The sequence below is a fragment of the Enterobacter sp. Res13-Sevr-PEC09-46 genome (genome assembly GCF_015672585.1).
GTDB lineage: Bacteria > Pseudomonadota > Gammaproteobacteria > Enterobacterales > Enterobacteriaceae > Enterobacter > Enterobacter hormaechei_C.
In genome coordinates, this window is sequence record NZ_JADABR010000026.1 from 1 (window position 1) to 114,139 (window position 114,139).

Here is a 114,139-nt window from a genome sequence, read left to right on the forward strand (position 1 = left end):
TAAGAAGAACCCCGTACCGTAAGGTGCGGGGTTTTTTGCTTTGCACGTTCTGAAAAGTCGGGTGGTGGCCCAGCCTTACCCGCCCTACATGCTTTTCCTCCTTGAAACTTTCTCACCTTTCGCTTGCAGACTCGACATTAACCCCGTTTCTGGGTATCGTTAGCTGTCTGGATGTCTAAACGTTTATACGTATGCTGTGAGGATTTAAGGTTATGCCGATTCGGGTGCAGGACGAGCTACCAGCCGTCAATTTCTTGCGTGAAGAGAATGTCTTCGTAATGACAACTTCGCGTGCTTCTGGTCAGGAAATTCGCCCGCTGAAGGTGCTGATCCTTAATCTGATGCCAAAGAAGATCGAAACGGAGAACCAGTTCCTGCGTTTGCTCTCCAACTCTCCGCTTCAGGTTGATATCCAGCTGCTGCGCATTGACGCGCGTGAGTCACGCAACACGCCTGCTGAGCATCTGAATAACTTCTACTGTAATTTTGAAGATATTCGCGATGAGAATTTCGATGGACTGATCGTCACCGGCGCACCGCTGGGTCTGGTGGAATTTAATGACGTTGCCTACTGGCCACAGATCAGGCAGGTGCTGGAGTGGGCAAAAGATCACGTCACGTCCACCTTGTTTGTCTGTTGGGCGGTACAGGCCGCGCTGAATATCCTCTATGGCATTCCCAAGCAAACCCGCAGCGACAAACTTTCTGGCGTATACGAACACCACATTCTTCACCCGCATGCGCTGCTGACGCGTGGTTTCGATGACACTTTCCTGGCCCCGCATTCTCGCTACGCCGATTTTCCGGCACAGCTGATCCGCGATTACACCGACCTGGAAATCCTGGCCGAAACGGAAGACGGCGATGCCTACCTGTTCGCCAGTAAAGACAAACGCATCGCGTTCGTTACCGGCCATCCTGAGTACGATCCGCATACCCTCGCGTCAGAGTATTTTCGTGACGTTGAAGCGGGTCTGAATCCGGATGTCCCGTACAACTATTTCCCGAAAAATGATCCGCAAAACACGCCTCGGGCAACCTGGCGTAGCCACGGAAATTTGCTGTTTACCAACTGGCTCAACTATTACGTCTACCAGATTACGCCGTACGATCTGCGCCACATGAATCCGACGCTGGAGTAATCGTCTGCATTAAACGATCCTAAAGCGTTTCAGCTATTCAGATCAGGCACCTTCGGGTGCCTTTTTTATTTCCGAAATCCAACTCAACATCGAAGAAAACTTTAATTCCATATTAATCATGCAGTTGTGATTTGATATAAATTAAAATGGAAATTGTTTTTGATTTTGGAAAAATTATAGATAGTCTTAATTCTGCTGAGCGAAAACTACACAACGATCTTTCGCTCGAGTCGGGGGCGTGATTTGGATCTTTGATGAGGAGCAGAACGATGACTCAACAGGCAACAACGGTCGATGAACTGACTTTTACCCAGCCGAATGGTGAGCAAGAACAGCAAGTTTTGACGGCAGAAGCGGTAGAGTTTCTGACTGAACTGGTGACGCGCTTTACGCCACAGCGAAATAAACTGCTGGCGGCGCGCATTCATCAACAGCAGGAGATCGATAACGGCAAGTTGCCAGGGTTTATTTCGGAAACCGCTTCCATTCGTCATGGTGAATGGAAAATCCGCGGAATCCCTGAAGATTTACAGGATCGTCGCGTAGAGATCACCGGTCCGGTAGAGCGCAAAATGGTGATCAACGCCATGAATGCCAACGTCAAAGTGTTTATGGCGGACTTCGAAGATTCCCTCGCGCCGGACTGGCAGAAAGTTATCGACGGGCAGATCAACCTGCGCGACGCCGTCAACGGCACCATCAGCTATACCAACGAAGCCGGTAAAATTTACCAGCTTAAACCGAATCCGGCGGTGTTGATCTGCCGTGTACGCGGTCTGCATTTGCCAGAAAAACACGTCACCTGGCGCGGAGAAGCGATTCCGGGCAGCCTGTTCGACTTTGCGCTGTACTTCTTCCACAACTATAAAAACCTGCTGGCGAAAGGCAGCGGCCCCTATTTCTATCTGCCTAAAACACAGTCCTGGCAGGAAGCGGCGTGGTGGAGTGAAGTCTTTAGCTACGCAGAAGACCGCTTCAGCCTGCCGCGCGGCACCATTAAGGCCACGCTGCTGATTGAAACCCTGCCTGCCGTATTCCAGATGCATGAGATCCTCCATGCGCTGCGTGACCATATTGTGGGCCTGAACTGCGGACGCTGGGATTACATCTTCAGCTATATCAAGACGCTGAAAAACCATGCCGACCGGGTATTGCCGGATCGTCAGGTTGTCACCATGGATAAACCGTTCCTCAGCGCCTACTCGCGCCTGCTGATTAAGACCTGCCACAAACGCGGCGCCTTTGCGATGGGCGGCATGGCGGCGTTTATCCCGAGCAAAGACGCAGAGCGTAACAATCAGGTGCTCAACAAGGTGAAAGCCGATAAAGAGCTGGAAGCCCGTAATGGCCACGACGGGACGTGGATTGCCCATCCTGGTCTGGCCGATACGGCGATGGAAGTCTTTAACCGCGTACTCGGCGACAACAAAAACCAGCTGTTTGTCACCCGTGAAGACGATGCGCCAATCGCAGAAGAACAGTTGCTGGCGCCGTGTGCGGGCGAACGCACGGAAGAGGGGATGCGCGCCAACATTCGCGTCGCCGTGCAGTACATCGAGGCATGGATCTCAGGCAACGGCTGCGTGCCGATCTACGGACTGATGGAAGATGCCGCCACGGCGGAAATTTCACGTACCTCCATCTGGCAGTGGATCCATCATCAAAAAACGCTCAGCAACGGCAAACCGGTAACCAAAGCCCTGTTCCGTCAGATGCTGGCCGAAGAGATGCGGGTCATCCAGGACGAACTGGGCGAGCACCGCTTCAGCAGTGGGCGTTTTGACGATGCCGCACGTCTGATGGAGCAAATCACCACCTCTGATGACTTAATCGACTTCCTGACCCTGCCGGGCTACCGCTTCCTGGCGTAATTCACCACATAACAATATGGAGCATCTGCACATGAAAACCCGTACCCAACAGATCGAAGAGTTACAAAAAGAGTGGACCCAACCGCGCTGGGAAGGCATTCGCCGTCCGTACAGCGCAGAGGAAGTGGTGAAGTTACGCGGCTCGGTTAACCCGGAATGTACGCTGGCGCAGAACGGCGCGGCGAAAATGTGGGATCTGCTTCATGGGGGGTCTAAAAAAGGCTATATCAACAGCCTCGGCGCGCTGACCGGCGGTCAGGCATTGCAGCAGGCGAAGGCCGGCATTGAGGCTATCTATCTTTCCGGCTGGCAGGTCGCGGCGGATGCTAACCTTGCGTCCAGCATGTATCCGGATCAATCTCTTTATCCGGCGAACTCGGTGCCGTCAGTGGTGGATCGGATCAACAATACCTTCCGCCGTGCGGATCAGATCCAGTGGGCCGCGGGTATCGAACCCCACGATCCGCGTTTTATCGACTATTTCCTGCCGATCGTCGCCGATGCGGAAGCCGGTTTCGGCGGCGTGCTGAACGCCTTTGAGCTGATGAAATCCATGATTGAGGCCGGTGCAGCGGCCGTTCACTTTGAAGATCAGCTGGCGTCGGTGAAGAAGTGCGGGCATATGGGCGGGAAAGTGCTGGTGCCAACCCAGGAAGCGATCCAGAAGCTGGTTGCCGCGCGTCTGGCTGCTGACGTGCTCGGCGTGCCGACGCTGGTGATTGCCCGTACCGATGCTGACGCGGCGGACCTGATCACCTCTGACTGCGACCCGTATGACAGCGAATTCATTACCGGCGAACGTACCAGCGAAGGGTTCTATCGCACACATGCCGGTATTGAACAGGCGATCAGCCGCGGCCTGGCGTATGCCCCTTACGCCGACCTGGTCTGGTGTGAAACCTCCACGCCGGATCTGGCGCTGGCGAAGCGCTTTGCCGATGCGATTCATGCGAAGTATCCGGGCAAGCTGCTGGCCTATAACTGTTCGCCGTCCTTCAACTGGCAAAAGAATCTGGACGATACGACCATCGCCAGCTTCCAGCAGCAATTGTCAGATATGGGCTACAAGTACCAGTTCATCACCCTGGCGGGTATCCACAGCATGTGGTTCAACATGTTCGACCTGGCGCACGCCTACGCGCAGGGCGAAGGCATGAAACACTATGTTGAGAAGGTGCAGCAGCCAGAATTTGCGGCGGGCAAAGAAGGATATACCTTCGTTTCGCACCAGCAGGAAGTGGGAACCGGCTACTTCGATAATGTGACCACGATTATTCAGGGCGGGGCCTCCTCCGTCACGGCATTAACGGGCTCGACGGAAGAAGCACAGTTCTAATCTTTTCCCCCTCTCCCCCCTCGGGGAGAGGGTTGGGGTGAGGGGGAATATATGTCGCGTGGTCTGGAATTACTGATTGCCCAAACTATTTTGCAGGGCTTCGATGCCCAGTATGGCCGCTTTCTGGAAGTCACCTCCGGCGCGCAACAGCGTTTTGAGCACGCCGACTGGCATGCGGTTCAGCAGGCCATGAAGCAGCGTATCCATCTTTATGATCACCACGTAGGTCTGGTGGTGGAGCAACTGCGCTGTATCACCGACGGTAAAAGCCCGGATGCGGAATTTTTACTGCGCGTGAAAGAGCATTACACCCATCTGTTACCCGACTACCCGCGCTTCGAGATTGCGGAGAGCTTTTTCAACTCCGTCTATTGCCGGTTATTTGACCACCGCTCATTATCTCCTGAGCGGTTATTTATCTTCAGCTCCCAGCCGGAGCGCCGCTTCCGTACCATCCCGCGTCCGCTGGCGAAAGATTTCTTTCCCGATCGCGGCTGGGAAAAGCTCCTGCACCGCGTCTTAACGGATTTGCCGCTGCGCCTGCCGTGGGAGAATAAACCCCGGGATATCGGCTATATCCACGCGTATCTCAGTGAAACCTTCGGCGAGGCGGTGCTCAGCCGCAGCCATTTGCAGGTTGCCAACGAGCTTTTCTACCGGAATAAGGCCGCCTGGCTGGTGGGCAAACTGGTTACGCCGACAGCCATCGTGCCGTTTCTGCTACCCATTCACCGTACCGACGACGGCGAACTGTTTGTCGATACCTGCCTGACTACCAGCGCTGAGGCCAGTATCGTATTTGGCTTCGCCCGTTCCTATTTCATGGTCTATGCCCCACTGCCTGCCGCCCTGGTGGAGTGGCTGCGCGAGATCCTGCCGGGCAAAACCACCGCCGAGCTGTATATGGCGATTGGCTGTCAGAAGCATGCCAAAACGGAAAGTTATCGGGAATACCTGCGTTATGTCACCACGGCTGATGAGCAGTTTATCGAAGCGCCGGGGATCCGCGGCATGGTGATGCTGGTTTTCACACTGCCGGGCTTCGACCGCGTGTTTAAGGTGATTAAGGATAAATTCGCCCCGCAGAAAGAGATGACCGCCGCTCACGTCCGCGCCTGCTATCAGCTGGTTAAAGAGCACGATCGCGTCGGGCGGATGGCGGATACCCAGGAGTTTGAAAACTTTGTGCTGGATAAGCAGCAGATCGATCCGGCGCTGATGTCGCTCCTAATGCAGGAAGCGCCGACGAAAATTACCGATCTTGGCGATAAGATTGCGATTAGCCATCTCTACATCGAACGCCGGATGGTGCCGCTAAATATCTGGCTGGAGCAATCCGAAGGCCAGGCTTTACGAGACGCCATTGAAGAGTACGGCAATGCGATTCGCCAGCTCGCCGCCGCCAATATTTTTCCCGGCGACATGCTGTTTAAAAACTTCGGCGTCACCCGTCACGGGCGGGTGGTGTTCTACGATTACGATGAAATTTGCTACATGACCGAGGTGAACTTCCGCGATATCCCGCCGCCGCGCTACCCGGAAGATGAACTATCCAGCGAGCCGTGGTACAGCGTATCGCCGGGCGATGTGTTTCCGGAGGAGTTTCGCCACTGGCTTTGTGCCGACCCGCGCATCGGGCCGCTATTCGAAGAGATGCATGCCGATCTGTTCCGCGCCAGCTACTGGCGCGGGCTGCAAACGCGGATAAAAAATGGGCACGTGGAAGATGTCTACGCTTACCGCCGCAAGCAGCGGTTTTGCATCCGCTTTTCTCCCTCTCCCTGTGGGAGAGGGCCGGGGTGAGGGCATCAGGCGGCAATGCACGTTTAACGAATCCCACCATACGCCAGCGTCACCTCTTTCGCGGCCTTAATCACCATCGCGCCCAGCTCGGTGACGCGGTCGTCGGTCATACGTGAAATCGGCCCGGAGATGGAGATAGCGGCAAACGGCTCGCGGTGCTCGTCAAAAATGCAGGACGCGAGGCAGCGCAGCCCGAGGGCATGTTCTTCGTCATCAAACGAATAGCCGCGCTTGCGGGTCAGAGCCAGATCTTCTTTCAGATGCACCGGCGACACCAGCGTGGCGTGGGTATAGGCGTGCAGTCCTTTACGGTGCAGCAGCCCCGTTACCTGCTCTTCGCTCAGCTGCGAGAGAAACGCTTTCCCTGCGCCAGAGGCGTGCATCGGCAGCTTGCCGCCAATCGGTGCGGACATGCGCATCAGCTGTGTACACTGCACCTGGTCGATGATAATCGCCTGGTGATCGCTCTGATCCAGCACGGCCAGGTTTACCGTCTCGCCGGACTCCTCCATCAGCTTGCGCAGAATCGGGTGGACAATCGCCAGCAGGTTGCGGCTTTGCAGGAAGCTGCTGCCGACAATAAATGCATGCGCCCCCACCGCCCAGTGTCCCAGCTCGCCCACCTGACGCACGAAGCCCAGCTGCTGCATGGTGGTCAGCAGACGGTGCGTGGTGGAGTTCGGCAGGCCAGCCTGCTGCGCCAGCTCTGTCAGGGCCACGCTACCATGCGATTCGGCTATCCATTCCAGCAGCTTCAGGCCGCGCGTCAGGGATTGAACCTGTCCGCCAGGTTGTGCAGCGGTGGTTGCAGCAGGTTTTCTGCCGCGTTTAGCGGGAACGGTCGTAACCATGACGAACTCCTTTTTCTGTATCGTGGAAATCATTTTCGTTTTATTTGGTGGTTTTGCAACCGCTTTCCTGACTGATCGGAGGAGTGATAGTGAACATGTCTCATGTTACCGCTGTGTGACTTTTCGACCCTGCGAGATTATGCCAGTATGGAACGCAGCCTTTTGGCCATGTTGAGCGTTGTCGGGAGCAAGTGTGAGCAGCAAAGTAGAGCAACTGCGTGCGCAGTTAAATGAACGAATTCTGGTGCTGGACGGCGGCATGGGCACCATGATCCAGGGCTATCGTCTGAGTGAAGACGATTTCCGCGGCGAGCGCTTTGCCGACTGGCCTTGTGACCTGAAAGGGAACAATGACCTGCTGGTGTTAAGCAAACCGTCTGTCATCAGGGATATCCACAACGCTTACTTCGAAGCGGGTGCGGATATTGTTGAAACCAACACCTTCAACTCGACAACCATCGCCATGGCGGATTACCAGATGGAATCCCTGTCGGCGGAGATCAACTTTGAAGCGGCGAAGCTGGCGCGCGCCTGCGCCGACGAATGGACGGCCCGTACGCCGGACAAGCCGCGCTACGTAGCCGGGGTGCTGGGCCCAACCAACCGCACCGCGTCGATTTCTCCGGACGTCAACGACCCGGCGTTTCGGAACATCACCTTTGACCAGCTGGTGGCCGCGTATCGTGAGTCCACTAAAGCGCTGGTGGAAGGCGGTTCCGATCTGATCCTGATTGAAACCGTATTCGACACCCTCAACGCCAAAGCGGCAATTTACGCGGTGAAAGAGGAGTTCGAGGCGCTGGGCGTCGACCTGCCGATCATGATTTCCGGCACCATCACCGACGCCTCGGGGCGCACACTTTCCGGCCAGACAACCGAAGCGTTTTATAACTCCCTGCGCCACGCCGAAGCGCTCTCCTTCGGCCTGAACTGCGCGCTGGGGCCGGACGAACTGCGCCAGTACGTGCAGGAGCTTTCGCGCATCGCAGAGTGCTACGTCACCGCCCACCCGAACGCCGGTCTGCCGAACGCGTTTGGTGAATACGATCTCGATGCCGACACCATGGCGGCGCAAATCCGCGAATGGGCCGAATCTGGTTTCCTCAACATCGTCGGCGGCTGCTGCGGCACCACGCCTGAGCATATCGCCGCCATGAGCCGCGCCGTCGCCGGGCTTCCACCGCGCAAGCTACCCGAGCTTCCGGTAGCCTGTCGTCTGTCCGGCCTGGAGCCGTTGACCATCGGCGACGACAGCCTGTTTGTGAACGTGGGTGAACGTACTAACGTTACCGGTTCTGCGAAGTTCAAGCGTCTGATCAAAGAAGAGAAGTACAGCGAAGCGCTGGACGTTGCCCGCCAGCAGGTAGAAAGCGGCGCGCAGATCATCGATATCAACATGGACGAGGGGATGCTTGATGCCGAAGCGGCAATGGTGCGTTTCCTCAACCTGATTGCCGGTGAGCCGGATATCGCCCGCGTGCCGATCATGATTGACTCTTCCAAATGGGAAGTCATCGAAAAAGGGCTGAAGTGCATTCAGGGCAAAGGTATCGTTAACTCCATCTCGATGAAAGAGGGCGTCGATACCTTTATCCACCACGCGAAGCTGGTCCGTCGCTACGGAGCCGCCGTGGTGGTGATGGCCTTCGATGAAGTGGGCCAGGCCGATACCCGCGAGCGCAAGATTGAGATTTGCCGCCGCGCGTACAAAATTTTGACCGAAGAGGTGGGCTTCCCGCCGGAAGACATCATCTTCGACCCGAACATCTTCGCTGTCGCGACCGGCATCGAAGAGCACAACAACTACGCCCAAGACTTTATCGGCGCGTGTGAAGACATTAAACGCGAGCTACCGCATGCGCTGATCTCCGGCGGCGTGTCAAACGTGTCGTTCTCGTTCCGCGGCAACGACCCGGTGCGTGAGGCGATCCACGCCGTATTCCTCTACTACGCCATCCGCAACGGGATGGACATGGGGATCGTCAACGCCGGCCAGCTGGCAATTTACGACGATCTGCCAGCCGAGCTGCGCGACGCCGTAGAAGACGTGATCCTCAATCGTCGTGACGACGCCACCGAACGCATGCTGGATCTGGCGGAAAAATACCGCGGCAGTAAATCTGACGAATCAGCCAACGTTCAACAGGCCGAATGGCGCTCCTGGGATGTGAATAAGCGTCTGGAATACTCGCTGGTAAAAGGCATTACCGAGTTTATCGAGCAGGATACCGAGGAAGCGCGTCAGCAGGCCGCCCGTCCGATTGAAGTGATCGAAGGGCCGCTGATGGACGGTATGAACGTGGTCGGCGATCTGTTCGGCGAGGGCAAAATGTTCCTGCCGCAGGTGGTGAAATCCGCCCGCGTCATGAAGCAGGCGGTGGCGTATCTGGAACCCTTTATCGAAGCCAGCAAAGAGAAGGGCTCCAGTAACGGTAAAATGGTCATCGCCACCGTGAAGGGCGACGTACACGACATCGGCAAAAACATCGTTGGCGTGGTGTTGCAGTGTAATAACTACGAAATTATCGATCTTGGCGTGATGGTCCCGGCGGATAAAATCCTCAGGACCGCGCGCGAAGTGAATGCGGATCTGATTGGTCTTTCCGGGCTGATTACGCCTTCGCTTGACGAAATGGTCAACGTGGCAAAAGAGATGGAGCGCCAGGGCTTTACCATTCCACTGCTGATTGGCGGGGCAACCACCTCGAAAGCCCACACGGCGGTGAAAATCGAGCAGAACTACAGTGGGCCGACGGTGTATGTTCAAAACGCCTCGCGCACTGTGGGCGTGGTCTCCGCGCTGCTGTCCGACACCCAGCGCGATGACTTTGTCGCCCGCACCCGCAAAGAGTATGAAACCGTCCGCATTCAGCATGGACGTAAGAAACCGCGCACGCCGCCGGTTTCGCTTCAGGCGGCGCGCGATAACGATCTGGCGTTCGACTGGTCCAGCTATACGCCGCCGGTCGCACACCGTCTGGGCGTGCAGGACGTGACGGCCAGCATCGAAACGCTGCGTAACTACATCGACTGGACGCCGTTCTTCATGACCTGGTCGCTGGCGGGCAAATATCCGCGCATTCTTGAAGATGAGGTGGTGGGCGAAGAGGCGAAGCGCCTGTTTAAAGATGCTAACGACATGCTCGACAGGCTGAGCGCAGAGAAAGCCCTCAACCCGCGCGGCGTGGTGGGGCTGTTCCCGGCGAACCGCGTGGGCGACGACGTGGAAATCTACCGCGATGAAACCCGCACCCACGTGCTGGCCGTGAGCCACCACCTGCGCCAGCAAACCGAGAAAGTGGGCTTTGCCAACTACTGCCTGGCGGATTTCGTCGCACCGAAACTCTCCGGTAAAGCCGACTATATCGGCGCCTTTGCCGTAACCGGTGGTCTGGAAGAAGACGCGCTGGCGGATGCGTACGACGCGCAGCACGATGATTACAACAAAATCATGGTGAAAGCGATCGCCGACCGTCTGGCGGAAGCCTTCGCTGAATATCTGCATGAACGCGTACGTAAGGTGCACTGGGGCTACGCGGCGAATGAGAATCTCAGCAACGAGGAGCTGATCCGCGAAAACTACCAGGGCATTCGTCCGGCGCCGGGGTATCCGGCCTGCCCGGAACACACCGAGAAGGGCACTATCTGGAAGTTGCTGGACGTCGAAGCGCATACCGGCATGAAGCTCACCGAGTCGTTCGCCATGTGGCCGGGCGCGTCCGTTTCCGGCTGGTACTTCAGCCATCCGGACAGCAAGTACTTCGCCGTGGCACAGCTTCAGCGCGATCAGATTGAGGATTACGCCCTGCGTAAAGGCATGAGCGTGTCAGAGGTGGAACGCTGGCTGGCGCCGAATTTGGGCTACGACGCAGACTAACGTCACTTTTCCTTACAACAAACAGGGCACCGCTATGGTGCCCTGTCTCTTTCTTACGTTTAAACCCTTATACTGAACCTCAGGAAAACGAATAACGATAAGGAGGAATACCTACCGTGTTGACGTTGTTACACCTGCTCTCCGCAGTCGCACTGCTGGTATGGGGCACCCATATCGTTCGTACCGGTGTGATGCGCGTGTTTGGCGCACGTTTACGTACCGTTCTCAGCGGCAGCGTTGAGAAGAAGCCGCTCGCCTTCTGCGCGGGTATTGGCGTCACGGCGCTGGTGCAAAGCAGCAACGCCACCACCATGCTCGTCACCTCGTTCGTGGCGCAGGATCTGGTGGCGCTCGCCCCGGCGCTGGTGATTGTCCTTGGCGCCGACGTCGGTACCGCGCTGATGGCGCGTATCCTGACGTTCGATCTCTCCTGGCTGTCGCCACTGCTGATTTTTATCGGCGTCATTTTTTTCCTCGGCCGTAAGCAAAGCCGTGCCGGGCAGCTTGGCCGCGTCGGTATTGGCCTCGGGCTGATCCTGCTGGCACTGGAGCTGATTGTGCAGGCTGTCACGCCGATCACCCAGGCCAACGGTGTGCAGGTCATCTTCGCCTCGTTAACCGGCGATATTATGCTGGATGCGCTGATCGGCGCGGTATTCGCCATCGTCAGCTACTCCAGCCTGGCAGCGGTCCTGCTGACGGCGACCTTAACCGCCGCAGGGGTAATTTCCTTCCCGGTGGCGCTGTGCCTGGTGATCGGTGCCAACCTCGGCTCTGGCCTGCTGGCGATGCTCAACAACAGCGCCGCCAACGCTGCCGCCCGCCGGGTGGCGCTGGGGAGTTTACTGTTTAAGCTGGTGGGTAGCCTGATCATTCTGCCGTTTGTGCACCCGCTGGCGAACCTGATGGATAATCTCTCTCTGCCGAAAGCGGAGCTGGTGATCTACTTCCACGTCTTCTACAACCTGGTGCGCTGTCTGGCGATGGTGCCGTTTGCCGCGCCGATGGCCCGCTTCTGCGAGCGGCTTATTCGTGATGAACCGGAGCTGGACGCGCGCCTTAAACCGAAGCATCTGGACACCTCGGTGCTGGATACTCCTGCGCTGGCAATCGCCAATGCCGCCCGCGAAACGCTGCGCATGGGCGACGCGATGGAAACCATGCTGGAAGGGCTGCAAAAGGTGATGCACGGCGAGCCGCGCGAAGAAAAAGAGCTGCGCAGGCTGGCGGACGATATCAACGTGCTGTATACCGCCATCAAGCTCTATCTGGCGCGGATCCCCCAGGACGAGCTGGCGGAAGAGGAGTCGCGCCGCTGGGCGGAAATCATCGAGATGTCGCTTAACCTGGAGCAGGCTTCGGATATTGTCGAGCGTATGGGCAGTGAAATCGCAGACAAATCCCTGGCCGCACGCCGGGCGTTTTCTGTTGAAGGGCTGAAAGAGCTGGAAGCGCTGCACGAACAGCTGGTCAGCAACCTGAAGCTGGCGATGTCGGTCTTCTTCTCCAGCGACGTGCCGAGCGCGCGCCGCCTGCGCCGCAATAAGCATCGTTTCCGCATCCTTAATCGCCGCTACTCACACGCCCACGTTGAGCGTCTGCACCAGCAGAACGTGCAGAGTATCGAGACCAGCTCACTCCACCTGGGACTGCTGGGCGATATGAAGCGCCTGAACTCGTTGTTCTGTGCGGTGGCGTACAGCGTGATGGAGCAGCCGGATGAAGACGATGAGCGGGATGAGTATTAATCTCTGAAAGCGCCTCGCAAAACCCTTTTGTGAGGCGTGACACCTTCTAAAGAGCAATTCATTCTTAAGGCCTTACATTTTTAAGGGAATAGAAAATGCTCGTTTATTACGCTACACTTCGCTAATTCATGCGCATTCCAATGGGGGTTATCATGCGCACTACTAATGGCATTAAAAAATCAGTCAATGTTTCGTTAGCACCAGAAATTCTTGAAGAAGCGCGACGTCTTAAGCTCAATCTCTCTGCTGTACTCACGGCCGCTCTACAGGAGCAGTTTCGTGCGCATCAGCGCGCAGAGTGGTTAGCAGAAAATAAAGCGTCTATAGAGGCCATTAACCAGTGGGTTGATGAAAACGGCTCCTTTAGTGACTTTCAGAGGTCATTCTGATGGAGCAATATTTTGCTTATGCGAATGAAGGTAATGGGAAAAAAGCATATCCATGGCTTATTAATATGCAGCATCCTGTTGCTAATGTGATGAAACATGTACTGGTTGCTCCCGCCGTTGAATTAAGCCAGTTGGGCGGCATTCGTCCGCCTGCGAAAGTGTGCCCTGTCGTTGAAATCGCGGGTAAGTCCTGCGTTGTCATGATGCATATGCTGTCAGGCATCTCTTCAAAAGAGTTAGGTGAACGCGTTGCCGATCTTACTAACAGCAGTGCTTCATTGCGGGATGCACTCGATTTTCTGATCAGCGGTTACTAGGACTTTTTTGTCAGGCGCAAGGTAAGGTATATTTCGCCCTTCACAGGAGAAACTATGCTGCCAACTCAATCAACCCGATTAAACAAATACATTAGCGAGAGCGGGATCTGCTCACGTCGCGAGGCTGACCGTTACATTGAACAGGGTAACGTGTTTCTTAACGGCAAACGCGCCACCATTGGCGATCAGGTAGTGCCTGGCGATGTGGTGAAAGTGAATGGTCAGGTCATCGAACCGCGTGATGCCGAAGACCTGGTGTTTATCGCGTTGAACAAGCCGGTTGGGATTGTCAGTACCACGGAAGATGGCGAGCGGGACAACATTGTTGATTTCGTGAATCACAGCAGCCGTATCTTCCCGATTGGCCGTCTGGATAAGGACTCTCAGGGGTTAATTTTCCTGACTAACCACGGCGATCTGGTGAACAAAATTCTGCGTGCCGGTAACGACCACGAGAAAGAGTATATCGTTACGGTGAACAAGCCGGTCACGGACGAGTTCATCCGCGGGATGGGCGCAGGCGTGCCGATCCTCGGTACCGTGACGAAGAAGTGTAAAGTCAGAAAAGAGGCGCCGTTCGCGTTTCGTATCACGCTGGTGCAGGGCCTGAACCGCCAGATCCGCCGTATGTGCGAGTACTTCGGTTATGAAGTGACGAAGCTGGAACGCACGCGCATCATGAACGTCAGCCTGTCCGGGATCCCGCTGGGCGAGTGGCGTGACTTAACGGATGACGAGCTGATCGAGCTGTTCAAACTGATCGAAAACTCCTCGTCCGAAGCGAAGCCGAAAGCTAAAGCCAAACCGAAAACGCAGGCGATTAAGCGTCCGGTGGTGAAGGCGCCGCAGGCGGAAGAGAAAGGGCGGGGCAAGCCGGGCAACGGAAAACGCTTTACCCAGCCGGGGCGCAAAAAGAAAGGGCGCTGATTAGCGCCTTCCACGGGTTGATGTGCTGGCGGACCAGGAAAAAGTCGCCTCTGCATCGGGTTTATACGCCTGCTCTTTTTTCAGCTTGCGGGCTTTTTTCGCCGCAGCATCACGTTGCGCCATCAGTTTATCGATGTACTCTTTTTTAACCTGATTGGTTTCGGCGTTCGTCAGCGTGCGGCCATGCGCGATACGGGCGCGGTCGAGTAGCGTTTTCAGTTCGCGCTGCTCGGCTTCGGTCATGTCTTTCTGGGTCAAACGTGGTGTAGCCATTGCTGAAGCCTCCTGATGGGGAGGCTTCAGTGTAAAGCAAGCCGGGTCAATTAACCCTGTTTCACCGCATCTTTTTTCGGTTGGTCATCAATCGGCTTACCGGACCAGTAGCCAGCTAACAGCGAACCGGACAGGTTGTGCCAGACGGAGAACAGCGCCCCCGGCAGCGCTGCCAGCGGTGAGAAGTAAATTTTACCCAGCGCCGCTGCCAGGCCGGAGTTCTGCATCCCCACTTCGATCGCCAGCGTGCGGCAGGTGGATTCGTCAAAGCCAAACAGCTTCCCGCCCCAGTAACCGCCCAGCAGACCAATAGTGTTATGCAGTACAACCGCGACGATCACCACAAAGCCCACCGAAGCAATGTGCGATGCGGAACCGGCTACCACGGCGCTGATAATGGCAAGTATGCAGACCATCGAAAACGCGGGCAGATACGGCTCAACCGCTTTCACCACCCGCGGGAAGAGATGATGGATCACCAGCCCCAGCGCAATCGGGATCACCACGATTTGCAGGATGCTAAGCAGCATGCCCATTACGTCCACCTGGATATGCGCGTCCACGTACAGGCGGGTTAACAGCGGCGTGGCAACCACGCCTACCAGCGTGGAAACGGACGAGATAGTGACGGAAAGCGCCACGTCGCCTTTCGCCAGATAGATCATGACGTTAGATGCCGTACCGCTGGCGACGCTCCCCACCAGCACCATCCCGGCGGAAAGGTCGGGCGGCATCTTAAAGGCCATCGCCAGCAGCCAGGCCGCGAGCGGCATCACCAGGTAGTGCAGGAAAATCCCTGCGGCAACCGGCGCCGGGCGAGACAGCACGCGTTTGAAATCATCAATTTTCAGATGCACGCCCATGCCGAACATAATCAGCATTAGCAGCGTGGTGACCCACGGACCAATGCCCGTGAACGTGGTGGGAGTGTAATACGCGAGTACAGAGAGCAGCAGCGCCCATAACGGGAACAGCCGGGTGATAGCGGAGAGCATAGTGAATTCCTTGCAGTATTGTCGTGTTGTTTTGTTATAAAAAAGCCGGGTCTGTGCCCGGCTTATTGATATTATTTATCGTGCTAACGAATTTTATTCAAACAAATTCTGATGAAGTTTCTGCACGACCTGCTCGGCCTGATCGGCAGGGACCAGGAAGCAGAGGTTGTAGCTGGACGCGCCGTAGCAAATCATGCGGATATTGAACGGGTCGAGCACGCCGAACACCTCTTTGCCCACGCCGCATGCGCGCGACAGCTTATTACCGATGATGGCCACCAGCGCCAGATCTTCTTCCACCTCCACGCGGCACAACTCGGAAAGCTCAATCAGCAGCGACTGCGTCAGCAGGGTGTCGCCGGTAGAGGTGGAGCCGGTGGTGTCGAGCGTCAGCGCGATGCTGACTTCTGACGTGGTGATCAGGTCCACGGAGATATTGTGGCGCGCCAGGATGCCAAACACTTCCGCCAGAAATCCACGGGAGTGCAGCATATTATGGCTGTGCAGGGTAACCAGCGTCTGCTTACGACGCAGGGCCAGCGCGCGGAACAGCGGCGGGTTCTCGGTTTTCTTGCAGACCAGCGTCCCGCCCGCCTTTGGATCTTTACTGGAGCCAACGAAGACCGGAATGTCGCTGCGCACGGCGGGCAGCAGCGTGGCCGGGTGCAGCACTTTCGCGCCGAAAGTCGCCATTTCAGCCGCTTCTTCAAAGGCGATCACGTCAATACGTTTTGCCGCAGAGACCACGCGCGGGTCGGTAGTGTAGATACCCGGCACGTCCGTCCAGATATCCACGCGGGTGGCGTGCAGGGCTTCACCCAGCAGGGCGGCGGTGTAGTCGCTACCGCCACGGCCCAGCGTGGTTGTGCGCCCTTTGGCTTCGCTGCCGATAAAGCCCTGGGTGATCACTATGCCTTCATCCAGGCGCGGGGCAAGCTGCTGGTTAGTCAGCTCAGCCAGGGCTTCCACGTCCGGCTCGGCGCGGCCAAAGCGGTCGCTGGTGCGCATCACTTTACGCACGTCGAACCACTGCGCCTGAATATTGCGCTCGCGCATGATCTCAACGAACAGCAGGGTGGACATCAGTTCGCCGTGGCTGACCAGTTCATCGGTCAGTGCGCTGGAGGTGGCCAGCGACGCGGCTTCTGCCAGGGTGGTGATATTTTCCAGCAGGCGTTCCACTTCCTCACGAATGACGTTCGGGTTTTGCAGACGCTCGAGAATGTCGAACTGAATTTTGCGCAGTGCATCCAGCTTCACGAAACGCTCGGTCGCTTCCAGTCCTTCAGACAGGGAAACCAGCAGGTTCGTCACGCCGGCTGAGGCGGAAAGCACCACCAGGCGGGTATTCGGATCGGCCAGCACCACATCGGCGCTGCGGTTCATGGCATCGTAGTCTGCCACACTGGTGCCGCCAAACTTGGCGACCACAAAACTCGTCATAACAACCTCGTGTCAGGGAATGAATAGAGCGACCTTGGCACAAGAATGAAGCGAGAACAGGTGCAGGCGCAAAATACGGCCCTATAAATAAAATGCGGGGGAGGTCCTGTCAATGCTGGGATTATGCGGATTTTTCATGGGGGGGTACCCCTCAGAAACAGGACTTATAACAGGCCCATATTTTATGCTCCTTTTTCCCCTTTTTGACCAACATTTCGCCACGCCGGAAGGGCGCGACAGCAGCTATACTTTTCGGGTCTTTTCACCTGCGTTTGATGCAGACCAGGGCAATGGCATAAAAACCATCACAATTTTTATTTGCAGGCGCTACAATCGACCGCAGTCACAATTCTCAAATCAGAAGAGTATTGCTATGAAAAACATCAACCCAACGCAGACCGCTGCATGGCAGGCACTACAGAAACATTTTGATGAAATGAAAGACGTCACTATCGCGGATCTGTTCGCGAAAGATGCCGATCGTTTCAGCAAGTTTTCCGCCACCTTCGATGACCTGATGCTGGTGGATTTCTCCAAGAACCGTATCACCGAAGAGACGCTGGCGAAGCTGCAAGATCTGGCGAAAGAGACTGAGCTGGCAGATGCCATCAAATCCATGTTCTCCGGTGAGAAAATCAACCGCACCGAAGACCGTGCCGTCCTGCACGTGGCCCTGCGTAACCGTAGCAATACGCCAATTATCGTAGACGGCAAAGATGTGATGCCGGAAGTGAACGCGGTGCTGGAAAAGATGAAAACCTTCTCTGAAGCGATCATCTCAGGTAGCTGGAAAGGCTACACCGACAAAGCGATCACCGACGTCGTAAACATCGGTATCGGCGGCTCTGACCTCGGCCCGTTCATGGTGACCGAGGCGCTGCGCCCGTACAAAAACCACCTCAACATGCACTTCGTGTCCAACGTCGATGGGACTCACATCGCTGAAGTGCTGAAAAAGGTGAACCCGGAAACCACGCTGTTCCTGGTGGCGTCTAAAACCTTCACCACTCAGGAAACCATGACCAACGCCCACAGCGCGCGCGACTGGTTCCTGAAAACCGCGGGCGACGAAAAGCACGTGGCGAAACACTTTGCGGCGCTGTCCACCAACGGTAAAGCGGTGGGTGAGTTCGGTATTGATACCGCGAACATGTTTGAGTTCTGGGACTGGGTGGGCGGCCGCTACTCACTGTGGTCTGCGATCGGTCTGTCCATCATCCTGTCCGTGGGCTTCGACAACTTCGTTGAACTGCTCTCCGGCGCGCACGCGATGGACAAACACTTCTCCACCACCGCGCCTGAGAAAAACCTGCCGGTACTGCTGGCGCTGATCGGGATCTGGTACAACAACTTCTTCGGCGCTGAAACCGAAGCGATTCTGCCGTACGACCAGTACATGCACCGCTTTGCGGCCTACTTCCAGCAGGGCAACATGGAATCCAACGGCAAGTACGTTGACCGTAACGGCAACGCGGTGGATTACCAGACTGGCCCAATCATCTGGGGCGAGCCGGGCACCAACGGTCAGCACGCGTTCTACCAGCTGATCCACCAGGGCACCAAAATGGTACCGTGCGATTTCATCGCCCCGGCGATCACGCACAACCCGCTGTCCGACCACCATCCGAAGCTGTTGTCTAACTTCTTCGCCCAGACCGAAGCGCTGGCGTTCGGTAAATCCCGCGAGGTGGTTGAGCAGGAATACCGTGACCAGGGTAAAGATCCGGCTACGCTGGAGCACGTTGTGCCGTTTAAAGTGTTCGAAGGCAACCGTCCAACTAACTCCATTCTGCTGCGCGAAATCACGCCGTTCAGCCTGGGTGCGCTGATTGCCCTCTACGAGCACAAAATCTTCACTCAGGGCGCTATTCTGAACATCTTCACCTTTGACCAGTGGGGCGTTGAGCTGGGCAAACAGCTGGCAAACCGCATTCTGCCAGAGCTGGGTGACGATAAAGCGATCGACAGCCACGACAGCTCCACCAATGGTCTGATTAACCGTTATAAAGCCTGGCGTGCGTAATAAATATGTCATGAACAATGCCGGCGATATGCCGGCATTTTTTTATCGGATAATTCCTGATGTCTGTTAGTTATCTCAAATTCTGAAGCTGAGTTTAATCCGAAAAAGACGGTAACCCCGTTAATTGCTGAGGTTTATTTTAAGAAAATACGGAGTGATGCTTTAATGTTCTTATATTATAAATGGTTGATTTATAGTGATTATATATTTCCTTGATTCTCTTTTCCTTCCATTTTTAACCATTAGTCTGAAAACCTCATCCCTATTTACCCCCACGGTAAACCCACTGCTTTAGTTGTGTATACTCGAATCCGCCTGAATTTCTTTTCGGGCAAATCTCCATTCATTCATTGAAGGGAAATTGTTATGAAGAAAGTACTGTATGGCATTTTTGCCATATCTGCGCTTGCGGCGACGTCTGTCTATGCAGCTCCGGTCCAGGTCGGGGAAGCAGCAGGGTCGGCAGCGACGTCTGCGTCTGCGGGGAGTTCTACCGCAGCCAGCACCAGCGCCGTAAGTTCAGCCGTGGGTGTCGCGCTGGCGGCAACCGGTGGCGGTGATGGCTCCAATACCGGAACCACGACCACTACGACGACCAGCACCCAGTAATAACGGGTGTTTTAATCATAACCACACTTCGGTGTGGTTATTTCGCCCCTTCGGAGAAGAGTCGTGAAGCGACCTGCAATCATCCTGATTTGCCTGCTGTTGCAGGCGTGCTCAGCTACCACCAAAGGGCTGGGCCACTCACTGTGGGACAGCATGTTCGGCACGCCGGGCGTGCATCTGACCGATGACGAACTTCAGAACATGCCGTATGCCAGCCAGTACATGCAGCTAAACGATGGTCCGCAACTGTTTGTGGTGCTCGCTTTCGATGAAAACGGGCAGCAGAAATGGGTGACGCAGGATCAGGCCACCATCGTGACGCAGCATTCCCGCATCGTGAAAACGTTGCTCGGCGGCGACAACCTGCTTGAGGTGAACAACCTGGCTGAAGATCCGCTCATCAAGCCGAATCAGATCGTCGATGGCGCAAGCTGGACGCGCACGATGGGCTGGACCGAGCATAAACAGGTGCGCTACGCCACGGCCCGCTCCACCTTCCGCTGGGACGGTACGGACAGTGTCAAAGTGGGCAGCGACGAAACGCAGGTGCGCGTGCTGGATGAAGAAGTGACAACCGATCAGGCCACCTGGCATAACCGCTTCTGGGTGGACGAAGAGGGGCAAATCCGCCAGTCCTTACAGTATCTCGGTGCCGGTTTCTTCCCGGTGAAGGCCACCCTGATCAAGGCGGCGAAATCATGAAAATGTTCATCCACATTGCGCTTCTCGCCAGCCTGACCTCGCCGCTGGCGTGGTCTGCGGGAACGGTACAGGTCTACACCCCGGACAGCGAAAAACCTAAAACCTTAACCAATGCCGGGCATCTGCTCGATCTGGTGGGGCAGCCGAGGCTGGCGAGAAGCTGGTGGACCGGGGCGGTGATCAGCGAGCGTCAGGCGACGATCGTAGCGGAACAAAAACATCAGGCGCTGCTCGCCCGACTGAGCGGGCTGGCACAACAGGAAGATACCGACGATGCCGCGGCCATTACTAGCCTGCGTCAACAGCTTCAGGCGGTTAAGGTGACGGGGCGCCAGAAGGTGAATCTGGATCCGGATGAGGTGCGCGTTGCGGAAAACGGCAATCCGTCGCTGGAAGGGGACTATACCCTGTGGCTTCCGGCTCAACCTTCCACCGTCACCGTGATGGGGCTTCTCAGCAGCCCTGGCAAAAAGCCGTTTACGCCGGGCCGGGACGTGGCGAGCTATCTCGACGAGCAAAGTCTGCTCAGCGGAGCGGATAACAGCTATGCCTGGGTGGTCTATCCGGACGGGCATACGCAGAAAGCGCCGGTGGCTTACTGGAATAAACGCCATATCGAACCTATGCCAGGCAGCATCATTTTTGTCGGTTTTGCCGACCATTTCTGGACGAAAGCGTATGATGGGCTTAATGCCGATATCCTTCGCTCCCTGATACAGCGGATACCGGAATAATGAAAAAAACCTATCTCTACAGCATGCTTGCACTGTGCGTGAGTGCCGCCTGTCATGCAGAAACGTATCCGGCACCCATCGGCCCGTCGCAGTCCGATTTTGGCGGCGTGGGCTTACTGCAAACCCCAACCGCGCGTATGGCCCGCGAGGGGGAAATCAGCCTTAACTATCGCGATAACGATCAGTACCGTTACTACTCTGCGTCCGTGCAGCTGTTCCCCTGGCTGGAGACCACGCTGCGCTACACCGACGTGCGTACAAAACAGTACAGCAGCGTGGATGCCTTCTCCGGCGACCAGACTTATAAAGACAAAGCTTTCGACGTGAAGCTGCGCCTGTGGGAAGAGAGCTACTGGATGCCGCAGGTCTCCGTTGGTGCGAAGGATATCGGCGGGACCGGCCTGTTTGACGCGGAATACATCGTGGCCAGCAAAGCCTGGGGACCGTTTGATTTCTCACTCGGTCTGGGATGGGGCTATCTCGGCACCAGCGGCAACGTCAAAAATCCGTTCTGTACCTACAGCGATAAATACTGCTACCGCGATAACAGCTACCAGAAAGCAGGCTCCATCAACGGGGACCAGATGTTCCACGGCCCGGCCTCGCTGTTTGGCGGCGTGGAGTATCAAACACCGTGGCAGCCGTTACGTCTGAAGCTGGAGTACGAAGGAAACGACTACTCGCAGGACTTCGCCGGGAAAATTGAGCAAAAGAGCAAGTTTAACGTCGGCGCCATTTACCGCGTCACCGACTGGGCCGACGTTAACCTCAGCTATGAGCGCGGTAATACCCTAATGTTTGGCTTTACCCTGCGCACTAACTTTAACGACATGCGGCCGCACTACAATGACAACCCGCGGCCAAAATATCAGCCGGAGCCGCAGGATGCGATCATTCAGCACTCCGTGGTAGCGAATCAGCTGACGCTGCTGAAATATAACGCGGGCCTGGCGGATCCAAAGATCCAGACCAAAGGCGATACGCTGTACGTCACCGGCGAGCAGGTAAAATACCGCGACTCCCGCGAAGGGATCGAGCGCGCCAACCGGATCGTCATGAACGATCTGCCGGAGGGGATCCGCACGATCCGCGTGACGGAGAACCGCCTCAACCTGCCGCAGGTCACAACCGAAACCGATGTTGCCAGCCTTAAGCGTCATCTTGAAGGCGAACCGCTGGGACATGAAACCGAGCTGGTACAAAAACGCGTTGAGCCGGTGGTGCCAGAGAGCACCGAGCAGGGCTGGTATATCGATAAATCCCGCTTCGATTTCCATATCGATCCGGTGCTGAACCAGTCCGTGGGTGGGCCGGAAAACTTCTACATGTATCAGCTGGGGGCGATGGCGACGGCGGATCTGTGGGTGACCGACCACCTGTTGACCACCGGTAGTCTGTTCGGCAACATTGCTAACAACTACGACAAATTTAACTACACCAACCCGCCGAACGATTCAAAACTGCCGCGCGTGCGTACCCGCGTTCGCGAATATGTGCAGAACGATATCTACGTGAATAACCTCCAGGCCAACTACTTCCAGTACTTCGGCAACGGCTTCTACGGCCAGGTTTACGGTGGCTATCTGGAAACCATGTTCGGCGGCGCCGGGGCAGAAGTGCTTTATCGTCCTGTCGACAGCAACTGGGCGTTTGGGGTTGATGCCAACTACGTGAAACAGCGTGACTGGCGCAGCGCGCAGGACATGATGAAGTTCACCGACTACAGCGTCAAAACCGGCCACCTGACCGCCTACTGGACGCCGTCGTTCGCGCAGGACGTGCTGGTGAAAGCCAGCGTCGGCCAGTATCTGGCGGGTGATAAGGGCGGCACGCTGGATATCTCCAAACACTTCGACAGCGGCGTCGTGGTGGGCGGCTATGCCACCATCACCAACGTTTCGCCAGACGAGTACGGGGAAGGGGACTTCACCAAAGGGGTGTACGTGTCGATTCCGCTGGATCTGTTCTCATCAGGCCCAACCCGCAGCCGTGCGGCAGTGGGCTGGACGCCGCTGACGCGCGACGGCGGTCAGCAGCTTGGACGTAAATTCCAGCTGTATGATATGACCAGCGATAAGAACATTAACTTCCGCTGATGCTTATTTGCCCGGTGGCGCTGCGCTTACCGGGTCTACGAGAGTGTTTTTGTAGGCCGGGCAAACGCAGTGCCGCCCGGCAAGAATGTTCATCTGGACAAAACATAAACAAAAAATATAGATCCCCGTCACATTTTTGCGTTATACAGGAACCTCGCCCTGGAGAATGAGGTGCTGTATGACATCCCTGACTCGTCCGCGCGTTGAGTTTATCTCAACGATACTCCAGACCGTGCTGAACCTCGGTCTGCTGAGCCTTGGCCTGATCCTGGTCGTTTTTCTGGGTAAAGAGACGGTGCATCTGGCGGATGTGCTGTTCGCCCCTGAGCAAACCAGCAAATACGCGCTGGTGGAAGGCCTGGTGGTCTACTTTCTCTACTTTGAATTTATCGCCCTGATTGTGAAGTACTTTCAGTCCGGCTTTCACTTCCCGCTGCGCTATTTTGTCTACATTGGCATCACCGCCATTGTGCGGCTGATCATCGTCGATCATAAATCCCCGCTCGACGTGCTGATCTACTCGGCGGCGATCCTGCTGCTGGTGATCACCCTCTGGCTGTGCAACTCGAAGCGGCTGAAACGCGAATAAAAAAAAATGGCGGCCCGGAGGCCGCCGAATAACAGTCACAAGTTGGTTCAATACAATACGTCTAAAGTTGAGGGTTGCAGTGGCATAACAAATGAAACTTAACCTTTCACACCGCCCGCCGTCAGGCCGTTGACCAGCCAGCGCTGGGCCAGCAGGAACACCACGGTAATCGGGATGGCAGAGAGGACGGCCGCCGCGGCAAAGTCGCCCCACAGGTAGTTTTGCGGGTTGAGGTACTGCTGCATACCGACGGCAAGGGTGTAGCTGTTCACATCGCGCAGTAGCAGTGAGGCGACCGGGACTTCGGTGATGGCGGCGATAAACGACAGGATAAACACCACCGCCAGAATCGGCACCGACAGCGGCAGCAGCACCAGACGGAACGCCTGCCACGGTGTCGCCCCATCCAGCGCCGCCGCTTCTTCCAGCGAGCCGTCGATGGTTTCGAAATAGCCTTTGATGGTCCACACATGAAGGGCGATGCCGCCAAGATAGGCGAAGATCACGCCGCCGTGAGTGTTCAGGCCGATGAACGGCACATACTGCCCAAGACGGTCAAACAGGGCATACAACGCCACCAGCGACAGCACGGCCGGGAACATCTGGAAAATCAGCATCCCTTTCAGCAGCGTCGCTTTGCCCGGGAAACGCATACGGGCGAAGGCGTAAGCGCAGGTGGTGGAGAGCGTCACGATGCCGATCGCAGTGATGGTCGCCACCTTCACCGAGTTCCATAGCCACAGCAGCACCGGGAACGGCGGCGGCGTGACGCGGCCATCCGCATGTTCCACGCTGAAGCCCAGCGCGAGCTTCCAGTGCTCCCAGGAGATTTCGTCCGGGATCAGGCTCCCGGTGGCGAAGTTACCCGAACGCAGGGAGATGGCGATAACCATCAGCAGCGGGAACATGATCGCCGCGATGAAAATCAGCAGGCCTAAGTGCGTCGCGAGGAGGCGCAGTTTCTGAGATTTGGGTTGTACCATTGCCATGTTCAGTGCCCTCCTTAGTCAAATTTCATACGTGTGGCTTTCAGGTTCACAATCGCCAGGGCGCCCACCAGCAGGAAGATCAGGGTGGCAATCGCCGCCGCCAGGCCGAAGTCCTGACCGCCGCCGCCCTCGAAGGCGATGCGGTAGGTGTAGCTCACGAGCAGGTCGGTATAGCCTGCCGGCGTGGTGGTGCCGAGACGGTCCGGGCCACCGTTGGTCAACAGCTGAATCAGCACAAAGTTGTTAAAGTTAAAGGCGAAGCTGGCGATCATCAGCGGCGTCAGCGGCTTAATGAGCAGCGGCAGGGTAATTTTGAAGAAGTTCTGGAACGGACCCGCGCCGTCCATCGCCGAGGCTTCGTACAGGTCGTCCGGGATAGCCTTCAGCAGCCCCATGCACAGGATCATCATGTACGGATAACCGAGCCAGGTGTTCACGATGATAATCATCGAGCGAGCGGTGGTCGGGTCGCTGAACCAGGCCGGTTTGATGCCGAACAGCGCGCTCAGCATCATGTTGATTTCACCGAAGCTCTGGTTAAACAGCCCTTTGAAAATCAGAATCGAGATAAACGACGGCACGGCGTAGGGCAGAATCAGCAGCACGCGGTAAATCGCTTTGCCTTTCAGGGACTCCCACTGCACGAGGCAGGCCAGCACCATGCCTACGGCCACGGTCAGGATCACGGTCAGCACCGAGAAGACCACCGTCCAGACGAAGATGGCGAAGAACGGTTTCTGGATGCCTTCGTCGGTAAATACGCGGGTGAAGTTGTCCCAGCCGATGGTGACGGTATAGCCCGGGCTGAGTTTGTCGTCGCCCCAGCTGCCGTCGGCATTCACCGACTGATAGAAACCGATATCGTTGTTCGGACGGTATTTCACGCCGCTCTGGTTATTGGTCAGCGTGCCGTCATCCGCCAGAGTATAAAGCGGCTGCGTGCCGGAGAACTGGCGCAGCGAGCTCATGGTCACTTTGCTTTCGTCTGGCAGCACGGCGGTGAGCTGGGTCAGCGCCTGACGATTCTGGGTAATGATACGCAGGTTCGCACGTTCACCTTCCGGCAGGGCCGCAGCCTCTTTTAAGGCCAGCTTCTGCTCGCCGCCAAATTTGAACGCGTCGGAAAGATAGGTTTTGCCGCTCTCACCGTCAGTGAGCGCTAACTTCCACTCGTCACCCGTGGGATACAGGCCGAAGTTAAAGGTTTTACCCGCCTGGTAAGAACGATCCAGAAGCACCTGGGTGGCACGCTCCTGCGCGAGCTGGTTGGTGCTGCTGTAGTTGGTAAAGGCAATCGCGATGGTGCAGATCAGCGGAAAGAGGACAAACAGCCCCATCCCGGCAACGCCCGGGTAGACATAGCGCCAGGCGTACGCTTTACGGTTGGCGAAAATATACAGGCCAACCGAGCTTAAAATCAGCGTCATGATGGCAAACAGGTATTCCCCTTGCACGTACATTAAAACAACAAGGTAACCCACCAGCAGACACAGCAGACCTATCACTGACCACTTCAGTGCGTCGCTTTGCCACCAGTGTTTCTTTTTAATGACATCCATGGGGTTCTTCCTCTACAACGGTGGAAACTTATCGTCAGGTGGCGCTGCGCTTACCTGACCTACGGATCGTGCCGTAGTCGTAGGGCGGGTAAGCGCACGCGCCACCCGCCGTTTTTCAGACTTACTTAGTAATACGGCCCTGAGCATCTTTCAGTGCGGCATCGACACTCTGGCGACCGCTTGCAGCGTTGATGACCGCGGTACGGGTGGCGTACCAGAACGCAGCCATCTGTGGGATGTTCGGCATGATTTCGCCTTTCTGGGCGTTATCCATGGTGGCCGCAATACGCGGATCTTTCGCCAGCTGATCCTGGAAGGATTTCAGCGCAACGGCGCCCAGCGGCTTGTCCTTGTTCACTTCATCCAGACCCTGATCGGTCAGCAGGTAGTTTTCGAGGAACTCTTTCGCCAGCTCTTTGTTCGGGCTGGCGGCGTTGATGCCCGCGCTCAGCACGCCCACGAACGGTTTAGATGGCTTGCCGTTGAAGGTTGGCAGCAGGGTCACGCCGTAGTTGATTTTGCTCTTGTCGATGTTGGTCCAGGCCCACGGACCATTGATGGTCATCGCGGTTTCGCCTTTGTTGAACGCCGCTTCCGCGATGGAGTAGTCGGTATCCGCATTCATGTGTTTGTTCTTGATGAGGTCAACCAGGAAGGTCAGACCCGCTTTCGCACCTGCGTTGTCCACGCCCACGTCTTTCACGTCATATTTGCCGTTTTCAAACTTGAACGCGTAACCGCCGTCGGCAGCAATCAGCGGCCAGGTGAAGTACGGCTCTTGCAGGTTGAACATCAGGGCGGATTTACCTTTCGCCTTCAGCTCTTTATCCAGAGCAGGGATCTCTTCCCAGGTCTTCGGCGGGTTTGGCGCCAGGTCTTTGTTGTAAATCAGAGACAGCGCTTCAACCGCGATTGGGTAAGCGATCAGCTTGCCGTTATAGCGAACGGCGTCCCAGGTGAACGGGAACAGTTTGTCCTGGAAGGCTTTGTCTGGCGTAACTTCTGCCAGCAGGCCAGACTGCGCGTAGCCCCCGAAACGGTCATGCGCCCAGAAGATAATGTCCGGACCATCGCCAGTTGCCGCAACCTGCGGGAACTTCTCTTCCAGTTTGTCCGGGTGTTCTACGGTGACTTTGATACCGGTGTCTTTCTCGAATTTTTTGCCCACTTCGGCCAGACCGTTATAGCCCTTGTCGCCGTTAATCCAGATAACCAGCTTACCTTCTTCAATTTTGGCGAGAGCCGGTGCGGAAATCATCATTGCTGCGAGGGCGGACAATGCGAAAACGCGTGCGCCAGTCTTGATCTTCATATCTGCCATCCTTTATTGGTGATGTGCTCGTGGATACATAAGGTGGTTCAACGTGACTCAGTCTCCTTATTTGACATCCTCTTTCCATCCTCCCAGTCCCTACGCCCCACCCCCTGTTTGTGTGATCCCTGTAACATAAATTTAAGTTATGAGTGCTGGCGCACATAAAAACCCACTGAATTTTGCAGGCCGCTTCACGATTTTCGCCTCAGCCCCTCCGCTGCGGTCGCAGAGCCTGCTCTCTCATCCTCCCGCCTCCTCCCCCATAAAAAAGCCGGGGGGTGGAGGATTCACGAAAGTAATGGAACACGCATAGTGAACTTATCTTGAATGTTTCTGTCGGTGACAGGTTGTAACGAAGGGAGAAGGGCATGGCGAGCGTACAGCTGCGTAATGTAACGAAAGCCTGGGGCGACGTAGTGGTGTCAAAAGACATCAATCTGGACATCCACGAAGGTGAGTTTGTGGTGTTCGTGGGTCCATCAGGCTGTGGTAAATCGACTCTGCTGCGTATGATTGCCGGTCTTGAAACCATCACCAGTGGCGATTTATTTATTGGTGATACCCGAATGAACGACATCCCGCCAGCCGAACGCGGCGTGGGCATGGTGTTCCAGTCTTATGCCCTTTATCCGCATCTTTCCGTTGCCGAGAACATGTCCTTTGGCCTGAAGCTGGCCGGCGCGAAAAAAGAGACCATTAACCAGCGCGTCACCCAGGTGGCGGAAGTGCTCCAGCTGGCACATCTGCTGGAGCGTAAACCGAAGGCGCTCTCCGGTGGTCAGCGTCAGCGTGTGGCCATTGGCCGTACGCTGGTGGCCGAGCCGCGCGTGTTCCTGCTCGATGAACCGCTTTCTAACCTGGATGCCGCCCTGCGCGTCCAGATGCGTATCGAAATCTCCCGTCTGCACAAACGCCTTGGACGCACGATGATTTACGTCACCCACGATCAGGTCGAAGCAATGACGCTGGCCGACAAAATCGTGGTGCTGGACGCCGGTCGCGTGGCGCAGGTGGGCAAACCGCTGGAGCTGTATCACTACCCGGCAGACCGCTTTGTTGCGGGCTTCATTGGCTCGCCAAAGATGAACTTCCTGCCCGTAAAAGTGACCGCGACGGCAATCGAACAGGTACAGGTGGAGCTGCCAAACCGTCAGCAAGTCTGGCTGCCGGTCGACAGCGCCAACGTACAGGTGGGGGCCAATATGTCCCTCGGTATCCGCCCTGAGCATTTACTGCCGAGCCACATCGCTGATGTGACGCTGGAAGGTGAAGTTCAGGTCGTCGAACAGCTTGGTCACGAAACACAGATTCATATCCAGATCCCCGCCATCCGTCAGAACCTGGTCTACCGCCAGAATGACGTGGTGTTGGTAGAAGAGGGTGCCACATTCGCTATCGGTTTGCCGCCAGAGCGCTGCCATCTGTTCCGTGAGGATGGCACTGCATGTCGTCGGTTGCACAAAGAGCCAGGCGTTTAAGCATTCCAATTACAAAGAAAAGCAATGATCTCAGGAGATAGAATAATGATTACTCTGCGCAAAGTCCCTCTGGCTGTCGCCATTGCGGCAGGCATCCTGTCTGCCCAGGCGGGCGCCGTAGACTTTAAAGGTTATGCTCGTTCCGGCATTGGCTGGACCGGAAGTGGCGGTGAACAACAATGTTTCCAGGCAACAGGCGCACAAAGTAAATACCGTCTCGGTAACGAATGTGAAACCTACGCCGAACTGAAACTGGGCCAGGAAGTGTGGAAAGAAGGCGACAAGAGCTTCTATTTCGACACCAACGTAGCGTACTCCGTTTCTCAACAGAATGACTGGGAATCCACCAGCCCGGCCTTCCGTGAAGCTAACGTGCAGGGTAAAAACCTGATTGAATGGCTGCCAGGCTCTACCATCTGGGCCGGTAAACGCTTCTATCAGCGTCATGACGTACACATGATCGACTTCTACTACTGGGATATCTCTGGTCCTGGTGCCGGTATTGAAAACATCGATCTGGGCTTTGGTAAACTCTCTCTTGCAGCGACCCGTTCTTCTGAGTCCGGCGGTTCTGCGACCTTCGCCGATCGTGATGCGAACGGTGACCGTATTTATGACAACGTAGTACCAAACGACGTCTTCGACGTGCGTTTAGCCGGTCTGGAAACCAACCCGGGCGGTACGCTGGAGCTGGGCGTTGACTATGGTCATACCAACATTCCTGACGACTACTATCTGCAACCTGGCGCCTCTAAAGATGGCTGGCTGTTCACCGCTGAACACACCCAGAGCATGATGAAAGGCTTCAACAAGTTCGTGCTGCAATACGGTACGGACTCCATGACCTCTAACGGTAAAGGTATTCCACAGGGCGGCAGCATCGATAACGACGGCTCTATGTGGCGCGTGCTGGATCACGGTGCAATCACCCTGGCAGACCGTTGGGACCTGATGTACGTCGGTATGTACCAGAACATCGATCGTGACAACAACAACGGTACCGAGTGGTGGACCGTGGGTGTTCGTCCAATGTTCAAATGGACGCCGATCATGAGCACCTTGCTGGAAGTGGGCTACGACAACGTCAAATCTCAGAAAACTGACGACAAAAACAGCCAGTACAAAATCACCCTGGCACAGCAATGGCAGGCAGGCGACAGCATCTGGTCCCGTCCGGCTATCCGCGTCTTCGCAACCTACGCGAAGTGGGATGAGAAATGGGGCTATGCAAACAACGACTCAGGTGCAGGTTACACCTCTGGCGTAGCGTATAGCGACACCTCCGCGAAAACCTTCAGCCGTGGCGACAACGATGAGTGGACCTTCGGCGCCCAGATGGAAATCTGGTGGTAATTCGTCAAGCCTGACGTAATGACCTGAAAAGAGGGGCGCAAGCCCCTCTCTCCTTAGGGTGCTGCGCGCTATTGCCTGGCCACCGCAGTGCTCACGCTATCAGAGGTAATAACAATGAAAATGAAGAAAAGTCTCGTCGCGCTGTGCCTCTCTGCGGGGCTGTTGGCCTGTGCGCCTGCGGTCACCTTTGCAGATGTGAATTTTGTTCCTCAAAATACCAGCGCTGCGCCAGCTATTCCGGCTGCGGCACTTCAGCAACTGGTGTGGACGCCAGTTGATCAATCGAAAACACAAACTACCCAGCTTTCAGCGGGGGGCCAGTCACTGAACGTGCCGGGTATCAGCGGTCCGGTTGCGGCTTTCAGCGTGCCGGCGAATATCGGCGAGCTGACCCTGACATTGACCAGTGAAGTCAATAAACAGACCAGCGTCTTCGCGCCTAACGTGCTGATCCTCGATCAGAACATGACGCCATCCGCGTTCTTCCCAAGCGACTATTTCAGCTATCAGGAGCCTGGCGTCATGAGCGCCGATCGGCTGGAAGGCGTTATGCGCCTGACACCAGCCCTGGGTCAGCAGAAGATTTATGTTCTGGTGTTCACGACTGAAAAAGATTTGCAGCAAACCACGAAGCTTGTTGACCCGGCAAAAGCCTATGCGAAAGGCACGGGGAACTCTGTTCCGGATATTCCGGACCCGCTTGCCCGTCATACTACCGATGGTCTGATCAAGCTGAAAGTCTCCACCAACAGCGCCTCCAGCGTACTCGTAGGCCCGCTGTTTGGCTCATCTGGCCCGGGTCCGGTAACGGTGGGTAATACTGCCGCGCCTGTGTACGCCGCGCCAGCCGCAGCACCGGCCGCAGCCCCGGCCCCGGCGAAAAAAGCCGAGCCGGTGCTTAACGATACTGAAACTTACTTTAACAACGCCATCAAGCAGGCGGTTAAAAACGGCGATGTCGATAAAGCGCTGAAACTGCTTGATGAAGCCGAGCGTTTAGGTTCAACCACTGCCCGTTCCACCTTTATCAGCAGTGTAAAAGGCAAGGGGTAACCGTCTCCCCACAGTGCTGATTTTGTTAGTCGTTTAGTGCGCCTGAGTGGGCGCACTTTTTTTGCCACTACTCAGGGGCAATCTGTTCAGAACGCATTATCCCTGACGCGGAAAGAAAGAATGATGCGATCCCAGATTTCCACTAGTTCAGCGTCGCTGTAATCAGGTGGGGATGAGACATCACTTCCTTCAGGTAAGATTTCATTGCTTAATGTCAGATCAAGGCTGGGGTGTGCAAAATCAGCGTTGGTTTCATTGGCTACGGCGGTAAACATTAGTTGTTTTGACGGATTTTCGGATGATTTATCTGGCGGGGCGGTGATTAGCCATTCACTGGCATTAAAACCGGCAATGCGTGCTTCTCCTTTTCGCAGCGTACTTCCGTCTATGCTATTGATATAAGACTGAATTTCCCCGCTGCGCTCCAGCATGGTTGTGCTTTCCTTAAGGGCGTTATTGCTCCAGACTGAAAAAGAAAACACCGAACTATAGGGGTAAACAAAGGTAATATCTTCCTTAGGCTTGCCGTTTCCGTCGCGGATAAACCCTTGCGGAATACAGGTGCCGGGCACGGAAGGAATATCCTCATTATGCCGTCCGCTCAGTCGGGACATGAGGTCCTGTAATTCCGCCAGTTTCTGGGGTTTATCATTCGCCATCCAGTCAGGTCTTCCCGCTTCCTTGCGCAGATAAAACGCTCGCTCTTTAGCGAAGCGCGGATCAGAATAATCGGTAATCCCCTGCATGAGGATAAACGCTACTCCGTCAACGTAGAGATGACCTTCCAGAATGCGCCCAAATCCCGCCACACTCTCATTTTCATTACGGTCAAAAATGACCGCATTATCACTCAGCTTGTATATCTGCTTAAGAAATGGCTGATCAACAGGGTCCACGGTAGCGCTGTTTTTCAGTTTCTGTTCCCGCAACCGGATACGCTGCTCAAATGCCGGGCGGTAGAGTCGCTTGCTGCTGATGCGGATCTCATTAATCTGTGCCCGGTCAGTCAAGGTGTTTTCGAATGAGGCCGGAACCTCAAACACATAGCGCCCCACGCACTGGGATTTGGTGGTGGCAAAAAGAGTATTAACCATACGTTTTTCCTTGTCCGTTAACGCCGGGGGCGCATGCACAAATGTCACATAGTTATGGATGTAATATCCTGCCGCCAGCAGCAGGAGCGTCAGCGTAACAATCAGGGGGGATGTGTCTTTTTTCATGGGGCGGGAACCTGCTGCACAATCTTCACCACCGAGCGAACCGTGAACACCAGTGCGTCGGAGAGATCGCTGTATACCGAGCGGGAGAGATCGACAGGATCGACAGCATAAGCTCCTTCATGATCGACATCTGTCGCCAGGACGCCCTGAATACGTGAAGAGCTGGTGCAGACGGAGGTGATCGGCACGGTCCCATCGCCGGGGCTTGCGGATGAAATTAGTTGATGGGACCTTAACGGGGACAGTTCAAAAGGGTTAGCTGCATTTTCCCTGCTCCTCTGCGCTTCCTTAACGCTCAGGGGGATCCGCTCTTCCCATGTCAGGAATCCATCTGACGGGTTGCTTTTGCTGGCTCCGTAAAATAGCCAGGTCTGGGGGTGGTATTTGCCGTTTAACTTCTCAATAAATTTTTTAACGATATTACTTATTGTTTTCTCATATTTATTCCATTCGACCCTAGTATCATCCAGCAGCAAATCCTGCTCACATAGCCGCCACCACGCTGTTTTGTTGAGATAAATTTCCTCATACGGATCGGCCACCGGGAGGGAAAGTTGAGTCTCTTTACTGTTGATTTTCAGCCATCCCGGACCATAAGCCATACCCGGCAGAAGCTGTAACGGACCGGGAGACTGTGCCAGCACCGGCATCAGCTTTTCAGCACTTTCCCCGATAATCATTCCAGTAATGCCACGCTCACCGATCTTCATGCGGTGATAAGCTGCCGGTGAGCCGAGATCCGGCATGACGCCGTGTACGATACCCAGGATTGAGTCTTGTCCGCCCATATTTTCCGAGTAATGGCGGGCGACCAGTCCGCCCATCGAATGGGTGATCAGGACGACCTTGTTGACTGCCAGGCGTCCGTGATACGCACTCAGCACCTTACGGATATATTCGCCCAGCAACGCCGCAGAGTCCGCATTCGATTGCAGCCAGTTGTAACCAAAAACGTGCAGCGGGAATAAGAACTTGTGCCCGTGAGCCACTTCTTCTTCGCTCAGCACCTGCTCCTGAGGCTCGTTACCGATTCTGACGCCGATAAAACGCTGACGTGCCGTTTGCAACTGTGTCTCCCGAAAGTAATTATCCATCAGGATCTCGTCGTCGCTGAGCAGGTATTGCAGCCGGTCAAGCGCCTCACCGTAGCTCATGTAAAACGCACTTCCCCATCCGCGGGCGTGACGGGACGGGAATTTTTTCCCATCCGCACCGTCGTTTAAAATTTCCCCAGAGTCATCGACGACGGTGGTCGTCGGATCAAGCAGTTGCTTTCTTTTTTGGGGGCCAGCAAGTGGCCATTTTTTAAGCGATGACAAGCTGAACTGCCAGACTTTTTTATCCCCACTCTTTAAGTTTGACCCCATCACCCCAGGAATAAAAATCACCGGGATCACTTTTGTAGGGGGCTTGAGACAAACCGAGATGTGGTTTTTGTCTTTTGGCTGAGAAAAAACTTTATAATGAAACGTGCCATCGTCATCCCAGATGGGACGATGATAAGACCGATTAGGGGGGCTATTTTTGTTGTCATCTATGTATTAAGTTACTGATATTCCTTCTCAAGAGCTGCATTAGCTCACAATTTATCCGCGCGATACTTAATCAAAATCAAGTTCTGCTATTGCTGCCACGAACATTTCTCCCGCGCTGTTGCACCATTGTTGCGATAGTGATCGCTAAATTTGGTTTGTCCGTCCTCATTTTGCCAATCTGCGATACAATGCCTTTACGTTATGTATCGGAGAGTCTGGCATGTCACACCCCGCGCTAACGCAGCTGCGTGCGCTACGCTATTTCGACCAAATACCCGCGCTTGACCCGGAGCAACTGGACTGGCTGCTGCTGGAAGATTCCATGACAAAACGTTTTGAGCAACAGGGTAAAACGGTCACGGTGACGATGATTCAGGAAGGGTTTGTCTCGCCTGCGGAGATTGCCAGCGAGCTGCCGCTGCTGCCGCAAGAAGAACGCTACTGGCTACGTGAAATTTTACTGTGTGCAGATGGCGAGCCGTGGCTTGCCGGGCGGACGGTGGTTCCTGAGTCTACACTTTCCGGGCCGGAGCTGGCATTGCAACGCCTCGGCAAAACGCCCCTGGGGCGCTATCTGTTCACCTCGTCTGAACTGACCCGTGATTTTATTGAAATTGGTTGCGATGCCGATTTGTGGGGGCGCCGTTCCCGCCTTCGTTTGAGTGGCAAGCCGTTAATACTGACGGAACTCTTTTTGCCTGCATCGCCGTTGTACTAAGAGGGAGAAAAAATGGAGTGGAGTCTGACGCAGAATAAGCTGCTGGCCTATCACCGCCTGATGCGTACTGATAAACCCATTGGCGCGCTGCTGCTGCTGTGGCCGACCTTATGGGCGCTGTGGGTTGCCACGCCGGGCGTGCCGCCGCTGTGGATCCTGGCGGTGTTTGTGGCGGGCGTCTGGCTGATGCGCGCTGCGGGCTGTGTGGTTAACGACTATGCTGACCGGAAATTTGATGGACATGTTAAGCGCACCGCGAATCGTCCTCTGCCGAGCGGTCAGGTGACCGGGAAAGAGGCGCGCATTCTGTTCGTGGTGCTGGTGCTGCTCTCATTCATGCTGGTATTAACCCTTAACACCATGACCATTCTGCTGTCAGTTGCTGCTCTGGCGCTGGCCTGGGTTTACCCGTTCATGAAGCGATACACCCATCTGCCGCAGGTGGTATTGGGTGCGGCATTTGGCTGGTCGATTCCCATGGCGTTTGCCGCGGTCAGCGAGTCCGTTCCGCTCAGCTGCTGGCTGATGTTCCTGGCGAATATTCTCTGGGCCGTTGCGTACGATACCCAATACGCGATGGTCGATCGCGATGACGATCTCAAGATTGGCATCAAATCGACGGCGATCCTGTTTGGTCGTCACGACAAACTTATCATCGGCATATTGCAGGTGGCGGTGCTGGCGCTGATGGTGGCGATTGGTCGCCTGAACGGGCTGAACTGGGAGTTTTACTGGTCCGTACTGGTGGCGGGGCTGCTGTTTGCGTATCAGCAGAAGCTGATCGCGAAGCGCGAGCGTGAAGCCTGCTTTAAAGCGTTTCTGAATAATAATTACGTCGGGCTGGTGCTGTTTCTGGGCCTGGCGATGAGTTACTGGTGATAAAAAAGCCGGGTGGCGGCTTCGCCTTACCCGGCCTACGATTTAGCGGAACATATAGGCCGGGTAAGCGTTAGCGCCACCCGGCTTTAGCATCACTCGCCCTGCGTCGAACTCTCAATCGTCAAACGCACATCCGCGGTAATCAGCTCTGCCAGCATCTGGTAAACCTTCATCGTCTCTTCCGGCTCGGCATCGCCCGTATCGCTAATGTACCCTTCGTCGCGCAGCGTCAGCACCAGGGAGCTGAATACCGCTTTGTCGAAGAATTCCGGGGCGTTAATGCCATGCAGAACGGAAAGGCGCTGGGCCAGCGTCCGGCTCTCTTTTTCCAGCGTACCGCGGTTGATGGACGGATTTGCACTCAGCAACCAGAAGGTAATGGCGTAGCGCTGCAACGTCTCACGCGCACCGGAAGCCAGAAGCTGCAAGGTACGGGAACGTGACGGATTGATATGCAGTTCATCATCACTGATGGTAATCAGCCCCTGACGATGCATCTCTGCCGTCATTTTATCGAGCTCTGCCGCCAGTTCATCCTTACTCCAGCGCAGGAACAGCTCCGCTTTCAGCATTGGGTAGATGGCCTGAATATGGCGCAGCAGCTCCTGACGCGAAATACGGCGGTGCTGGGTAATAATGGCCGCCATCAGCGACGGCAGCATCAGCATGTGCGTGATGTTATTGCGGTAGTAGGTCATCAGCACGGCCTGCTCGCGCGGCAGAATGATGATGTCACCAATCGTATCTTTCTCGACTTCGAACTTGTTCATCTGCAACGCGTGATCGATCAGCTCGCTGGCGGTGGCAGACGGCACGGTCGAATCAACGGAATACGGCACGTTGCGCATGATATCCAGGTAGCAGTCAATCTGCTCGGTCAGCTGTTCGCGGGTCAGTGAACGCTGGCGGGAGGCCAGAAGCGCAGTACAACACAGGTTCATGGCGTTTGCCGCACCAGCATTGTTGATGCGTACCATCAGCTCGGATGCAATGCCGTTGACCGTTGGCGTCAGCCAGGCCGGACGTACCGCTTCGATAGGATCGATAGACTCGCGCCACTCCGGAACATGATGGTTCAGATATGTCATCAGCGGCAGGGGCTCGCCAAAGTTCACGTAGCCCTGGCCGAGGTTGCGCAGTTTACTCAGCCCACGCAGCATCTGCGGCAGACTCTCTTTCTCTTTGGTTGCACCGCGCAGCTCTTTCGCGTAGGTGCCCACTTCCATCACGTGTTCATAACCGATGTAAATAGGCACCAGCGTGATAGGACGCGTACCGCCACGCAGCATGGCCTGAATGGTCATCGACAGCGTGCCGGTCTTCGGATCGAGCAGACGACCGGTACGCGAGCGACCGCCTTCAACAAAGTACTCCACGGAATAACCGCGGCTGAACAGCTCGCCCAGATACTCCCTGAAGACGGTGGAGTAAAGCTTGTTACCCTTAAAGGTACGACGAATAAAGAACGCACCCAGACGGCGGAAAATCGGGCCTGCTGGCCAGAAGTTCAGGTTGATACCGGCAGCAATATGCGGCGGCACCAGCCCCTGGTGATAGAGCACGTAAGAGAGCAACAGGTAGTCCATGTGGCTGCGGTGGCAGGGCACATAGACAATCTCGTGGCCGTCGTGCGCTAACTGACGTACGCGCTCGGCGTTGTGGACGTTAATCCCCTGATAGAGGCGGTTCCACGTGAAGCCAAGGATACGGTCAGAGAGGCGAATCATCTCGTAGGAGAAATTCGCGGCGATCTCTTCCATCAGCGCTATCGCGTTCTGCTGCGCTTTCTCGTGCGAAATTTTCTTGCTGCGCGCTTCGTCTTCTACGGCACGGGCAATCGCTTTGGAAGCCAGCAGCTTGTTGAACAGATCCTGACGTGCCGGGAGACGTGGTCCAACGGCCGCCAGACGCTGACGTGCAAAGTGCATACGCGCAACGCGCGCCAGCTTTTGCGCAATGATTTTGTCAGTGCCGTGTTCATCCGCCATGCGGCGCAGTGAAACGGAAGGTGAGAAGCGGACAAAGCTGTCGCGTCCCAGCCAGGAGACGGCGAAGAACTTCTGAATGCCGTTGAGCATACGCAGCGGCGGGTTCTCTTCCCCTTTTTCGCGCCCCGGACGACGGCCAAACATCACCGACACCGGCACCATCTGCACGTCCAGATCGGGGTTGCTGCGGTGCAGATCGAGGTAATCATGGAACAGCTTAATGGACTCTTCTTTCGGCGTGTAATAGGTGAACACGCGCGGCCCGCCATGGATGAACACGTAGCGCGGCAGCAGCGTACCGTCGACTTCCAGCGGTTCAAGCGGGTCAGGTAAATCGTGCGCCAGACATTGAGCGCGAAGCGTCAGCAGGTCTGCCTTCGAGTTATAAGGCAAAACGTACATAATAGGGCGCGACGTATCGAGCCCTAATTCCAGCGCAGGTTCTGCTGGGATAGACTTACTTTTTACCAGGACGCTTAATGGTAAATTAAGTAATTTGTAGTAAATTCGTGGCCAGCCGGACATAAACGATGTAAAGCCTCTGGTTAATAATGCAATTGCGGCGCAAGGATAACAGAAAGCGCGCAAAATTTCTGTTGTTACCCGTCATACTTCAGGTTGCAGCAAAACGCGCTGCGGCTTTAGTTACAGACGCTATTTATCATAAAAGGTTCTTTTAATGGCCAATAATACCACTGGGTTAACTCGAATCATTAAAGCTGCCGGTTATTCATGGAAAGGTTTCCGCGCGGCATGGGTTAATGAAGCCGCTTTCCGCCAGGAAGCGGTTGCCGCAATCGTTGCCGTTGTCATCGCCTGCTTCCTTGATGTTGATGCTATCACCCGCGTACTGCTCATCGGATCTGTCCTTCTGGTGATGATAGTGGAAATTCTGAATAGCGCTATTGAGGCCGTTGTTGACCGAATCGGGTCGGAATTCCATGAACTGTCTGGCCGGGCGAAAGACATGGGTTCCGCTGCCGTACTGCTGGCGATTATCACTGCGGCGATCACCTGGGTCACGCTGCTTTGGTCGCATTTCCGATGAGCCTCGAGGAATAATTAAGTCCCTGGTTTTTTGTGCAGTTTTTGGTTCCAAAATCGCCTTTGACTGTATATACTCACAGCATAACTGTATATACACCCAGGGGGCGGTATGAAAGCGTTAACGACCAGGCAGCAAGAGGTGTTTGATCTCATTCGGGATCATATCGGCCAGACGGGTATGCCACCCACGCGTGCAGAAATTGCGCAGCGTCTGGGCTTCCGTTCTCCTAATGCTGCCGAAGAGCACCTTAAAGCGCTGGCGCGTAAGGGCGTGATTGAGATTGTTTCCGGCGCCTCACGCGGCATTCGTCTGCTTGTGGAAGAAGAGAGCGGTATTCCGCTGGTGGGCCGCGTTGCCGCAGGTGAACCTCTGCTGGCGCAGCAGCACATCGAAGGGCACTATCAGGTTGACCCAGGCATGTTCAAGCCGAGCGCCGATTTCCTGCTGCGCGTTAGCGGAATGTCCATGAAAGATATCGGTATTCTGGATGGCGATCTGCTGGCGGTACACAAAACGCAGGATGTGCGTAACGGGCAAGTCGTGGTGGCGCGCATTGATGATGAAGTGACGGTTAAGCGCCTGAAAAAACAAGGCAATACCGTGCAGCTTCTGCCTGAAAATAATGAATTCTCCCCGATTGTGGTGGATCTCCGCGAGCAGAGCTTCTCTATTGAAGGGCTGGCGGTCGGCGTTATCCGCAACGGTGAATGGCTGTAATCTCTTCCTGACAGGCTGTAGTTCCTCTACAGCCTGGCCTGTTTTCTGATTCCGGTAATTTCCATGGCATTGCTAACTTCTGCCGATAAGGCGTTGTGGCGTCTTGCGCTACCGATGATTTTTTCCAATATTACCGTTCCTCTGCTGGGGCTGGTGGATACGGCGGTTATCGGGCATCTCGATTCGCCGATTTATCTCGGCGGCGTCGCGATCGGCGCAACGGCGACCAGCTTCCTCTTTATGCTGCTGCTTTTTCTGCGCATGAGTACGACAGGCCTGACGGCCCAGGCGTATGGTGCAAAAGATCCTCTGCGTCTGGCGCGTGCGCTGGTTCAGCCGCTCATTCTGGCATTCGGTGCTGGCGCGTTAATCGTTCTGTTGCGTACGCCGCTGATTGATCTTGCGCTCCATATTGTAGGCGGCAGCGATGCCGTACTGGAACAGGCCCGGCGGTTCCTCGAAATTCGCTGGCTCAGCGCGCCCGCTTCACTGGCAAACCTGGTCCTGCTGGGCTGGCTGCTGGGCGTGCAGTACGCCCGCGCGCCGGTGATCCTGCTGGTGGTGGGCAACCTGCTTAACATTGTGCTCGATCTCTGGCTGGTGATGGGGCTGCACATGAACGTCCGGGGCGCGGCGCTGGCCACGGCGATTGCCGAGTACGGTACGCTGCTGATCGGTTTGGGGATGGTCTGGCGCGTGCTGGCGATGCGCGGTATCACCCTGGATCTGCTGAAATCGGCCTGGCGCGGCAACATCCGTAAGCTGCTGGCGCTTAATCGCGACATCATGCTCCGTTCGCTTCTGCTGCAACTCTGCTTTGGTGCATTAACCGTTTTTGGTGCGCGTCTTGGGCCTGAGATCGTTGCCGTCAACGCAGTGCTTATGACATTACTGACCTTTACCGCTTACGCGCTGGATGGTTTTGCTTACGCCGTGGAGGCGCATTCAGGGCAGGCCTATGGCGCGCGTGAAAGCGGCCAGTTACGCGAAGTCTGGCGTGCTGCCTGTCGTCAGGCGGGCCTGGTGGCGCTGGTCTTTGCTCTGGTATACGCCTGTTTTGGTGGGCATATTGTCGCGTTACTCACCTCGTTGCCCGCGCTACGTGAGCTGGCCGATCGCTACATCCTCTGGCAGGTAGTATTACCGGTGGTGGGCGTGTGGTGCTATTTGCTGGACGGCATGTTTATTGGTGCGACGCGAGGGGCGGAGATGCGCAACAGCATGGCCGTCGCGGCGGCGGGGTTCGGCCTGACGCTGCTAACCCTGCCGTATCTCGGCAATCATGGTCTGTGGCTGGCGCTGGCGGTGTTTCTCTCACTGCGTGGCCTTTCGCTGGCCGTTATCTGGCATCGTCACTGGCGAAACAATACCTGGTTTCCAGCCCCGCACGATATATCGTAACGGTTAAAGATTCCGAATATAAAAACAACTGCCGAATCCTTAACTACAATAATAATCACGTCCAGCAGAAAAGAACGAAGCGGACGATACTCATAGACGCTTAACACGAGGACACGATTATGAATAAAGACGAAATCGGCGGCAACTGGAAGCAATTCAAAGGTAAAGCGAAAGAACAGTGGGGTAAGCTGACAGATGACGATATGACCGTCATTGAAGGTAAGCGCGATCAGCTGGTAGGTAAAATCCAGGAGCGCTACGGTTACGAAAAAGATCAGGCGGAAAATGAAGTCAAAGACTGGGAAACCCGTAACGACTACCGCTGGTAACCGGCACTATCCCCAAGGGCGGCCCTGAGCCGCCTTTTTCTTCGGCTTTAACGCGGCTTTTTCTTCACCAGGATAGAGTGATCGTGCTGACAGGCATCCTGATGGCGGCATGACTCCACCTCCACGCAGGCAGAACATAAGCCGTGGGCTTCAATCACGTTATGGCGCAGCGCAAAGCCCATTCTGGCTGCCAGCGTATGCATAATATCTTCCACACCTTCCGCACACTCTTCCTTCACCACACCACAGCGATCGCAGATAAACATGGCGGACGTGTGAGTTGGCTGGTCAAAAAGATGGCACAGCACATAGCTGTTTGTTGATTCCACTTTATGCACAAACCCTTGCTCCAGCAGAAAATCCAGCGCCCGATAAACGGTCGGCGGTTTTGCCTGCGGCTCGCTTTCACGCAGCAGATCGAGCAGATCGTAGGCGCTGATGGCGCCCTGTTGCAGGCTCATCAGACGCAGTACCTCAAGGCGCTGCGGGGTCAGGCGCACATTGCGTTGCGCGCACAGCTTTTCAGCTTGCGCTAACAGCTCTTTTGTGGACTTGTCCATCGGGCACCTCGGATATGGTAAGGGGTGAAAACATTCACTTTATCATGTTCTGCTAAAAACACCGAGATCCGCCAGGCTGTGCTATACCTGACGCATCGCAAATCAGGAGATCGCAAAATGAAAAGACCTGACTGTATTCGGCACTGGCGGGACGTGGAAGGCGCTGATGACGCAACGTATCCTGACAGTAACGAACGTTTTTCTGTTGGCGCGCCGCTGGCCCGCAGGCTGGGTCTCGGCCGCATTGGTATTCACCATGAACGGCTGCCGCCCGGACGCCGTACGTCTTATCCGCATGCGGAAAGCGACGAAGAGGAGTTTGTTTACGTTCTGGAGGGTTACCCTGAGGCCTGGATCAATGGCTATTTATGGAAGCTCGAACCCGGAGACAGCGTGGGATTTCCAGCCGGGACGGGCGTGTGTCACACCTTTATCAACAATACCGATGAAGAGGTGCGCCTACTGGTGGTGGGTGAGGCTAATAAAAAACATAACCGCATCTACTATCCGCTCAATCCGGTGTATGCCGCGACGCGCGAAGACCGCTGGGTCGACCATCCGCCTCAGTTTTTTGGGCCGCACGATGGAAAACCTGGGCGAAAATAATTTCCTCTTCTATAAATATTGATGGTCGTCACATATTACAACAGGCCGGGATGGAATTTAACTTAAGGAAATAGCGGGTCTTTTTGCACTTATTCACAGCAATAGTTCGTTCCTGTTTGGGTGATAACAGACAGGGTTAACTAATAACAAACTATTTACGAGCACACTGTGAAAAAACATTTTAAATTTTCGATGGTTAGCATCGCTGTCTCCTTTTTTATGGCAAATCAGGCGGGAGCAGCCAATACCTGGACGGAAGCGCGTAGCGACGCAATGGGCGGAACGGGTGTCGCGGCAGGGAGCTATGGCAGCGGGGCGTTAATCAACCCCGCGTTACTGGCAAAATCTAAGCCCGAGGATGATGTGACGGTTATTTTGCCGTCCGTTGGCGTACAAGTGACCGATGAAGACAATCTTCAGGACGAGATTGATACCATTAATGACAAAATCAATCATTACAAGGATGTGGTTGATAGTCTGTCCCCCATTGAAGTTATCACCAATCCATTAGGTTCGATCAATCAGTTCCAGGGCGCAGCGAAAGATCTCGCTGATGAACTGGACTACCTGAAAGGCAAGACCGCACACGCCACCGCTGGGGCGGGGATTGCCGTCAGTATCCCTAACGATGTTCTTTCCGTGGCCTTTATGGCAAAAGGCTATGCCCATGGCCGGGTCAGCTCTTCAATCGATCAGCAGGACATTGATTATCTGCGCGGTATACAACGAAGCGATGCGGTGGCTGCCGGTGTGGCGCTGGATGCCGCGCTAAACGGCACCGATCAGATCACCAAAAACCTTAACTCTACGGCGTCTGGTCGGGCGGCGATTGTATCCGACTACGGTATTGCGGTGGCCCGTCAGTTCGATCTTGGCGGCGTTCCGGTTTCCGTTGGCGTCACGCCGAAGCTGCAAAAAACCTGGCTCTATAACTACACCACCTCAATCTACGATTACGACAGTAATAAGTGGAACGACAGCCGCTACCGTACCGACGACACTGGCTTCAACGTCGATGCCGGTATTGCTGCTGATTTTGGTGAAAACTGGACGGTCGGCGTGAGCGGGCAAAACCTGATGTCGCGCGATATCGATACCAAAGATATCCGCATTCGCAATGGGCGCACGGGAGAGGTGGTGAGTTATAAAGACACCTATCAGATCCGTCCGCTGGTCACTGCCGGTGCCGCCTGGCACAACGATCTGGTCACGTTGACCGCAGACGGCGATCTGACCGAAACCAAGGGCTTTAAAAGCGAAGACACCTCCCAGTACGTTGGCGTTGGTGCCGAAGTCACGCCACTGAGCTGGCTGGCAGTACGCGCCGGTTATCGTGCGGATATGAAAGGGAACGACAGCAACGTCTTTACCGGCGGTGTCGGTTTCGCGCCGTTCAACTCCGTCCACGTTGACCTGATGGGGCTTTATGGCGAAGACGAGACCTGGGGCGCAGGGGCACAGTTGAGCATGACGTTCTAAAGTACACCGGAGGCGCTGCGCCTCCGGCTTTTCTTTGTGCTATAGTAGCGCCCCTTTTCCACCAGATGCTTAAAACTTCGCCATGTCGTCAGAACTCCAGACCGCTTTCCCTGCACACCGTTTCTCCATTGCGCCAATGCTCGACTGGACGGACAGACACTGCCGCTATTTCCTGCGTCAGCTCTCCCGCCATACGCTGCTGTACACCGAAATGGTCACTACCGGCGCAATTATTCACGGCAAGGGCGATTATCTGGCGTACAGCGAAGAGGAGCATCCGGTTGCGCTGCAACTGGGTGGCAGCGATCCGGCTGCGCTGGCGCAGTGCGCGAAGCTGGCTGAAGAACGCGGCTATGACGAGATTAACCTCAACGTCGGTTGCCCGTCCGACCGTGTGCAAAACGGTATGTTCGGCGCGTGTCTGATGGGTAATGCACATCTGGTGGCGGACTGTATCAAAGCGATGCGCGACGTCGTCTCTATCCCGGTTACGGTCAAAACCCGTATCGGCATAGACGACCAGGACAGCTACGAGTTTCTGTGTGATTTCATCAACACCGTATCAGGGAAGGGTGAATGCGAGATGTTTATCATCCACGCCCGTAAAGCCTGGCTCTCTGGCCTCAGCCCGAAAGAAAACCGCGAGATCCCGCCGCTGGACTACCCGCGCGTGTACCAGCTAAAACGCGACTTCCCGCACCTGACCATGTCGATCAACGGCGGTATAACGTCGCTGGACGAGGCCAAAGCGCATCTCGAACATATGGATGGCGTGATGGTCGGACGCGAGGCGTATCAGAATCCGGGTATTCTGGCGACGGTTGACCGGGAAATCTTTGGCGTTGACGGTGCTGACACCGATCCCGTGGCAGTAGTGCGCGCCATGTATCCGTACATTGAGCGCGAGCTGAGTCATGGTACGTATCTGGGCCACATTACCCGCCATATGCTTGGCCTGTTCCAGGGCATTCCTGGCGCGCGGCAGTGGCGTCGTTATCTCAGCGAAAACGCGCATAAGGCCGGTGCGGATATTGAGGTCCTTGAACACGCGCTGCGTCTGGTTGCGGATAAACGTTAAATTTCGCTAAAAGATGGTCAAATACGCCACGCCCTGCAACACATTGCGGGGCGTTTTGCTTTCAGAACAACGACTTATTTTTGGCATGTTTCTTGTAACGATCGCAGCATCATTCGGGAACTCGTGGGAGAGCACCATGCTGGAACTACTTTTTGTGATTGGCTTCTTTATCATGCTGATGGTCACGGGCGTATCGCTGCTCGGTATCCTGGCCGCGCTCGTCGTGGCCACGGTGGTGATGTTTGTCGGCGGTTTATTTGCCCTGACGATTAAACTCTTGCCGTGGTTACTTCTGGCGATTGCGGTGGTATGGGCGATACGGGCGATTAAATCACCAAAACTGCCCACTTATCAGCGTAATAACCGCTTCCGTTACTAAGGTATTGAGGGGTACGTCACATACCTGCAACTTTTCCGGCAGCAATCCTTAGAACAGAATAGGATTTACTTATCGAATCTGTCACTATGGCTGTCGCTAAAGAATTCATCGAGCTGTACCCTACATACAGCCGAACTAAAAAAAGAAAGGGCTTCCCACGGGAAGCCCAATTTCTTTTTATGGCTCAGGGAATTAACAGACTTGATCCCTGCGTTGCCCGGCTCTCCAGCACCTCATGCGCGCGCTGCGCATCGGTCAGCGGATATTTCTGCGCCTCAGCCACATCCACTTTAATTACCCCACTGGCGATCAGCGAGAACAGCTCGTTGCTGGCTTCCTCAAGTTCTTCCCGGTTGGTGATGTAACCTTGCAGGGAAGGGCGAGTGACGTACAGCGACCCTTTCTGATTCAGAATGCCCAGGTTGACGCCGGTGACTGCCCCGGAGGCGTTTCCGAAGCTCACCATTAGCCCGCGACGTTGCAGGCAGTCCAGCGAAGATTCCCAGGTGTCTTTCCCCACCGAGTCATACACCACGCGGACCTTTTTGCCGCCAGTGATCTCTTTCAGCCGCTCAACGATGCTCTCTTCCCGGTAGTTGATCACATGCCATGCGCCCGCGTCCAGCGCGCGCTGCGCTTTTTGCGCGCTGCCTGTGGTGCCGATCAGCTTCGCGCCCAGGGCTTTCGCCCACTGGCAGGCAATCAGCCCCACGCCACCTGCGGCTGCGTGAAACAGGAATTGCTCGTCAGGCTTAATTTCGTAGGTTTTGCGCAGCAGATAATAGACCGTCAGCCCTTTCAGGAATGAGGCGGCAGCCTGCTCGAAGCCGATCGCATTTGGCAGAAGCGCCGCTTTCTCGGCCGGAACGTTATGGATGGAGCTGTAAGCGCCCAGCGCCGACTGCGCGTACACCACGCGATCGCCTTCCTTAATGTGCTTAACCGCGCTGCCCACTTTGCTGACGATACCGGCCGCCTCAGTTCCCAGTCCGCTCGGCATCGACGGAGGCGGATAGAGGCCGCCGCGAATATAGGTATCGATGTAGTTAATGCCGATCGCTTTGTTTTCCACCTGGATTTCGTTCTCGCCAGGCGCAGCGGGGGTAAATTCCACCGCTTTGAGTACGTCAGGGCCACCATGCTTGTGAAATTCAATACGTGTTGCCATGCTTCCTCCAGAATGTGGTAATCTTTCGACCCACTCTTTATCTCGGTAACTCCATTCACTATGGCAGGAAACAAACCCTTCAACAAACAGACTGAACCTCGTGAGCGTGATTATCAGGTCGCCGGGTTAAAAGTCCCGCCGCACTCGATTGAAGCGGAACAGTCGGTGTTGGGCGGTTTAATGCTGGATAACGAACGCTGGGACGACGTCGCCGAGCGCGTTGTCGCGGAAGACTTCTATACCCGCCCGCACCGCCACATCTTTACGGAAATGGCGCGTTTGCAGGAGTCGGGCAGCCCTATCGACCTGATTACGCTCGCAGAATCGCTGGAGCGTCTGGGACAGCTCGACAGCGTCGGCGGATTTGCCTATCTGGCAGAACTGTCAAAAAACACGCCAAGTGCCGCGAACATCAGCGCTTACGCTGATATCGTTCGTGAACGTGCCGTTGTCCGCGAGATGATCTCGGTGGCGAATGAGATCGCCGAGGCCGGTTTCGATCCCCAGGGGCGCACCAGCGAAGATCTGCTCGACCTGGCGGAATCCCGCGTCTTTAAAATCGCCGAAAGCCGTGCGAACAAAGACGAAGGCCCGAAAAATATCGCCGATGTGCTCGACGCCACGGTTGCGCGTATTGAGCAGCTTTTCCAGCAGCCGCACGATGGCGTGACGGGGGTGAACACCGGTTATGACGATCTCAACAAGAAAACGGCAGGTCTTCAGCCATCGGATTTGATTATCGTCGCGGCGCGTCCGTCGATGGGTAAAACGACATTTGCGATGAACCTCGTCGAAAACGCGGCGATGTTGCAGGATAAGCCGGTGCTTATCTTCAGTCTTGAGATGCCCTCTGAACAGATCATGATGCGTTCTCTGGCGTCCCTGTCGCGTGTGGATCAGACCCGCATCCGTACCGGTCAGCTGGACGATGAGGACTGGGCGCGGATCTCCGGTACCATGGGGATTTTGCTGGAAAAACGGAACATCTATATCGATGACTCCTCCGGCCTGACGCCGACGGAAGTGCGTTCCCGCGCGCGCCGTATCGCCCGTGAACACGGTGGCATCGGCCTTATCATGATCGACTACCTTCAGCTGATGCGCGTTCCGTCGCTTTCCGACAATCGTACGCTGGAGATTGCCGAGATTTCCCGCTCGCTCAAGGCGTTAGCCAAAGAGCTGCACGTGCCGGTGGTGGCGCTATCGCAGCTTAACCGCTCTCTGGAACAACGTGCAGACAAGCGCCCGGTCAACTCCGACCTGCGTGAATCCGGCTCCATCGAGCAGGATGCCGACTTAATCATGTTCATCTACCGTGATGAGGTTTATCACGAGAACAGCGATCTGAAAGGGATCGCCGAAATTATTATTGGTAAGCAACGTAACGGCCCCATCGGTACGGTACGTCTGACCTTTAACGGCCAGTGGTCGCGTTTCGACAACTATGCCGGTCCTCAATATGATGATGAGTAATTTCTAAGGAATTCAAATGCAAGCGGCAACTGTTGTTATTAACCGCCGCGCTCTGCGACACAACCTGCAACGTCTGCGAGAACTGGCGCCCGCCAGTAAGCTCGTTGCAGTCGTGAAAGCGAACGCTTACGGACACGGTCTTCTTGAGACCGCGCGAACGCTCCCCGATGCCGACGCTTTTGGCGTCGCCCGTCTCGAAGAAGCTCTCCGCCTGCGCGCAGGTGGAATTACGCAACCGATACTGCTCCTGGAAGGCTTTTTTGAAGCCTCGGACCTGCCGACCATTGCCGATCAGCACCTGCACACGGCGGTGCATAACGAAGAACAGCTGGCCGCGCTGGAAACGGCTGAACTGAGCGAGCCGGTCACCGTCTGGATGAAGCTCGACACGGGCATGCACCGTCTGGGCGTGCGGCCGGAAAGCGCGGAGGCGTTTTATCAGCGTCTGAGTCAGTGCAAAAATGTGCGTCAGCCAGTGAATATCGTCAGCCACTTTGCCCGCGCCGATGAGCCTGAATGCGGCGCAACGGAACAGCAGCTTGATATCTTCAACACCTTCTGCGAAGGCAAACCGGGGATGCGCTCCATTGCGGCGTCCGGCGGGATCCTGCTATGGCCGCAGTCGCACTTCGACTGGGCGCGTCCGGGCATCATTCTTTATGGCGTTTCGCCGCTGGAGAACAAACCCTGGGGTCCGGACTTTGGCTTTAAGCCGGTTATGTCGCTGGTTTCAAAGCTGATTGCCGTGCGTGAGCACAAAGCGGGAGAGCCGGTGGGTTACGGCGGCACCTGGACCAGCGAGCACGACACGCGTCTTGGCGTGGTGGCGATGGGCTACGGCGACGGCTATCCCCGCGCCGCGCCAACGGGGACGCCGGTGCTGGTCAATGGACGCGAAGTCAAGATTGTCGGTCGCGTGGCGATGGACATGATTTGTGTTGATCTTGGGCCCGACGCGCAGGATAAAGCGGGGGACGATGCGGTGATGTGGGGTGAAGGCCTGCCGGTAGAGCGTATTGCTGAAATAACAAAAGTGAGTGCTTACGAACTTATCACGCGCCTTACCTCAAGGGTCGCAATGAAATACGTCGACTAAGCATGAGCGGGATGCGATGCATCCCGCTTCTGTTAACATCCCCTCGATCTTCTTCCGCTTCCGGTTTATTGTTGAATTCCCTGCCTCATAATAATCCGGAGAACATCGCGTGTTTCAGAAAGTAGACGCCTACGCCGGCGACCCTATCCTCTCCTTGATGGAGCGTTTCAAAGAAGATCCTCGCAGCGACAAAGTGAACCTCAGCATTGGTCTTTACTACAACGAAGACGGCATCATTCCTCAGTTGAAAGCCGTTGCCGAAGCTGAAGCGCGTCTGAACGCAACCCCGCACGGTGCTTCGCTTTATCTGCCGATGGAAGGATTAAACACCTACCGCAACACTATCGCGCCGCTGCTGTTTGGTGCGGACCACGCGGTGCTCGCGCAAAAGCGCGTGGCGACTATCCAGACGCTGGGTGGCTCGGGTGCGCTAAAGGTAGGCGCAGATTTCCTGAAAAAGTACTTCCCGGATTCCGGCGTGTGGGTCAGCGACCCGACGTGGGAAAACCACGTTGCGATCTTCGAGGGCGCGGGCTTTAAGGTGGCGACCTATCCGTGGTTCGACAGCGAAACCAACGGCGTGCGCGTTGATGCGCTGCTGGAAAAACTGAACACCCTGCCGGAGCGCAGTATCGTATTGCTGCATCCGTGCTGCCATAATCCGACCGGTGCGGACCTCACCAATGCCCAGTGGGATGCGGTGATCGAGATACTGAAGGCGCGTAACCTGATCCCGTTCCTCGACATCGCCTATCAGGGCTTTGGCGCGGGCATGGAGGAAGACGCCTACGCCATTCGCGCGATTGCCAGCGCGGGGCTTCCCGCTCTGGTCAGCAACTCGTTCTCAAAAATCTTCTCCCTGTACGGCGAGCGCGTTGGCGGCCTGTCCGTGGTGTGTGAAGACGCCGAAGCCGCGGGACGCGTACTCGGTCAGCTGAAAGCGACGGTCCGCCGTATCTACTCCAGCCCGCCGAACTTTGGTGCGCAGGTGGTGGCGACAGTTCTCGGTGACGAAACGCTGAAAGCGTCCTGGCTTGCGGAAGTGGAAGCGATGCGTAAGCGCATCCTGTCGATGCGTCAGGAGCTGGTTAACGTCCTGAAAGAGGCCGTGCCTGGGCATAACTTTGATTATCTTCTCAAGCAACGCGGGATGTTCAGCTACACCGGACTGAGCGCAGCGCAGGTCGATCGCCTGCGCGAAGAGTTCGGTGTCTACCTGATCGCCAGCGGCCGTATGTGCGTGGCGGGTCTGAATGCCAGCAACGTCCAGCGCGTGGCGCAGGCGTTTGCATCCGTAATGTAAGCATTCACTTACTTGCATACTGTATGTAGGCCGGGTAAGGCGTAGCCGCCACCCGGCTTTTTTGTTCGCGCCGGTGCCAGTCATTGCCCGGTGGCGCTTCGCTTCCCGGACCTACACGTTTCTTCTGCGCTTTGTGATCGTCTTCTTTTTATTCAGCTCCATAAGTAAAAACTCCTTTCCTTCCCCTACCGCTGGGGTTATGGTCGGATAGTTTTTTGACCATCCGCTCAAAATAAAAAGATAACAAACTGAATATTCAGGGGAAAATATGCGCAAGATCACACTGGCGCTCAGCGCCGCCTGCTTATTGTTCTCGCTTAATAGCGCCGTTGTTGCACGGGCTTCTGCACCCACGCCGCTTTACACCGGCACTACCGCCGCCATTCTTGCCGAACAGGCTCCCATTCACTGGGTTTCAGTGGCACAAATCGAAAATAGCCTGACGGGTCGCCCGCCGATAGCCGTGGGCTTCGATATTGACGATACCGTTCTCTTCTCCAGCCCCGGTTTCTGGCGCGGTAAAAAAACGTACTCCCCGGACAGCGAAGCCTATCTGAAAAACCCGGAATTCTGGGAAAAGATGAACAACGGCTGGGATGAGTTCAGTATCCCGAAAGAGGTTGCCCGCGCGCTGATCGCCATGCACGTAAAGCGCGGCGACAGCATTTACTTCGTGACCGGACGTAGCCAGACCAAAACCGAAACCGTCTCGAAAACGCTACAGGATGATTTCCTGATCCCGGCGGCCAGCATGAACCCGGTCATTTTTGCCGGGGACCAGGAAGGGCAAAACACCAAAACCCAGTGGCTGGAAAAGAAAAATATCAAAGTGTTCTACGGGGATTCAGATAACGACATCACCGCGGCGCAAGACGTGGGAGCCAGAGGCATCAGGGTGTTACGCGCCTCGAACTCCACCTACCGACCGCTGCCGATGGCCGGAAAATTTGGTGAAGAGGTGATTGTTAACTCTGAATACTGATGTATTAACGGCGGGGTGAATGCTTTTTTAAGCAAATCTCGCTGCGCGGGTTTTACCTTTCGCTTTCTTGCTGCACACTTAGAAAGATTCACCTTTCATAATGGAGCAGCACATGTGGTATCAACAGACCCTGACCTTAAGCGCAAAACCACGCGGATTTCACCTTGTGACGGACGAAGTCATCGGGCAAATCCGCGACCTGTCGCGCGTCAAAACGGGTTTGCTGCATCTGCTGCTTCAGCACACGTCTGCTTCTCTCACGCTCAATGAAAATTGCGATCCCACCGTCCGGTCCGACATGGAGCACCATTTTCTGAAGAGCGTCCCGGACAACGCGCCTTATGAGCATGACTATGAGGGGGCGGACGATATGCCTTCGCATATTAAATCCTCCCTGCTGGGCGTCTCGCTGATGCTGCCGGTCCACAACGGACGGCTACAGCTGGGAACGTGGCAGGGGATCTGGCTGGGAGAACATCGCATTCACGGTGGTTCGCGTAAAATTATCGCAACGCTACAAGGGGAATAAAGATGACAATTTCGGAGATACTTCAGTACTGCATGAGCAAGCCGGGTGCGGAACAAAGCGTTCACAGCGACTGGAAAGCCACGCAGATCAAAGTGGGTGATGTGCTGTTCGCGATGGTGAAAGAGGTGGATGCGCGGCCTGCGGCATCACTGAAAACCAGTCCGGAACTGGCCGACTTACTGCGCCAGCAGCACGATGATGTCAGGCCAAGTAAGCATCTGAATAAAGCGCACTGGAGTACGGTGTTTCTCGACGGCTCGCTGCCAGATTCGCAAATTTACTACCTGGTGGATGCGTCGTATCTACAGGCGGTTGAACTGCTGCCGGAAACGATCCGACAGCAGCTCTCCGTGTGACGATTACAGCAACGGTTTGAGGAAGCGCGCGGTGTGCGAGGCTTCGCACTCTGCAACGGTCTCTGGCGTACCGGAGACGAGGATTTCACCGCCGCCGCTGCCGCCTTCCGGGCCGAGATCGACAATCCAGTCAGCGGTTTTAATCACGTCCAGGTTGTGCTCAATCACCACGATGGTGTTGCCCTGATCGCGCAGCTGGTGCAGCACGTCCAGCAGCTGCTGGATATCCGCAAAGTGCAGGCCGGTGGTCGGCTCATCCAGAATATACAGCGTCTGACCGGTACCGCGTTTGGACAGCTCACGCGCCAGCTTCACGCGCTGCGCTTCACCGCCGGACAGCGTTGTCGCTGACTGCCCCAGACGAATATAGGTCAGACCCACATCCATCAGGGTTTGCAGCTTACGCGCCAGCGCAGGGACGGCGTCAAAGAACTCGCGCGCCTCTTCGATGGTCATATCCAGCACTTCGTGGATGGTCTTGCCTTTGTACTTAATCTCCAGCGTTTCGCGGTTATAACGCTTACCTTTACACTGGTCGCACGGCACGTAGATATCCGGCAGGAAGTGCATCTCAACCTTGATTACGCCGTCGCCCTGGCACGCTTCACAGCGGCCGCCGCGCACGTTAAAGCTGAAACGGCCTGGCGTATAGCCGCGTGAACGCGCTTCCGGCACGCCGGCAAAGAGTTCACGTACGGGCGTAAAGACGCCGGTATAGGTCGCCGGGTTGGAACGCGGCGTACGGCCAATCGGGCTCTGATCGATGTCGATAACCTTGTCGAAATGCTCCAGCCCCTGAATGTCGCGGTACGGCGCAGGCTCGGCCAGCGTCGCGCCGTTCAGCGCCGTCTGCGCAATCGGGAACAGCGTATCGTTGATCAGCGTCGATTTACCGGAACCGGACACGCCGGTGATGCAGGTAAACAGCCCGACAGGCAGCGTCAGGGTCACGTCCTTCAGGTTGTTGCCGCGCGCCCCGGTCAGCTTCAGCACTTTTTCCGGGTTCGCCGCCACGCGCTGTTTCGGCACTTCAATTTTGCGCTTGCCGCTCATGTACTGGCCGGTCAGCGACTCGGGCACCGCCATGATGTCTTTCAGCGTCCCTTCCGCGACCACCTGGCCGCCGTGTACGCCTGCGCCCGGGCCGATATCGATCACGTGGTCCGCGGCGCGGATCGCATCTTCGTCGTGCTCGACCACGATTACCGTGTTGCCGAGGTTACGCAGGTGAACCAGCGTGCCGAGCAGGCGTTCGTTGTCGCGCTGGTGCAGGCCGATAGACGGCTCATCCAGCACGTACATCACGCCGACTAAGCCCGCGCCAATCTGGCTCGCCAGACGGATACGCTGGGCTTCACCGCCGGACAGCGTTTCAGCCGAGCGGGAAAGCGTCAGGTAGTTCAGACCGACGTTCACGAGGAACTTGAGGCGATCGCCGATCTCTTTCAACACTTTTTCAGCGATTTTCGCGCGCTGTCCGGAGAGCTTCAGGTTGTTGAAGAAGTCCATCGCGTGGCCGATGCTCATGTCTGAGATGGTCGGCAGTGCCGTGTTTTCGACAAACACGTGACGCGCTTCGCGACGCAGACGTGTACCCTCGCAGGTGGCGCAGGAGCGGTTGCTGATGAACTTCGCCAGCTCCTCACGCACCGCGCTGGATTCGGTCTCTTTGTAGCGGCGCTCCATGTTGTGCAACACCCCTTCGAACGGGTGGCGACGCACGGAAGTGTCACCGCGATCGTTCATGTACTTGAACTCAATATTCTCTTTGCCGGAACCGAACAGGATCACTTTATGTACGTTCGCGCTCAGGCTGGCCCACGGGGCTTCAACGTCGAACTTATAGTGCTCAGCCAGCGATTTCAGCATCTGGAAGTAGTAAAAATTACGCTTATCCCAGCCGCGAATAGCGCCACCCGCCAGCGACAGTTCCGGGTTCTGAATCACGCGGTCCGGGTCGAAATACTGCTGAACGCCCAGGCCGTCACAGGTCGGGCACGCGCCCGCCGGGTTGTTGAACGAGAACAGGCGCGGTTCCAGCTCGCGCATGCTGTAGCCGCAAATCGGGCAGGCGAAGTTGGCGGAGAAGAGCAGCTCTTCCGCTTTTGCATCGTCCATGTCTGACACCACCGCCGTGCCGCCAGAGAGTTCCAGCGCCGTTTCAAAGGATTCCGCCAGACGCGTCGCCAGATCTTCACGTACCTTAAAGCGGTCAATCACCACTTCGATGGTGTGTTTCTTTTGCAGCTCCAGCTTTGGCGGATCGGACAGGTCACACACTTCACCGTCGATACGGGCGCGGATATAGCCCTGGCTTGCCAGGTTCTCCAGCGTTTTGGTGTGCTCGCCCTTACGCTCTTTAATGATCGGCGCCAGCAGCATCAGGCGTTTGCCTTCCGGCTGCGACAGCACGTTATCCACCATCTGGCTCACGGTTTGTGCCGCCAGCGGGACATCGTGATCCGGGCAGCGCGGCTCGCCCACGCGCGCATACAGCAGACGCAGGTAGTCATGGATTTCGGTAATGGTACCGACCGTGGAGCGCGGGTTATGCGATGTGGATTTCTGCTCAATGGAGATAGCAGGGGACAACCCTTCAATGTGGTCGACATCCGGTTTTTCCATCAGCGACAGGAACTGACGCGCGTACGCCGAGAGCGATTCAACGTAACGACGCTGTCCTTCGGCATACAAAGTGTCGAAAGCCAGTGAGGATTTGCCAGACCCCGAAAGCCCGGTCACGACGATGAGTTTGTCGCGAGGGATTATGAGGTTGATATTCTTGAGATTATGGGTGCGGGCGCCCCGAACTTCGATCTTATCCATTCACCTTTCCCGGTTGGAACACGGATTGCCTGATTTGTTTGAAGGACAAACGGCTGTCAGAAACGGCTAATTATGACACAAAATGACCTGTTTGAATATACAGTATTGGAATGCATTTTCTGATTCACTGTGTAACAATGTCGAGTTCGCGGGAGAACTCTGGAACGTGCTACGCAACTATCAAAGTGCAGCATGGAAATGGTACACTCGCGCGTTTACACTATTAAGAAACGTATTCAGGAGACACGAACATGGCCAGCAGAGGCGTAAACAAGGTGATTCTCGTCGGTAATCTGGGCCAGGACCCGGAAGTACGCTACATGCCGAGTGGTGGCGCAGTTGCCAACATTACGCTGGCTACTTCCGAATCCTGGCGTGATAAAGCGACCGGAGAAATGAAAGAGCAGACCGAATGGCACCGCGTTGTGCTGTTTGGCAAACTGGCCGAAGTGGCCGGTGAGTATCTGCGTAAAGGTTCTCAGGTCTATATCGAAGGCCAGCTGCGTACCCGCAAATGGACCGACCAATCCGGCGCTGAGAAGTACACCACGGAAGTGGTGGTGAATGTGGGCGGCACCATGCAAATGCTGGGTGGCCGTCAGGGCGGTGGCGCACCGGCAGGTGGCGGTCAGAATCAGCAGCAGGGTGGTTGGGGTCAGCCTCAGCAGCCTCAGGGCGGCAACCAGTTCAGCGGCGGCGCGCAGTCCCGTCCGCAGCAGCAGTCTGCTCCGGCACCGTCTAACGAACCGCCAATGGATTTCGACGACGATATCCCGTTCTGATATCCAGACGCGTGAAAAACAAAAAACCCAGACAGTGTCTGGGTTTTTTTATAACAGGCTATCAGGTAATCACCATCGGCCAGTCTGGCGGAGTGTGGCTCATGGCTTCAACCATCACCACTTTAATGTTTTCCCAGACGGCGGCAATGTCTACCAGCGTAATGCCAAGCAAACCTGTCGCGAACCAGCATGCGGCGCCCAACCCTAACAGGGTGCTAATCACAGCAAGACCTGCGTAGTCGGACTTTCGAAACTGAATGTTTAACGTGCTGGCCAGGAACATCAAAACCGCGCTCAACAACGGCCAGCGCAGGAGCACCATGCTGGTGGTAATGGTTGCCATAAAACCCATCCTCGACAAAACAGACGAACTGGAATGAAACAATGTTTCTCGTTACATAAGATGTGTGAACTATATCACATTTGCTGTTTTATTCGCCAGTATCCGCGTGAGGTAAAAGTGGGATTATTGCCGGGGAAAATATATCGTCGTCGCTCATATCCGCGTCTGGTCGGAATTTTTATTTTTAATTCATTCAGATAGCAAAACCTTTGCAAAACGCCATCGGCTGTATAGCGTTTACAGCAGTATATCTATGGATTATGCTTGTCTGGAACAATAAATGTACCCGCAAAAATAATTCATCGCATTGAATTAATTGATTTTTTTGGATTTTGTATTCTTTGTTTTACACTCAGCATGCTCTTTGATTTCGTGGTCTTATTCTTTAATTCAGATATGAATTATTGCGGTTGCTCTCTCGATTAATGACCTGCGAAAAGATAATGAAAGAAAAAAGACGCGAGATTATTAACGACAGCATGCAGGCGCTGCACGCCCTGGCGAAGCTGATGCCGCAACTTAACGCGCAGTGTTCGCCGGTTGAAATGCTGGAAATTATCAACAGCGCACTGGGGGCAAATCTCTCATGGGTCAGTGTCGAATCCGCAGACGGGCCGCGCGTGGTTTGTGCCGGCGACGTGACGTGTCACGCCTTTAACGTGGCGGATTTTCTTGCCAGCACCCTGTTGCAGCGGCATCACCGCGCCTGGCGGGTGATCTACTGGAAAGAGCATATTGGCCGGGCGGTATTTTCCCCTCAGCACCCAGGCTATGCGCGGCTGCAAAGCGGCGTGCTGTGTAAATTCTCAGCGCATGGCAGACAGTGCAGTGGTTATTTCTTTTTGGCTTTTAATGAAAAACTGACCTCGTTGCCGATATTGAAAAATATCGTGGTGGTATTGGTTGAGAAGCTAAAAGATTATTTTGATGACATCATCGTGCGGGAAAAAACGGCGCAGGAAATGCAGCGCGTCGTCACGCAATATAAAACCTTATTTGAGCGTGCTCCGGTATTAATGAACGCCTTTGACAGGCATAACCGGTGTGTATTGTGGAATGCCGAATGCGAAAAAGTCTTTGGCTGGAGTATGACTGAAATCGGCGAGCATCCCGATCCGCTGGCCCTGTTTTACCCGGATCCTGAGGAGCGACAGCGCGTGCAGGAGTCGGTTCGTTTCGCACCACTTAAGGATATGTACGAATGGCACCCGGTGCGTAAAGACGGGACGCAGTTAACCATTCTCTGGTCAAACATCCTTTTGCCGGATAACTCCATTCTCAACATTGGCCTGGATATCACCGAACGTAAAAAAGCAGAACAGCAGCTGACCGTCAAAGCCACCACGGACGATCTGACGGGCTGTCTGAATCGCTCGACAATCTTACAGCGTCTCAAAATAGCGCTGGCAGCCAGTTCGCCGCAGGATGTCAGTAGCCACTTCTGTCTCCTGATGTTCGATCTCGATCATTTCAAGCAGATCAACGATCGGTGGGGACATCAGGTTGGCGATGCGGCATTGATCCACTTTTGCGACCGTATTCGCGAGGTGAGCCCGGCCGGGTCGGCGCTGGGACGGGTGGGGGGCGAAGAGTTTGTTCTTCTGCTGGCGCACACGGATGGTATGGCCGCTACGTTGCTCTCTTCCCGGCTGCGTGCCGCGCTGATCTCAAAACCGCTGCGTGTGGGCGATAAAACGCTGGTACTCTCTTTCAGCGCCGGGGTGGTTGAAGTCTGTCAGGGGCAACGGGATACTTCTGCCATACTGATGCGTGCCGATAAGGCATTATATGACGCCAAGCGTACGGGAAGAGGAAAAACGGTCCTGGCGTCTGATTATTTATAAATCAGCATAAGAACAAAGAGCAGGCTATTTCAGCCAGCGAATTTTCCACACCTGTCGCGGGTAATTATTTTCCTTATCAGAAACGAAATGAATACTTTTAGTTTGGCTTACGGGAAAATATTATCGGCATCACGAATTTTAGGATTTTTAATACCAAAAGTCAGTTGCTAACTTCCCATGATTCATGCAACGTAATCACCTGTTTATCAAAGCAGCCGGTCTTCATTGCTACAGGCGTACAACATGCAGGGATACAGAGCGGGAAATGAATCGTAGCGCGCTGCGCAACATGCTCAAAGTGGTCGGGATTATCATGGTAGTTATGCTGCCGGTGATGCTTGCGCTATGGTTTGCCCAGCTTAGAGCCGTGTCGGAAATCAGCGCCCAGCTGCGCACGTTTGCTGAACTTGCTTTAAACAAAACTGAACGGGTTATTCAACAGGTTGATCTGGCCCGGGAAGACGCGGAAAAATATCAGGGAAAAGTGTGTACGCCGGAGCATCGTCAATATATGTTGAACGTTTCCCGCGGTCGTCTTTTTGTTGCCGATTTAATTTATGCTGAAGGCCAGTCGTTTCTCTGCTCGACCCTTTTTACGCCGGATCATCCTTACACCATTCCCGCTGCCAATTACACACGTAAACCCGACGTTGCTATCTATTATTTTCGCGATACGCCATTTTTTGATGGTTATAAAATGATATATATGCAGCGCGGAAATTATGTCGCAGTGGTCAACCCGCTTTCGTACAGTGAGGTGATGTCAGACGATCGTTCCCTGTCGTGGGGGGTGTATGACACCGTCAGCAATGCATTCTTTTCTGTAAGCCAGAAAGCCAATATTTCTTTATTGCATTCGATGCTTCGACATCAGGAAACGACTTTTCAGAAAGGTGACCGTTTTTATACGATCGTGAAATCCGGGCAGCGGCCGATTGCGGCCATCGTTTCAACCTCCAGCGCCCGTTTTTATAAAACGCTTTATCATCAGGCCACCCTGACGCTACCGCTGGGGATAATTTGCAGCATTATTATTCTGCTGGTGTGGTCGCGTACACACCGTGAATTCAATTCGCCTGGCCGACTTCTGCACCGGGCGCTGAATAAACGCCAGCTGTGCGTCCATTATCAGCCCATTATTGATATTAAAAATAACCAGTGCGTGGGGGCAGAGGCGTTGTTGCGCTGGCCTGGATTCAACGGTCAGGTTATGAGCCCGGCGGAATTTATTCCCCTGGCAGAAAAAGAGGGGATGATTGAGCGCATTACGGATTACGTCGTGGAGGAGGTGTTTAGCGATCTGGGCCATTTTCTTGCCGCTCATCCCGGTCTGTATGTCTCGATTAACCTGTCGGCGTCGGATTTTCACTCTTCGCGTCTTATCGCCCTGATCTCCGACAAAGCCCGCTTTTACTCGGTTCGCGCGCAGCAAATCAAAATTGAGGTGACGGAGCGGGGGTTTATTGACGTGCCAAAAACCACGCCGGTCATTCAGGCGTTTCGCCAGGCGGGGTATGAAGTGGCGATTGATGATTTCGGAACCGGCTACTCTAACCTGCATAACCTCTATTCGCTGAACGTCGATATCCTGAAAATCGACAAATCCTTTATCGATACCTTAACCACCAACAGCACCAGCCACCTGATTGCCGAGCACATCATTGAGATGGCGCAAAGCCTGCGGCTGAAAACCATTGCGGAAGGGGTCGAGACGGGGGAGCAGGTGAGCTGGTTGCTGAAGCGTGGCGTGCAGTATTGTCAGGGATGGCACTTCGCGAAAGCGATGCCGCCCCAGGCATTTATGGCCTGGCAGCAGCAACCCTTGCGTTAACACGCATTAATTGAGCTGATGGCGGTAGTCGCTCGGCGTACGGTCAAACTCGCGGCGGAAGACGCGGGAAAAGGTCTGCTGCGACACATAGCCCAGATCCATTGCGATATCAAAAATGGGCCGCTGCGTTGAGCGTAACGCCTGCGCCGCCAGCAGGAGCCTGCGCTGGCGAATGTAATCACCCAGCGTTTGATGCATTACGGTGCGGAACATTCTCTGTAAATACCATTTCGAATAGCCCGACTTCTTAGCGACCACATCAATGTTCAACGGCTGGTCGATATGTTCATCAATCCATTCAATAAGTGTCTGAATAATTTGCTGATGCGACATAAGGTTACCCCTCTGTGGAGACATCTGTCCTGGTTGATTCGTCGTTTTCTCTGCGGGGGAGTATAATTCCTCAAGTTAACTTGAGGTAAAGAGGTTTTATGGAAAAGAGATTACCGCGCATCAAAGCGCTGTTAACCCCCGGTGAAGTGGCTAAGCGAAGCGGTGTGGCGGTGTCGGCGCTCCACTTCTATGAAAGCAAAGGGTTAATAAAAAGTATCCGTAACGCCGGAAACCAGCGGCGCTATACCCGCGATGTGCTCCGCTACGTGGCGATCATCAAAATTGCGCAACGTATCGGCATTCCTCTGGCCACCATCGGTGACGCGTTCGGCGTATTGCCGGAAGGGCACTCGCTGAGCGCGAAGGAGTGGAAGCAGCTGTCGTCCCAGTGGCGAGAAGAGCTGGATCGTCGTATTCACACGCTGGTGGCCCTGCGCGATGAGCTGGACGGCTGCATTGGTTGCGGGTGTTTATCACGCAGCGATTGTCCGCTACGTAACCCGGGTGACAGGCTGGGCGAGCAGGGAACGGGGGCGCGGTTGCTGGAGGAGGATTGAGAGGTGTTTGCCGGATGGCGCTTCGCTTACCCGGCCTACGCTCTCGGTTTTGCAGGTCGGGTAAGGCGCAGCCGCCACCCGGCAACAAGCATAAAGAACTAAAGCGCCACTAAGGGCGCTTTAGTTTTTTCCGGTCTTTGTCTTTCTCTCTATCCCGCTGGCTCACGGGAGGGTTTCCCCCGACATCAGTACCCCTCGTGTCGAGCTTGTGGAGGAGGTTCCGGTTTGTACTGACACTTTAATTCTATGCCCGGCCGCCGTTTTTGCCACCGGAGACGGTGAGATTTTAGCCAAATTTTTTTCGTGAAGTTGTTCAGTTTTCTATAGTTAAAAAGTATGAATCACCGGAGAACATCATGCTAACGGTCCACCACCTTAATCAGTCTCGTTCACATCGCGTCCTCTGGGCGCTGGAAGAGCTGGGTCTGACGTATGAGATTGTGCGCTACCAGCGCGAGAAATCCATGCTTGCACCGGATTCGCTCAAAAAAGTGCATCCGCTGGGGAAATCCCCGGTACTGGAAGATAACGGACTGGTGCTGGCCGAATCAGGCGCGATTCTGGAATATCTTCAGGAAACGTACGATTCGGCGTCACGATTCAAACCGTTAGATCCCGCCCATAAAGTGCAGTATCGCTTCTGGCTGCATTACGCCGAAGGGTCTTTGATGCCGCTCCTGTTAATGAAGCTGGTGTTTAACAGCCTCGGCAAACCACCCGTCCCGTTTGGCCTGCGCACGCTGGGTAAGGCGCTGGGGCAGGGGGTGCAAAAAGCGTATCTCAACCGCCAGCTGGAAACGCATGCGCGCTTTATTAACGATCATCTTGCCGAAAACAGCTGGTTTGCCGGCGACACGCTGACCATGGCTGATATCCAGATGAGTTTTCCCCTCTTCGCCCTGCTGGCGAGAGGCGGCATCGACAATCTCGACCACATAGCGGCGTGGAAACAGAGAGTGGAGGCACGTCCGGGCTGGCAGACAACGCTTGCGAAAGGCGGCCCGCTGACAATCCCCGGCGAGGGATGAAATGTAACGAAATTGCGCATGGACGATAACGTTTGCGCATCCTCTGCTTAATTCTTCATCGCCATGAGGCAATTTTAGCGAAAAACGAGAAAGTTCAGTTGAAAAGGGCGGGTATTAGGCTAGATAATCGTTTGCCTACATTTGACCACCCGTTTTGTAAGCGCGGAGCTAAACGTTTGCTTTTTTTGTGACGCCCCTTTCGTCGCAAACGCAGCACAAGGATTTGACGTTTCGCTGGCAGTGGAGTCTCCACCACGCTTACGGACTTTCAATAAAAATTTTCAGGGGATGTTTTCTATGTCTACGCCATCTGCGCGTACCGGCGGTTCACTTGACGCCATGTTTAAAATTTCTGCTCGCGGCAGCACCGTGCGCCAGGAAGTTGTTGCCGGTCTGACCACGTTTCTGGCGATGGTGTACTCCGTCATCGTGGTGCCAGGCATGCTCGGCAAAGCGGGCTTCCCGCCAGCGGCGGTCTTCGTTGCCACCTGCCTGGTTGCGGGTGTGGGTTCGATTGTGATGGGCCTGTGGGCGAACCTGCCGCTGGCGATCGGGTGCGCCATCTCCCTGACCGCGTTTACCGCCTTCAGCCTGGTGCTGGGCCAGCATATCAGCGTCCCGGTAGCGCTCGGCGCCGTGTTCCTGATGGGCGTGCTGTTCACCGTAATTTCAGCAACCGGTATTCGTAGCTGGATTTTGCGCAACCTGCCGCAGGGCGTGGCGCACGGCACCGGCATCGGTATTGGCCTGTTCCTGCTGCTGATCGCTGCCAACGGCGTGGGTCTGGTCATCAAGAACCCGCTGGACGGCCTGCCGGTTGCGCTGGGTAACTTCGCGAGCTTCCCGGTGATCATGTCGCTGGTGGGTCTGGCGGTGATCATTGGCCTGGAAAAACTGAAAGTGCCGGGCGGCATTCTGCTGACCATTATCGGCGTGTCCATCGTCGGCCTAATCTTCGACCCGACCGTTCATTTCTCCGGGATTTTCGCCATGCCGTCGCTGAGCGATGACAAAGGTAACTCCCTGATTGGCAGCCTGGATATTGTGGGCGCGCTGAACCCGGTGATCCTGCCAAGCGTGCTGGCGCTGGTAATGACCGCGGTGTTTGACGCCACGGGCACCATCCGCGCGGTGGCCGGTCAGGCCAACCTGCTGGATAAAGACGGACAGATTATTGACGGCGGCAAAGCGCTGACCACCGACTCCCTGAGCAGCGTTTTCTCTGGCCTGGTAGGTGCGGCGCCTGCGGCGGTGTACATTGAGTCCGCAGCGGGTACGGCGGCAGGCGGTAAAACCGGCCTGACGGCCATCACCGTTGGCGTGCTGTTCCTGCTGATCCTGTTCCTCTCTCCGCTCTCTTATCTGGTGCCGGCTTACGCGACCGCACCTGCGCTGATGTACGTCGGCCTGCTGATGCTGAGCAACGTGGCGAAAATCGATTTCGCGGATTTTGTTGATGCCATGTCAGGCCTGATCACTGCGGTATTCATCGTGCTGACCTGTAACATCGTGACTGGCATTATGATCGGTTTCGCCTCGCTGGTGATTGGGCGTCTGGTCTCCGGTGAGTGGCGTAAGCTGAACATCGGTACCGTGGTCATCGCCGTTGCGCTGGTTGCGTTCTACGCGGGCGGCTGGGCCATCTGAATTGACTTTTTATGCGAAAACGGGTGGCTCAGGCCGCCCGTTTTTATTTTCAGGACTCATCCTGTTGCCTTTTACGTTACTCTGGAGAGGATAGAATAAGAGGCACGACGCCTCAGGTTTGGCATATAAGAAACACAGCAAACAGGGAACGCATGGAAATTTTCTTCACAATACTCATCATGACCCTTGTGGTCTCATTATCCGGGGTGGTTACACGCGTACTGCCCTTCCAGGTCCCCCTGCCTTTAATGCAAATAGCTATCGGTGCGCTGCTGGCGTGGCCGACGTTCGGTCTGCACGTGGAGTTCGATCCGGAACTGTTCCTCGTGCTGTTTATCCCGCCGCTGCTGTTTGCCGATGGCTGGAAAACGCCGACGCGCGAATTTCTGGAGCACGGGCGAGAGATCTTCGGCCTGGCGCTGGCGCTGGTGGTGGTCACCGTGGTCGGGATTGGTTTCCTGATCTACTGGGCCGTACCGGGGATCCCGCTCATACCCGCCTTTGCGCTGGCCGCCGTGCTGTCGCCTACCGACGCCGTGGCGCTGTCCGGCATTGTGGGCGAAGGGCGCATTCCAAAGAAAATCATGGGCATTTTGCAGGGCGAGGCGCTGATGAACGACGCCTCTGGCCTGGTCGCCCTGAAGTTTGCCGTGGCGGTTGCCATGGGCACCATGGTCTTTACCGTCGGCGGTGCGACCCTGGAATTCTTCAAGGTGGCGATTGGCGGTATCCTCGCGGGCTTTGTGGTGAGCTGGCTGTACGGACGCTCGCTGCGCTTCCTCAGCCGCTGGGGTGGCGACGAACCCGCTACGCAGATCGTCCTGCTGTTCCTGCTGCCGTTTGCCTCTTACCTGATTGCCGAACACATCGGCGTGTCGGGTATTCTGGCGGCGGTAGCCGCGGGGATGACCATCACCCGCTCCGGCGTTATGCGCCGCGCGCCGCTGGCGATGCGCCTGCGTGCGAACAGTACCTGGGCCATGCTCGAGTTTGTGTTTAACGGCATGGTGTTCCTGCTGTTGGGTCTGCAACTGCCGGGCATTATGGAATCCTCGCTGATTGCAGCCGAAGCGGATCCAAACGTTGAAGTCTGGATGCTGTTTACCGATATCGTGCTCATCTACCTTGCGCTGATGCTGGTGCGTTTCGGCTGGCTGTGGACGATGAAGAAATTCAGCGTTCGCTTCCTGACCAAAAAGCCGATGGAGTTCGGCTCGTGGACCACGCGCGAGCTGCTGATTGCCTCTTTCGCGGGCGTGCGCGGGGCGATCACCCTTGCTGGTGTGCTCTCCATTCCTCTGCTGCTGCCGACGGGTGACGTCTTCCCGGCGCGCTACGAGCTGGTGTTCCTGGCGGCGGGCGTGATCCTCTTCTCCCTGTTTGTCGGCGTGATTATGCTGCCGATTCTGCTGCAACATATTGACGCAGGGGACTCCTCGCAACAGCACAAAGAAGAGCGGATTGCCCGTGCGGCGACGGCGGAAGTGGCGATTGTCGCCATCGAGAAGATGGAGGAGCGTCTGGCCGCCGATGCCGAAGAGAACATTGATAACCAGCTGCTGAAGGAAGTCAGTTCACGCGTGATCGGTAATTTGCGTCGCCGTGCTGACGGACGTAACGACGTGGAAAGTTCGTTGCAGGAAGAGAACCTCGAACGCCGTTTCCGCCTGGCGGCGCTGCGCTCCGAGCGTGCCGAGCTGTATCACCTGCGCGCCACGCGGCAGATCAGCAACGAGACGCTGCAAAAGCTGCTGCACGATCTGGATCTGCTGGAAGCGTTGTTGATTGAGAATCAGTAGCGCTGTAATTGCCCGGTGGCGCTGCGCTTACCGGGCCTACGTGCTCGATCGGTACCCTCTCCCTGTGGGAGAGGGTACCCAAAACCCCTCACAGCATTGCAACCACGCCTGCGCGCTGTGCGACAGATAGACCCCTTCACGCCAGATCATCCCCAGCTGCCAGTGCAGGTCGCTCTCCAGCGGGATCCAGCGCAGCGTATTTTTATCCAGCCGCTCGCAGATCGGCTGCGGCAGAATGGCAATCCCCACGCCCGCCTGTACCATCGCCGCCAGAAAATCCCACTGGCCGCTGCGCACCGCAATGCGCGGCTTCACGTTATGCTGGTTAAACAGCGCCATCAGCTGGCGGCTTAAGGCGAAATCTTCGTTGTAAATCAGCAGCGGGTGTTCGCCGAGCAGCTCGGGTTTTACTGACTCAATCTTCAGCCAGTCGCCGGAGCGCGGCACCAGCACGCACAGCGGGTGACTGAACAGAGGCAGCGTCGCCAGGCCGCTCTCCTCCTCCACGGGAAGGGCCGTCATGGCCACGTCCAGTTCACCGTTCATCACCGCCTGCTGCACGGTCAGGCCGCCAAATTCAGAAATTTTTAGCTCCACGCCGGGATAGCGCTGACGAAACAGACTTATCGGACCGGCCATCATCATGCCGACCATCGGCGGAATACCGAGCCGCAGCAGCCCTTTTGTCAGATGGTTGATGTCCCCAAGCTCGGCCTCCAGCTGGCGGAACTCCGCCAGAATTGCCAGCCCGCGCTCGAACACCACGCGACCGGTATCGGTCAGCAGCAGCTTGCGCCCGTCGCGGATCAGCAGGGTACAGTTCAGCTCATCTTCGAGGTTTTTCAGCATCTTGCTGATGGTTGGCTGGGTTACGAATAACTTCTCCGCTGCGCGGGTAAAACTTTGCTGGCGAACCACCTCGACAAAATAGCGCAGCGTTCTTATGTCCATGATTATTCCTCGAAACTATACCTTCGATGATTTTAATTCATTTCAGTCGATACCGTACGCTCACTATACTGGCACCTCGTCTCATTTCTGAGGAAAACCCCCATGGCCGTGGCGTTAAGCCGTGTTACGCCTGCCGTTGTGCAACGACTCCAGGTACCGGTTCAGGTACTGCTCTACGCGGGACTGTTTGTTTTCGCGGAATATCTTGTCGACTGGCTGCATCTGCCTTTACCCGCCAACCTGGTGGGGATGGTGCTGTTGCTGACGCTGATCCTCTGTCGCGCGTTGCCCCTTAGCTGGGTGCGGGCCGGCGCACGCTGGCTGCTGGCGGAGATGCTGTTGTTCTTTGTGCCGGCTGTGGTGGCGGTGGTGAATTATGCCCAGTTGCTGATGGTCGACGGCTGGCGCATCTTTGCGGTTATCGCCCTGAGCACGATGATGGTGCTGGGCGCCACCGCCTGGGTGGTGGATAAAGTGTATCGCTTTGAAATCAGCAGGCAGAAGCATGACTAACTTTCAGATAAGCGTGCTGTGCCTGATTGCGACAGTCGTCATCTACTTTGCCAACAAGCGCCTGTATCGCCGCTTTCGCGCGCTGCCGCTGATGCCGCTGGTCTTTACGCCGATACTGCTGGTGCTGATGCTGGTCTTCGGCCATATCTCCTGGCAGAACTACATTGGCGAATCCCACTGGCTGCTGTGGCTGCTCGGCCCGGCGACCATCGCCTTCGCCGTACCCGTTTATGACAACCTCGCCATTATCAGACGCCACTGGATGTCGCTCAGCGCGGGTGTCGTCACCGCGACGGTGGTGGCGGTGTGCAGTTCGGTCTGGCTGGCGCGGTTGTTTACCCTGTCGGATGAAATCCAGCGCAGCCTGGCGGTGCGTTCGGTGACCACGCCGTTTGCGCTGGCAGCCGCCAAACCGCTCGGTGGCCAGCCGGATCTGGTGGCGCTGTTTGTGGTGGTGACGGGCGTCTTCGGCATGGCAGTGGGGGATGTGCTGTTTCTGCGGCTTTCCATTCGCGAAGGGATGGCGAAAGGCGCGGGGTTTGGCGCGGCGTCGCACGGGGCGGGGACGGCACGTTCGTATGAGCTGGGACAGCAGGAGGGCGTGGTCGCGAGCCTGGTGATGATGCTTTCGGGCGTCACGATGGTGCTGATTGCGCCGCTGGTGGCGTGGGTGATGTTTTAAGCTCCCCGGCCAGAGCGACCGGGGAGAAAAGGCTTAGTGCGCGCGGCCCTGCTCAACGCCCAGGCCGGTTTGCGAGCGGATAAACTGGGCGCGGAATTTTTCACGCTCCAGGTTACCCTCCGGTGAATTATCGGTGGCAGAGAAGATCCAGATCCCGATAAACGCCACGGCAATGGAGAACAGCGCCGGGTATTCATACGGGAAGATAGCGCTTTCGTGACCGAGGATCTGCACCCAGATGGTCGGGCCGAGGATCATCAGAATCACCGCCGTCAGCAGGCCCAGCCAGCCGCCGATCATCGCCCCACGGGTGGTCAGTTTTGACCAGTACATGGAGAGCAGAATGATCGGGAAGTTACAGCTTGCCGCAATCGAGAAGGCCAGCCCGACCATAAAGGCGATGTTCTGTTTCTCGAACAAAATCCCCAGCAGGATGGCGACGACGCCCAGCACCAGCACGGTGATTTTGGAGACTTTCAGCTCATCGCGCTCGCTCGCGCCTTTGCGGAAAACGTTGGCGTAGAGGTCATGCGAAACCGCCGACGCGCCGGCCAGCGTCAGCCCTGCAACCACCGCGAGGATGGTGGCAAAGGCCACGGCAGAGATAAAGCCGAGGAACAGGTTGCCGCCCACCGCGTCGGCCAGATGCACCGCCGCCATGTTGTTACCGCCGATAAGCGCGCCCGCCGCGTCTTTAAACGCCGGGTTTGCCCCCACCAGCATGATTGCGCCGAAGCCGATGATAAAGGTCAGAATGTAGAAGTAGCCCATAAACCCGGTAGCGTAGAACACGCTTTTACGCGCTTCACGCGCATCTGACACCGTGAAGAAACGCATCAGGATATGCGGCAGGCCAGCGGTACCGAACATCAGGCCGAGACCGAGCGAGAGCGCGGATATCGGATCTTTCACCAGCCCGCCCGGGCTCATGATCGCTTCCCCTTTCGGGTGGACCGCCATCGCTTCGGTAAACAGATTATTGAAGCTGAACCCGACGTGCTTCATCACCATAAAGGCCATAAAGCTGGCGCCGAACAGCAGTAGTACCGCTTTGATGATCTGTACCCAGGTGGTGGCCAGCATGCCGCCGAACAGGACGTACATCACCATCAGCACGCCGACCAGCACCACCGCGACGTGGTAGTTCAGGCCGAACAGCAGCTCGATCAGTTTGCCCGCGCCGACCATCTGGGCGATCAGATAGAGTGCCACCACCACCAGCGAACCGCAGGCGGAGAGGGTACGAATCGGCCCCTGCTTCAGGCGATAGGAGGCGACGTCAGCAAAGGTATAGCGCCCCAGGTTACGCAGGCGCTCGGCAATCAGGAACAGAATGATTGGCCAGCCCACCAGGAACCCGAGGGAGTAGATCAGGCCGTCATACCCTGAGGTATACACCAGCGCGGAGATCCCAAGGAACGAGGCGGCGGACATAAAGTCCCCCGCGATCGCCAGCCCGTTCTGGAAGCCGGTAATATTGCCGCCCGCGGTGTAGTAATCGTTACGGGAGCGTACGCGTTTCGACGCCCAGTAGGTGATATACAGCGTCAGCACCACGAAAATCAGGAACATGATAATCGCCTGCCAGTTGGTTGGCTGGCGCTGAACCTCGCCGGTAAGGGCATCTGCCGCATGGGCAGCAAAGGGAAGTGTGGCGGCTAGCGCCGTCAGGACTCGCTTCATGATGCTTTTACCTCGCGCAGAACTTCTCTGTTAAGACGATCGAATTCACCGTTCGCACGCCAGACGTACACACCCGTGAGCACAAACGAAATGATGATCACGCCAATCCCAATCGGAATACCGCGCGTGACGCTGGTACCCTCATGCAGCGGGGTGCCCAGCCAGTGCGGCGCAAAGGCGATCAGCAGAATAAAGCCGACGTAGATAATCAGCATGATGATGGAAAGGATGAAGGCAAACCGTTGCCGTTTTTCGACGAGCTCCCTGTAGTGCGCACTATTCTCTATCTGCTGACAAATATCGTTATTCATCACAGAGTTCTCCAGAAGTAAGGTTGGTTTGTTTTATCCCCTCTCCCCTGTGGGGAGAGGGTGAGGGGAGGAAGGTGCGGTCTGATGCCCTCACCCCGGCCCTCTCCCACGGGGAGAGGGAGAAAACACTAGGAAGGCATTGCGATGGCCTGCTTCTCTTCGAGCAGTTTGTCCACCACGCCAGGATCGGCCAGCGTTGAGGTATCACCGAGGTTACTGGTGTCGCCCGCCGCGATTTTGCGCAGGATACGGCGCATAATCTTGCCGGAACGGGTTTTCGGCAGCGAGTCGGTCCAGTGCAGTACGTCCGGCGTGGCAAGCGGGCCGATCTCTTTACGCACCCAGTTGCGCACCTCGGTATACAGCTCTGGCGACGGCTCTTCGCCGTGGTTCAGGGTGACGTAGGCGTAGATCGCCTGGCCTTTGATGTTGTGAGGAATGCCGACAACCGCCGCTTCGGCAATTTTCGGATGCGACACCAGCGCAGATTCAATTTCCGCCGTACCCAGACGGTGGCCGGAAACGTTCAGCACGTCGTCCACGCGTCCGGTGATCCAGTAATAACCGTCTTCATCCCGGCGCGCGCCGTCGCCGCTGAAGTACATGTTTTTGAAGGTCGAGAAGTAGGTCTGCTCGAAGCGCTCATGGTCGCCGAACAGGGTACGCGCCTGGCCAGGCCAGGAATCGACGATCACCAGGTTGCCCTCGGTAGCGCCTTCCTGCGGATTGCCTTCGTTGTCCACCAGCGCAGGCTGCACGCCGAAGAACGGACGGGTGGCCGAACCGGCTTTCAGCTGCGTGGCGCCCGGCATCGGGGTGATCATGAAGCCGCCGGTTTCGGTCTGCCACCAGGTATCCATCACCGGGCACTTCTCGTTGCCGATCTTCTTCCAGTACCACTCCCAGGCTTCGGGGTTGATCGGCTCGCCCACGGAGCCGAGGATACGCAGGGAAGAGCGGTCGGTCCCTTCGATGGCTTTATCGCCTTCCGCCATCAGCGCGCGGATCGCCGTTGGCGCGGTGTAGAGAATGTTGACCTGATGCTTATCAACCACCTGGCACATACGCGCCGGGGTCGGCCAGTTCGGTACGCCTTCAAACATCAGCGTCGTTGCGCCGCAGGCCAGCGGGCCGTACAGCAGGTAGCTATGACCGGTGACCCAGCCCACGTCGGCGGTACACCAGTAGATGTCGCCCGGATGGTAGTCGAAAACGTATTTAAAAGTGGTGGCCGCGTAAACCAGATAGCCGCCGGTGGTATGCAGTACGCCTTTCGGCTTACCGGTGGAGCCGGAGGTATACAGGATAAACAGCGGATCTTCCGCGTTCATCTCTTCAGGCTGATGCTGGTCGCTGGCGTTTTCAATCAGATCGCTCCACCACAGGTCGCGCCCCTCGTGCCAGTCGATTTTGCCGCCCGTGCGTTTGAAGACAATGACGTTACTGATGGATTTCACGTTCGGGTTTTTCAGCGCTTCATCAACGTTTTTCTTCAGCGGAATACCGCGCCCGGCGCGCACGCCCTCGTCAGCGGTGATCACCAGCTTCGAATTCGAGTCGACAATACGCCCGGCAACCGCCTCCGGCGAGAAACCGCCGAAGATAACGGAGTGGATCGCACCGATGCGCGCGCAGGCCAGCATGGCCACGGCGGCCTCCGGCACCATTGGCATATAGATCGCCACCACATCGCCTTTTTTAATGCCCTGGGCCAGCAGCACGTTGGCAAAGCGGCACACGTCGCGATGAAGTTCGTTATAGGTGATATGTTTACTCTGAGAGGCATCGTCGCCTTCCCAGATAATGGCCGTTTCGTTGCCGCGTTCAGCAAGATGGCGGTCCAGGCAGTTCGCCGCCAGGTTCAGCGTGCCGTCTTCATACCATTTAATGGAGACGTTGCCCGGCGCGAAAGAGGTGTTCTTTACCTTCTGATAAGGTTTGATCCAGTCGAGGATGTGGCCCTGCTCACCCCAGAACGCGTCAGGGCTGGAAACGGACTGCTGGTATTTCTCCTGGTATTGCTCCGGGCTTATCAGGCAACGGTCCGCAATGTTTGCGGGAATGTCGTGTTTGTGTATTTGGCTCATGGCTTTTTTTCTCCTTGTAAGATGTTAATAATATGTCGCAAAAACGTTAATAGTAGGGGCTTTACAAGCTTTGTTTAGTATTTGGGCGACAGATCACGCAATGTCTGAAGAGTATGAAAATTGAGCGAATGAAACTTTGAAGGGAAATAATTCACCTGAAGAATTATTCACTTTTTTGAAGTGAAAATATTTTGTATAACAAATGGTTATTTATGCGAATTGCTATAAATTGCCGTCAATGACACTTTTTGCAGTGAAATGCCTTGTTCTTTAAGGCTTGCGCAGCATGCCGTGCAAATGATACTCATACGGCGCGTTAAAAAATCCCATAAACCAACGCAACACAATTCATACCCTTTCAGTATGTCTCCATATTCATGCAGTTTTGATGGTACGGAGATTTCATTGAGGAAGTCAGTTTCTATGAAAAATTTGAAAGTCAGCCTGGCCTGGCAGATCCTGCTGGCCCTTGTGCTGGGCATCTTGCTGGGCAGTTACCTCCATTATCATAGCGACAGCCGCGAGTGGCTGATTGCGAACCTTCTCTCCCCTGCGGGCGATATCTTTATTCATCTGATCAAGATGATTGTTGTGCCGATTGTGATCTCGACGCTGGTGGTCGGTATCGCGGGTGTCGGTGATGCGAAACAGTTAGGCCGCATCGGCGTTAAAACTATTCTCTATTTCGAAGTGATCACCACGGTTGCCATCGTTCTTGGCATCACCCTGGCGAATGTGTTCCAGCCTGGTGCCGGGATCGATATGTCGCAGCTGGCGACGGTGGATATTTCGAAATACCAAAGCACAACCGCCGATGTGCAGAGCCATTCGCATGGACTGATGGGGACTATTCTCTCGCTGGTGCCGACCAACATTATCGCGTCCATGGCGAAGGGCGAGATGCTGCCGATCATCTTCTTCTCGGTACTCTTTGGTCTGGGGCTTTCTTCCCTGCCCGCGACGCACCGTGAACCGCTGGTCACCGTGTTCCGATCTGTCTCCGAAACCATGTTCAAAGTTACCCACATGGTGATGCGTTATGCGCCGGTCGGGGTATTCGCGCTGATTGCGGTAACCGTAGCGAACTTCGGCTTTGCCTCCCTGTGGCCGCTGGCGAAGCTGGTGATTCTGGTGCACTTCGCGATTCTGTTCTTCGCGCTGGTAGTGCTGGGCATTGTGGCGCGCCTGTGCGGGCTCAGCATCTGGATCCTGATCCGCATCCTGAAGGATGAGCTGATTCTGGCCTACTCCACGGCAAGCTCCGAGAGCGTGCTGCCGCGTATCATTGAGAAGATGGAGGCCTACGGTGCGCCGGCGTCCATTACCAGCTTCGTGGTGCCAACGGGCTACTCCTTTAACCTGGATGGTTCGACGCTGTATCAGAGTATTGCGGCAATCTTTATCGCGCAGCTGTACGGCATTGACCTGTCGCTGTGGCAGGAGATCGTGCTAGTTCTGACGCTGATGGTGACTTCAAAAGGCATCGCAGGCGTGCCGGGCGTCTCCTTCGTGGTGCTGCTGGCGACGCTGGGCAGCGTCGGTATTCCGCTGGAAGGCCTGGCGTTTATTGCCGGTGTGGACCGTATCCTCGACATGGCGCGTACTGCGCTGAACGTGGTGGGTAATGCGCTGGCGGTGCTGGTAATCTCCAAGTGGGAACACAAGTTCGACCGTAAAAAAGCGCTGGCGTATGAACGCGAGGTGCTGGGTCGTTTTGATAAAACGGCTGACCAGTAACATTCTAAGCCCGGTGGCGCTGCGCTTACCGGGCCTACGGGTTTTGTAGGCCGGGTAAGGCGAAGCCGCCACCCGGCACGTTACTCCCCGCTCAACGCATCAAACTCTTCACACCCGGTATCAAACCCTTCGGTACAGCTCAGGTTTAACCAGTAAAGCGCTTTCTGTTTATTCGGTGTGATAAAGCCTTTCTCACCCTGCCTGAACAGCATTCCTGCCCAGTACTCCGCATAGCCCGTCCGGGACAGAGCCGAACTCCGCTTGAACCACGACGCGGCCTGCACGTCATCCTGAGGGACTTCAACGCCGTTGGCATAGATCAGCCCCAGCAGCTGTTGCGCGTCTACCGCCGAGTCGCTATCGATGTCTTCGGTCGCCGATTGCAGCAGTGCGATGGCCTGCGGGTAGTCGGTTTTGCCCGCCTGCGTGTTCACCAGCACCCGCGCCAGCATGATCGCGCCGTGTTTGCTGCCCGCAATGTTTGCCTGCTGGGCCAGGGCTTTAGCCTGCGCATAGTCGCCCTGCGAAAAGTGGATTTGCGACAGCAGCGCCATGGCGTCGACATCACCGCCTTTTGCCGCTTTTTCCGCCCACAGCGCCGCCTGCGCGCTGTCGCCGGAACTGAACCAGGTATCGGCAAGATAATACTGCGCGCGCGCATCGCCCGCTTCAGCCTGCTTTTTATACTGGCTGCCTATCTCATCGGCATGGGCAAACGCGGTTAAAAATAACAACATCAGAAAAAGGGTTTTCATGGATTCTTATCATCTGGGTACACGCCGCGCAGTATAATCGCGGCGACAGAAGAAAAAAATGGGTGCGTTAAGACCTCAGCATCCCACAAGCCGGGCGGAACACGCGTTCCGCCCGAAGAGGTTAGCCTGCGTTACAGGCTAATTTCGCCGCCACCTCCTGATGTTCACTCTTTATTGAAAACTCACATAACTTATCGCGAGTAATAAAGGTAAAGATCACTATCGTCAGGCAAATAATAAAGACGATGCCTAACGTAGTTTTTAATGGCGTCATGCCTTTTACTCCTTGTGAAAAAAAGAATAAGAGGCTACTCTCAACCTGTTGGTTGTTGAGGGGTAGCCTCGGGTAAATGCAAATTTCCCGGGGCTTTCCACTTTCTGTCCCTCAACAATGCTCAAGACAGAAAGTCTTAAGCACCCGCCGCATATCTTATCTCGCTGAATTAAAATGCAAAGATGTAATTAATTTTCGCGCAAATTACATTTTTTCTGCGAGACGTCTTCAGAAATATATATAGATGTAATTAATAGCGATGCCAGAAATAATAATGGGGTGAATATCTCACCCCATTTAGTCAGTGATTAATTTACGGCTTCATCCCATTGCGCTTTCACGCAGGCGGGCTTTCAGCTTGTTATATTCGTCGATCACATACTGTTCCGCAGCGTGTTGATCCGCAATGGGCTCCACGTTTACGGCGCAGTATTTATACTCCGGCGTTTTGGTTATCGGGCTTAAGTTCTCCGTCACCAGCTCGTTACAGGCGCCAATCCACCACTGGTAGGTCATATAGACTGCCCCTTTGTTCGGACGGTCGCTGACCTGCGCGCGGGTAATGATGCGGCCCTTACGCGAGTTCACCCACACCAGCGCTTCATCTTCAATACCGAGCCGTTCGGCATCGGCGGTGTTGATCTGCGCGTAGCCCGGTTCATCCGCCAGCGCCGCCAGCGCGGCGCAGTTGCCGGTCATGGAGCGGCAGGAGTAGTGGCCCACTTCACGCACGGTGGAGAGCACCATCGGATACTCGTCGGTGAGCTTATCGATCGGCGCGACCCAGTCGCAGGTGAAGAACTGCGCCAGCCCGTTCGGGGTGTCGAACTTCTCTTTAAAGAGGTATGACGTCCCCTGATCGGATTCTGATTCATCCCGGCACGGCCACTGGATGTAGCCCAGCTCACCCATTTTTTCATAGGTTGCCCCATAAAAGTCCGGGCACAGATGCCGCAACTCGTCCCAGATCTCCTGGGTGTTGTTGTAGTGCATCGGGTAGCCCATGCGGGTGGCGATTTCGCTGATGATTTGCCAGTCTGTTTTCAGATCCCACTTCGGCTCGACGGCCTTGAAGAAGCGCTGGAAGCCGCGGTCTGCCGCCGTATAGACACCTTCATGCTCGCCCCAGGACGTCGACGGGAGAATCACATCCGCCGCCGCCGCGGTTTTGGTCATAAAGATATCCTGAACAATCACCAGCTCCAGATCCTCAAAGCCTTTGCGCACCGCGGACAGTTCGGCGTCGGTCTGGAGCGGATCTTCACCCATGATGTAGGCCGCACGTACTTCACCGTGCGCCGCGCGGTGCGGCAGCTCGCTGATGCGATACCCGGTGTGTGCCGGCAGACTTTCCACGCCCCAGGCCTTCGCAAACTTCTCGCGGTTTTCCGGGAATTTGACGTACTGGTAGCCCGGATAGGTGTCCGGCAGCGCGCCCATATCACACGCACCCTGCACGTTATTCTGACCACGCACCGGGTTCACGCCCACATGCGCTTTACCCAGATTGCCGGTCAGCATGGCGAGGCTGGTGAGCGAGCGCACGGTTTCCACACCCTGGTAGAACTGAGTCACGCCCATGCCCCACAGAATGGCGGCGGTTTTCGCTCCGGCGTACATCCTCGCCGCCTGGCGGATTTCCTGCGCGCTGACGCCGGTGATCGCCTCTACTGACTCCGGCGTATAGCCTTCGACAATCTTGCGATACTCTTCAAACCCTTCCGTACGGCTCGCGACAAACGACTGGTCGTAGAGGTTCTCCTCAATAATGACATGCCCCATCGCATTCAACAGCGCGATGTTCGAGCCGTTTTTCAGTGCGATGTGCATATCCGCAATGCGCGCGGTTTCAATTTTACGCGGATCGCAGACGATGATTTTCGCCCCGTTCTGTTTGGCGCGAATAACGTGATTCGCGACGATAGGGTGAGAATCCGCTGGGTTATAGCCGAAGATGAACACCAGATCGGTGTTATCTATCTCATTGATGGCATTACTCATTGCGCCGTTACCGACCGACTGGTGCAGACCTGCAACCGATGGGCCGTGTCAGACGCGAGCGCAGCAGTCGACGTTATTGGTACCAATAACGGCGCGCGCGAATTTTTGCATCACATAGTTGGTTTCATTCCCGGTTCCGCGTGAGGAGCCGGTGGTCTGAATCGCATCCGGGCCATACTTGGCCTTGATGGCGCTGAGGCGCGTGGCGACGTAATCCAGCGCTTCATTCCAGGAGACGGCTTCCAGCTTGCCGCCGCGCTCGCGGCGGATCATAGGGGTTTTCAGGCGCGGCGTGAGGATTTGGGTATCGTTAATAAAATCCCAGCCGTAGTACCCTTTCAGGCATAGCGTGCCCTGATTGGTTTTACCCTGCGCCGCTTCCGCCCGGACGATTTTGCCGTTATCGACCACCAGGTGGATCTTGCAACCTGAGGCACAATAAGGGCAAACCGTGACGACTTTTTTCATCACTTTGCTCCAGTTAAACAGTTCTTACCTGCCCAATATGCAGCTTCTATGCCATGTTTTTACTATGGGTATTTCCTGACTTTACGACCCTTTGCGGGGCAAAACCCTGACGAAAAACAGCCAATCGTCAAAATTGACGTGTCGAAAGGGCAGGGGATGTGACATGGATTGAATTTCCGTCACGTAAAAAACAATTCGGCTGGAGCCAGCGGCAGAATGGTTCAGACTTAACATAATTCCCTGACGGAAGCATGCGATGAAACCGGCGATTCTGGTGGTTGATGATGATGTCGCAGTCTGCGAACTGCTACAGGATGTGCTCAGCGAGCACGTCTTTACCGTGCTGACGTGTCACACCGGTCAGGACGCGGTGAACCGTGTCCAGCAGGACCCTGGCATTGCGCTGGTTCTGCTGGACATGATGCTGCCGGATATCAACGGATTACAGGTTTTGCTGCAACTGCAAAAGCAGCGACCATCGCTACCGGTGGTGATGCTGACGGGGCTGGGAAGTGAATCAGATGTGGTCGTCGGGCTGGAAATGGGCGCCGATGATTACATCGGAAAACCGTTCAATCCGCGCGTGGTGGTCGCCCGCGTTAAGGCGGTGCTGCGTCGAACCGGCGCGCTGGACGCGGAGCCTGCCGCGCCGCGCGTTGGAGGTATTGCCTTTAACGGCTGGACGCTGGACACCACCCGCTGCGAGCTGAGCGATCCGCAGCGTAATACCGTGCCATTAACCCAGGGCGAATACGGCCTGCTGCTGGCATTAACGCAAAACGCCCGCCGGGTACTGAGCCGTGAACAGCTGCTGGAGCTGACCCACAGCGAAAGCGCCGAGGTCTTTGACCGCACTATCGACGTGTTGATCATGCGGCTACGGCGAAAAATTGAGGTCAATCCGCATCAGCCTTTGCTGATCAAAACCATTCGCGGTCTGGGCTATGTTTTTGCCACGGACGTTTCCCATCATGAGAAAGCCGCCTGACCGTTCTCCTCAATAAACGCCTGAAGCTCGGCCAGCGTTTTCGCGCCGTCAATCGCATTGGCCGCCAGCAGGCTGGCCCGCGCGCAGGCGTGCGCCAGATAAATACTCTCGGTAAGCGACAGCGATTCATGGCAACCGTATAAAAAGCCTGCGCAAAACGCGTCGCCCGCACCGACGCTGCCGATAATCTCGTCCTGCGTCAGCTTCCACGACGGAACCCATTGCCCTTTTTCACCCGGCGCTTCACCCCATGCCCCTTCCGGACAGTGGATCACTACCCGCTGCCGCACGCCTGCCGCCAGCAGCTGTGCGGCAGCGTCGGCGATATGGACCATGTTCAGCGCACCATGACCGTCGCGGATCTCAAGCCCGCTAAACTCACCGGCTTCCAGCTCGTTAATCACCAGATAATCAAGATGGCGCAGGGCAGGGAGCACCAGCGGCTGATAGCGCGGATCGCCCTTGCGGGAGACCAGATCGAGTGAGGTTTCATACCCCTGATCGCGCATCTGTGCCAGTAACCGCGCGCTGCGGGTGCCAAATTCCTCGTCCGGCATGTCCAGGCTGTCGAGCAGCAGCAGATAGCCGAGATGGAAGATCTTCAGCGATCCGTCGAGGCGATCGAAGGCGGGAAGATCCAGCAGGCGGTTGGCGCCCGGCGAGTGGAAAAAGGTGCGCTGTCCGCTGGGGTCGGTCATTACCTGCGACATCGACGTTGGGGCGAACGTCGTGCGCTGCACGCGCTGGCGATTGACGTGATACTGGTCGAGCATCGCCAGAATATAGTCTCCGTCGCTGTCTTCCCCAATCAGCCCCACCGCCTGTAACGGCAGGCCGACGTGCATTTTCGCCAGCGTCAGCAGAACGTTGAGCGGCGCACCGCCGGTTGAGCGCTCACTGTGGGTGATTTCCGCCAGCCAGCCGCGCTCCGGCCACTGTACGATCTGGTGGACGTGATCCACCAGCATGTTGCCTGCGGCGATAATCCCTTTGCGTTCCATTATGCCTGCCCCGCGCTGCCGAAGATGCGCATCTGCTCCGCGACCGTATCGGTAATGGCCTCTTCAATGCCCAGCAGCAGTTCGGCAAACTCATCGTACAGCGGCTGGCGGTTCGCCATGCGCTGCTCAACGGCGGCGAGCGCGGCCTGCGACATGCCGGTATAGAAGTTGATTTTATGAATGCCCAGCTCGATAGCGCGGCGGAAGTCGGCATCGCTAATTCCCGAGCCGCCGTGTAAAACCAGCGGCAGCCCCGTCTGCTTGCGAATGGCGTCCAGACGCGTGAAATCAAGCTTCGGCTCGCCCTTGTATTTCCCGTGCGCGTTGCCAATGGCGACCGCCAGCGCGTCGATACCGGTTAAATCGACAAATTCGCGCGCCAGCTGCGGGTCGGTAAAGAACGCTTCATCCGCATGCCCATACAGCGCGCCGCCTTCATCTCCGCCGACTGCGCCCAGCTCCGCCTCCACCGAGACGCCCACCGCGTGGCACATCTTCACCACTTCCCGGGTCTGGCGGATATTTTCCTCATAGCTCAGCGTCGAGCCGTCGAACATCACCGAGCTGAACCCTAAGCGCAGGGCGCGCACGACGGCCTCAAAATGCAGCCCGTGGTCGAGGTTAAGCACCACGGGAATATCGTGACGGGCGGCTTCGAACTTCACCGCTTCAACAAGCGACTCCAGAGACACGTACTTAAAATGCACTTCGGCGATGTTGATGATAAACGGCGAGCGTTCCTGCTTCGCGGCGGCAAACAGCGCGCGCAGAAAATGGGAGTCGAGAACGTTGAACGCGCCCAGGGCGTAGCGGTGTTCTCTGGCGTGTGCCAGACCGTCGGCAAGAGAAATCAATGGCATCATTCACTCCTTATATCCGAAACAGGTTGTACTCGTTGCACAGCACCAGCACCGCCGGTTCGTCTTCTTCGATGGTGTTGTAGCGATCGATGGGCTGTAAAAAGTGGTTGTCGTGTTCATCGTCATTGACCGACGACACTTCGCCCACCAGCACGTCGCCAAAGCCGCGTTCACCCCAGAAACTGTGGTACAGGCCGGGCGTCAGGCAGATGCTTTCCCCAGGCGTGAGGCGCAGCTGGCTACCGGGCGCGTGCGTCTGCCGACAGCCGTCTATCGTGACGATCACGTCGGTGTTTTCGGTCTCTTCATGCGCGCCCGCATTCCATAACTCAATAATCAGATTTCCGCCGCCGCGGTTGATAATGTCTTCCCGCTTGCGCCAGTGGAAATGCATCGGCGTCACCTGGCCGTCGCGGACGTGCATGATTTTTTCGGCATAGCACTTTTCATAAGGCACGCCGTTGGGGGAGCCGTTGCGCAGGGTGAACAGCGTCAGCCCCTGTGCGGCAAAATTGTTACCGCCAAACGCCGTCACGTCCCAGCCGAGCCTGAGGTCGAACACCTCCTGCCAGGCGGCCTGGTCAAGCTGCTGCCATTTTGTTGGCGGAAAGCTGGCAAACGGCGGGAGATGCACGTCGTGCATGGAGAAGAACTGCCGCGTGTGGCCGAGGATTTCATTGATGTCGGAGCGTTTCATGGGGACTCCTTGCGTTTTATGCCACCCCCTCACCCCGGCCCTCTCCCTCAAGGGAGAGGGGGAGAGGGTTAGGGTGAGGGCATCAGGCCGCACCGGGGTTACTTAACCGTCCACCCCTTATACGTGCCGACGTTCTTTTTATCGATCATCGTCACCGGGATCAGCACAGGCTCTTTCGGCGCAGGTTTGCCCTGAAGAATGTCATAGCCAATCTCCACCGCCTTCGCCGCCATCACCTGCGGATCCTGCGCCGGTGTCGCCACAAACAGGGAGTTTTCGCGCTTCAGGGCTTCTTCACCGTCCGGGCTGCCATCCACGCCAACGATAAAGAACTCATTACGTTGAGCCTGTTTCGCCGCCAGATCGGCGCCGATCGCCGTCGGATCGTTAATTGCGAATACGCCGTCGATCTTCGGATTGGCCGCCAGCAGGGAGGTCATGACCTCCAGTCCGCCTTCGCGGCTGCCTTTGGCGTTCTGATTATCCGAGAGCACTTTGATATCCGGGTGGCGCCTGAACTCGGTCTGGCAGCCCTCCACGCGGTTTTGTACCGCAGAAACCGGCGGCCCGTTGATGATCACCACGTTGCCTTTACCTTTCAGGCGGTCGGTTATGTACTTACAGGCCATCTCCCCCGCCTGGGTGTTATCGGAGGTGATGGTCGCATCAGCCCCTTCCGCCGCCACGTCAACCGCCACGACCACGATCCCTGCCTCTTTGGCGCGTTTTACCGCCGGGCCGATCCCTTTGGAATCCGCGGCGTTGAGGATGATCATGTCCACTTTCGCCGCAATGAAGTTATCGATCTGCGACACCTGCTGGCCCAGATCGTACCCGCTGGAGACCAGCGTCACCTTGACGTTATCTCCCGCCAGCTTGCGCGCTTCCAGCTCGGCACCTTTGGTGATCTGCACGAAGAACGGGTTAGCCAGGTCGCCCACCGTCACGCCGATGGACTTCAGATCTTTTGCCTGCGCAAACGGGGTTGCGGCCAGCAGCGCGCCAGCACAGAGCGCGGTCACTAAGGGCTTCAATCTCATGCTGTATTCCTCACGTAGGGTATTGTTGTTATGCACTTTGATGGTGTCGGGTACGGTATTTGTCGATCAGCACCGCTATGATGATCACCGCCCCTTTGATCACCAGCTGCCAGAAGTAGGAGACGCCCATCAGCGTCATGCCGTTGTTGAGGGTGGCGATGATCAATGCACCGACCAGCGTGCCGGTGATCGTGCCGATCCCGCCGACGAAGCTGGTTCCGCCGAGGATCACCGCCGCAATCGCATCCAGCTCGTACCCCGTGCCGAGGTTGCCGTTGGCGCTGTAGAGGCGCGAGGCGCTCATCACGCCGCCTAATCCCGAGAGCAGGCCGCTCATGCCGTAGACAAACAGCAGCACCAGCCAGACCTTGATGCCGGTTAAGCGTGCCGCCTGCATATTGCCGCCGACCGCATAGATGTGAACGCCGAGGGTTGTGCGACGCAGAATAAACCAGCACACCACAATCACCGCCAGGGCGATCACCACCAGCCACGGAATCGGGCCGAGGTAGTTGTTGCCGATCCACTCGAAGTTAATGTTGGAGTTAATGACCGTCGTGCCGTCCGCCAGCAGATACGCCGCGCCGCGCAGTGCCGTATAGGTGCCGAGGGTGACGATAAACGGCGGCAGCCCGGCAAAGGCCACCAGCGCGCCGTTGAACAGCCCCAGCACCATACCGAGCATCAGCGCCGCCGGAATGGAGAGCATCGCAAATTCAGGGATAAGCGAGACCACCATCGCCGCTACCGCCGTAGTGCCCAGAATCGAGCCCACAGAGAGGTCAATCCCGCCGGTCAGGATGATGAAGGTCATCCCCGCCGCCAGCACGATGTTGATCGACGCCTGCCGGGTAATATTCAGCAGGTTGCTCTCGGTGAAAAAGTTCGGGGCGATAAAGCCAAATACCGCCACAATCAGGATTAAAATCGGCAAAATGCCGATCGTTTGCATCAGATCGCTCATCAGCATTTTTTTGGCGGAGGCGGATTTCGCCACCTGCTGCGGATGGGTTGGAGTTGTCATAATTACACCGCCTGATGATGTGTGTCGTTCACGCCGGTTGCCAGCGTCATAATGTTTTCCTGAGAGATGTCGCGTCCGTGAAGTTCACCCGCGATGCTGCCTTCCCGCATCACGTACACCCGGTCGCTCATGCCCACCACTTCCGGCAGCTCGCTGGAGATCATCAGAATCGCCACCCCTTTGCGCGCCATCTGGTTCATGATGCGGTAGATCTCGCTTTTCGCGCCGACGTCCACGCCGCGCGTGGGCTCGTCCAGAATCAGAATGCGCGGGCCAATCGCCACCCAGCGGGAGATCAGCAGCTTTTGCTGGTTGCCGCCGGAGAGCCCGCCCGCGCGCACCTGAGAATGCGGCACGCGGATATTGAGCAGGGCGATGGCGTCATCGGAAATAGACTGCGCTTTTTTGCGGTTCAGCCAGCCGAAGGTGGCGTCGCGCTCCAGCGTCGCCATGGTGATGTTCTCCTGCGCCGCCAGCTCCAGAAACAGCCCCTGCTCCTTGCGGTTCTCGGTAAGAAAACCGATGCCGTTTTCAATGGCCGCGCGCGGGGAGTGGATCACCACCGGCTCGCCGTCGACCTCAATCATGCCGCCCGTGGCTTTACGCACGCCGAAGATCAGCTGCGCCAGCTCGGAGCGTCCGGCCCCGACCAGCCCCGCCAGCCCGACGATTTCACCGGAGCGAACCTGCAAACTGCACGGCAGCACTTTTTTGCCATCTGTCAGGTGGTGCACGTTCAGACGCGGGCTGCCGAGCGGAATATCGCGCTCTTTGTTAAACAGATCGCTGAGCGGGCGGCCCACCATCATGCGCACCAACTCAGAGGCATTCAGCTTGTCGCGCGTCAGGCTGCCGACGTACTGCCCGTCGCGCAGGACGCTGACGCGATCGGAAAGCTCATACACTTCCGCCATGCGGTGGCTGATGTAGATAATCGCCATCCCTTCATCGCGCAGGCGCAAAATCAGTTCAAACAGGCGGTGCGTTTCGCGCGAAGAGAGGGCGGCGGTGGGTTCATCCATCACCAGAATGCGGCTGTTGCGGTGCAGCGCGCGGGCGATCTCCACCTGCTGCTGCTCGGCGATGGTCAGCTTCATCACCAGGTCGGTGGCGCTGAACTGCGCGCCGAGACGGTCAATCACCGCCTGCGCCTGGGCGGCCATCTCTTTGCGCTGCACCAGCCCGCCGCGCGACAGCTCGCTGCCGAGAAAAATGTTTTCCGCCACGGTCAGGTTAGGAGCAAGCTGCATCTCCTGATAAATCAGGGTAATGCCTGCGGCCAGCGCATCCTTCGGACCTTTGATGTGAAACGGCTGACCGTCGATGAGGATGTCGCCGCTGCTGGCGGTATAAGCGCCTGCGAGGATCTTCATCAGCGTGCTTTTTCCGGCGCCGTTTTCCCCCATCAGCGCGTGGATCTCACCGGGGAAAACCGTCAAATCCACACCCTTGAGCGCGTGGAAATTGCCAAAGGTTTTGGCAATGTGGCGCATCTCTAAAACCGGGGTTCTGCTCATGGCGGATCTCCTGTGAATGTCGATATCTGTACTTCATCACAGGCGCGTAAATGCAAAATGTCAGAAGCTGTTCATATTTGTCATAGTTATGAATAGCTAATCGCCATCACATTTTCCTTTTCCCTCTCCCGGCGGGAGAGGGTCAGGGTGAGGGCACCAAACCGCAGAGGAGCCCAAACCCATGTCTTCACGCCCCCCGTTCTTCACCAGCGCCCGCGGTCGCCTGCTGATATTTAACCTGCTGGTGGTGGCGGTAACGCTGATGGTAAGCGGCGTGGCGGTGCTCGGCTTTCGTCATGCCAGCCAGATCCAGGAGCAGGTGCAGCAGCAAACGCTGGATGATATGACTGGCAGCATGAACCTCGCGCGTGATACCGCGAATGTGGCGACGGCGGCGGTGCGGCTGTCGCAGGTAGTCGGTGCGCTGGAGTACAAAGGCGAAGCTGAACGGCTTAAACAGACGCAGATGGCGCTGCGCCACTCGCTGGAGCAGCTTGCCGATGCGCCGCTGGCGCAGCAGGAGCCGGCGCTGGTGGCGCGTATTATCCGCAGGAGCAATGAGTTACAGCAGAGCGTGACGGGAATGCTGGAGCGCGGGCAAAAACGGCATCTGGAGCGTAACGCGCTGCTCAGCGCGCTGTATCAAAGCCAAAGCTATCTGCGTCATTTGCAGGATATCAACCGCCGTTACGCGAGCAATGTGCCAGACGCCCGGCAGCTTGCAGAGATGGACAGGCTGATCGTTGCCGCCATTGATACCCCTTCACCGCGCGCCACGGTGCAGCAGCTGGATGCAGTAACCGCGATGTTACCCGCGAGCGCCCTGCAACCGGTGGTCAACCTGGTGCTCCCGGATTTTAATGATGAGCTGCGCAAGCTCGCGCCACTGTCAAAGCAGCTGGAGGAGAGCGATCTGTCCATCAGCTGGTACATGTTCCACATCAAGGCGCTGGTGGCGATATTAAACCGCGACATCAATCAGTACGTTGAACAGGTGGCGCAGGCCTCCCGGCTGCGTACCGCCCAAAGCCACCAGGAGCTGCGCTCCATCAGCGTGTTTATCAGCGTCTTCGCGGTGCTGGCGCTGATCATCACCGGCTGCGCCTGCTGGTATATTTACCGCAATCTGGGCTCCAACCTGACGGCTATCTCAAGGGCAATGTCGCGCCTCGCTCACGGCGAGCAGGATGTGTCGGTGCCCGCGCTACAGCGGCGTGATGAGCTGGGGGAACTGGCGCGCGCGTTTAACGTTTTTGCCCGCAATACCGCTTCGCTGGAGCACACCACGCGGCTACTGAAGGAGAAGACCTCGCAGATGGAGGTCGACCGCATCGAACGTCAGGGGCTGGAGGAGGCGCTGCTGCACAGCCAGAAAATGAAGGCGGTTGGGCAACTGACGGGCGGGCTGGCGCATGATTTTAATAACCTGCTGGCGGTGATTATCGGCAGTCTGGAGCTGACCGATTCAGCGTCACCGGACGCGCCGCGCATCACTCGTGCGCTCAAAGCCGCGGAACGCGGGGCCATGCTCACCCAGCGTCTGCTGGCCTTCTCGCGCAAGCAATCCCTGCAACCTCATGCGGTAGAGATGAAGCCGCTGCTGGAGAACCTGAGCGAGCTGATGCGGCACTCGCTTCCCGCCACGCTGACGCTGGATATTGAAGCGCAAACCCCGGCCTGGCCCGCATGGATTGACGTCAGCCAGCTGGAAAACGCCATTATCAACCTGGTAATGAACGCCCGTGATGCAATGGAGGGGCAAAATGGTGTGATCAAAATCCGCACCTGGAACCAGCGTGTGACCCGCAGCGACGGGCGTAGGCAGGATATGGTCGCGCTGGAGGTGATTGACCACGGCTGCGGGATGTCGCAGGAGGTGAAATCGCAGGTCTTTGAACCGTTCTTCACCACCAAACAGACCGGCAGCGGCAGCGGGTTAGGGCTGTCGATGGTGTACGGCTTTGTGCGTCAGTCCGGGGGGCGCGTTGAGATCGAAAGCGCGCCGGGGCAGGGAACCACCGTGCGGCTCCAGCTGCCGCGTTCGACGCTGCCCGCGTTCTCCGATGATGCCGCGCTGGCGACCACGGCCCCGGCAGAGAGTGAGCTGCTTGTGCTGGTCCTGGAAGATGAGGCGGGCATGCGGCAGACCCTGTGCGAGCAACTGCACCAGCTTGGCTACCTGACGCTTGAAGCCGAAAACGGCGAGCAGGCGCTGAACATGCTGGACGCATCACCGGATATCGGCATGTTTATCAGCGACCTGATGTTGCCGGGCGGCCTGAGTGGTGCGGAGGTGATCGGCCATGTACGCAGCCACTATCCGCAGTTGCCGGTGCTGCTGATCAGCGGGCAGGATTTGCGCCCGGCGCATAACCCGCAGTTGCCGGACGTTCAGTTACTGCGAAAACCGTTCACCCGCGCACAGCTGGCGCAGGCGCTGCGCAAGGTGATGGCAGGAACCGGCAGCGAGCCAGGGTAGCGGCCCCCTGAGCGCCGTTAAAAGACGACGACGAGGCAGGGATAAATTTCACGGACTCATGCGGCAGCGGGCGGCGCAAATGCTGCTTTATCCCGACAATCAGCGCTTCGCGCGGAAAGCCAGGCATATCCATTACGCCGCCACCGAGGATCACCGCATCCGGATCGAACAGATTTACACTGGTGGCAATGGCGCGGGCTGCATGATTCAGGAGTTGTTGTACGAAGGGGTCATCGGGTACGGCTGAAAAGATATCTCCCATCGCATACTCGCGGGGCTGCTGTTCGTACCACTGTTTCAATGCGATACCGGAACAAACTGTTTCCAGACATCCCGGGTTGCCACAACCACAGTGCCGCGTCATATCCCCCTGTGGAATATGCCCGAGCTCGCCCGCTACGCCGTGCGCGCCCGTCCATGGAGCACCGTTTAGCCAGATGGCAAATCCCATGCCGGTGCCAAGATAGGCCGCCAGAACCTCTTGCTGCTGGAGATTGTGTTGCGCCACGTCAAACGAAAGCTGAAGGTTAACGTCGCGGGAAAATTCGACCGGGCAGCCTAGCGCATCTTCAAGTTTTCCCGCCAGATCGCGGAGCTCATTCGCCTGCAAAGGCAGATTTGGCGTCGAAATAATGGTGCGTTTGTCTTTGCCGACCAGTGCCGGAAAGCCCATGACCAGACCGCGACAGTGAACCTGTAAATGACGCAGCTGAGCCGTGATCATTTCCGTCACGCCGCACACCACACCAGAGCGGATAACCTCCGCGGTGCGCTGTTTTTCACAATGCAACACCGCACCGTCGGCCGTTTGCAGGCAAAAACGGATATGAGTGGCCCCCATATCCACTCCGGCGACGACATCAGGCTGTTTTTGCATGAGGAACAACCTCGTTTCGTGCCGACAGGATCTGCCCGGCCATAAGCTGCCATGCATCCCCGATATTCTCTGCATGGTTGAACAGACCAGACGTTCCGACGATAAAGACATCTGCGCCGGCGGCCATCAGTTTTTTATAGGTGGCCTGATTGCATGAGCCATCGATCTCAATCTCATAGCTCAGCCCTTCGCGTTCGCGCCAGGCTTTCAGCTCGGCAATTTTCTCCAGCATTTCCGGAATGAACGGCTGCCCGGCAAAGCCTGGATCGACGGTCATCACGGTGATTTTGTCCGCCTTATGAATATAGTATTTCATTGCCTCAACCGGGGTTTCCGGGTTGAGGATGAGTCCCACTTTCATACCGTGACGACGGATCTCTTCAATCAGGCGGAAAGCCTGACCGTTGATGGTCTCCGGGTGCAGTGTGATGAAGTCTGCTCCGGCCTGCGCCAGCTGGCTTATGTAGTCCTGCGGGCGAGTCACCATCAGGTGACAGTCCAGTGGTTTGGTGGCGAGCTTCTTCACCTGGCCGACAAAGAACGGAGACAGCGTCAGATTAGGCACAAAGTGGCCGTCCATGATGTCGATATGGAAGTAGTCCGCGTGCTGGTCAATAAATTCGATCTGTTCTTTGAATTTCAGCAGATCCATACACATCAGGGAGGGTGAAATTTTCATAGTGATTTCCTTACTTACTGATCAATCTGTCGAGGGCAACAGCGGCGATAATCAACCCGCCCATTACCACCAGCTGGTAGTAGGTTTGTACCTGTAAGATATTGAGTCCGTTATTGATGGTGCCGATGATGAGACCACCAATCACGACCGAGAAGATGCGGCCTTTACCGCCGAAGAAGCTGGTTCCGCCGATGATGGCGCTGGCGATGGCGTATGTTTCAAATCCCATCCCGGCCAGCGGCTCCGCTGCGCCCAGACGCGCAGTCGACACCACGCCCGCCAGCCCGGCGCATACGCCAGAAATAATGAACACCACCAGAATATGAAACTTCACGTCGATGCCGGAGTAGAACGCCGAGTTTTTGTTACCGCCCAGGGCGTAGATATTGCGCCCCAGCCGCATACGGGTGGTGAGGAACCAGAGGATCACCGCGACGATCAGCGAGAAGATGACCGGTACGGGTATCCCGAGGACGCTGGCAGCGAAGAAGTTTACAAAATCGAACGAGAAGCCATAGACGGAGTTAGCATCGGAAATCACCAGCGTGATGCCGCGAAAAATGGCGTTAGTACCGAGAGTGATAATGAACGGATGTAGCCCGGTCCAGTTGACCAGACAGCCATTGATCGCCCCCAGCGCGCCGCCGACCAGTACGCCGCCAATCAGTGCTGCAAAAAACGGGTCGACACCAGCCAGCATCAGTTTGGCAGTCACCATGCCGGAGAGTGCCAGAATGGCTCCGACGGACAGATCAATACCCGCGACAAGGATGGCAAAGAATTCGCCCATCCCGATCAGCACCGTTACCGAGCTCTGGACAAAAATCTGCGTGATGTTGTTGGTGGTGAGGAAGTACTCCGATGACAGCGTGCCAAAGATGGCGACTATAATCGCGAGGATAAAAAAGGTACCGTACTTGTCCCAGAACAGCGCGAAGTTAAATGGCTTTTTCTCCGCCATATCGCCTTTCACTCTTGTGGTAATGCCCATGCCATGATCTCCTCTTCGCTCATGTCGTCGCGATTGGTCAGGATTTGCGTCAGCCGCCCTTCGCAGAACACGGCGATGCGGTCGCAGACGGCGATAATTTCAGGTAATTCAGATGACACCATCAGGATGACCTTGCCTTCGTCAGCCAGCTGGCGCATCACCTTGTAGATTTCGGCCTTTGCGCCGACGTCGATGCCTCGCGTGGGTTCATCAAAAATGATGACGTCCGGGTTGCAACACAGCCATTTAGAAATCAGCACCTTTTGCTGATTGCCGCCGGAGAGTTCGGTGATGTTTTGCTCTACGCTTTGGCACTTCAACGCCAGCAACTGGCGCTGTGCTTCGGCGGTCTTGCGTTCTTCATGCTCGCGAAAGAGCCCCATGGCCCCTTTATAGCCACCGTTTTTCAGGCTCTGGCTGACGGCCATGTTTTGGGCGATAGAGAAATTAGGGAAAAAGCCATTTTCGCGGCGGCTTTCGGTGATGTAGGCCATCCCTTTTTTCAACGCATCCAGAGGCGAACGCGGGGAGATGGTTTTGCCGTTGAGGCGAATTTCACCGCTCGCGCGTTTATCCACGCCGAAGAGACAGTCCATCAGTTCGGTACGTCCCGAGCCGACCAGACCCGCAAAACCCAGTATTTCGCCGCGGTTCACGCTGAACGAAATATCACGCACTTTTTTCTTGTCCCGGCTGGTGACGTTGTTCACCTCAAACACCGTGTCGCGTTCGATGTTGCCGGTGCTCTCTTTCATGGCGTTAAAGCGGTTTTGCAGTTCGCGGCCGACCATCAGGCGCACAATGTCGTCGTTTGAAACGTCACTCACCAGACCACTGCATACGCTGGAACCGTCTTTCATTACCGTGTAGCGGTCGCAGATGCGGCGGATTTCCGCGAGCTTATGCGAGATATAGACAATGGCGGTGCCTTCTTTACGCAGCTGATTCATGATCAAGAAAAGATAATCCACCTCTTTATTGGTTAATGAAGATGTGGGTTCATCCATAATGATCACTTTGGCATCGAGCATTAAGGTTTTCGCAATTTCCAGCATCTGTTTATGGCTGATGGATAAATTCGCTACTTTTTCATCTAAATCGACTTTTAATCCGACGCGTAAGAGCATCATCGCACCGCGAATGCGCATCTCTTTCCAGTCAATAATCCTGATGCCACAAACCTTTTTGGTCAGGTGACGGCCTATATATAGATTTTCCAGCACGGTTAATTCATCAATAACGCTGAGTTCCTGATATATAATGCCGATGCCCAGTTGTGCTGCCAGTTTATGATCCAATTTGTCGTAATTCTTTTCATTAATAATAATGGAGCCTTTGGTCGGCTCATGAATTCCCGACAATACTTTCATTAAGGTTGATTTACCGGCACCATTCTCCCCTAATAACGCGTGGATCTCATGAGGGTATATAGTTAAATCAACCGATTTTAATGCGTGAACCGGACCAAAGGATTTGCCGATCCCCGCCATCGAGATATATGGCGTGACCATGTTTATTTCCTTCTCTGTTCACCCTCTCCCTGTGGGAGAGGGCCGGAGTGAGGGCATCAAGCCGCACAGTTCTGCGTTATTTTGTCACCAGAATCGAATCCACCAACTTGAATTCAGGCGTTTTTTCCAGCGGGATGACTTTCCCGGTTTTCGCGGCATCCACCATTAATTTCAGGCCGGTCGCCCCGATGTCCGCCGGGTTTTGTGCGACGGTTGCCGTCATCTGACCGGCTTCGACCATCTTACGCGCCTCTGGAATACCATCGGTGCCGACCACCAGCACTTTGCCGATTTTACCGGCGTTTGCCACCGCCTGTGCCACGCCCATCGCCATGGTATCGTTCGCGCAGTAGAAGGCTTTCAGATTCGGGTTTCGTTGCAGCACGTTGGTTGCCACATCCAGAGCTTTAATGCGATCCCAGTCGGCGGGCTGGCTGGCAACCAGCTTAATTTGGTTTGCTTTTTTGAAGGCTTCTGTTGCGCCATTGCGGCGCGCCTCGCCCGATGCGTTACCGGCTTTACCCTCAATGATTGCGACTTCGCCCCCCTCCGCACCAAGTTTATTGATAATAAAATCGGCCCCTTTTGCGCCGACGGCCACGTTGTCCGTTGTGACAAACCCCTCTACATTGCCACCTGCTTTTTTCAGGTTATCCATATCGATTTTTTCATCGAGATTCACCAGATAGAGACCTTTCTGCCAGGCGCGCGCGACGGGCATGACCAGATTCACGGAGGAGAGTGGGGCAAAAGCGATACCCTTGTATTTTTTATTACTCAGATCTTCGAACAGCTGTAGCTGGGACTGAAAATCCCCTTCTGACGGCGAGGCAAAAATATCAACGCTTACTCCCAGGGTTTTGGCTTCATCTTCAATCCCTTTCTTCATATCCACCCAGAATGGATTGGAGAGCGTTTTTAATACCACCGCATATTCCGCAGCAGCAAACGCGCTGGTGGATAACATTAAGCCCATAGCGGCGCCGCTGAAATATTTCAGATATTTATTCATAGCAGTGTTCTCAATGTAGGGTATGTTGTTGTTAATCCCGCCTGAGCAGGATTAACCTTTTAATTTACTTCAGTGCGCCAGGAGAGAAGAAATCCACAATAGCGCCGGTTTTTTGCATATTAAGTGTGGCCTGTTCGATGTTTTGTTGTGCAACGGAAACAAATAACGCATCTAATAATGTAAGCTGTAATATACGCGCGGAGGCGTTGCGCCCTAATAACGGGGTCTCTGGTGCTGGCGAACAAATAATATAATCAGCAAGTTTAGCAATCGGTGAATGGTAGCTATGAGTAATACAGATAATTTTGGCGCCGTTCTTTTTTGCTAACTCAACTGCTGCTTTCACATCACTGGTGCGGCCGGAATGGGAGACCACCAGTACCACATCCCCTTCCTTCAGCAGCGATGCCGACATCATCATAATGTGCGCGTCCTGATACGACTGGCAGCGCACGCCGATGCGTAGAAACTTATGCTGGATGTCGGCGCAAATAGCGTTAGAACCACCCACACCGTACAGATCGCGCTGGTTGGCCTGGGCGAAGAAACGTGCCGCGCGGTGAATTTCATCCACGTTCACTATCGACTGGCCTTCCATAATGGTGCGCAGCGTAATATTGAACACTTTGTTAACCACATCCTGTGGTGCTTCATCAAAAGCGAGTTCCGCAGGTAATACTTGTTCGGATTGCGAGAAGTAGTCGACCAGCGCCGCACGCAGGTTACGGAAACCGCTAAAGCCGAGCAGTTTGGCCACTTTCACGATCATCGCTTCCGACACCATCAGCGTTTCGGCAACGTCTTTAATCGCAGGCGCGCCGCTCAGGTTACCCGGCTGGAGCAGCCAGTCGACGATACGGCTTTCGTTGTCGGTCATGCCTTCCTGCTTCATGCGCAGGTACGGTGCAAGGCCAATGCCGTTAGGCAGCTCTTTTTTAAATTCTGACTGACTCATCGCTCTCTTTTGTCCTTAAAAATGAAGACGACACTATATCACCACACTCTGGCATGAAAATATGCTGGCAACTTCACAATGTTTGAAAATTCATAAAGTTTTATTGTCTGTGAAGTTTTGATGGGCGGTTGCTTTAGGATGACCTTAAAAATCAATAATATAATCATGACACGTTAACGGATTTTAATGCATGCCGTAAGAAATATACCGTCATGAGAGAGTTGAAATGTCAAAGTCAGGGGTGTAGAACACGCGCAGAACTCGATGGTTTTGAGGTTTTATTGCACAACTGACCGGTCTTAAATCACAACTCCATCGAGTTCGTAAAGTTAACCCACGATGAGGTTTATTATGAAAAAGATTGCATTTGGCTGCGATCACGTAGGTTTTATGCTGAAAGAGGATATTCTGGCCCATCTGCGCGCGCGTGGCATCGACGTGGTGGATAAGGGCACCTGTTCCCCGGAGCGTACTGACTACCCATATTATGCCAGCGCGGTTGCACAGGCTATTATCGATAAGGAGGTGGATGGCGGCATCCTGATCTGCGGAACGGGGGTAGGGATCTCCATTACGGCCAATAAGTTCCCGGGCATCCGCGCAGTGGTCTGTAGCGAACCTTATTCAGCTCAGCTTTCAAGGCAGCATAACAACACGAATGTGCTGGCATTTGGTTCGCGCGTGGTCGGACTGGAGCTGGCAAAAATGATCGTCGATGCCTGGCTAAATGCACCGTTTGAAGGGGGACGACATCAGGCGCGAGTCGATGCGATAGGGGCGATTGAACAGGCCAGGAATTGAGATTCCTCCGCTACCCCGGTTCCCTGCCATTCATTACCGTAAGGCCAGTTCACCTGCGAGTCTGGCCTTATGAAACGTTACTCTACCGCTCTGTTATTGGGTCTGCTGACTTTAACCAGCCAACTGGCGTATGCCGATGTGATTGATGATGCCATTGGCAATATTCAGCAGGCGATCAACGATGCCTATAACCCCGGCAGCAGCCGTAATGATGATGACGACGATCGTTACGATCGCAGCCGTCAAACCGACAGCCGCCAGTACGACGATCGTCGTCGACAGTTAGAAGATCGACGCCAGCGTTTAGACGAGCGTCAGCGGCAGCTGGATGACGATCGGCGTCGGTTAGAAGAGGATGAGCGCCGGTTAGAGGATGATTACGATCGGTGGTAACCCTGGTATTGCAACGCGTAGGCCGGGTAAGGCGCAGCCGCCACCCGGCAAAATTTAATCCAACACCAGCACCATCCCGTCATACCCCGCTTCAATGCCGGACGGCAGCGGGTTATCCATCATCCACACGTCAAACTGATGGCTGATATGCGTCAGGATCACCTGCGGACAGCCAATCACCTCGTTCAGCGCAATCACCGTATTCAAATCACAATGGTTGCGCGGCGTCTCCGGGCGCGGTTCATGGCTACAGTCGATAATCATCGCCTGCGGCTGATTGTTTAGCAGAAACGTCACCGTTTTATCCGGTAGCCCGGCGGTATCAGAAAGCCACGCCACGCGGCTGTGGGCGGACTCCAGCAGATAGCCAAACGTGAGTTTTGAATGGTTGAGCGGCAGCGGCGTGACCCGCAAGCCCTGAAGTTCAAACATCACAAACGGCTCCACCGTGTGGCTGAAATCGAGAAGGCCCGGATGCTTGAACAGGTCGTCACAGCCTGCATCGTCCGGCGGACCGTAAACCGGAATGGTCGCTCCCACGCCCCAGCGCAGAGGAAAAAGCCCCTGAACGTGATCCATATGATAATGGGTAAGCAAAATCTGCCTGAAACTCCCCGCGGGCCAGTCGTCCATCAGGTGTGGAATACCCGCGTCCAGCAAGGTGACCGAATCGTTGAATTTCACCGCCGCGCTACAGGGGCGACGGCGATAATTTTCCTGTAAACGCGCCCGTCGGCACGCCGCGCAGTCGCAGCCAAACACCGGCACCAGCTGAGCCCCTCCGGTTCCTGTCAGCGTGATCGTCAGACTCATAACGCACCTCTACAGCGGTTTGGTGAAGCGGAAATGGCTTTGCGTATATCCTTCACGAACATAAAAACGGTGCGCGTCCACGCGCTTCACGCTGGTGGAAAGCTCGGTCAGCTCGGCGCCTGCCTGTCGCGCGACGTCCTCTGCCCAGGCCAGCAGCTGGCTGCCCACTTTTAATCCGCGCGCCTGCGGCATCACCACCAGTTCCTGGATCTCGCCGATCCAGCGGGCGTGATGCAGGTGAAACTGCATATGCAGGCCGATCATACCGATGATCTGCCCGTCCAGCTCGGCCAGCTGGTAACGCATATTGTGATCCTGCAAGTTGGCCAGATACCCGGCGTGAAACGCCTGATGATCGAACTCGGCCTGCTTAAGTTCGCAGATCAGCGCGTAAACGATCGGCGCATCGTCGGCGGTGGCGGGGCGAAGCTGGCAGTCAGGCATGCTGTTTCTCCTTCTGGCGAATAAGCGATAGCAAGGTCTCGACTGACTGTAGCAAACTTCCGTCGTTATTGAGGACGTGACAACCCGACGGGGTGTAGCGCGCCGCCCGTTCCAGCCGCTGGTCGATCTCGCGCGCGTTTTCGCGCCCCCGCTTTTGTAGCCGGCTACGGAGAACGTCCGGGGAAACCTGCAAACAGACCGGGAGCAGCGCCGCTTCGTACCGGGCGCGAGCCTGCGGGAGATGCGCCCGCGAGCCGTTAACCAGTACGTCGAACCCCGCATGCAGCCAGAGGTCAATCTCAATACCGACGCCATAGTAGTAACCGTTGGCATGCCAGCTCAGCGCCAGCAGGTTTTGTCCGGCACGGGTAAAAAACTCCTGCTCGCTCAGGGCGATATGGTTCTCGCTTCCGGCGTTGGCATCGCGCGTGATATAGCGGTGCGCGACCAGCAGCTGTGAATGTTCCCGCTGCCGTAACGCCGACAGCAGGCTGTCCTTCCCGGAGCCGGACGGGCCCATTAACCAGATGAGTCTTCCCATCAGAACACCCTTTTTCCCTGACGCCAGACGTGGTCGATATGAATGTGCTCGCCCTTACGGTGGGCGAGCACCAGATCGGCCCGTTTCCCCTCGGCAATTTCACCGCGATCGTGAAGATTAAGCGCGCTGGCCGGGTTTTTCGTCACCAGGCGAATCGCCTGTGGCAGCGTGAAGCTGTTGTTCTCGTCGTCCGCGACGCGGAAGGCCGCGTCCAGCAGGCTGGCGGGGTAATAGTCAGAGGAGAGGATATCCAGCAGGCCGAGCGAGGCGAGCCTGCTTGCCGCCACGTTGCCGGAGTGCGATCCGCCGCGCACGATATTTGGCGCGCCCATCAGGACGTTCATGCCGTGCTTACGCGATGCCTCTGCCGCTTCAAACGTGGTGGGAAATTCAGCTATCACGCTGCCAAGCTGGTGGGATTCGCGCACGTGATCGTGCGTGGCGTCGTCATGGCTGGCCAGGGCAATATTACGGTCCCGGCACATCGCGGCAATGGAGAGGCGATTCGGCTGCGACCACTGGGCCGCCAGCTGGAGCTGCTCTTCTTCGTAGCGCGCCATCTCCGCGTCGTTGAGCGAATATTTGCCCTGATAGTATTCGCGATACTTTTCAATGTTGGCGAACTGGCGCTGCCCCGGCGAGTGATCCATCAGGGAAACCAGCGAGACCGGCTCGCGGCCCACCAGCTTCTCAAACAGCGGCAGGGTGGTGTGGTGCGGCAACTCGCAACGCAGGTGCAGGCGGTGCTCGGCGCGGTTGAGGCCGCGCTTTTGCGTCTCCTCCACGGCGTTGATCATCTTCTCCAGATTCTCCAGGCGATCGCCGCCGTCGCGCACGTCGCCAATCGCCACCGCGTCCAGCACCGTGGTGATGCCGCTGGCGACCATCAGCGCGTCGTGGCTGCTCATCGCTGAATGAGCAGGCCAGTCCACCTTTGGGCGCGGGGTGAAGAATTTATCGAGATTATCGGTATGCAGCTCAATCAGCCCCGGCAGCAGCCAGCCGCCTTCGCCGTCCATCGCTTCAGGAGTGCGGCTCCGGGTTTCGGCAAAGGCGCGGATGACACCGTCCCGCACCTCAACCGAGCCGTTCACGACCTCATTTTCCAGCACCAGCCTGACATTATTGATAATCATACGTTTGTCCCCATCGGGTGCAGTCTGTCCGCCACGCGTTGGCGTACGGCGTCGTCGTGGAAGATCCCGACGATCGCCGCGCCGCGCGCTTTGGCCTGTTCGATCAGTTCCATCACCGCTGCGCTGTTCTTACTGTCGAGCGAGGCGGTGGGTTCATCCAGGAGCAAAATCGGGTAATCGACGATAAAGCCGCGGGCGATGTTGACGCGCTGCTGCTCGCCGCCGGAAAAGGTCGACGGGGCGAGGTGCCACAGACGCTCCGGTACGTTGAGGCGCGTCAGCAGGCTGGCGGCTTTAGCGGCGCAGGTTTCGCGCGGTACGCCGAGATCCAGCAGGGGCTGCATGACCACGTCCAGGGCGGAGATCCGCGGGATCACCCGCAGGAACTGGCTGACCCAGCCGATCGTCGTGCGGCGCACTTCCAGCACCTTGCGCGCCGGAGCCTGAACCAGATCGACCCATTCATCATTGTGGCGAATGCGGATGTGGCCTTCGTCCGGCAGATAGTTAGCGTACAGGGAGCGCAGCAGGGTGGATTTTCCGCTGCCGGAATGGCCATGCAGCACCACGCATTCGCCGCTGCTGACCTCTAACGAGGCATTTTGCAGTACCGGCAGGCGGACGCCGTTTTGCTGGTGGAGCACAAAGGTTTTACTTACGTTTTGTACGTGGATCATGTTGGCCTCGCGATTCGTTTTGCCGGGTGGCGGCTTCGCCTTACCCGGCCTACAAGGTGCGGTGTTCGTAGGCCGGGTAAGCGCAGCGCCACCCGGCAACCGCGCCCTCAGTTCTGCAATACGGACGACACCAGCAGCTGGGTATACGGATGATGGGGATCGTCGAGCACGCGGTCGGTTAACCCACTTTCCACCACCTGACCCTGCTTCATCACCAGCAAGCGGTCCGCCAGCAGGCGCGCGACGCCTAAATCGTGGGTGACAATCACCACCGCCAGGTTTAGCTCCACCACCAGGCCGCGCAGCAGGTCGAGCAGGCGAGCCTGCACAGAGACGTCCAGCCCGCCGGTCGGTTCATCCATAAACACCAGCTTCGGATGGGTGACGAGATTGCGGGCAATCTGTAAACGCTGCTGCATGCCGCCGGAGAAGGTGGTCGGCAGGTCGTCGATGCGCGAGGCGGGAATTTCAACCTCTTCCAGCCAGTGCTGCGCCGTGGCGCGGATGTTGCCGTAGTGGCGCGCGCCGGTGGCCATCAGCCGTTCGCCGATGTTGCCCCCCGCCGACACCTGGCGGCGCAAGCCATCCATCGGGTGCTGGTGCACCACGCCCCACTCGGTGCGCAGCAGGCGGCGGCGATCGGCTTCGCTCATGCCATACAGCGACACGCCCTCATACAAAATGTCGCCATTCTGCGGCGTCAGGCGCGCGGAGATGGACTTCAGCAGGGTGGTTTTACCGGAGCCGGACTCGCCGACAATGCCCAGCACTTCGCCCGGCCACAGCTCAAACGACACGTCGCTAAAGCCTTTGCCCGGCGCATAAAGGTGAGTCAGGTTATTAACCGAAAGCAGCGGTTTCATTGGCTGTTCGCCTCGCTCTGTTGGCGGCAGTAATCGGTGTCGGAGCAGACAAACATCCGTTTGCCCGTGTCGTCCAGCACCACTTCATCCAGATAGCTATGCTTCGAACCGCAGATGGCGCACGGCTCGTCCCACTCCTGCACCGTAAACGGGTGATCGTCAAAATCCAGGCTCTCCACACGGGTGTACGGCGGTACGGCGTAGATGCGTTTTTCACGTCCGGCGCCAAAAAGTTGCAGGGCGGGCATCATGTCCATCTTCGGGTTATCGAATTTCGGGATCGGCGACGGGTCCATCACGTAGCGGCCGTTCACCTTCACCGGGTAGGCGTAGGTGGTGGCGATATGGCCGAAGCGGGCGATGTCCTCATACAGTTTGACCTGCATGATCCCGTACTCTTCCAGGGCGTGCATGGTGCGGGTTTCGGTTTCCCGCGGCTCAATAAAACGCAGCGGCTCCGGGATCGGCACCTGGAAAATCAAAATCTGATCTTCAGTCAGCGGGGTCTCCGGAATGCGGTGACGGGTCTGGATCAGCGTCGCGTCTTCGGTTTTTTCGGTAGTATTAACGCCCGTTACGCGCTTAAAGAAGTTGCGGATCGACACGGCGTTGGTGGTGTCGTCTGCCCCCTGGTCGATGACCTTAAGCACGTCCGCTTCGCCGATCACGCTGGCGGTGATCTGAATACCGCCGGTGCCCCAGCCGTAGGGCATTGGCATTTCGCGGCCGCCGAATGGCACCTGGTAGCCGGGGATCGCCACTGCCTTCAGGATGGCGCGGCGGATCATGCGTTTAGTTTGTTCGTCCAGATAGGCAAAGTTGTAGCCGCTTAAGTTAGACATTGGCGCGCTCCCGTTGCAGGCGTTTCAGCAGTTCCAGTTCGGCCTGGAAATCGACGTAGTGCGGCAGCTTGAGGTGCGAGACAAAGCCGGCGGCCTCAACGTTATCCGCGTGGGCCAGCACGAACTCTTCGTCCTGTGCCGGGCCTGCAATATGCTCGCCGTAGTCCGGCGCCTGGAGCGCACGGTCAACCAGCGCCATCGCCATCGCCTTGCGCTCGCTCAGGCCATACACCAGCCCGTAGCCGCGGGTAAAGTGCGGATCTTCATTCTCTGGCGCGACAAAACCGTTGACCATTTCGCACTCGGTCATCAGCAGTTCGCCGATGTTCACCGCAAAACCCAGCTCTTCCGGCACGATTTCAATGTCGATATAACCGCTGCGGATCTCTGCCGCGAAGGGGTGGTTGCGCCCATAGCCGCGCTGAGTGGAGTAGGCCAGCGCCAGCAGATACCCTTCGTCACCGCGCATCAGCTGTTGCAGGCGGGACGAGCGCGAACAGGGATAGACCGGCGGCGTGCGGGTGATGTCATCCGGTGTGCTGCCGGTGTCCTCCTCCGCCTTCGCCAGCCCCTGGTTTGCCAGCAGGCTAAAGACGTGCGGGGAGGCGTCTTGTTCAGCGTCAGAGACGCTGAGCTGCGGTGTTTCACCGTTCGCCAGCAGAGTGAAGTCCAGCAGGCGATGGGTGTAGTCGTAGGTCGGACCAAGCAGCTGGCCGCCAGGAATATCTTTGTACACCGCAGAAATACGGCGCTCTAATCGCATTTCCGCCGTATTCACCGGCTCGCTAACCGCCAGCTTCGCAAGCGTAGTGCGGTAAGCGCGCAGCAGGAAGATGGCTTCCACGTTATCGCCGCTGGCCTGTTTCAGCGCCAGCGCCGCCAGTTCGCGGTCCGCGATGCCGCCTTCGGTCATCACGCGGTCGACGGCCAGGTTTAACTGCTGTTCAATCTGGGCGACGCTCAGCTCGGGAAGGGCGTCATCCCCCCGGCGTCTGTGCGCCTGCAAGGCATGGGCGGCGGCGATCGCCTTCTCGCCCCCTTTGACGGCAACGTACATCAGCACACCTCCACGTGAGTGGTTCTCGGGATCGCCAGCAGGCGCTCGCCGCAGGTCAGGATCAGGTCGATACCGAGCGGGAACGGATGCGGGCGCTCGGTCAGCTCATGAATGATGCACTCCGGCAGCTGGGGGGCGACCATCCGCTCGTCGGCAATCCCTGCACCCGTCAGGCGCAGCATGCGGCCACCGCTCAGGCTGGAGACCTGCAAAATCAGCGTAGCGCTGGTTTCTGGTGCGACGGCGCTGCCTTCGCTCAGGGCGTTAAGCTGTTCGTGGCTGATTTGCTCGTCGGCCACGGCGAAGACCGCCTGCTGGGGCTGCTCGACCAGCGGCGCGTTGGTGTGAAAGCGCAGGTTCTGGCTGGCGATATCGTTCAGCAATGCGCCTGACAGCCATACCGGGGTGTCGTTGTCCGCCAGGGTCAGCAGCACGCTGGTCGAGGCGAGGTTCAGCGGCAGCCAGCCCTGGGAGAGCTGATGCAGCGAGACAATGACGCCCGGCTCGCTCATGGCTTTCAGCAGGCGACGGAAACTCTGTTGGGCATCCTGGACGGCCAGGGTAAAAGCAGGTTGAAGCGTCATGCGTTGTCTCCGCGAACGAGCGTAAAGAAGTCGACCCGGCTGGTATTCACTTCGGCCTGACGCGCGGCAAGGCGTGCGGCGCGGTCGGCTTCCAGCGGGGCAATAAGGGTTTCCATTAACGTCTGAAAATGCGGCTGTTCCTGTAAAAGCGCGTCGATCGCTGCGCAGCGCTCGGCGTGCGTTTTGTCGCGCCCAAGTACGTAGCCGTAGCCCAGCGTGCCGCTTTTCAGGCGGATCACCGCGCGGGTGAGGGTGGCATCGCCGGCGAAGAAGCGCTCGCCGGTGCCGCCCATGCGTGCCTGGATCTGCACCAGGCCGATCTCCGGCGCGCGGATCGTGTCGTAGTCCGGCGTCAGGCCGAGCGTGCTCATGCGGGCAGCCAGCGCATCAGGCTGGCTGTGGGCCAGCACGCGCATCCAGCGCTGACGAGTGGAGGTGTCGAAGTGCATTCAGTGCTCCATGGTAAATTCAATCATGTCGGCGCGGGTCAGGCTGACGGAGTATTCCGTTGCGTTGACGTCGCCGTCACGGTGGTTGAGGGTGCGCACGCAGAGCAGCGGGGCCATGTTGGGGATCTCCAGCACCTTGCTCTCTTTCGCCTGCGCGCGGCGGGCGCTGATGCGCGTCTGGGTGCGTTTGAGCGCGATACCCGTCGCGTCCTGAAGAAAATCATGCAGGGAACCGCTGGCGAAATGTTGCAGCACGGGCCAGAGGGTGAGGTCCGCGAAGTAGTGGTCGATCTGACAGACCGCCACGCCGTTCACCCGGCGCAACGTGCGCAGGTGAACGATGTTGTCGCCCTCCTGAATCCCCAGCGCGTCCGCCACGTGGCGGGAGGCGGGGCGCAGGACTGACAGCAGCTTTTCGCTGGTGGGGTGGCTGCCCTGATCGAGCAGGTTCTGGCTAAAACGCGCCTGGGCATTGAGCGGGTAGTCGAACGGACGCATCAGCACCAGCACGCCGACGCCCTGACGGCGCTGGACCCAGCCGCGCTCCACCAGTTGATCGATGGCGCGACGCAGGGTGTGGCGATTCACTTCGTAGCGGTCGGCAAGCTGCTGCTCGGCGGGCAGGTAGTCTCCGCAGCGGTAGTGCGTGCGCAGCTCCACTTCGAGCTTTGCCGCAATCTCTTGCCAGCGGGTGGGGTAACTGGTCGGATGTCTGGATAAGTGCATACAAATCAAAGCCTCGCTTCTCAGATGAAGTGCTTACGCAAACGTTGAGAGAGGAAATCCAGCAGGCTGACGGTGACGATGATGAGCACCATCAGGGCGCAGGTTTGCTGGAACTGGAAACCACGAATGGCTTCCCACAGGGTGACGCCAATGCCGCCTGCGCCCACCATGCCGACCACGGTGGCGGAGCGAACGTTGGACTCGAAGCGGTACAGGGAGTAGGAGATGAGCAGCGGCATCACCTGCGGCAGGACGCCGTACAGGATCTCTTCGATTTTGTTCGCTCCGGTTGCGCGGATGCCTTCCACCGGGCCGGGCTCGATGGCTTCAACCGCTTCGGAGAGCAGCTTGGAGAGCACGCCGGTGGTGTGGATGAACAGCGCCATCACGCCCGCGAACGGACCCAGGCCGACGGCGACCACGAACAGCATCGCAAAGACCATTTCGTTGATGGCGCGACAGGCGTCCATCAGGCGACGCATCGGCTGGTAGATCCACCACGGCACGATGTTTTCGGCGCTCATCAGGCCAAACGGAATGGAGAGAATGACGGCAAGCGCGGTGCCCCAGACGGCAATTTGCAGGGTGACCGCCATTTCGCTGAGGTAGTCCTGCCACTGGCTGAAGTCCGGCGGGAAGAAGTCGGCGGCGAAGGTCGCCATGTTGCCGGAATCTTTGAAGAGCAGCAGCGGATCCATCTCCGCGCCCTTCCAGGAGATAACCAGCACCGCCAGCAGAACGGCCCAGCTTATGAGCGAGAACCAGCTGCGCTTTGGCGGCGGGAGGGTGATGGTTTGCATGTTTTACTCCGCGGGTCTTTGTGTGCCGGATGGCGCTACGCTTATCCGGCCTACGATCTGTTCCCCCTCTCCCTGTGGGAGAGGGCCGGGGTGAGGGCATCAGCGTGCGCATTTCCCCCTCACCCTAACCCTCTCCCTCAAGGGAGAGGGGACGTAAGTTACTGCACCGCTTTATTCACGCTGGTCATGGCACCGAGCGCGGCGGTCATGCGGTCGAGATCGTCCAGCTGCGCCTGAATTTCCGACACTTTGCTGGTCTTCTCTTCTTCCTTCAGACCCTTGTTATCCTTCACGCCCTGCATCTGCTTGAACAGCGCCAGCTGGCGAATCGGCACCAGCTGCAAATCGCTGGACGCGCGGAACGGCGCCTAGCCCAGACGCGCCAGAACCGCTTTCTCTTCCGGCGTTTTGCCGTAGTTCATAAAGAAGTCGTAGACCTTGTCCTTGGTGCTCTCGGAGAGGTTTTTGCGCCACACGATCGGGTCGCCCGGGATCAGCGGCGATTTCCAGATAACCTTGATTTCCTTCAGCTTGTCCGGCGCGGAGGTCTTCAGCTTGTCGAGGTTTTCAGTGTTGTTGGTGGCGACGTCAACCTGCTTATTCGCCACGGCCAGGGCGTTGGTTTCGTGGCTGGCGTTGACCGTGCGCTTAAAGTCGCTGGCGGAGACGTTGTTTTTCGCGAAGACGTAATAGCCAGGGACGAGGAAGCCGGAAGTGGAGTTCGGGTCGCCGTTACCAAACGTCAGCTCTTTGCGTTTGGCGAGCATGTCGTTGAGGTTGTTGATCGGGCTGTCTTTGTTCACGATCAGCACGCTCCAGTAGCCCGGGGAGCCGTCTGCCGCAACGGTCTGGGCGAAGACCTGGCCGTTCGCGCGATCTACCGCTTCCATAGCAGAGAGGTTGCCATACCAGGCGATGTCCACTTTGTTGAAGCGCATTCCCTGAATGATGCCCGCGTAGTCCGGGGCGAAGAAGGCGTTTACTTTGATCCCCAGTTTGGTTTCCATATCTTTCAGGAACGGTTCCCACTGCGGCTTCAGGTTTTGCTGTGATTCCGTTGAAATGATGCCAAAGTTCAGCGCTTTTTCCTGTTCCTCAGCGTAAGCAGGGCTTAGCAGGGTGCTGATGCTGAACATGCTGGTGAAGGCCAGCGCGGCAACGGCTTTGTAGTTCATGTCCATTCCTCGTTATGGGGACGTTAAGCAGCCTGCGCGCGCTCTTCGACGCGGTTTACGCTGCGGTAGAGATGATCAAAACGTTCGTTATCAAACTGGTGGCTTGCGCCATCGAAGAACACATTGCCCTGACGCAGGGCGACGATGCGCTCGCAGTAGCGCAGGGCGTAATCCACCTGATGCAGCGTCACCACCACGGTGATGCCGTCGTTCTGGTTGATGTCGCGCAGGGTTTCCATCACGATGCGGGCCGATTCCGGGTCCAGCGAGGCGATAGGTTCATCGGCCAGAATGATTTTGGCTTTCTGCATCAGGGCGCGGGCGATGGCGACGCGCTGCTGCTGTCCGCCGGAGAGCGTGGAGACGCGCTGGTGGGCGAAATGCGCCATGCCGACGCGGGTCAGCGCCTGTAAGGCTTCTTGCTTCTGGGATGGGGAGAACCAGCGCAGGCAGGTGCGCCAGAACGGGGTGCTGCCGAGCGCGCCAATCAGCACGTTCTCGAGCACGGTCAGGCGGTTCACCAGGTTGAACTGCTGAAAGATATAGCCCGTCTGGGCGCGGCTTTTGCGAATATCGCTCGCCAGACGCCCCGCATGTTGCACGGTGTTACCCAGCAGTTCGACGCGGCTTTCCGGCGTTTTGTCACAGGTAATCAGGCCGCTCAAGTGACGAAGAAGGGTTGATTTACCTGAACCAGACGGCCCCAACAGCGCCACCATTTCGCCCTGCTGGACGGTCAGATCAACGGCATGCAGCGCCTTGTTGTGATGGAAGGTTTTGCTCAGTTTCTCGACGCGAATGACAGTTTGCATGTGCCGGGCCTCACGATAAATGTGGCCTCATGCTGGCGCATCAATATGACATTCAGGTTAAGTGTTGGTTGCGGGAGTTTGAAGAGTTGAGGGGAGTTTGATGACAATCACCGCAGGCCCGGTCAGCGCAGCGTCTCCGGGCGCTGTTGCCGGATGCGCTGCGCTTATGTGGCCTACGATTTAACGACGTTAATCATCCACGGCACGCCGTATTTATCGGTGACTTTCCCGAATCCGTGCGCCCAGAAAGTCTCCTGCCAGGCCATTTCGACATTGCCACCATCAGAGAGGTTGTCGAACCAGCGTTTGCCTTCATCCACGTCCTGCGTGTCGAGCACCAGCGTAAATCCGGCGTACTGCGTGCTGCTACCGGGTGGCAGACCATCGCTCATCATGATATCGCTGCCGGCAATGCGGACATTAGAGTGGGCGATGGCGGTATCCGGGAAGTTCATGCCTGACGGACAGCCTTCTTCGCTGTTTTCGTCTTTGGGCATTTCGCCGAAGGTGATTTTGTAGAGGAGTTCTGCGCCGATGGCCTGCTGATAGAAGGCGGTCGCCTCCGCACAGTTGCCGGCGAAAGAGATGTAGGGACTTAACGGCATAATCTTTACCTCACGTAAGAAAAGCCCGTTAAGTGTAGTTCCCGAACGCCCGGTAAGCGAAGCGCCACCGGGCAGGTCAATCAGTTCTTTTTCACGAACTCAGATTTCAGTTTCATCGGACCGAAGCCGTCAATTTTGCAGTCGATATTATGATCGCCTTCAACCAGACGGATATTTTTGACTTTAGTGCCGATCTTCAGCATGGAGGAACTGCCTTTTACCTTCAGATCTTTCACAACGGTAACGCTGTCGCCGTCTGCCAGCAGGTTGCCGTTTGCGTCTTTCACGATCAGCGCATCGCTGTCCTGTGCAGGCTCCGCATCGTTCCATTCATGGGCGCATTCCGGGCAAACGAACATGCCATTGTCTTCATAGGTGTATTCAGAATTGCATTTCGGGCAGTGTGGAAGTTGCATGTTGGTATCCTCAAAAGTGTTAACACGCTGGAAAACGCCAGCTAAATGACGGCAGTGTGCCGAAAAAGGCAGCGAGTATAACGCAAATCCCCACTTTTGTCGGTGATATTGTTTTATAAAAATAGCGCATAAATGCGCAAGCGATGACACGAACTGTCAGTGAATTAAGGGAATCTTAAGCCCTGAACGGCAGAGATCGTAATCATGCTAAATGTATCGAATATTTTATTACAGCAAATTGCTACGCTGTGCCATTTCGGATAAGGTGAAGGAACAAGCCGTTATTTATCTATCCTCTTCTGACGCCATACATCTTTTGGGGCCAGGGAATACCTCTCTTTTTTGGTGGGTAAATAACGATGATATATCCTGATGTTTCCTGAAAATGCGTTTTATCTATTCACTTTTGGCTTTCTGGCCAGGGGATGTTTTACACGTATTACGAGGGTGGTTTTTAAATTCTCATTATCTTCAGTTAGTTGTATTAAATGAACATGTTTTCCATACGTGATCATATAAGCCTGAAAAGTATAATTAAAACATCGTGGCTTAATAAAAGTAATAAATTTGCGTTAAGGGAAGGCTTTTATCATGCACACACAGACCATATTTGAATTAAGCCAGGAAGCTGAACGATTGTTACAGCTCGCTCTGAACAATCTTGATTCATTAAAATCTATGCCGATTGCAAAGCTGGATAGCACAGCCGCTGCGATGAGCGGCGTTAATAACAACGTTTTGCCGTTACATTTTAGCGCACGGGGTGTCGACGCTCAGCAGGCGATGCTGAATAACGAATTACGCAAAATAACCCGCCTCGAAATGGTGCTGGCGATTGTGGGTACCATGAAAGCGGGAAAATCGACCACCATTAATGCGATTGTGGGCACGGAAGTGCTGCCGAACCGCAATCGTCCGATGACGGCACTTCCCACGCTGATCCGCCATACGCCGGGCCAGAAGGAGCCGGTGCTGCATTTTTTGCACGTTTCGCCCATCGATACCCTGATTACCCAGTTGCAGAAAAAACTGTGCGATAAAGATCGCGGCAAGCTGGCGCGGCGTCTGGAAATCGACAAAGACATGAATACGCTGCTGGAGCGCATAGAAAGAGGTGAGGCGTTTGAAAAACATCACCTTGGCGCGGAGCCCATCTTTCATTGTCTGAAAAGCCTGAACGATCTGGTGCGGCTGTCTCAGGCGCTGGGCGTGGAGTTTCCGTTCTCTGAGTATGCCGCGATAGAACATATTCCGGTGATTGAGGTGGAGTTTGTGCATCTCGCCGGTCTGGATGCGCACCTGGGGCAACTGACGCTGCTCGACACGCCGGGGCCGAACGAGGCCGGTCAGCCGCACCTGCAAAAAATGCTCAGCGAGCAGCTGGCGCGCGCCTCCGCCGTGCTGGCGGTGATGGACTATACACAGCTTAAATCTATTTCTGATGCGGAGGTTCGTCAGGCAATTTCGGCTGCCGGGAAATCCGTACCGCTTTACGCCCTGGTCAACAAATTCGATCAGAAAGATCGTAACAGCGATGATGAAGAGCAGGTGCGGGCGATGATTTCCGGCACGCTGATGAAAGGGAATATTTCTCCGGGGCAAATTTATCCGGTCTCTTCTATGTGGGCCTATCTGGCAAACCGCGCCCGCTATGAGATGAACGTTCATGGGCGCCTTCCCGATCATCAGGATCAGCGTTGGGTACAGGATTTTGCCGAGGCCGCGCTGGGCCGCCGCTGGCGAACGGCCGACCTGGACGATATTGACCATATTCGCCATGCGGCGGATCTGCTGTGGGAGGATTCGCTGTTCGAACAGCCCATCCGCAAACTGATTTACGCGGCTTACGCCAACGCCTCGCTGTTCGCTTTGCGGTCGGCATCGCATAAGCTGCTGAACTATGCGCAAAATGCCAGAGAATACCTGGATTTTCGCCATCAGGGACTGACGGTCGCTTTTGATGAGCTGGAGCTGAATATTGCGCGCCTGGAAGAGGATATGACGATGCTGCGTCAGCGGCAGAGCGTGGTGAGCGATGAGGTCCAGCATGAAGTTGAAGAGGCGCTTAACGCAACGGATGCATTCCTGCTTCGCCAGAAAGGTGAACTTCACCAGGCGCTGGGCGACATTTTTAGCCGCCCGTCTATTCTTGATTTAGCAGGGCGCGAGCCATCCAGTTTGCGTGCAGACGACGCGGATGCGATCCAGCAGCTGGTGCTTGACGATGAAGGGCAGGCGCAGATTGTCCTGAGCAAGATCCGATCGTCATGCGAGCAGATTATGCTGAATGCGCAGAGCAGAATTGGCCGGGAGCTGGCGTTACGCTTCGATCAGCTGGAGTCTACGCTCGCCCGATCGTTGAATGAGGCGATGCGACCCATCGAGACGCGAATTAAGGAGCAGCTCAGTCATGCCGGATTTCGGGCGCGGATTAGCTTCCCGGCGTTTCAGGCAAACCAGCTTAATTTCAATACGCGCGGCTTATTTAATGATGCCATTGTGCAGGACACCCCTCCCGCCAGTCAGCCAGCAGGGGCAGGCAGCGTACGTAATACCGTCTCGCGCTGGCTCAATAATCCCGGCTGGGGCTGGGAAGAGTATGTCGTGACGCGCACACGCTATGTCATCGACATCGTTCAGCTTCATGGCAAATTTACGCAACATATCGATCAGTTTTGCGATCAAATACGTAAAGCTTTGGCCGCGCAGGTCGATGTCTCTGTTACGGCAGGTATGGCAACGTTCTTTGCAGAGTTTTCGTTGTGCCTGACCGGGTTACAGGAAAGCTTGCGTGATAGCCTTGCCGTGCGGCAGCAGAATGAACATTCAACCCGGGCGCTTAGCCAGTTGTTGAAGCAAAGTATGACTACTGCGGCGTGGATTCAGGAAGATACCCGACTGTTACGCGATGATATTCAAACCTTATTCGCGGCAGAGCAACCATGACAACACAGCTACTGGACGGTCCCGGGCGGACGCTGGAGTGTATTCATCCAAAATTTATGGTCGATTTGGTCCAGGGGGCGGATGCTGCACGTCACTCCCTCCTGGGGCCACAGCAACTGCAATTTCGTGAGCGTTTGACGCAGGAGATCATTACGCAGACCCGGCTGCGGCCGTGGGCAATGGCGGGAATGCTCAACGAAAATGCAGCGCTGCGGCTGGGTCTGGCGGAGAAACTGGCCGGTATGCTCGACCCCGGACACCTTGCGCTGACCCGTATGTCCGACAGGCTGGTAGCCCTGCGCCAGCAGGTGAATCCACGCCTCCCTCAACCGCCCGGATTGTTGCAACAGTACGAAGAGCTCTCCTCACATTTCAACCAGCGTGCCGCCTATAAAGAGAAAGCGCTCGCGCAGCGCGGCCTTACGGTTCAGGCGGGTGAGCACAGCGAGCAAATTTTTACCCGCTGGCGAGCCGGGCAGTATGACGGCTGGTCGCTGGCTGGCCGCTGCTTTATCGTGCTGGAGGAGTTGCGCTGGGGGGCGTTTGGCGATGCCTGTCGTCTGGCGAATAGCGATGTGGCGGCCATGCTGAAAGATAATTTGCGCAGCATGGCCGCAAACTATCTGGCACAGGGAATTAATGCTTCTCCCACCACCCGGCATTTTTACCATCAGTGGCTGACGACGCCCGCTTCTCCCGGTCTGATTGATTATAAAGATATGCTGGGCTGGCTGGGGGACTGGTGTCAGGCGGATAAACATCCGGTGAGCTGGTCAGTGACGCAGAGCTGGCAAACGGTCGCGCTGGGAATGCCGAGACTCTGTTCGGCAAAACGGCTGGTGGATGGCATGGTGGAAGAGATATTTGGTACGTGATTGCCCCCTCTTTTTAAGGAGGGGGCGAAAGGGTTAGTGGTGCATTTCTACCGCTTCAGGTTCTGTCCGGGACTCAGGCACATGCCCAAAGCGTCTGGCATACAGTGCCGTGATGACAGGGACCAGAATTGCCGTCACAATCACGCTGGCGGCAACCAGAGCCGTGGCGGAAGCGGCCACGGGTTCAAAGGCCGGGTTAATCTGGGCGATAATAACCGGGTTGGCTACCGCAGCGCCTGCGGCCGAAGAGGCGGCCACGCCCGCGGTTCCGTTGCCGCCTCCGATGACGCGGTCTGCAATAATCAGTGGAATACCCGTGATGACGATGACGGCAACACCCAGCACAATGCCCAGCAGACCGGTTTCCAGAATCACGTTCAGGTTGATGGTATTGCCCAACGCGAAGCCGAAGAACGGGATCAGTACCGGGGTGGCTTTGCTGAAGAAATCACGCAGATCGTGATCGAGGTTGCCCAGCGCAAAACCAATCAGGAACGGCAGGATCGCCCCGACAAAATGGTGTGGTTCAAAAGAGGCAAGGCCGGCAGAACCCAGAATCAACATAGTCATCAGCGGACCCGACTCCATGGACATCAGCACGAACGCGCCCGATTCTTCTTTGGTGCCATATTGATTCATCAGGCTGGCATAGAGACCGCCGTTGGTCATATCCATTGCTGAGACTATGGCCAGAACAGATAATCCGGCGAAGAAGCCGGTCTGAATTCCATTCTCCGGAATGAACATTGCACAGATCATGGCAACAACCCAGGCGACCGCAATTTTAGTAATGACCAGCGTCCCTGATTTACGTAATACCGTACCTGTTGCACGCAAGTTAATAGATGCGCCGATGCAAAAGAACCAGACTGCCAGAATCGGTACCGTTCCGGTAATCATACCTTTTGTAAAACCGCCAAAATAAGCACCGGTATTCGGGGCTAGCGTATTTAATATCGCGCCAAGTACCAGCGGGACCAGCATCATCCCGCCCGGGATGCGTTCTATTGTTGCTTTAATCTTCATCATTAACCCTCACATCTCGTCCGCATGGCTGGCGGAAAGCTCAAAAAATAGATCAACAAATTCAAACGATTGCCTTTTTTGGGACCAATCGATTCGTTATTTATGCTGTAGAGCGAAATTCAGGTGTTCAGCATTCCTTCATTTGAAAGCTGCTGGGATATCGTGTTCGGATTTATCATGCGATCTTTGGAATTGTGATTCAATGAAAATAAAACGCTGTTTTAGTTATCTTCGTCACATATTGAATGTAAACAGGATTGCCCACTGTTAATAATTGAATTTTGTGTAAATTCGCTGTGAAGAAATGTGCTTGCATTTTGTTTGGGGAAGAATAATAACGGGCGTTAAGATCTGTTTGATAAGGGGGTTTAGAATGACCTTATTTATCGTGAATTGACAAAAGCTGAAGGCAACTTACGAACAGGAAAAATATGTGTGAAGTTGATCACATATATAAACGCTGGTAGGGTAAAAAGGTCTTTAACTGCCCAGACAGGCGTCAACAGGTTCGGTTGTATTGAGGTAAAACGTCAATGTAAGTAAACCTGCTACGCTTGAATAAGGAGATTCGCATGGAGCGGGTCTCTGGTTCACAGCTTGCAAAATGCGCTGTGAAACGGACAGGGCTGAGTCTACGAGGAAAGCTATGCTTAGAAGGAAAAAAGTAAAACCCATCACGCTGCGCGATGTCACCATTATTGATGACGCGAAACTGCGCAAAGCGATTACAGCGGCCTCGCTCGGTAATGCGATGGAGTGGTTCGATTTTGGTGTTTACGGCTTTGTGGCCTATGCACTTGGTAAAGTGTTCTTCCCTGGTGCCGATCCCAGCTTGCAGATGATTGCTGCGCTGGGTACGTTCTCCGTTCCCTTCCTGATTCGTCCTCTCGGTGGCCTTTTCTTCGGCATGCTGGGTGATAAATATGGTCGCCAGAAGATCCTGGCTATTACCATTGTCATCATGTCGATAAGTACATTCTGTATCGGCCTTATTCCGTCGTATGCAACTATTGGTATATGGGCGCCGATTCTGCTGTTGATCTGTAAGATGGCGCAGGGCTTCTCCGTTGGCGGCGAATATACCGGTGCATCGATTTTTGTCGCTGAATATTCTCCGGACCGTAAACGTGGCTTTATGGGCAGCTGGCTGGACTTTGGTTCGATTGCCGGTTTTGTCATGGGCGCGGGGGTTGTGGTTCTGATCTCAACCGTAGTGGGTGAAGAGAACTTCCTTGACTGGGGCTGGCGTATTCCGTTCTTCCTGGCGCTGCCGCTGGGCATCATTGGGCTTTATCTGCGTCACGCCCTGGAAGAGACGCCTGCGTTCCAGCAGCACGTTGAAAAGCTGGAGCAGGGTGACCGTGAAGGGTTACAGGATGGCCCGAAAGTGTCGTTCAAGGAGATTGCGACCAAACACTGGCGCAGCCTGCTGACCTGTATTGGTCTGGTGATTTCCACCAACGTCACCTATTACATGCTGTTGACCTACATGCCGAGCTACCTGTCGCATAACCTGCACTACTCGGAAGACCACGGTGTGCTGATTATTATCGCCATCATGGTGGGTATGCTGTTTGTGCAGCCGATTATGGGTCTGCTGAGCGACCGCTTTGGCCGTAAGCCATTCATTATTCTCGGCAGCGTAGCCCTGTTCGCACTGGCAATCCCGGCCTTTATTCTGATTAACAGCAATGTGCTGGGGCTGATTTTCGCCGGTCTGCTGATGCTGGCGGTGATCCTCAACTGCTTCATCGGGGTGATGGCTTCTACGCTGCCGGCAATGTTCCCGACGCATATTCGCTACAGTGCGCTGGCGGCAGCCTTTAATATCTCCGTTCTGATTGCGGGCCTGACGCCGACGCTTGCTGCTTCACTGGTGGAGAGCACGCAGAACCTGATGATGCCTGCTTACTATCTGATGGTCATTGCGGTGATCGGCCTGATTACCGGTATTACCATGAAGGAGACGGCGAATCGTCCGTTGAAAGGGGCAACGCCTGCGGCGTCTGATATTCAGGAAGCGAAAGAGATCCTGCGTGAGCACTACGATAATGTAGAGCAGAAGATTGAAGATATTGACGCAGAGATTGAGGCGCTCCAGACAAAACGCTCTCGCCTTGTCGATCAGCATCCGCGAATTAACGAGTGATAAAAAAACCCGCCGCTGGCGGGTTTTCTTTTATTAGCATCCTGCGGCAATATAGTCGCCGCCGGCGCTGACGGGGATCACCGTCAGGAACAGGATCGTCGCGAACAGTATCAGAACAACCCCTCCGGCAATTTTGACCATCGGCATTACCCAGTTCAGGGACGTGCCGCCGCCAAACCAGGTTACTGTGCGTTCACGCGCGTAACGTACTGCCAGCGACAGCCCCATAATCGACAGCGCCGTGCCCAGCGACATTGTCATCACAGCAGCAATCCCCCAGCTAATAATACCGAGCGCATTCGAGAACATCAGGATCATAATTGCCCCGCTGCACGGGCGTGCGCCAATGGCCAGCACCACGCCCAGACGGGTTTTCCAGTCGCTTTTAGTCAGATCCACCCCTACGCCGTGATGGCAGCAGCCACAGCGTTCATTATGCTGGTGAAGCGGCTTGATGGCGCTAATCGCCATTTTGCGCGGACGCAGGCTGCTGAGCGCCTGATAAATGATAAACGCACCGAAGATGGCAATCAGCACGGCGCTGATTTTCTCGACGTACCAACGGCTGGTGCTGATATCTCCTGACGCGAGGTTCAATCCAACCGCCAGGATAAAGACAAAGACGATCGCGCTGACGCCCTGCATCATGCTACCGATAAACGGTACGACGCGCGCCGCGAGCTGGCTCTCTTTATTGGTGGTGAGATACGTGGTGACGATAAATTTGCCGTGCCCAGGTCCAACGGCATGGAGTACACCATAAAGAAACGCACCGGTTAACAACCATAGCCCACCGCTGTACTGATGATTATTAAGTTGCAGCAGATACATCACCAGATATCGGTGCAGGGTGATCTGGGTGGCGAGGCACCACTGAATAAAAGCATTCCAGTGCGTATGCAGTGCAAAACCTGCCATAAGTAACACCAGCACGGCGAGCCCGGCGGTTGGGATACGCCAGTCACGTTGAAGTCGTTGTGTCGTCATGAGGTTGGCCCGCGAGAGAAATATTTGCCGCTAGTATAGTGTTCAAATCGCTGGATCACACCGGGATCGTCAATAGATTGTGGATAAGTCTGTGTGTAAAAAGGTATAAGGCGGGGTTTTGCTGTGGAATGCAGCAGTCAGTCATTTTTCTGTCATTTAGCGGTTGCGGCCTGCGGAGAACTCCCTATAATGCGCCTCCATCGACACGGCGGATGTGAATCACTTCACAGATAACCCGGTCGGTTGAAGAGAAAAAATCCTGAAAATCAGGGTTGACTCTGAAAGAGGAAAGCGTAATATACGCCACCTCGCGACAGAGCGCTGAAGCGCGTCGCAACTGCTCTTTAACAATTTATCAGACAATCTGTGTGGGCACTCAAAGTGACATGGATTCTTAATGTCCTCGGACACTAAATGAATACCAAGTCTCAACGAGTGAACACGTAATTCATTACGAAGTTTAATTCATTGAGCATCAAACTTTTAAATTGAAGAGTTTGATCATGGCTCAGATTGAACGCTGGCGGCAGGCCTAACACATGCAAGTCGAACGGTAACAGGAAGCAGCTTGCTGCTTCGCTGACGAGTGGCGGACGGGTGAGTAATGTCTGGGAAACTGCCTG

The 114,139-nt window shown here is 56.1% G+C and carries 102 protein-coding genes, 1 rRNA gene and 1 pseudogene; 52 read left to right on the forward strand and 52 right to left on the reverse strand.

What is annotated here, in order from left to right; translation table 11 throughout:
- Positions 1–212 precede the first annotated feature (212 nt).
- The 4 genes from metA (at position 213) to aceK (ending at position 6,152) form a co-directional block, all read left to right on the forward strand.
- Positions 213–1,142 (forward strand): homoserine O-succinyltransferase, encoded by a 930-nt coding sequence (metA, locus tag IMQ56_RS17215; protein ID WP_017382604.1) that lies wholly within the window; start codon positions 213–215, stop codon positions 1,140–1,142.
- 269 nt (positions 1,143–1,411) lie between these two features.
- On the forward strand, positions 1,412–3,013 hold the full coding sequence (aceB, locus tag IMQ56_RS17220) for a malate synthase A (protein ID WP_017694727.1): 1,602 nt from the start codon (positions 1,412–1,414) through the stop codon (positions 3,011–3,013).
- 31 nt (positions 3,014–3,044) lie between these two features.
- Positions 3,045–4,349 (forward strand): isocitrate lyase, encoded by a 1,305-nt coding sequence (gene aceA, locus IMQ56_RS17225; protein ID WP_023295753.1) that lies wholly within the window; start codon positions 3,045–3,047, stop codon positions 4,347–4,349.
- A gap of 51 nt (positions 4,350–4,400) precedes the next feature.
- Entirely contained in the window at positions 4,401–6,152 is a 1,752-nt protein-coding gene (gene aceK / locus IMQ56_RS17230) for a bifunctional isocitrate dehydrogenase kinase/phosphatase (RefSeq protein ID WP_017382607.1), read from the forward strand.
- A gap of 23 nt (positions 6,153–6,175) precedes the next feature.
- On the opposite strand, the gene iclR is transcribed toward aceK, so the two are convergent.
- Positions 6,176–7,003: a glyoxylate bypass operon transcriptional repressor IclR gene (gene iclR / locus IMQ56_RS17235; protein WP_003860353.1), complete on the reverse strand. Its 828-nt coding sequence runs from the start codon at positions 7,001–7,003 to the stop codon at positions 6,176–6,178.
- 193 nt (positions 7,004–7,196) lie between these two features.
- Here iclR and metH point away from each other — a divergent pair, with 193 nt between their 5' ends.
- From metH to rluF, 5 genes are all read left to right on the forward strand, one after another.
- Positions 7,197–10,880: a methionine synthase gene (gene metH / locus IMQ56_RS17240; protein ID WP_045331964.1), complete on the forward strand. Its 3,684-nt coding sequence runs from the start codon at positions 7,197–7,199 to the stop codon at positions 10,878–10,880.
- A gap of 116 nt (positions 10,881–10,996) precedes the next feature.
- Complete coding sequence (locus IMQ56_RS17245; protein WP_003860350.1) at positions 10,997–12,628, forward strand: Na/Pi cotransporter family protein; 1,632 nt, start codon at positions 10,997–10,999, stop codon at positions 12,626–12,628.
- Between the two features lie 128 nt (positions 12,629–12,756).
- On the forward strand, positions 12,757–13,017 hold the full coding sequence (locus IMQ56_RS17250) for a type II toxin-antitoxin system CcdA family antitoxin (protein WP_047745947.1): 261 nt from the start codon (positions 12,757–12,759) through the stop codon (positions 13,015–13,017).
- A complete protein-coding gene (locus IMQ56_RS17255; RefSeq protein ID WP_017382610.1) occupies positions 13,017–13,334 on the forward strand; it encodes a CcdB family protein in 318 nt (105 codons plus the stop codon). The genes IMQ56_RS17250 and IMQ56_RS17255 overlap by 1 nt, the downstream gene beginning before the upstream one ends.
- Positions 13,335–13,388: 54 nt before the next feature.
- Positions 13,389–14,261: a 23S rRNA pseudouridine(2604) synthase RluF gene (gene rluF / locus IMQ56_RS17260; protein ID WP_003860347.1), complete on the forward strand. Its 873-nt coding sequence runs from the start codon at positions 13,389–13,391 to the stop codon at positions 14,259–14,261.
- Here rluF and IMQ56_RS17265 read toward each other — a convergent pair whose 3' ends face one another.
- The 3 genes from IMQ56_RS17265 to lysC all read right to left on the reverse strand — a co-directional run bounded on the left by IMQ56_RS17265 (position 14,262) and on the right by lysC (position 16,972).
- Positions 14,262–14,534 carry a DUF3811 domain-containing protein gene (locus IMQ56_RS17265; protein WP_017382612.1) on the reverse strand — a complete coding sequence of 91 codons (273 nt, stop codon included), beginning with the start codon at positions 14,532–14,534 and terminating at the stop codon, positions 14,262–14,264.
- 50 nt (positions 14,535–14,584) lie between these two features.
- Entirely contained in the window at positions 14,585–15,529 is a 945-nt protein-coding gene (gene panS / locus IMQ56_RS17270; RefSeq protein ID WP_196064103.1) for a ketopantoate/pantoate/pantothenate transporter PanS, read from the reverse strand.
- 93 nt (positions 15,530–15,622) lie between these two features.
- Entirely contained in the window at positions 15,623–16,972 is a 1,350-nt protein-coding gene (gene lysC, locus IMQ56_RS17275) for a lysine-sensitive aspartokinase 3 (protein ID WP_006810501.1), read from the reverse strand.
- Positions 16,973–17,345: 373 nt separating this feature from the next.
- Here lysC and pgi point away from each other — a divergent pair, with 373 nt between their 5' ends.
- The 6 genes from pgi (at position 17,346) to psiE (ending at position 23,725) form a co-directional block, all read left to right on the forward strand.
- Positions 17,346–18,995 (forward strand): glucose-6-phosphate isomerase, encoded by a 1,650-nt coding sequence (gene pgi / locus IMQ56_RS17280; protein ID WP_196064104.1) that lies wholly within the window; start codon positions 17,346–17,348, stop codon positions 18,993–18,995.
- 366 nt (positions 18,996–19,361) lie between these two features.
- On the forward strand, positions 19,362–19,604 hold the full coding sequence (yjbE, locus tag IMQ56_RS17285) for an exopolysaccharide production protein YjbE (protein WP_003860341.1): 243 nt from the start codon (positions 19,362–19,364) through the stop codon (positions 19,602–19,604).
- Positions 19,605–19,667: 63 nt separating this feature from the next.
- Positions 19,668–20,306 carry a YjbF family lipoprotein gene (locus IMQ56_RS17290; protein WP_017382614.1) on the forward strand — a complete coding sequence of 213 codons (639 nt, stop codon included), beginning with the start codon at positions 19,668–19,670 and terminating at the stop codon, positions 20,304–20,306.
- Positions 20,303–21,040 carry a capsule biosynthesis GfcC D2 domain-containing protein gene (locus IMQ56_RS17295; protein WP_048973983.1) on the forward strand — a complete coding sequence of 246 codons (738 nt, stop codon included), beginning with the start codon at positions 20,303–20,305 and terminating at the stop codon, positions 21,038–21,040. The genes IMQ56_RS17290 and IMQ56_RS17295 overlap by 4 nt, the downstream gene beginning before the upstream one ends.
- Positions 21,040–23,136: a YjbH domain-containing protein gene (locus IMQ56_RS17300; protein ID WP_017382616.1), complete on the forward strand. Its 2,097-nt coding sequence runs from the start codon at positions 21,040–21,042 to the stop codon at positions 23,134–23,136. The genes IMQ56_RS17295 and IMQ56_RS17300 overlap by 1 nt, the downstream gene beginning before the upstream one ends.
- 178 nt (positions 23,137–23,314) lie before the next feature.
- Complete coding sequence (gene psiE / locus IMQ56_RS17305) at positions 23,315–23,725, forward strand: phosphate-starvation-inducible protein PsiE (RefSeq protein ID WP_000202963.1); 411 nt, start codon at positions 23,315–23,317, stop codon at positions 23,723–23,725.
- A 98-nt stretch (positions 23,726–23,823) separates the two neighbouring features.
- Here the strand turns inward: psiE and malG are convergent, their stop codons facing one another.
- From malG to malE, 3 genes are all read right to left on the reverse strand, one after another.
- On the reverse strand, positions 23,824–24,714 hold the full coding sequence (gene malG, locus IMQ56_RS17310; protein WP_003860332.1) for a maltose ABC transporter permease MalG: 891 nt from the start codon (positions 24,712–24,714) through the stop codon (positions 23,824–23,826).
- 14 nt (positions 24,715–24,728) lie between these two features.
- Positions 24,729–26,273: a maltose ABC transporter permease MalF gene (malF, locus tag IMQ56_RS17315; protein WP_017694723.1), complete on the reverse strand. Its 1,545-nt coding sequence runs from the start codon at positions 26,271–26,273 to the stop codon at positions 24,729–24,731.
- Between the two features lie 121 nt (positions 26,274–26,394).
- On the reverse strand, positions 26,395–27,585 hold the full coding sequence (gene malE / locus IMQ56_RS17320; RefSeq protein ID WP_032620647.1) for a maltose/maltodextrin ABC transporter substrate-binding protein MalE: 1,191 nt from the start codon (positions 27,583–27,585) through the stop codon (positions 26,395–26,397).
- Positions 27,586–27,956: 371 nt separating this feature from the next.
- Here malE and malK point away from each other — a divergent pair, with 371 nt between their 5' ends.
- The 3 genes from malK to malM all read left to right on the forward strand — a co-directional run bounded on the left by malK (position 27,957) and on the right by malM (position 31,472).
- On the forward strand, positions 27,957–29,066 hold the full coding sequence (gene malK, locus IMQ56_RS17325; RefSeq protein WP_003860329.1) for a maltose/maltodextrin ABC transporter ATP-binding protein MalK: 1,110 nt from the start codon (positions 27,957–27,959) through the stop codon (positions 29,064–29,066).
- A 42-nt stretch (positions 29,067–29,108) separates the two neighbouring features.
- A complete protein-coding gene (locus IMQ56_RS17330) occupies positions 29,109–30,419 on the forward strand; it encodes a maltoporin (protein ID WP_026080558.1) in 1,311 nt (436 codons plus the stop codon).
- A 114-nt stretch (positions 30,420–30,533) separates the two neighbouring features.
- The gene (gene malM / locus IMQ56_RS17335; RefSeq protein ID WP_015570172.1) at positions 30,534–31,472 is read left to right on the forward strand and encodes a maltose operon protein MalM; all 939 of its coding nucleotides are present in this window, start codon (positions 30,534–30,536) and stop codon (positions 31,470–31,472) included.
- Between the two features lie 86 nt (positions 31,473–31,558).
- Here the strand turns inward: malM and IMQ56_RS17340 are convergent, their stop codons facing one another.
- A complete protein-coding gene (locus IMQ56_RS17340; RefSeq protein ID WP_015570173.1) occupies positions 31,559–32,692 on the reverse strand; it encodes a T6SS immunity protein Tli4 family protein in 1,134 nt (377 codons plus the stop codon).
- Positions 32,689–34,080 (reverse strand): hypothetical protein, encoded by a 1,392-nt coding sequence (locus IMQ56_RS17345; protein WP_052687631.1) that lies wholly within the window; start codon positions 34,078–34,080, stop codon positions 32,689–32,691. Before IMQ56_RS17345 ends, IMQ56_RS17340 begins: the two co-directional genes overlap by 4 nt.
- A gap of 367 nt (positions 34,081–34,447) precedes the next feature.
- Here IMQ56_RS17345 and ubiC point away from each other — a divergent pair, with 367 nt between their 5' ends.
- Complete coding sequence (gene ubiC / locus IMQ56_RS17350; RefSeq protein WP_015570175.1) at positions 34,448–34,945, forward strand: chorismate lyase; 498 nt, start codon at positions 34,448–34,450, stop codon at positions 34,943–34,945.
- 12 nt (positions 34,946–34,957) lie between these two features.
- Entirely contained in the window at positions 34,958–35,824 is an 867-nt protein-coding gene (gene ubiA, locus IMQ56_RS17355) for a 4-hydroxybenzoate octaprenyltransferase (protein ID WP_015570176.1), read from the forward strand.
- Positions 35,825–35,916: 92 nt separating this feature from the next.
- On the opposite strand, the gene plsB is transcribed toward ubiA, so the two are convergent.
- A complete protein-coding gene (gene plsB, locus IMQ56_RS17360; protein ID WP_003860322.1) occupies positions 35,917–38,337 on the reverse strand; it encodes a glycerol-3-phosphate 1-O-acyltransferase PlsB in 2,421 nt (806 codons plus the stop codon).
- A 154-nt stretch (positions 38,338–38,491) separates the two neighbouring features.
- On the opposite strand from plsB, the gene IMQ56_RS17365 reads away from it, so the two are divergent.
- The 4 genes from IMQ56_RS17365 to IMQ56_RS17380 all read left to right on the forward strand — a co-directional run bounded on the left by IMQ56_RS17365 (position 38,492) and on the right by IMQ56_RS17380 (position 41,307).
- Positions 38,492–38,860: a diacylglycerol kinase gene (locus IMQ56_RS17365; RefSeq protein ID WP_017382619.1), complete on the forward strand. Its 369-nt coding sequence runs from the start codon at positions 38,492–38,494 to the stop codon at positions 38,858–38,860.
- Positions 38,861–38,968: 108 nt separating this feature from the next.
- Positions 38,969–39,577, forward strand: a complete 609-nt coding sequence (lexA, locus tag IMQ56_RS17370; protein ID WP_003860318.1) for a transcriptional repressor LexA — start codon at positions 38,969–38,971, stop codon at positions 39,575–39,577.
- A gap of 63 nt (positions 39,578–39,640) precedes the next feature.
- Positions 39,641–40,978: an MATE family efflux transporter DinF gene (gene dinF, locus IMQ56_RS17375; protein ID WP_023302925.1), complete on the forward strand. Its 1,338-nt coding sequence runs from the start codon at positions 39,641–39,643 to the stop codon at positions 40,976–40,978.
- A gap of 119 nt (positions 40,979–41,097) precedes the next feature.
- Positions 41,098–41,307 (forward strand): CsbD family protein, encoded by a 210-nt coding sequence (locus tag IMQ56_RS17380; RefSeq protein ID WP_003860314.1) that lies wholly within the window; start codon positions 41,098–41,100, stop codon positions 41,305–41,307.
- A 47-nt stretch (positions 41,308–41,354) separates the two neighbouring features.
- Here the strand turns inward: IMQ56_RS17380 and zur are convergent, their stop codons facing one another.
- Complete coding sequence (zur, locus tag IMQ56_RS17385) at positions 41,355–41,867, reverse strand: zinc uptake transcriptional repressor Zur (RefSeq protein WP_006810484.1); 513 nt, start codon at positions 41,865–41,867, stop codon at positions 41,355–41,357.
- Between the two features lie 117 nt (positions 41,868–41,984).
- Between zur and IMQ56_RS17390 the strand changes: the two genes are divergently transcribed.
- From IMQ56_RS17390 to pspG, 4 genes are all read left to right on the forward strand, one after another.
- Positions 41,985–42,473: a cupin domain-containing protein gene (locus IMQ56_RS17390; RefSeq protein ID WP_017382621.1), complete on the forward strand. Its 489-nt coding sequence runs from the start codon at positions 41,985–41,987 to the stop codon at positions 42,471–42,473.
- A gap of 168 nt (positions 42,474–42,641) precedes the next feature.
- On the forward strand, positions 42,642–43,952 hold the full coding sequence (gene traF / locus IMQ56_RS17395) for a conjugal transfer protein TraF (RefSeq protein WP_196064105.1): 1,311 nt from the start codon (positions 42,642–42,644) through the stop codon (positions 43,950–43,952).
- 82 nt (positions 43,953–44,034) lie between these two features.
- Entirely contained in the window at positions 44,035–45,030 is a 996-nt protein-coding gene (dusA, locus tag IMQ56_RS17400) for a tRNA dihydrouridine(20/20a) synthase DusA (RefSeq protein WP_023295762.1), read from the forward strand.
- Between the two features lie 136 nt (positions 45,031–45,166).
- Positions 45,167–45,409 carry an envelope stress response protein PspG gene (pspG, locus tag IMQ56_RS17405; RefSeq protein ID WP_017382623.1) on the forward strand — a complete coding sequence of 81 codons (243 nt, stop codon included), beginning with the start codon at positions 45,167–45,169 and terminating at the stop codon, positions 45,407–45,409.
- Positions 45,410–45,593: 184 nt separating this feature from the next.
- Here pspG and IMQ56_RS17410 read toward each other — a convergent pair whose 3' ends face one another.
- A complete protein-coding gene (locus tag IMQ56_RS17410; RefSeq protein ID WP_045327699.1) occupies positions 45,594–46,577 on the reverse strand; it encodes a quinone oxidoreductase in 984 nt (327 codons plus the stop codon).
- Between the two features lie 60 nt (positions 46,578–46,637).
- Between IMQ56_RS17410 and dnaB the strand changes: the two genes are divergently transcribed.
- From dnaB to IMQ56_RS17440, 6 genes are all read left to right on the forward strand, one after another.
- Positions 46,638–48,050 carry a replicative DNA helicase gene (dnaB, locus tag IMQ56_RS17415; RefSeq protein ID WP_003860298.1) on the forward strand — a complete coding sequence of 471 codons (1,413 nt, stop codon included), beginning with the start codon at positions 46,638–46,640 and terminating at the stop codon, positions 48,048–48,050.
- Positions 48,051–48,066: 16 nt separating this feature from the next.
- Positions 48,067–49,146 (forward strand): alanine racemase, encoded by a 1,080-nt coding sequence (alr, locus tag IMQ56_RS17420; protein ID WP_015570183.1) that lies wholly within the window; start codon positions 48,067–48,069, stop codon positions 49,144–49,146.
- Between the two features lie 109 nt (positions 49,147–49,255).
- Positions 49,256–50,449, forward strand: coding sequence for an aromatic amino acid transaminase (gene tyrB, locus IMQ56_RS17425; RefSeq protein ID WP_017382625.1), 1,194 nt, complete (start codon positions 49,256–49,258; stop codon positions 50,447–50,449).
- A gap of 268 nt (positions 50,450–50,717) precedes the next feature.
- Complete coding sequence (gene aphA, locus IMQ56_RS17430) at positions 50,718–51,431, forward strand: acid phosphatase AphA (protein WP_017382626.1); 714 nt, start codon at positions 50,718–50,720, stop codon at positions 51,429–51,431.
- Between the two features lie 112 nt (positions 51,432–51,543).
- Positions 51,544–51,960, forward strand: a complete 417-nt coding sequence (locus IMQ56_RS17435; RefSeq protein WP_017382627.1) for a secondary thiamine-phosphate synthase enzyme YjbQ — start codon at positions 51,544–51,546, stop codon at positions 51,958–51,960.
- Between the two features lie 2 nt (positions 51,961–51,962).
- Positions 51,963–52,316, forward strand: coding sequence for an MmcQ/YjbR family DNA-binding protein (locus tag IMQ56_RS17440; RefSeq protein WP_017382628.1), 354 nt, complete (start codon positions 51,963–51,965; stop codon positions 52,314–52,316).
- 3 nt (positions 52,317–52,319) lie between these two features.
- Here the strand turns inward: IMQ56_RS17440 and uvrA are convergent, their stop codons facing one another.
- The gene (gene uvrA, locus IMQ56_RS17445) at positions 52,320–55,142 is read right to left on the reverse strand and encodes an excinuclease ABC subunit UvrA (protein ID WP_003860287.1); all 2,823 of its coding nucleotides are present in this window, start codon (positions 55,140–55,142) and stop codon (positions 52,320–52,322) included.
- 251 nt (positions 55,143–55,393) lie between these two features.
- Between uvrA and ssb1 the strand changes: the two genes are divergently transcribed.
- The gene (gene ssb1 / locus IMQ56_RS17450; protein ID WP_006177466.1) at positions 55,394–55,924 is read left to right on the forward strand and encodes a single-stranded DNA-binding protein SSB1; all 531 of its coding nucleotides are present in this window, start codon (positions 55,394–55,396) and stop codon (positions 55,922–55,924) included.
- A 61-nt stretch (positions 55,925–55,985) separates the two neighbouring features.
- Here ssb1 and IMQ56_RS17455 read toward each other — a convergent pair whose 3' ends face one another.
- Entirely contained in the window at positions 55,986–56,267 is a 282-nt protein-coding gene (locus tag IMQ56_RS17455; RefSeq protein ID WP_003860282.1) for a YjcB family protein, read from the reverse strand.
- A 443-nt stretch (positions 56,268–56,710) separates the two neighbouring features.
- Between IMQ56_RS17455 and IMQ56_RS17460 the strand changes: the two genes are divergently transcribed.
- Both IMQ56_RS17460 and IMQ56_RS17465 read left to right on the forward strand, forming a co-directional pair.
- Positions 56,711–58,111, forward strand: coding sequence for a sensor domain-containing diguanylate cyclase (locus IMQ56_RS17460; protein ID WP_032620549.1), 1,401 nt, complete (start codon positions 56,711–56,713; stop codon positions 58,109–58,111).
- A gap of 265 nt (positions 58,112–58,376) precedes the next feature.
- Positions 58,377–59,942, forward strand: coding sequence for an EAL domain-containing protein (locus IMQ56_RS17465; RefSeq protein WP_039272016.1), 1,566 nt, complete (start codon positions 58,377–58,379; stop codon positions 59,940–59,942).
- Positions 59,943–59,948: 6 nt separating this feature from the next.
- Here IMQ56_RS17465 and soxS read toward each other — a convergent pair whose 3' ends face one another.
- Entirely contained in the window at positions 59,949–60,275 is a 327-nt protein-coding gene (gene soxS / locus IMQ56_RS17470; RefSeq protein WP_003860277.1) for a superoxide response transcriptional regulator SoxS, read from the reverse strand.
- Positions 60,276–60,373: 98 nt separating this feature from the next.
- Between soxS and soxR the strand changes: the two genes are divergently transcribed.
- From soxR to IMQ56_RS17490, 4 genes are all read left to right on the forward strand, one after another.
- On the forward strand, positions 60,374–60,832 hold the full coding sequence (gene soxR / locus IMQ56_RS17475; RefSeq protein ID WP_003860275.1) for a redox-sensitive transcriptional activator SoxR: 459 nt from the start codon (positions 60,374–60,376) through the stop codon (positions 60,830–60,832).
- Positions 60,833–61,188: 356 nt separating this feature from the next.
- Positions 61,189–61,860, forward strand: a complete 672-nt coding sequence (locus tag IMQ56_RS17480; RefSeq protein WP_017694715.1) for a glutathione S-transferase — start codon at positions 61,189–61,191, stop codon at positions 61,858–61,860.
- 297 nt (positions 61,861–62,157) lie between these two features.
- Positions 62,158–63,507 (forward strand): guanine/hypoxanthine transporter GhxP, encoded by a 1,350-nt coding sequence (gene ghxP, locus IMQ56_RS17485; RefSeq protein ID WP_006810466.1) that lies wholly within the window; start codon positions 62,158–62,160, stop codon positions 63,505–63,507.
- A gap of 152 nt (positions 63,508–63,659) precedes the next feature.
- Positions 63,660–65,306 (forward strand): Na+/H+ antiporter, encoded by a 1,647-nt coding sequence (locus IMQ56_RS17490; RefSeq protein WP_003860270.1) that lies wholly within the window; start codon positions 63,660–63,662, stop codon positions 65,304–65,306.
- A 36-nt stretch (positions 65,307–65,342) separates the two neighbouring features.
- Here the strand turns inward: IMQ56_RS17490 and IMQ56_RS17495 are convergent, their stop codons facing one another.
- Entirely contained in the window at positions 65,343–66,257 is a 915-nt protein-coding gene (locus tag IMQ56_RS17495) for a LysR family transcriptional regulator (RefSeq protein ID WP_032103692.1), read from the reverse strand.
- Positions 66,258–66,359: 102 nt separating this feature from the next.
- Between IMQ56_RS17495 and IMQ56_RS17500 the strand changes: the two genes are divergently transcribed.
- The gene (locus tag IMQ56_RS17500) at positions 66,360–66,770 is read left to right on the forward strand and encodes a CidA/LrgA family protein (RefSeq protein ID WP_017382632.1); all 411 of its coding nucleotides are present in this window, start codon (positions 66,360–66,362) and stop codon (positions 66,768–66,770) included.
- Positions 66,763–67,452: an LrgB family protein gene (locus IMQ56_RS17505; protein WP_015570195.1), complete on the forward strand. Its 690-nt coding sequence runs from the start codon at positions 66,763–66,765 to the stop codon at positions 67,450–67,452. Before IMQ56_RS17500 ends, IMQ56_RS17505 begins: the two co-directional genes overlap by 8 nt.
- A gap of 33 nt (positions 67,453–67,485) precedes the next feature.
- Here the strand turns inward: IMQ56_RS17505 and actP are convergent, their stop codons facing one another.
- From actP to acs, 3 genes are all read right to left on the reverse strand, one after another.
- On the reverse strand, positions 67,486–69,135 hold the full coding sequence (actP, locus tag IMQ56_RS17510) for a cation/acetate symporter ActP (RefSeq protein WP_017382634.1): 1,650 nt from the start codon (positions 69,133–69,135) through the stop codon (positions 67,486–67,488).
- The gene (locus IMQ56_RS17515) at positions 69,132–69,446 is read right to left on the reverse strand and encodes a DUF485 domain-containing protein (RefSeq protein WP_017382635.1); all 315 of its coding nucleotides are present in this window, start codon (positions 69,444–69,446) and stop codon (positions 69,132–69,134) included. The genes actP and IMQ56_RS17515 overlap by 4 nt, the downstream gene beginning before the upstream one ends.
- A gap of 128 nt (positions 69,447–69,574) precedes the next feature.
- Positions 69,575–71,533 (reverse strand): acetate--CoA ligase, encoded by a 1,959-nt coding sequence (acs, locus tag IMQ56_RS17520; RefSeq protein WP_045907627.1) that lies wholly within the window; start codon positions 71,531–71,533, stop codon positions 69,575–69,577.
- Positions 71,534–71,956: 423 nt separating this feature from the next.
- Here acs and gltP point away from each other — a divergent pair, with 423 nt between their 5' ends.
- On the forward strand, positions 71,957–73,270 hold the full coding sequence (gltP, locus tag IMQ56_RS17525) for a glutamate/aspartate:proton symporter GltP (protein WP_015570199.1): 1,314 nt from the start codon (positions 71,957–71,959) through the stop codon (positions 73,268–73,270).
- 80 nt (positions 73,271–73,350) lie between these two features.
- Here gltP and IMQ56_RS17530 read toward each other — a convergent pair whose 3' ends face one another.
- From IMQ56_RS17530 to fdhF, 3 genes are all read right to left on the reverse strand, one after another.
- Positions 73,351–74,025 (reverse strand): tetratricopeptide repeat protein, encoded by a 675-nt coding sequence (locus IMQ56_RS17530; protein ID WP_047056454.1) that lies wholly within the window; start codon positions 74,023–74,025, stop codon positions 73,351–73,353.
- Positions 74,026–74,146: 121 nt separating this feature from the next.
- Positions 74,147–74,299, reverse strand: coding sequence for a Hok/Gef family protein (locus IMQ56_RS17535; RefSeq protein ID WP_023295770.1), 153 nt, complete (start codon positions 74,297–74,299; stop codon positions 74,147–74,149).
- A gap of 321 nt (positions 74,300–74,620) precedes the next feature.
- Entirely contained in the window at positions 74,621–76,768 is a 2,148-nt protein-coding gene (gene fdhF, locus IMQ56_RS17540; RefSeq protein WP_196064106.1) for a formate dehydrogenase subunit alpha, read from the reverse strand.
- Between the two features lie 256 nt (positions 76,769–77,024).
- Here fdhF and IMQ56_RS17545 point away from each other — a divergent pair, with 256 nt between their 5' ends.
- Entirely contained in the window at positions 77,025–77,756 is a 732-nt protein-coding gene (locus IMQ56_RS17545; protein ID WP_196064107.1) for a response regulator transcription factor, read from the forward strand.
- On the opposite strand, the gene IMQ56_RS17550 is transcribed toward IMQ56_RS17545, so the two are convergent.
- From IMQ56_RS17550 to IMQ56_RS17575, 6 genes are all read right to left on the reverse strand, one after another.
- A complete protein-coding gene (locus tag IMQ56_RS17550; protein WP_196064108.1) occupies positions 77,738–78,757 on the reverse strand; it encodes a carbohydrate kinase family protein in 1,020 nt (339 codons plus the stop codon). The two genes, IMQ56_RS17545 and IMQ56_RS17550, sit on opposite strands and share 19 nt — an antisense overlap.
- On the reverse strand, positions 78,757–79,617 hold the full coding sequence (locus tag IMQ56_RS17555) for a ketose 1,6-bisphosphate aldolase (protein ID WP_196064109.1): 861 nt from the start codon (positions 79,615–79,617) through the stop codon (positions 78,757–78,759). The genes IMQ56_RS17550 and IMQ56_RS17555 overlap by 1 nt, the downstream gene beginning before the upstream one ends.
- Before the next feature lie 10 nt (positions 79,618–79,627).
- Entirely contained in the window at positions 79,628–80,314 is a 687-nt protein-coding gene (locus IMQ56_RS17560) for a D-lyxose/D-mannose family sugar isomerase (protein WP_103269685.1), read from the reverse strand.
- Between the two features lie 98 nt (positions 80,315–80,412).
- On the reverse strand, positions 80,413–81,354 hold the full coding sequence (locus tag IMQ56_RS17565; RefSeq protein ID WP_003860240.1) for an ABC transporter substrate-binding protein: 942 nt from the start codon (positions 81,352–81,354) through the stop codon (positions 80,413–80,415).
- 28 nt (positions 81,355–81,382) lie between these two features.
- A complete protein-coding gene (locus IMQ56_RS17570; RefSeq protein ID WP_003860239.1) occupies positions 81,383–82,378 on the reverse strand; it encodes a ribose ABC transporter permease in 996 nt (331 codons plus the stop codon).
- 2 nt (positions 82,379–82,380) lie between these two features.
- Positions 82,381–83,895: a sugar ABC transporter ATP-binding protein gene (locus IMQ56_RS17575; RefSeq protein ID WP_023302933.1), complete on the reverse strand. Its 1,515-nt coding sequence runs from the start codon at positions 83,893–83,895 to the stop codon at positions 82,381–82,383.
- Positions 83,896–84,076: 181 nt separating this feature from the next.
- Here IMQ56_RS17575 and IMQ56_RS17580 point away from each other — a divergent pair, with 181 nt between their 5' ends.
- Positions 84,077–86,374 carry a hybrid sensor histidine kinase/response regulator gene (locus tag IMQ56_RS17580; RefSeq protein ID WP_103269684.1) on the forward strand — a complete coding sequence of 766 codons (2,298 nt, stop codon included), beginning with the start codon at positions 84,077–84,079 and terminating at the stop codon, positions 86,372–86,374.
- On the opposite strand, the gene alsK is transcribed toward IMQ56_RS17580, so the two are convergent.
- The 6 genes from alsK to alsR all read right to left on the reverse strand — a co-directional run bounded on the left by alsK (position 86,307) and on the right by alsR (position 92,399).
- Positions 86,307–87,251 (reverse strand): allose kinase, encoded by a 945-nt coding sequence (alsK, locus tag IMQ56_RS17585; RefSeq protein WP_015570209.1) that lies wholly within the window; start codon positions 87,249–87,251, stop codon positions 86,307–86,309. The two genes, IMQ56_RS17580 and alsK, sit on opposite strands and share 68 nt — an antisense overlap.
- The gene (gene alsE, locus IMQ56_RS17590; RefSeq protein ID WP_015570210.1) at positions 87,235–87,930 is read right to left on the reverse strand and encodes a D-allulose 6-phosphate 3-epimerase; all 696 of its coding nucleotides are present in this window, start codon (positions 87,928–87,930) and stop codon (positions 87,235–87,237) included. The genes alsK and alsE overlap by 17 nt, the downstream gene beginning before the upstream one ends.
- A gap of 10 nt (positions 87,931–87,940) precedes the next feature.
- Complete coding sequence (alsC, locus tag IMQ56_RS17595; protein ID WP_017382644.1) at positions 87,941–88,921, reverse strand: D-allose ABC transporter permease; 981 nt, start codon at positions 88,919–88,921, stop codon at positions 87,941–87,943.
- Positions 88,900–90,432, reverse strand: coding sequence for a D-allose ABC transporter ATP-binding protein AlsA (gene alsA / locus IMQ56_RS17600; RefSeq protein WP_040117097.1), 1,533 nt, complete (start codon positions 90,430–90,432; stop codon positions 88,900–88,902). The genes alsC and alsA overlap by 22 nt, the downstream gene beginning before the upstream one ends.
- A gap of 76 nt (positions 90,433–90,508) precedes the next feature.
- Positions 90,509–91,444 (reverse strand): D-allose transporter substrate-binding protein, encoded by a 936-nt coding sequence (gene alsB, locus IMQ56_RS17605; protein WP_015570212.1) that lies wholly within the window; start codon positions 91,442–91,444, stop codon positions 90,509–90,511.
- A 64-nt stretch (positions 91,445–91,508) separates the two neighbouring features.
- On the reverse strand, positions 91,509–92,399 hold the full coding sequence (alsR, locus tag IMQ56_RS17610; protein ID WP_015570213.1) for a D-allose utilization transcriptional regulator AlsR: 891 nt from the start codon (positions 92,397–92,399) through the stop codon (positions 91,509–91,511).
- A gap of 351 nt (positions 92,400–92,750) precedes the next feature.
- Here alsR and rpiB point away from each other — a divergent pair, with 351 nt between their 5' ends.
- Together rpiB and yjdP are read left to right on the forward strand one after the other, a co-directional pair.
- A complete protein-coding gene (gene rpiB / locus IMQ56_RS17615) occupies positions 92,751–93,200 on the forward strand; it encodes a bifunctional allose-6-phosphate isomerase/ribose-5-phosphate isomerase RpiB (protein WP_023295775.1) in 450 nt (149 codons plus the stop codon).
- Positions 93,201–93,269: 69 nt separating this feature from the next.
- Entirely contained in the window at positions 93,270–93,593 is a 324-nt protein-coding gene (gene yjdP, locus IMQ56_RS17620) for a DDRRRQL repeat protein YjdP (RefSeq protein WP_047062204.1), read from the forward strand.
- A 54-nt stretch (positions 93,594–93,647) separates the two neighbouring features.
- Here the strand turns inward: yjdP and phnP are convergent, their stop codons facing one another.
- The 16 genes and pseudogenes from phnP to IMQ56_RS17700 form a co-directional block, all read right to left on the reverse strand.
- Positions 93,648–94,406 (reverse strand): phosphonate metabolism protein PhnP, encoded by a 759-nt coding sequence (phnP, locus tag IMQ56_RS17625; protein ID WP_017382648.1) that lies wholly within the window; start codon positions 94,404–94,406, stop codon positions 93,648–93,650.
- Between the two features lie 9 nt (positions 94,407–94,415).
- Complete coding sequence (gene phnO, locus IMQ56_RS17630; RefSeq protein WP_015570217.1) at positions 94,416–94,850, reverse strand: aminoalkylphosphonate N-acetyltransferase; 435 nt, start codon at positions 94,848–94,850, stop codon at positions 94,416–94,418.
- A complete protein-coding gene (gene phnN, locus IMQ56_RS17635) occupies positions 94,843–95,394 on the reverse strand; it encodes a ribose 1,5-bisphosphokinase (RefSeq protein ID WP_047062206.1) in 552 nt (183 codons plus the stop codon). The genes phnO and phnN overlap by 8 nt, the downstream gene beginning before the upstream one ends.
- Positions 95,391–96,527, reverse strand: a complete 1,137-nt coding sequence (gene phnM, locus IMQ56_RS17640; RefSeq protein ID WP_015570219.1) for an alpha-D-ribose 1-methylphosphonate 5-triphosphate diphosphatase — start codon at positions 96,525–96,527, stop codon at positions 95,391–95,393. Before phnM ends, phnN begins: the two co-directional genes overlap by 4 nt.
- Positions 96,524–97,204, reverse strand: coding sequence for a phosphonate C-P lyase system protein PhnL (gene phnL, locus IMQ56_RS17645; RefSeq protein ID WP_196064110.1), 681 nt, complete (start codon positions 97,202–97,204; stop codon positions 96,524–96,526). The genes phnM and phnL overlap by 4 nt, the downstream gene beginning before the upstream one ends.
- 107 nt (positions 97,205–97,311) lie before the next feature.
- Positions 97,312–98,067 (reverse strand): phosphonate C-P lyase system protein PhnK, encoded by a 756-nt coding sequence (gene phnK / locus IMQ56_RS17650; protein WP_015570221.1) that lies wholly within the window; start codon positions 98,065–98,067, stop codon positions 97,312–97,314.
- Positions 98,064–98,909 (reverse strand): alpha-D-ribose 1-methylphosphonate 5-phosphate C-P-lyase PhnJ, encoded by an 846-nt coding sequence (gene phnJ / locus IMQ56_RS17655; protein WP_023302939.1) that lies wholly within the window; start codon positions 98,907–98,909, stop codon positions 98,064–98,066. Before phnJ ends, phnK begins: the two co-directional genes overlap by 4 nt.
- The gene (locus IMQ56_RS17660) at positions 98,902–99,966 is read right to left on the reverse strand and encodes a carbon-phosphorus lyase complex subunit PhnI (protein ID WP_032646905.1); all 1,065 of its coding nucleotides are present in this window, start codon (positions 99,964–99,966) and stop codon (positions 98,902–98,904) included. The genes phnJ and IMQ56_RS17660 overlap by 8 nt, the downstream gene beginning before the upstream one ends.
- Entirely contained in the window at positions 99,966–100,550 is a 585-nt protein-coding gene (phnH, locus tag IMQ56_RS17665) for a phosphonate C-P lyase system protein PhnH (protein ID WP_003860219.1), read from the reverse strand. The genes IMQ56_RS17660 and phnH overlap by 1 nt, the downstream gene beginning before the upstream one ends.
- Positions 100,547–100,999: a phosphonate C-P lyase system protein PhnG gene (gene phnG / locus IMQ56_RS17670; RefSeq protein WP_045357889.1), complete on the reverse strand. Its 453-nt coding sequence runs from the start codon at positions 100,997–100,999 to the stop codon at positions 100,547–100,549. The genes phnH and phnG overlap by 4 nt, the downstream gene beginning before the upstream one ends.
- Positions 101,000–101,725, reverse strand: a complete 726-nt coding sequence (gene phnF / locus IMQ56_RS17675) for a phosphonate metabolism transcriptional regulator PhnF (protein WP_196064111.1) — start codon at positions 101,723–101,725, stop codon at positions 101,000–101,002.
- Between the two features lie 20 nt (positions 101,726–101,745).
- On the reverse strand, positions 101,746–102,525 hold the full coding sequence (phnE, locus tag IMQ56_RS17680; RefSeq protein ID WP_193042097.1) for a phosphonate ABC transporter, permease protein PhnE: 780 nt from the start codon (positions 102,523–102,525) through the stop codon (positions 101,746–101,748).
- Positions 102,526–102,683: 158 nt separating this feature from the next.
- Positions 102,684–103,700 (reverse strand): annotated as a pseudogene (gene phnD / locus IMQ56_RS17685) (phosphonate ABC transporter substrate-binding protein).
- 23 nt (positions 103,701–103,723) lie between these two features.
- Entirely contained in the window at positions 103,724–104,512 is a 789-nt protein-coding gene (gene phnC / locus IMQ56_RS17690; RefSeq protein ID WP_032104776.1) for a phosphonate ABC transporter ATP-binding protein, read from the reverse strand.
- 173 nt (positions 104,513–104,685) lie between these two features.
- Complete coding sequence (gene yjdN, locus IMQ56_RS17695) at positions 104,686–105,117, reverse strand: VOC family metalloprotein YjdN (protein WP_017694695.1); 432 nt, start codon at positions 105,115–105,117, stop codon at positions 104,686–104,688.
- An 80-nt stretch (positions 105,118–105,197) separates the two neighbouring features.
- The gene (locus IMQ56_RS17700) at positions 105,198–105,533 is read right to left on the reverse strand and encodes a zinc ribbon domain-containing protein YjdM (RefSeq protein ID WP_003860206.1); all 336 of its coding nucleotides are present in this window, start codon (positions 105,531–105,533) and stop codon (positions 105,198–105,200) included.
- Between the two features lie 591 nt (positions 105,534–106,124).
- On the opposite strand from IMQ56_RS17700, the gene crfC reads away from it, so the two are divergent.
- Positions 106,125–108,479, forward strand: coding sequence for a clamp-binding protein CrfC (gene crfC / locus IMQ56_RS17705; protein ID WP_023302944.1), 2,355 nt, complete (start codon positions 106,125–106,127; stop codon positions 108,477–108,479).
- Positions 108,476–109,354 (forward strand): diguanylate cyclase regulator RdcB family protein, encoded by an 879-nt coding sequence (locus tag IMQ56_RS17710; RefSeq protein ID WP_015570229.1) that lies wholly within the window; start codon positions 108,476–108,478, stop codon positions 109,352–109,354. Before crfC ends, IMQ56_RS17710 begins: the two co-directional genes overlap by 4 nt.
- Before the next feature lie 33 nt (positions 109,355–109,387).
- Here IMQ56_RS17710 and kdgT read toward each other — a convergent pair whose 3' ends face one another.
- Positions 109,388–110,380 carry a 2-keto-3-deoxygluconate transporter gene (gene kdgT / locus IMQ56_RS17715; RefSeq protein ID WP_196064112.1) on the reverse strand — a complete coding sequence of 331 codons (993 nt, stop codon included), beginning with the start codon at positions 110,378–110,380 and terminating at the stop codon, positions 109,388–109,390.
- Positions 110,381–111,026: 646 nt separating this feature from the next.
- Between kdgT and proP the strand changes: the two genes are divergently transcribed.
- Entirely contained in the window at positions 111,027–112,529 is a 1,503-nt protein-coding gene (gene proP / locus IMQ56_RS17720) for a glycine betaine/L-proline transporter ProP (protein ID WP_015570231.1), read from the forward strand.
- A gap of 33 nt (positions 112,530–112,562) precedes the next feature.
- Here proP and IMQ56_RS17725 read toward each other — a convergent pair whose 3' ends face one another.
- On the reverse strand, positions 112,563–113,516 hold the full coding sequence (locus tag IMQ56_RS17725; RefSeq protein WP_196064113.1) for a nickel/cobalt transporter: 954 nt from the start codon (positions 113,514–113,516) through the stop codon (positions 112,563–112,565).
- A 485-nt stretch (positions 113,517–114,001) separates the two neighbouring features.
- On the opposite strand from IMQ56_RS17725, the gene IMQ56_RS17730 reads away from it, so the two are divergent.
- Positions 114,002–114,139 (forward strand): 16S ribosomal RNA (locus tag IMQ56_RS17730); the annotation flags it as partial.

Bases quoted from the DNA above. Each gene is read 5' to 3' on its own strand.
- metA (WP_017382604.1), top strand. From the start codon at position 213: ATGCCGATTCGGGTGCAGGACGAGCTACCAGCCGTCAATTTCTTGCGT.
- aceB (WP_017694727.1), top strand. From the start codon at position 1,412: ATGACTCAACAGGCAACAACGGTCGATGAACTGACTTTTACCCAGCCG.
- aceA (WP_023295753.1), top strand. From the start codon at position 3,045: ATGAAAACCCGTACCCAACAGATCGAAGAGTTACAAAAAGAGTGGACC.
- aceK (WP_017382607.1), top strand. From the start codon at position 4,401: ATGTCGCGTGGTCTGGAATTACTGATTGCCCAAACTATTTTGCAGGGC.
- iclR (WP_003860353.1), bottom strand. From the start codon at position 7,003: ATGGTTACGACCGTTCCCGCTAAACGCGGCAGAAAACCTGCTGCAACC.
- IMQ56_RS17250 (WP_047745947.1), top strand. From the start codon at position 12,757: ATGCGCATTCCAATGGGGGTTATCATGCGCACTACTAATGGCATTAAA.
- IMQ56_RS17255 (WP_017382610.1), top strand. From the start codon at position 13,017: ATGGAGCAATATTTTGCTTATGCGAATGAAGGTAATGGGAAAAAAGCA.
- rluF (WP_003860347.1), top strand. From the start codon at position 13,389: ATGCTGCCAACTCAATCAACCCGATTAAACAAATACATTAGCGAGAGC.
- IMQ56_RS17265 (WP_017382612.1), bottom strand. From the start codon at position 14,534: ATGGCTACACCACGTTTGACCCAGAAAGACATGACCGAAGCCGAGCAG.
- panS (WP_196064103.1), bottom strand. From the start codon at position 15,529: ATGCTCTCCGCTATCACCCGGCTGTTCCCGTTATGGGCGCTGCTGCTC.
- lysC (WP_006810501.1), bottom strand. From the start codon at position 16,972: ATGACGAGTTTTGTGGTCGCCAAGTTTGGCGGCACCAGTGTGGCAGAC.
- pgi (WP_196064104.1), top strand. From the start codon at position 17,346: ATGAAAAACATCAACCCAACGCAGACCGCTGCATGGCAGGCACTACAG.
- yjbE (WP_003860341.1), top strand. From the start codon at position 19,362: ATGAAGAAAGTACTGTATGGCATTTTTGCCATATCTGCGCTTGCGGCG.
- IMQ56_RS17295 (WP_048973983.1), top strand. From the start codon at position 20,303: ATGAAAATGTTCATCCACATTGCGCTTCTCGCCAGCCTGACCTCGCCG.
- IMQ56_RS17300 (WP_017382616.1), top strand. From the start codon at position 21,040: ATGAAAAAAACCTATCTCTACAGCATGCTTGCACTGTGCGTGAGTGCC.
- psiE (WP_000202963.1), top strand. From the start codon at position 23,315: ATGACATCCCTGACTCGTCCGCGCGTTGAGTTTATCTCAACGATACTC.
- malG (WP_003860332.1), bottom strand. From the start codon at position 24,714: ATGGCAATGGTACAACCCAAATCTCAGAAACTGCGCCTCCTCGCGACG.
- malF (WP_017694723.1), bottom strand. From the start codon at position 26,273: ATGGATGTCATTAAAAAGAAACACTGGTGGCAAAGCGACGCACTGAAG.
- malE (WP_032620647.1), bottom strand. From the start codon at position 27,585: ATGAAGATCAAGACTGGCGCACGCGTTTTCGCATTGTCCGCCCTCGCA.
- malK (WP_003860329.1), top strand. From the start codon at position 27,957: ATGGCGAGCGTACAGCTGCGTAATGTAACGAAAGCCTGGGGCGACGTA.
- malM (WP_015570172.1), top strand. From the start codon at position 30,534: ATGAAAATGAAGAAAAGTCTCGTCGCGCTGTGCCTCTCTGCGGGGCTG.
- IMQ56_RS17340 (WP_015570173.1), bottom strand. From the start codon at position 32,692: ATGAAAAAAGACACATCCCCCCTGATTGTTACGCTGACGCTCCTGCTG.
- ubiC (WP_015570175.1), top strand. From the start codon at position 34,448: ATGTCACACCCCGCGCTAACGCAGCTGCGTGCGCTACGCTATTTCGAC.
- ubiA (WP_015570176.1), top strand. From the start codon at position 34,958: ATGGAGTGGAGTCTGACGCAGAATAAGCTGCTGGCCTATCACCGCCTG.
- plsB (WP_003860322.1), bottom strand. From the start codon at position 38,337: ATGTCCGGCTGGCCACGAATTTACTACAAATTACTTAATTTACCATTA.
- IMQ56_RS17365 (WP_017382619.1), top strand. From the start codon at position 38,492: ATGGCCAATAATACCACTGGGTTAACTCGAATCATTAAAGCTGCCGGT.
- lexA (WP_003860318.1), top strand. From the start codon at position 38,969: ATGAAAGCGTTAACGACCAGGCAGCAAGAGGTGTTTGATCTCATTCGG.
- dinF (WP_023302925.1), top strand. From the start codon at position 39,641: ATGGCATTGCTAACTTCTGCCGATAAGGCGTTGTGGCGTCTTGCGCTA.
- IMQ56_RS17380 (WP_003860314.1), top strand. From the start codon at position 41,098: ATGAATAAAGACGAAATCGGCGGCAACTGGAAGCAATTCAAAGGTAAA.
- zur (WP_006810484.1), bottom strand. From the start codon at position 41,867: ATGGACAAGTCCACAAAAGAGCTGTTAGCGCAAGCTGAAAAGCTGTGC.
- IMQ56_RS17390 (WP_017382621.1), top strand. From the start codon at position 41,985: ATGAAAAGACCTGACTGTATTCGGCACTGGCGGGACGTGGAAGGCGCT.
- dusA (WP_023295762.1), top strand. From the start codon at position 44,035: ATGTCGTCAGAACTCCAGACCGCTTTCCCTGCACACCGTTTCTCCATT.
- pspG (WP_017382623.1), top strand. From the start codon at position 45,167: ATGCTGGAACTACTTTTTGTGATTGGCTTCTTTATCATGCTGATGGTC.
- IMQ56_RS17410 (WP_045327699.1), bottom strand. From the start codon at position 46,577: ATGGCAACACGTATTGAATTTCACAAGCATGGTGGCCCTGACGTACTC.
- dnaB (WP_003860298.1), top strand. From the start codon at position 46,638: ATGGCAGGAAACAAACCCTTCAACAAACAGACTGAACCTCGTGAGCGT.
- alr (WP_015570183.1), top strand. From the start codon at position 48,067: ATGCAAGCGGCAACTGTTGTTATTAACCGCCGCGCTCTGCGACACAAC.
- aphA (WP_017382626.1), top strand. From the start codon at position 50,718: ATGCGCAAGATCACACTGGCGCTCAGCGCCGCCTGCTTATTGTTCTCG.
- IMQ56_RS17435 (WP_017382627.1), top strand. From the start codon at position 51,544: ATGTGGTATCAACAGACCCTGACCTTAAGCGCAAAACCACGCGGATTT.
- IMQ56_RS17440 (WP_017382628.1), top strand. From the start codon at position 51,963: ATGACAATTTCGGAGATACTTCAGTACTGCATGAGCAAGCCGGGTGCG.
- uvrA (WP_003860287.1), bottom strand. From the start codon at position 55,142: ATGGATAAGATCGAAGTTCGGGGCGCCCGCACCCATAATCTCAAGAAT.
- ssb1 (WP_006177466.1), top strand. From the start codon at position 55,394: ATGGCCAGCAGAGGCGTAAACAAGGTGATTCTCGTCGGTAATCTGGGC.
- IMQ56_RS17455 (WP_003860282.1), bottom strand. From the start codon at position 56,267: ATGGCAACCATTACCACCAGCATGGTGCTCCTGCGCTGGCCGTTGTTG.
- IMQ56_RS17460 (WP_032620549.1), top strand. From the start codon at position 56,711: ATGAAAGAAAAAAGACGCGAGATTATTAACGACAGCATGCAGGCGCTG.
- IMQ56_RS17465 (WP_039272016.1), top strand. From the start codon at position 58,377: ATGAATCGTAGCGCGCTGCGCAACATGCTCAAAGTGGTCGGGATTATC.
- soxS (WP_003860277.1), bottom strand. From the start codon at position 60,275: ATGTCGCATCAGCAAATTATTCAGACACTTATTGAATGGATTGATGAA.
- soxR (WP_003860275.1), top strand. From the start codon at position 60,374: ATGGAAAAGAGATTACCGCGCATCAAAGCGCTGTTAACCCCCGGTGAA.
- IMQ56_RS17480 (WP_017694715.1), top strand. From the start codon at position 61,189: ATGCTAACGGTCCACCACCTTAATCAGTCTCGTTCACATCGCGTCCTC.
- ghxP (WP_006810466.1), top strand. From the start codon at position 62,158: ATGTCTACGCCATCTGCGCGTACCGGCGGTTCACTTGACGCCATGTTT.
- IMQ56_RS17490 (WP_003860270.1), top strand. From the start codon at position 63,660: ATGGAAATTTTCTTCACAATACTCATCATGACCCTTGTGGTCTCATTA.
- IMQ56_RS17495 (WP_032103692.1), bottom strand. From the start codon at position 66,257: ATGGACATAAGAACGCTGCGCTATTTTGTCGAGGTGGTTCGCCAGCAA.
- IMQ56_RS17500 (WP_017382632.1), top strand. From the start codon at position 66,360: ATGGCCGTGGCGTTAAGCCGTGTTACGCCTGCCGTTGTGCAACGACTC.
- IMQ56_RS17505 (WP_015570195.1), top strand. From the start codon at position 66,763: ATGACTAACTTTCAGATAAGCGTGCTGTGCCTGATTGCGACAGTCGTC.
- actP (WP_017382634.1), bottom strand. From the start codon at position 69,135: ATGAAGCGAGTCCTGACGGCGCTAGCCGCCACACTTCCCTTTGCTGCC.
- IMQ56_RS17515 (WP_017382635.1), bottom strand. From the start codon at position 69,446: ATGAATAACGATATTTGTCAGCAGATAGAGAATAGTGCGCACTACAGG.
- acs (WP_045907627.1), bottom strand. From the start codon at position 71,533: ATGAGCCAAATACACAAACACGACATTCCCGCAAACATTGCGGACCGT.
- gltP (WP_015570199.1), top strand. From the start codon at position 71,957: ATGAAAAATTTGAAAGTCAGCCTGGCCTGGCAGATCCTGCTGGCCCTT.
- IMQ56_RS17530 (WP_047056454.1), bottom strand. From the start codon at position 74,025: ATGAAAACCCTTTTTCTGATGTTGTTATTTTTAACCGCGTTTGCCCAT.
- IMQ56_RS17535 (WP_023295770.1), bottom strand. From the start codon at position 74,299: ATGACGCCATTAAAAACTACGTTAGGCATCGTCTTTATTATTTGCCTG.
- IMQ56_RS17545 (WP_196064107.1), top strand. From the start codon at position 77,025: ATGAAACCGGCGATTCTGGTGGTTGATGATGATGTCGCAGTCTGCGAA.
- IMQ56_RS17550 (WP_196064108.1), bottom strand. From the start codon at position 78,757: ATGGAACGCAAAGGGATTATCGCCGCAGGCAACATGCTGGTGGATCAC.
- IMQ56_RS17555 (WP_196064109.1), bottom strand. From the start codon at position 79,617: ATGCCATTGATTTCTCTTGCCGACGGTCTGGCACACGCCAGAGAACAC.
- IMQ56_RS17560 (WP_103269685.1), bottom strand. From the start codon at position 80,314: ATGAAACGCTCCGACATCAATGAAATCCTCGGCCACACGCGGCAGTTC.
- IMQ56_RS17565 (WP_003860240.1), bottom strand. From the start codon at position 81,354: ATGAGATTGAAGCCCTTAGTGACCGCGCTCTGTGCTGGCGCGCTGCTG.
- IMQ56_RS17570 (WP_003860239.1), bottom strand. From the start codon at position 82,378: ATGACAACTCCAACCCATCCGCAGCAGGTGGCGAAATCCGCCTCCGCC.
- IMQ56_RS17575 (WP_023302933.1), bottom strand. From the start codon at position 83,895: ATGAGCAGAACCCCGGTTTTAGAGATGCGCCACATTGCCAAAACCTTT.
- IMQ56_RS17580 (WP_103269684.1), top strand. From the start codon at position 84,077: ATGTCTTCACGCCCCCCGTTCTTCACCAGCGCCCGCGGTCGCCTGCTG.
- alsK (WP_015570209.1), bottom strand. From the start codon at position 87,251: ATGCAAAAACAGCCTGATGTCGTCGCCGGAGTGGATATGGGGGCCACT.
- alsE (WP_015570210.1), bottom strand. From the start codon at position 87,930: ATGAAAATTTCACCCTCCCTGATGTGTATGGATCTGCTGAAATTCAAA.
- alsC (WP_017382644.1), bottom strand. From the start codon at position 88,921: ATGGGCATTACCACAAGAGTGAAAGGCGATATGGCGGAGAAAAAGCCA.
- alsA (WP_040117097.1), bottom strand. From the start codon at position 90,432: ATGGTCACGCCATATATCTCGATGGCGGGGATCGGCAAATCCTTTGGT.
- alsB (WP_015570212.1), bottom strand. From the start codon at position 91,444: ATGAATAAATATCTGAAATATTTCAGCGGCGCCGCTATGGGCTTAATG.
- alsR (WP_015570213.1), bottom strand. From the start codon at position 92,399: ATGAGTCAGTCAGAATTTAAAAAAGAGCTGCCTAACGGCATTGGCCTT.
- rpiB (WP_023295775.1), top strand. From the start codon at position 92,751: ATGAAAAAGATTGCATTTGGCTGCGATCACGTAGGTTTTATGCTGAAA.
- yjdP (WP_047062204.1), top strand. From the start codon at position 93,270: ATGAAACGTTACTCTACCGCTCTGTTATTGGGTCTGCTGACTTTAACC.
- phnP (WP_017382648.1), bottom strand. From the start codon at position 94,406: ATGAGTCTGACGATCACGCTGACAGGAACCGGAGGGGCTCAGCTGGTG.
- phnO (WP_015570217.1), bottom strand. From the start codon at position 94,850: ATGCCTGACTGCCAGCTTCGCCCCGCCACCGCCGACGATGCGCCGATC.
- phnM (WP_015570219.1), bottom strand. From the start codon at position 96,527: ATGATTATCAATAATGTCAGGCTGGTGCTGGAAAATGAGGTCGTGAAC.
- phnL (WP_196064110.1), bottom strand. From the start codon at position 97,204: ATGATCCACGTACAAAACGTAAGTAAAACCTTTGTGCTCCACCAGCAA.
- phnK (WP_015570221.1), bottom strand. From the start codon at position 98,067: ATGAAACCGCTGCTTTCGGTTAATAACCTGACTCACCTTTATGCGCCG.
- phnJ (WP_023302939.1), bottom strand. From the start codon at position 98,909: ATGTCTAACTTAAGCGGCTACAACTTTGCCTATCTGGACGAACAAACT.
- IMQ56_RS17660 (WP_032646905.1), bottom strand. From the start codon at position 99,966: ATGTACGTTGCCGTCAAAGGGGGCGAGAAGGCGATCGCCGCCGCCCAT.
- phnH (WP_003860219.1), bottom strand. From the start codon at position 100,550: ATGACGCTTCAACCTGCTTTTACCCTGGCCGTCCAGGATGCCCAACAG.
- phnG (WP_045357889.1), bottom strand. From the start codon at position 100,999: ATGCACTTCGACACCTCCACTCGTCAGCGCTGGATGCGCGTGCTGGCC.
- phnF (WP_196064111.1), bottom strand. From the start codon at position 101,725: ATGCACTTATCCAGACATCCGACCAGTTACCCCACCCGCTGGCAAGAG.
- phnE (WP_193042097.1), bottom strand. From the start codon at position 102,525: ATGCAAACCATCACCCTCCCGCCGCCAAAGCGCAGCTGGTTCTCGCTC.
- phnC (WP_032104776.1), bottom strand. From the start codon at position 104,512: ATGCAAACTGTCATTCGCGTCGAGAAACTGAGCAAAACCTTCCATCAC.
- yjdN (WP_017694695.1), bottom strand. From the start codon at position 105,117: ATGCCGTTAAGTCCCTACATCTCTTTCGCCGGCAACTGTGCGGAGGCG.
- IMQ56_RS17700 (WP_003860206.1), bottom strand. From the start codon at position 105,533: ATGCAACTTCCACACTGCCCGAAATGCAATTCTGAATACACCTATGAA.
- crfC (WP_023302944.1), top strand. From the start codon at position 106,125: ATGCACACACAGACCATATTTGAATTAAGCCAGGAAGCTGAACGATTG.
- IMQ56_RS17710 (WP_015570229.1), top strand. From the start codon at position 108,476: ATGACAACACAGCTACTGGACGGTCCCGGGCGGACGCTGGAGTGTATT.
- kdgT (WP_196064112.1), bottom strand. From the start codon at position 110,380: ATGAAGATTAAAGCAACAATAGAACGCATCCCGGGCGGGATGATGCTG.
- proP (WP_015570231.1), top strand. From the start codon at position 111,027: ATGCTTAGAAGGAAAAAAGTAAAACCCATCACGCTGCGCGATGTCACC.
- IMQ56_RS17725 (WP_196064113.1), bottom strand. From the start codon at position 113,516: ATGACGACACAACGACTTCAACGTGACTGGCGTATCCCAACCGCCGGG.